This window comes from Paenibacillus sp. G34 (assembly GCF_056856875.1).
The window spans coordinates 115344-230686 of sequence record NZ_CM166469.1 but is presented as its reverse complement, the minus strand read 5'-3'; the positions used below and the strand labels follow the sequence as shown (position 1 = coordinate 230686).

Genomic DNA, 115343 nt, shown 5'->3' with positions numbered 1-115343 from the left:
TGCTTGCCTGACATGCACTAAGAATCAACGATGTACACAGTACCATCATGGCTCCAAAGGCAGGTCTTGAAAATCGAAACATGGATGTATCCCCTTCCTTAACCCATTGATAATAAGACTCATTCTCATTATGAGAATCAAAAGGAAGGTAGGCAATGGACGATTCCAAACGGCGTAATGGATTATTCTGAACCTGAGCGGCTCGGGGCTTATGTTCCGCGCGAAATAGAAGCGGGGAGTGACCGGTGTGTTTTTTGAATAAACGACTGAAATAATATACATCTGCATAACCTACCTTGCTTGCAACATCCTGAATCCGTGCATCCGACTTCAGAAGCAGCTGTTTGGCACGGTGAACACGCTCATGAATCAGATATTCGATTGGCCCCAGTCCGATCTGATTGCGGAATAAACGCGATAAATAACTCGTGCTGCATTCATATCTGCCCGCCAGTTTCTCCGCTGTAATGGACTCCATATAGTTCGCTTTGATATACTTGATCGCCTCGGTCACGATGTTGGTTTTAGTATACTCTGGCTGCGCCAATGTCTGCAGTTTTTGGCTCAAAACCTCGTACACCAAGGGCAAAAAAAGGGATTGGGCTTGTAGCCGATCTAAAAGCTCATTGCTATCCCAGTGACGTTCCATTGCTTCACATTTTTCCTGAATTGGCAGCATCGCGTTTGGTGTAAACCCATAAGAATGGGTCAAGCTCTCCTGACCCTCTGATAATACAGGTAACAATGTATATATAACCAGATATCCGGCCCATTCCTGATCGTAACCCGGCACTTCAAAAATCGTGTTCTTGTTCTCTCCTCCATAGAAGATGTAAGGCGAGCGGCAATGAACAAATTCACCGGACACCCTCACTCTGATCTCTCCATGCGTAAGAATAAAGAAAAACCCCGTATGTGCTTCAAACTCGGACAGATCCGGAACTGCCCCATGTTGTGCACGATAAGACTGAATACATTGCAACCGCACAGCTGATCGACTCCACTGCTCAATATGAGCATTCCAATCTATTATCCTCTCCATCAACATTCCCCCTGCCTGTACGTGTACTGTATCCCGAACTCTATGAAGTGAGTTATCCCTTACCTGTATAGTGAAGCAATAGCGATTTTCAGCGAAACATCGCCATTCCTCATGATCTTCCCATGCTCGCCTCATTCTACGTCCTCAAAATATGCCCTATTATATCACAGACCAAAAGCCATCAACCGGAGAGGTCAATGGCTTATCTAAATATCTTCTGAGCTACGTAATGGAGTTATATCAGAACTACATACCTGGAGCTATATCATCGAACGATGCAAGACTTGGAGAGTCGCTCCAAAAATACTTGATGGATAGGTTACCTTATTAATATTCACGCACATATTCTTTATTTTCCTTAAGCTGTACAATGTCATGCCCTGTTGGATTCTGGAAGGCACGGAGCCCGAACGTTGACGCAACTGCAAAGATATGGTCAAAGATATCTGCCTGCACACTCTCATACACAGCCCAGTTGGTGTCATTGCTGAACGCATAAATTTCGAGAGGTAGTCCGCGATCCTCCGGAGCAAGCTGTCTCACAATCATCGTCATATCCTTATTGATCTTCGGATGATGTCGCAAATATTGACGAATATATTCACGGAACACACCGATGTTGGTGAGTTGTCTGCCATTCACATTACTTTCCCGATTTACCTGATGCTCTACGTTGTACGCTTCAATTTCTTTTAATTTCGACGTTACATAATCGGTTAAATAGTGGATTTTATCGAACTCAGCCACCATCTCTTCGTCACAAAATCGGATACTGCTGATATCGATAAAAATACTCCGCTTAATCCGTCTACCACCGGACACTTGCATGCCTCTCCAGTTGCGAAATGAGTCCGAAATCAGCGCATAACTCGGAATCATCGTAATCGTCTTATCAAAATTCATGACTTTCACTGTGTTCAGCGTAATGTCGATCACATCGCCATCCGCATTGTATTTCGGCATCTCAATCCAGTCGCCTACACGCACCATATCATTGGAGGACAGCTGCACACCCGCGACCAGACCCAGAATAGAATCTTTGAAGATGAGCATCAATACTGCTGATAAAGCCCCGAGTCCACTGAGGATAATCAACGGATTCTGTCCCACCAGACTGGAGATGACGATAATACCGCCAACGATAAACAGTACAATTTTGGCTACCTGAATGTAACTCTTGATCGGCCTTATTTTAGACACTTCATAGGTACGATAGATATCATCGAACACGTTCAGCAATGCATTCAGCACCGTAATCATGATGACAATCATGTAGGTCATTGCCGCTTTTTCAATCAAAGCCTGATAACCCGGGAAGATGTACGCTGTGTAATAGATAATAATAGCTGGCACAAGATGGGATAGTCGCTGGAACAGCTTTTTCTGAACAACGATATGCCCCCATTTGAACCGGTTATGGCTCACAATCCGATGCACGGCCTTAAGCACAAGTCGTTTGGCAATATAATTGGCAATCATCGAGATTAGCGCGATAAAAATAATCATGATTACACTGGAAAAGTATCCAAGGGAGGGCTCAGTCATGCCTAGTTCCGTTAACTGTTCTTTGATAAAATCCATAGTTTCCTCCTGACGCAGTCTAGTTTAGCCTACTATTATAGAGTAGATTGGGCAGTGAGGCAAAAGAGCCGAAAATGATTTAACCCAGCTCTTTTATGAAAAAGGTAGAAATAACTTAATTGGAATCCATAAGACTATTCAATGAATTTATGATTCTCTCTTCTTCTCCACTTTCATTTGTCTTAAACCTTTCGAGAGTATACCCGAATTTTTCGAAGATCGATTCTTTTATCTCGTCCCTTCTTCTCTGCTCTGGTTTATTCTCATGGAATTTAAATCCATCAACTTCAATGGCCATTGCAAATGATTTGTCCAGTTTGTGATAAATCACGAAATCAACGGAAGAACGATTTTTAATAAACTTTCGCTCCTCTTCGCTTAAACGATCAAGATCAGTGAAAAGATTCATTAGATATACCTCACTTGATAAGGAGAACCCTTTAAACTCGGGCCTCTCCATTATTTGAGAAAGCAGTGCTTCCATCAAGTTTTCACTTTTGTGTCTCGATCTGTTAAACCCGCTAGCATGATTTCTAAAATCTCTTAGCTTATCTGAATATTCCCGATATAATAGATCAAAAATGGATACTATTTCACTATCCACAACATTGTCATCCAGCGTACTATATTCCATATAACGCATAAGATCTCCCACTTCGTTACCGTATTTACGAAATGCGGAGTGATCAGTCACAAGAATAAATTGATGTTGAGCACGTGATACAGCAACATTAATCAAACTAGGATTATTAACAAAATTCATCCCCATGTTGCCCATCTTTGTCCGATCGAGAACCGTTGACATAATCATGATCTTCTTTTCTCTACCTTGATACTTGTGAATGGTGTCACTTTCAATATCCACTGTAAAATGCTCCATTGCCTTTTCCAACTGTTTGCGATAAGGTGTGGCAAAACCAATATCTGAATGAAAATCGCCATCTTCCAATTTACCCTGAAGGATTTTCCGCTCAATAACTTCAATTTCCCTTGAATTAAATCTTCCCTTTTTTCCATGTGTCAATTTCCTCATATGATTACCTGGCGCTGTTCGATAGATTAAAAGTGGGGAATCCGACATATTAGGGTCAGTATACGTAATCAATTCACCATCGTAGTATTTTCTATTACAAAATTCAATAATTGCAGGATGACAACGATAATGTTCTCGGAGCATGACATTCGGAATCCTATTTTCATATAAAGCCAGTAAAGATGATAATACATTATGATCAAAATAATCATATGCCTTATCCATATCAGGATATGGGTCTTTTTTGAGCTTCTCTTTAATTTTAAAATCAACGATATGTGGCAACTGCTTTGTATCTCCTACAATGATGGCATGCTTACAACAGGACAAAGCAAGCGCTCCGGATAACAAATCCACTTGAGATGACTCATCTATAATACAATAATCAAAGACATAGTTAGGTGGTACACAGTTTCTCAATGAATGTGTTGTACTGAGTACAACAGGATAGCTCTCAATAAACTTCCTAAACATATCCAAACGGGTATACGATTTCTCGTCACATTGGACATCAGCACGATTATGATATTTCTTATGTAACTTAAGTCTAAAGAGATTCTCGGAGCAATGCTGATATTCATCCAGCAGTTTCTGATAATGGTGTAATTCCAGTTCTTCCTCGAGCTTTTGAATTTGGCTTGAAAGCTCTGCTATTCTTAGAACATAGAATTGCCTTTGATAATTTAAAATGACCTCAATCCCTTGTTTTCTCAATCTCTTAAAATCTGTAAAACCATGCTTGAAAAATAACTTAAATGGATAAAACAACTTATAGCCTTTCTTAATCTCCGCTGCCAAAAAACTGTCCTTCATAAACTCCAAAATTTTATTGGGTGTTTGTTTGTAAAATGAAAGTTTCTCCATAAGAGAGACATCTTGTCGAGCAAAAAAAATTTCAAAATGCTCCTGTTCAAGTAGATACGCTGCAAGTTTCTGCTTACACTGTGCTTTTTCTCTATCGCGTTCCATCAATCGCTGTATCTGCTCATCAAGCTCTTTAATCCTATCTATACAAGCGACCTCCGAGATATCCGTCTCCCAATCGTTCATGTCCAACTTCGGCAAATTCGCAAAAAATTTCCTTTTATTCTCATGATTCCCCAGACTAGCTACAAAAAAATGATACCCTTTACGTTCCAGCTTCTCCTGCACATTTAGGACAGCTGCATTATTACCCGATACCACTGCCACTTTTTTGTCTTGCATTATTGCCAAATTGGCGATGATATTTAAAATCGTTTGTGTCTTTCCTGTACCCGGTGGACCCTCAATAATGCTAATGTTGCTTGTTAAAGCATGATCAAGAGCCGTCTTCTGACTTAGATTAAAGTTGAATGGAAAAATAGGATTATTCGTAAATCTGTTCTCCTGTTTGATCGGATTTTTTTGGAGAATCTGTCCTAATACACTATTCGGATCAACATAATTCATTTTTGTAAATTCTTTGGACAGGAATGATTCTTTATCCTTGTTCGTCTCCTGTCCCTCTTCTTCATCTTTATTTTTTACATGTGTCGATATTTCACGCCAGTAGTCTAAAATAACCTTGGCTTTAGGTTCACTTAAAACATTTTTCTCCAACCGAATTCGATCTTTGTCATAGGTACGCATACTTCCATTTTCAAATACCACTCGAATTTTAATACCAAAATCTAAGACTTGTTTAACATTATTGAATGGGATATTGTTGTGATAAATCACAGAATCATTTCCCATTTCCGCTATATATGGATCTTGTAAAATGAGTACGTCTTGAAGGTTATATGTATAAACTGTATCTGAACTTTTAAATGTAACTCTTACTACAGAAGAACCTACTTCGAAATCTGCAACCTGCTCTGTCTCTTCTTTACCTTTAATGATAATCATGATTTTTTCCAGATTCATAATATCCTCACTACATTCTAAATTGTTCTAAAGTTATATCTAAAATTTCTACAAATCAACCTCACATTCCTTTTTCAAACTACTATCTAACAAAAAGACCCTCTCATTCTATAGAATGATGGGTCTGCTCTATTTTATGACACTTCATTTTACAGCCTACATTATGTTACTCGGCCATTCTCAACAACTCACTTACTGTAACCATGCGATATCCCTCCGCCGTTAGTTCTTCCACCAGCACACGCACAGCCTCAACAGTCTGGGAACGATCGCCGTATCCGTCATGGAAGATCAATACACTGCCGGGTTTTACCACGGAACGAGTATGCTCCAAAATATGTTCAACCCCGGGATTGTCCCAATCCTGTGCACCGCCGTTCACCGCACCGATCGTCCGGTAACCACGCTCCGCAGCCAGAGCCAGAATGTCCTCGTTCACGCCAAAATAAGGCGGGCGGAAGCTGCGGGCAGCATTGCCCGTGACTTCTTGAACAAGGCGTTCTGCTTGCCGCAATTCTTCCCCGGCCTCTTCCAGCGTAAGTTCGGTCAGGTTCGGATGGGTGTATGTATGATTGGCAATCTCATGCCCTTCACGATGCACCTCTGCCGCAATATCCGGATACGCCTCCATCTCCTTGCCAATCATAAAAAATGTCGCATGCCCGCCTGCGCGGCGGAAGATTTCCAGCACTTGATGGGTGTATACCGGATGTGGGCCATCATCAAACGTAAAGGCCACAACCTTTTCCTGTACAGATACCTGCTCAACTAACTGCTTCATCATGTAACCACATTCCCCTCTCTGACTGCTCGGATGAACTCCCCCTTATTATTCCACGGCTGTAAGCTAGGGTCTAGTGTAGTCGTCACATTTTATGAAGTCGTTCTCTGAATACCATTGAGTCCTATGTCTCTTTCCCGCGAAGCAAACTCTCCACACGTGTCAGCCTTTAATCGCACCAGCAATCATACTCTTCTGCACCTGCTTGTTCAGGAGCAGATAGATCACAACCGTTGGTACGGTTGTAATCATCAGACCCGCGCCAATGATGCCCCACTGCGTAATGTACGTTCCAACCATGGACATCATGCCCACCGTCAGCGTTTGATACGCCGTATTGTTAATAAACGTGACCGCAAACATCAGCTCATTCCAGCACGACAAAAATGTAAATATCGCTACCGTAGAGATCGCCGGAGTTACGAGTGGCAAAATAATGGAGAAAAACGTGCGGTAAATCCCGCATCCGTCTATAACGGCGGACTCCTCCATCTCTCTCGGAATACCTTTGAAAAAGCTGCCCAGGATGAAGACCGCCATTGGAATGCCGAAGGCTACATAGGGAATGATCAAGGCCCAGTAGCTGTTGAGCAGACTCAGGTTTTTCAAAATAATAAATAACGGCAGCAGCGCCGCATGAATCGGCACCATCATGCCGAGCAGAATCAACGTCATCGTCAGCCCGCTGAGCTTCCAGTTCATTCTTGTAATCGCGTACCCCGTCATCGAGGACAGGATCAGCACCAGAATAATGGAAACCGCCGTGACCAGCACGCTATTCATAAAATAGTTCAGGACATGCCCATCAGAGAGTGCTTTGGTATAGTTGCTCCATAGAAAAGCCTTGGGCAGTCCTGCCACGTCACCGCTGAAAATTTCACTGTTGTCCTTCAGGGAAAACAGTGCCAGCCAAATCAGCGGATAGATCTGAATGACGGCGATCAGGATCAGAAACGCCTGCAATAACACTTTGCCGATAGCTCCGGTGAGGGAGCGCCGAGGCTGGGGCTTTTTTTGCAACATGATATTGTTAACCGTACTCATACGTCTTCCCTCCCTCTACTCTGTCTTAAACAACGAATTAATTAGGATGGTGCACACCAGACATTCTACGATGATAAAGACAGAAATGGCACTGCCGTATCCGTACCGGAACGTGTCAAAAATGGTAGCGTACATCAGCGTGCTCGGCACCTCTGTACTGTAAAAAGGTCCGCCGCCCGTCAGTACATAGATCAGGTCAAACACCTTGAATGCCCCGATGACCGAAAATACAAGACACACCTTCAGAATCGGTTTCATCAGCGGAATCATAATGGACCACGCCACACGCATCCGGGAAGCACCGTCGATTCGTGCCGCCTCCAGTACATCTTGGGAAACGGATTTTGCCCCGGCATACATTAGCAACATATGATATCCCATGTACTGCCAGAGCGTTGGAATGAAGGAAGCCGTCAGAGCCGTTTCCTTCTGACCCAGCCAATCCTGCGCCCAGCTGGATAGACCGATGTTCTGTAGCATCACGTTAAGCAGACCGTAATCGGCATTGTAAATTTTTGACCATAACTGGGCAATAACGACCGTGGAGATTAGTACGGGAATGAAATACACCGTTCGGTAAAAGCCCTCACCTTTTATGTTAGAGGCCAGAATCAGCGCCAGCACCAGTGAGATTGGCAACTGAATGAATACAGAGGCACCTGCAAATAACAGGGAGTTTTTGATCGAGTTAATCACTCGGGTATCCTTGAACATCTCCACATAGTTGTCCAGGCCGATAAACGCGCCTTTCCCAACACCATTCCAATCGAGCAGACTGTAATAGCTGGAGACAAAGATCGGAATCAGCACAATGCCGCAGAATAGAATCAGTGTAGGTAATACAAAAACGGCAATCGTACCTTTATTGGAAAATACAGAGTTCATGACTCTTCTCCTCTCAAAGGCGTGACCGGAAACTCCCGGATCACGCCTCGTTTGGGCATTATTTTGATGGTTATATAAGTTGAACCAATGATTTTACACAATCCACTACGATGACAGAATAACCTTACAATCGCTGTTATCCCCAGATTTTTCGAATCCCTTTTCTAAAGGGGAAAATCCGGTGATAAAGGCGAACGCTTCGCTTTTCCAGGTTTTTTCTGTCCTCTCCGTTCAAGTGTAAAGGAATATTTCAATTTATATAGAAGGTGGCAGAGAGAGCTAGTTTACAAGTGTATATGCTTTCAATCTTCGTAGAAACTTCGAAAGAGTGCGCATGCAGCATAAGCCTATACTTGCTTGCCTGTCTAGCCTACAGACTTAGCTCCGTTGGTTTCAGCTGCGCCATCTGTTTGCAGAACTCCTCTGGTGTCACGTCACCAGCCAGCAGCTGGGCGATCAGATTTTTGTGCGCTTCAGCAGACTCGGCAGGCAGGATGTTATCCCACCAAGCGATGAAGGAAGTTGCCGTTTTCATAATATCTGCCGCAGACAGATCGAGAGAAGACAAGCTGGACGTGTCAAGTGAATCGGTTTTCCAGCTTGGTAGTCCCGCTCCAGCCAGGAAACCTTGTGTGCCGAGTTGCTCGCTCAGATACATGAGGAATTCCGTAGCTTCCTTCGGATGCTTGGTCGTCTGGCTGATGTAGAAACCGTCGACGGCTCCGCCGAAGATTTCAGTGCTGGTGCCTTTGCCATCCTCAAATACCGGGAATGGAATTACCTTTACTTTGCCTTTAACTGCCGAGGCAGACGGGTCTTCAATACCTGCATTGACCCAGTTCGCTTGGAACATCATCGCACCTTTGCCCGCATTAAACGCCCCAAGCATCTCGTCATAACTCATACTGAACATACTGCTGTTGAATGCTCCGGCCTGTGCCAGTTGCTGCATCTTGGTCGCCGCCGCGACAAAGTCCGGTGAATCCCATTTGGACGGATCTTTGAATGCTTCGATCACCGCCGCATTGCCCGCTTGGCGCATCGCAATCATGTCATACCAGTACATGCCCGGCCAGCGGTCTTTCTCCCCAATGACAGCCGGAGTAATTCCTGCCGCTTTCAATTTGGCCACCGCATCCAGCAGCTCGTTATATGTAGTCGGAATTTTGGCACCCGCCTGCTCGAACAATTCGGTATTCACGTAAAGGTTGGCGATGTGTGTGTACACAGGTAGCGTATAGATTTTGCCATCCATATTGATCGCTTCTGCCATCCCGGGACCCATACGTTCCTTGATATCGTCAGTCAGGTAACTTGTGATCTCCAGCACGTTACCGGATTTGATATATGGCTGCATGAAGCTGCCTCCACCCATTCCGTAGAACAGGTCTGGTGATTCGCCAGCTGCGATGGATGTTTTTACTTTGGTTTTGTACTGCTCTCCTGTTGTTCCTGTACGTTCAACCTGGATGTCGGGATGTTCGCTGTTCCATTTCTCCACAATCTCAGGCAGCAATTTAGCTGACGGATCAGTAGTACCCACCGATTGATCCCATAGCGTAAGCTTGATCTTGCCGTTGCTCTCTCCCTTCGCTCCCCCGGATGAATCGGACGAACATGCCGCCAGACTACCCGCAAGACCCAGAGCCAGAAACAGACTTAAAGATTTCTTTAATAGCGCTTTCATCATATGACCTCCCTGATTTTTTTGTTTGTTATATCCATATTCTAGTAACGATGCGCGCTGTTCTCCATTTAGAAAACAAGCATCGACTTGTAATATTCGAACACATATGAAAGCGTGACCATTTTTGAGTTGAAGGGCTAATTCCTGACGTTCCGATATTCGTTCATGGATCGGCCAAACTGTTTTTTGAATAATACGCTGAAATAATGTGGGTCCGGGATGCCTACCTGTTCTCCGATCTCATACCCCTTCAAATCGGTCTGCTTCAGCAGTGATTCGGCCTTTTTCATGCGAAGCTGCGTTAAATATTCAACAAACGTCTGCCCGGTTTCTTTTTTCATTAAACGTCCCAAGTGGCCTGGACTAACATAAAAAGCCGCTGCTGTACTCGACAGCCCTACCTCCGCATTGCCCATCTGCTCTTCGAGGTACGCCTTGACCTGATCGATCAGATTCCCTTCCTTCGCTTGACGCTTTTGCTGAATGGCACCTGCTATGGTTCGGACATGCTGTTCCAGCATGATTTTCAGCTCTGGTAAATGCTCTGTCATCAGCATCATAGCGACGGTTTCCTTGTTAAACACCTGCTCACCCTCAAGCTGCTGTTCCATTGCAGCACGCTGGCATTCAGTGATGACATCCATAGCTGCCATGCGAAACTGTGACACGTTGGAGAAAGGAACGGACAGGATCTGTTCAAGCCGCGATGCAGCCTCTTCCCCCGCACCTACACTAACGCAGAATTGCAACTGCTGAAGTAGCTCTGTATCGGAACGATAAGGCTGACTGGTGTGCTGACCGTCAATCGCAAGATCCTCGAAGTAGATCACCTGATTTTTCCCCGTAAACGCCTGATACTCCAGAGCACGACAAGCTTCCCGATACGACGCACTGACTTCCCCCCACCCACAATGCATCTGTCCAATTCCGACAGTAATATACACTTCAACACCTTCGGTGGTAAGTAACTGCTGTAGTTTTTTCTGAATCTGCTCCGCTTGAGCAGCCAGATTGGCATCCTGAGCCGTAGCGAGAACAACAATTCGGTTACGCGTATCTATCACAATGATTTTGTGCAAATCCTCCTTATAAAAGTCCTGAACATGCTTCAACCCCTTCATCCGAAGTAGGATATGTGTTTCTTCTGTAAGATGTGGATACATCATTGGATGAGCAAGAAGGGAGAGATCACTTTGAAGCTCAGAGATTTGGAGTTCCGCTGCCTGTATATTGGATTGTTGTCCACGCTGCTGTGACTCTTGCGGTGCAAATGCTTCTATCTCCATCACGGCTACTTGAAAACTCAGACTGCCCGGTGGCATAGAAATCCCGAAGAAACCCACCTGCTCCCGCAGCTCCTCCTCATGCAACACACCCTGCAACCACTGATTCACAAAACGTTCCTTAAGATACGGTAAACTACGCTTCATCTCTTCCCGCAACTTAATTAGCTCATGCTCCCGCCCTCTCTCCTGCTCTATAGCTGCTCGTAACTTGCCAGTGACCTGTATTAACTCAGACGCTCGAATCGGTTTCAAAATAAAATCGGATATGCCCAGCTTCACGCTCTGACGTGCATATTCAAATTCATCATGTCCTGTCACCACTACGATTTTGATACTTGGATAACGTTCCAAAATCAGACTACTTAACTCAATGCCGTCCATTTTGGGCATATAAATATCCGTGAATACGATGTCCGGATGCAGCAAATCAACTTGCTCTAATGCCTCCTCAGCATCGGAGGCTTCACCAACAATCCGCATACCTTGTTCCTGCCAATCCATGCGCATACGAAGTAAATTTCGAATGAGATATTCGTCGTCCACGATTAATACTTTTAGCGGTTTCATGTTGCAGCTTCTCCCTTCGGGATTGAAATGGCTATGGTGGTTCCTTTTCCAAGCAGACTCTCCAGTTGCAGTACATCTTCTCGATCATAAAAAATACGCAGCCGCTCCATCGTCCCCCACAGGCCAAAGCTTGCATTCACACTGGATGCAGACTGCGACTGTCTTGGCGCAGGCCGGATGAATTTTTGCTTTTCTGTGTGCTTAATCTGCTGCAATTGTTCCTCGGACATCCCCACTCCATCATCCGTAAGTGTTAGTATGACTGCATCGGTCGTTTGTCTGGCTTGGATACCGATGATGCCTCGGCCATCTTTGGCGCGAATGCCATGATATAGTGAATTTTCCACGAGTGGCTGGAGTACAAGTTTTGGAATCATTACCTGCTCGCAGTCTGAATCGATATCATATTTCACCTCAAACACACCCGGATAACGCACCTGCTGGATAGTTAGATAGTGCTGCACAATCTCAACCTCTTCGCGAAGTGTGATGACCTCATTGCCTTTGCTCACACTCAGCCGATAGTAACTTCCAAGCGCCTCCAGCATCTCGCACACTTTGTCATTCATACCGGACATCGCCAGAGAATTGATCGAGTCGAGTGTGTTGTACAAAAAATGTGGTTTGATCTGTGCCTGAAGGGTATTCAGTTCAGCTCGGCGAATCATCTGCTGCTCCTGAATAATGCGCCTCAGCATCTGCTCGATCTGCTCAATCATCTGGTTGTACCCGCTGTAGAGCTGTTCGAATTCGTAACTATTCAGCTCCACTTTGACTTTTCGAAAATTGCCACTTGGTGCTTTCTGCATAGAACGGAGCAATTTATGAATCGGCTTGATCACGCTGCGAGAAATGATGAAAGAACTGATGAAAAAGACCGATCCATTTACCGCCAGCAGTATGAAAGCAAGCAGAACCAAGGATTTATTGCGGGTATCTGTTGCACGGTAAGGACTCATACTGATGTACTTCCATTGATCGTCACCAGCCGAGCTGTAGGTCACTGCATAATCCTGTCCACCCGAATGTAGCGTCAAAACGCCGGAGGGCTGATCCTGAAATGCTTTTCGTAATTGAGTCTGATTAGCCTCCAGAATTTCGTGCATACCTGCCTGCTTCTGAGCCGCGGGCGTAGATGCTTCAGATAAATCAGAACCTTCTGACTTTGGAGATACTAGAGTTGCTGTAAGTGCTGTAGATTTTGCAGATGCCGTAGAAGCCGTATGGGTTGGGATAGTAGTTGTAGCATTCGTTGCGGTATTTGTAGCAGCGTTGGTGGCGATGATTCGCTGATGCTCGTCCAGAATGGCCACTTGAAATGAATCGGATGCCGGTAGGTTGGCATAGGCCTGAGCAATGGACTTCTCTTTGATGTTCATAACAAGAAAACCCAGTGGAGAGGTATCATCCAGGTCTCGCATTAATCGAATAAAAGAGACCACTTTGTCCTTGTCCTTTTCGGAACTCTCTCCGGTGGTTCGGAGGTCACTACTTTGTTGACTATTATTTTCGCCGCCATTCAGCCTGAGCAGGTATCGTCCTTTGTAATTCAAAGCCTGCTCGTACCACGGTGCATCCTCCACATTCACTTCGAGAAAAGCAGGCCACTCCTGCGTTCCCACCGAGAAGCGATGCCCTGAGTTGTCGTAAATGTAAACCGAATCAATCACTGGAACCGCTTGCATAAGATTAGTCAAATACGAGCTAACCTTGGATTGCGTCTGTAAATTGGAATACACATTGCCCTGACGAAGCAGATTTTGCAGGTTGGGATCGGAAAATATCATTTTAGAATAATTGTTCACATTCTCAATCATGAGATTCACATTTGTCTGGATCGACGTAATCGTCTGCAGGGACGCTTCGTTGATCTTCTGCTGCGCGTCGTTTTCTGAAATACGGCTAAGCACGAGTACACTGAACGCCACCGTTAGCAGAATAATGACAAAGTACGCAAAAGGAATTTTAAAGGCGAGTGTCTTCGGCTTGCGCCTCATAAACTCTTTCAAATGAAACTTTAGGTAGAACTTCCTTTTCAACATCAGACCCTCCTGATTAACTGGATTTCCGGGGCGTTTACACTCTCGCGGATTTGATACAATTGTATGCCTGGATCCGGAAGGGGCTCAATACCTTTTATTGCTTGCTAGTCGCGCAAAAAAAACGACCTCCACGGTTAGCTGTGAAGATCGCTCATATAGAATAAGTAATTGAGATTATAGTGAGAACTCAGTGATACCCTTTTTGGAAGCAAACTTCAGCGTGTAGCTTCCTTCTGAACCGTAAGGCATGGTTGCAATTTGGATACGGGTATAATCTAACCGACCCTCTCGCAGTACTTTTTTGACCAATGCTATGCCCCGCTCTTCATCCGCCACTACACAGAAGATGTTCATCACATATTTCTTCGGATCGGTCACGCTGTTCCCTATGTCACATCCATCGACTTCACCCAGTTCATGCTGGGTTAGGGCGGACTCCAGGTATTCGGTCACCTTCTCCTTCAACCACTGATCGCGTTTGCTGCCCGTGGCACTCTTTAGCGGATATTGCACGACAAGCCAGTGTTTTTCACTCATTTGGATTCACCATCTTTATCTAATATTTTTGTTCTTCTTCACTTAAACTGATCTGGATACACCGCTAGCTTCAACTGCTCATCTAAAGGAACGATATCACTAATGGGTTTAAAGCTTAAACGAATAATCCGTTCATTTTCTTGAGCGGTATACGGATTAAATGCAATATTAATACACCCCGTCAATTCATTGTCTAATCGAAGACATAACGTTGGTTCCGTTTTTGAGAAATTCATTGAATTCAACTCGACTGTACGGATGTTCTTGTTGTTATTATCTATATAATGTATCTCTGCATGTTTTAAATCAATAGTCGGAAACGGATGAACTGGTTATCCCGGTGAACTTCCCATTCACTTCACTTTCGCCCCCACTCCATTGAAGTGTATAGTCTCCTCCACGTAGTCCCATTTCGTATCCTTGTTCAAAATTTCTCCAAGTCAAAGCTCCCTTTCCTGGTATTGCTCTAGAAAAATATACTTTTCCGGTATAGCTATGTGTCAGACTAATGGAGACGGCTTGGCTACTGTAGTTTTCCATAGTAAGTTCAATATGGCCGAACCCCTTATCTATAGTAAAGTGCTTCTGCACAACTGCTCCTCCAGTTACGTTCTCCCCATTAAGGCCTCGAGTATGATTAATCGATGGACTTGTCGCCTCATCTGCAACAACAGGACGAGTAGCAGGATAACTAGATACCCCAGTTTCAAGGTTTTCATCTTTCGTTTTTTGGATAACCATCCCTATAATTGCCACAGCAATACATAGAGCGGCGAAAAGAATGCTCCTCTTCTTCATAAAATATATTCCTCTCATTTTCTTTATTTATAACATGTAATCTTACCACACCTAATTTCAGAGTAATCTTCCCTTAACATCTGGCTCATGCATTCCAGCTTCCTTCCTATTTTCTGTTAATTTAGGACAGGCGTCAAATAGCCCCCACCTAGCAGTCAGATGGGAGCAAATATATGATGAGGAAAGATTAGCGTCTTTTATTTATTCAAGACAAAGGAACATCTCTTTTGTGGACACTCCTCATTACAAAAGCCGCAAAGACAAGTAGATAAATGAACAAAACGGTTATTGAAAACTGCACACTCATTCCATCGGCAAATGCACTGCCTTCGAAATACACATTCAAATCCGTATTGGCAAATAGTAAGTATTTGGCCGCACTGAATCTGGCAGCTAATAGCCGGGTTACCAACTCTCCCGAGTAATACAGGAACAGTGAGATGGCCGTGACAACAGCTACACTTCTTATTATACAGGCTAACGTAAATGCACCTGTGCAGAACACACCGATCCCTAAAGCTGTGAAAAAGTAATAGCGGAGAGTAGCGAAGGCTACGTTTTGAACAACCACCTCGTCTCCCAACACCACTAAGGTTTCCGCAGGTCCAGAATTTCCGAACAGGATAAGCCCGGTTATAAACGAAACGATAATTAAAAAGCCGACGGTTAACACCAGCAAGAAGCAAATAATCAACCATTTCGCTAACATAACAGACACACGCGACACTGGCTTTAAGAACAGAAATTTGATGGTGCCCTGCTGGTATTCAGAAGCTACTATATAAGCAGACATCGTAATCAGATACAATCCAGAAATCGTCAGCAACAGTTTGTTATTGGAGAGGAACTTCCATGCGTTTTGGCTGTTGTCCGGTGGAATTTGATGCTCAAGCTGATATTGATACAGTAAGATTTTGTCTCGATTGACTTCATACATTAATGTCCCCGGATTCAATTCAGGCTGCTTTTCCTGCAAGCGGGTCAACTCACTCTGCAAAGCTGGCTGCCACAACTCCGGTGTCGGATCAGCAGGTTGTTGAAATGCTTGAAATACCCCATGCGCAATCGTCAACACGAAAAGTCCTGCAAGCACCAGATATATAACTTTCTGTCGCCGAATCTTCAACCATTCACCCTGCAACAATGCCAACATCAGCTTCCACCCCATTCATCATCACGGGTCAATTCCAGATATGCCTCTTCTAAATCAAATGACTTTTCCTTTATAGACTGCACTCCCACCTGGCTAAGCAACATAAGCAGTGAAGAATAGTGGCTGCGATCCATCTTAAACATGATCTTATCTTGATGATACAACTTTGGCTCAAAGATGTAGCTCTGTTGTTGTAGCAAGGCATATGCTTTATCAAGCTCTTTAGCTTCAATAACAAAAACAACACTATCGCTATTGCTATCGGCAGAACGGGAATTTTTACTGCCAAGCAAAGTTAACTCACCATCTTGCAACAAGCCAAATTGGTCACAAATCGGTTCAATTTCTTTAAGATGATGACTCGAAATTAGAACCGAAATTTGGAAATTGGTCGTAATTCTCTGCACGATTTCCCGAAATTCAATCATCGCTCCCGGGTCCAGCCCATTGGTGGGTTCGTCCAAGATAAGTAACGATGGCCGATGCAGTAAGCACTGAGCTATCGCAAGTCGCTTTTTCATCCCCATCGAATAGTGTCCAACTTTTTTGTGAATGAAGTTCTTCATTTTCAATAAAGAAAGCACCTCATCCAGACGTTCGGTTGTAACCTTACCGTACAGACGACTTCCGTATAACAGATGTTCCATCCCGGTCAGGTACTTATAGAACTGAGGTTCTTCAATCAATGCACCAACATGTCTAAGCACCTGTTTCCGGCTTGAACCCACAGGGATTCCTTCGATATAAATGGAGCCGGAGGTCGGTTTAATCAATCCACAGATCATTCCGAGGGTTGTTGTTTTTCCTGCACCGTTTTCCCCGATTAAACCGAATACCGCGCCACGCTCAATGTTAAAGGAAACCGAGCGAATAATAGGATCGTTGCCCATTTTTTTGGTCATCTGATTAACAGCAAGAACTGGTTGCACACTCACCTCGTATCACCTACATCCTTTGATTTAGAATTATGGCCGTTAGTGTAAAGGCGAGATGTGCTGCAAGCAGATCGACCAGAATTGCCTCTGTAAAGTATTCGTTTACAACTTCAAAATTCAGTAATTTGGAAAAGATAAATGTTGCAAGCAGCATAGCCATCAGAACATAGTAAGCATACTTGAAAGAATGCATCATAATTAAGTTGTAGCGTTCATCTTTTTCCCGAGGAAAAACAAACAAAAAATATAAGCTGGACAAAAAGAAGATAAACAAAGCAGCTGGTAGCAAATAAGTCATAAACAAATCACTCATCCCCTTTCGGCTGTTGAGGGAGATATTGAAATACGTCCTCAATTCCCACCTCGAAAACCTCTGCAATACGAAATGCTAAAACTAAGGAAGGATTGTAGCGATTTGCTTCAAGTGAGAGGATAGTCTGTCTACTGACACCGACTAGATCGGCTAGATGCTTCTGTGACCATCTTCTTTCGGCACGCTGCATATAGATGTTGTTCGATAATAATTCTGTCAAGTCACTCCCTCCTTTACAACAATTGTAAATTATACCTCACCTAAAGTCAAGAATATATTACATTAGGTAAGAAATAATTTACTACCTGTTGCGCACTGCGTTAGCCGGCCAAGAGAAGTTTCCACTGGAAGTAACCACTCCTTTCGGCCCTTTTAGTTCTAAAGTCAGCAGGGAGGGAACGTGTTGAGGATCTGCTATTCTTAACAGTCCATATCCAATACTGGCCAAACCATTCATCACGCCTATAGCGTTAATGTCCGCATGAATGACATCAGAATAGCGGAACAATTCATCCAATATTAAACATTGCTTTGTTCGAATCAATGATTGTTGCTGCGGGTCTAAACTTTGTGCAGCCTGCAATAACACATCGAGATTGCCCAGGTTTCCATGACATAATGAAAAATTGCTTCCTAAAGATACATCAAGAGTCGTCGCCAAGGCAGCTTGACAGTCACGTTCCAGTAACCCATGATCAACCTGATTGCGGATCGCTTCTATTCTTGAAAGCAAAATACCGGGCGCACCATGACACCACGCAATGGAATGGTGATTCAAATGTTCGCTGAACCAATTTTTAACCGATTCATCATAAAAGCGGTTTTCATAATCAAGCGCATCCCGCACAATCTTATGGATCGCTGCTTGTTGTCCAGACCAAGGCATAAAACGACATAACGCAAAAATGATGCCCGCGTTTCCATGAGAAAAACCGATATACGGACTTTCTGGCGAGTTACCTGGCTTCCATGCTACCCCGGTTTCCATTGGAGCAGCATGTTGAATCAGATGCTTGACTAGCTGTTCTCCAATGTCAATTAACCAGGCATCTTCTTGATTCTGTTCAAGCATGCTTGCTATAACAGCCAAAGCCCCGGCACTTCCTCCAATCAAATCATACAATTGGTCTTGCGGAAGCAATCTGGGGATCTCCTTCAACAAACGGTTAGCACTTTGCTTCATTGCCGGATCATCTAACACACTGCTCAGTTGCGCAAAACCGTATGCCATACCGCCTAAACCCAAAAATGCCCCCAGATTGATCTGATCTGGATGGATTAATTCTTCTAAAATCATTTCAATCGGTCGAATGGTAGCAACACATGCATCTCGATAGACTTCTTCTCTCGTCAAGTTCCAAAGTTGAGCAAAGAACAAAGCAATACCCGGATTACCATCGTATATACCAGGTCCCGTCACGGAATATTGCCAAAAGTGCTTTCTTCCACCCTTGGTCACCATGCTGGTCCAGCAAAATTCTAAACCTTGCTCTCCTTCATATTGAATGGCCTCACGGATTAACATATCTCCAATAATCTTGGCCTTATCAAGCAAATTAATCGGTTCAGATTCAGGCACTTTCCAATCTTTCAACTGAACAATCTTAATATCTTCCTTAGCATAAACTGCTGATATTGTCGCTTTAATAATCTGTATCTGTTGGACTAAATCACTTTTAGAAAACTGGGATAACTTTTGCAAACTTCTCGTTAACCCATCCTCAACAAATACATCATGAATCATATGGCTGCGCGAATCCTGTATCCAATTGCCGCAAGGCGTTGCTGAAAAGTATGGAATGTCACCCTCTAACAAGTCTGCGATCTCAGCCCTAATTATTTGTTGATCCAAGTGATCCGCTGCGAGAGCAATTCGATTAAGCAAGAGCTCCCGATCCAACTGATTACGCATAAAATCAGGGTGATAGCTCAAATGAAGCAACTTGCCGTAAACCATTGTCGTTTTTAATATCTTTCGGATCTCATAATCCTTGAATGTTTCCAGTTGTCGTGCCGCTTCGTTCCTCTGAGCAAGAAATACGTTATAGCCTGATTGAAAACCGTCCGCCAGATCGTCCAGATAGTTCATAATCTCATTGTCTTCCCCGTTTGTATCATTTGCCGATAGAGGGGTATTATTCCCGGAAGTCAGCTTGCCGAATTGCTTAACCAAGCGGATCTCATCCGTATTCTGGCCTTCTATCGTTTGAATTTGGAAGGGGCTTTGTTGCTCTCCTATTCCGCCGATTCCACTTATATCGAATGTCTGCTCCCGATTGATGTTCGTTGGTACTATGCCAGTCGATAAAACCGAGTCCCGAATTAGGGTAAGCGCCCGATTAATAGCGCCACTCTCTGTATAATTATGATCTTGGCTGATCGTATGATGAAACAGCGATTCCAGATCAATTAATACAGGCTGATCCGAATTCGCAATAATATTTTCATAGTGAAAATCAGTAGCATTCATCGTATGTAGCACAGACAGCAGTTTACCTAGACGGTAATAAAACCGCTTGCGCTCCTCATTCGACACACAAGTTTGGTAAGGAATGAATTCCATCCAGCCGTACTTGTGTTTGTTCAACACGCCGACTGTCCGAAGTGGTCTCCCATCTTGCACCTGCTCATTCATCCATTGTAAAAACTGCTGAAATGTTTCATCAATTCCCATATGGCGAGGCTTATAAACTAACTTTGTACCACAACCAAATTCAAGGATAACTACCGTCTTTCCTTGTTTATGGGCATCACCACTACCCAACATAAATTGAACAATTTCATTTTCTTTCAGACCAAATTGTTGCTGTAATTCGTATCGATCCTGCTCCAGATGAGCGATGATTTCACGAACAAATTGTTTGAGATTCCGAGTTTTTTCTGCGATAAGTCTAAACATGACCGGATACTCTTCCACCAAGCCCTGGAGATAGTTGTTATCTTCGAGGAAATCGGTGACATAGGCTAAATATCGTTGCTCGGGGCTTTCCCCTTCCAGCTTGTCTTCCATCCGTAAGTAATTAATTTCTAACATAAGCGTCTTGTGTGTTACGGCATACAACAGATCCAGGTAATACTGAATAATATTATGCTTCGCTAGCCGGGATATCGTCGTCTTCGTAGTTACACTTAAGTCTCTAAACAAATCAAAATATAACTCGCGAACAAAAATATCATAAAAGCGATGAAATGGAAAAGCTGATAAGTTCGTTCCTTCCATATCCCGCTTATAATCTGCTTCATCATCTTGTTGTAATAACCGATTATCTAAAATGTTTGTCATGTATTCAAGCCAGCTTGATGCTGTAGATTCGAGGGAAGTCATGTTACTAAAACTGGATGAATCTGCAGAAAAGTGACGACGTAGAAAGGAAATATCGATTTGATAGTGGCGCTCGATATGCGATTGGAAAGACTGCTCGTTTTCAAAATCCAACAGTTGTTGCCAATATGGGATAACCAAAGACAGATCAGCATCAGACTCACTCGGTCCACATAATTTACGTTCATGAATATAAAGCGCATTGTATGCGATCGTTGAATTGAAGATGGACATGGAATCACCCCCAAAAATGATAATAGAGAGACGAGGTAAAAACCTTCGGTCTCTCTATTCTTTGCTAAATCAGTTACAAGACTTCTGACATTCAACTGTCAATGTACACACATGCCCTGGATTACCAATGAAATAACTCGCAGCGGCACATGCTAAGCTTGTAATAATGACTTCTACCCATTGCGGTTGTGCTGCACCGCCCGCTTTCAAGAGTTCATCCTCTTTCAATTCAACAAGCGGATTTTCAATGGGAAGTACGTTGTTATGAGTTCTGGAATACGGGTTTTTCAACGCTTGATATGACATTTTTCTCACCTCCTTTCATATCCATGAAGCGATAGGCTTCGACCAGATCTTGATAATAGGTGCTCGTCTGAATTAACTCATCATGCCTTCCCTTCTCTACGATGCTTCCATCTGACATCACAAAGATTTGATCAGCATCCATAATCGTTGATAGTCGATGAGCAATCACAATTCGTGTACATTGTAACTGCGACAGAAATTCATCAATCCTCTTCTCATTAATGCTATCTAACGCATTGGTCGCTTCATCAAATACAATAACTTTGGGTAAATGAACGAGTGCTCTCGCAATGGCCAATCGCTGTCTTTGCCCGCCAGACATATTTTGAGCATTCTCTGATAATAGGGTTTCGTATTTCATCGGCATGCTCATAATTTCTTCATGAATTTGCGCCACTTTGGCAGCCTGAACGATATCATCCATCGTGACTTGCTCATTATTGCCCTTAATATTGTCAACAATCGATTGATTGAACATAAATGGTTGCTGGTTGACGATTCCCATCTGTTGGCGAATATACGGTTTATCGAGCTCTTCCAACCGATGCGGACCGTAGTAGATTTCGCCCTCGCTCGGTCGATACAAACCTACTAGTAAATTCGCCAATGTACTTTTTCCAGATCCAGAAGCTCCGATAATTGCAATTTTCTGACCTGCTTGAATTTTAAAGTCTAAATCTTTTAATGTGGGTTCAGCATACGAAGTATAGGCAAAGGATACCCGTTCAAAAACGATTTCACCTGTTAGCTCTGTCTGAAGCAACTCAACGTCATCGGGAACCTCAGCCGGGGTATCCACCACATCTCGAATTCTTCGTAAATACACTTTTAGCTGATAAAATGTTTCCAGGGATAGAATTAGTGAGTTCGCAGTGCTTATGAAGTAGACCGCAATCGTTTGAAAAGCGATCAGTTCACCTAAGGACAAGCCCCCCGCCGCTACATGGCCCGCACCAATCCAGATGATGAATAAAGGCATGTACATGGTCAAGCCCCCGGAAAATGCGCTTAAAACACCATACAGTCGTTCACGAGTGACAAATGCTTTAACAAACTGGTCATAGTACGACTTCCATCGCTGCGATACCGTCTCTTCCGCGCCAGTAATTTTGATGTTCAAAATTCCGGATACCGATTCGTTCTGATAGGAGAACAGTTTGGTATCTTTAGATAGTTCATTACGACTTGCTTCATGTAGATGCGGTCTTAGCAGTTGAATCCCAAGATAGAGCAATCCTGCAAACAAGAATACATAGATCGATAATAGTGGCGATTTCACAAGCATGTAACTCACAATGACAATGAACAAAATCGCATCTAAAATACTTTTCATGACTTGGTTAGATAGGATTAACCGAATAGATCGCAAATTAGAGAAACGATACATCAGATCCCCTGTGCTGCGAATCTGAAAAAAGTTGTACGGAATAACAAGCAAGTGACGAAAATACTGCCAAGACATCGAACGATCTAAATATTTGAACACATGAATGGAAATTTCATTTTTAATTAGTGCAAAAGCAAAGTATAATCCCAAAGAAATGATCATCCCGAGCAAGTATACATTTATGTTCTTGCTATTATCCTGAATTGCGACATTATCAATCATCTGCTGCACAAAGATAGGAGAAATTAGCACAAACAATTGAAGCAGCAAATTAGTGAGCAGCATAAATGTGAGCAATTTCGGTTTTTTCCACAACATTTCCAAGTACGGCTTCCAGAGACTTTTCGGTTTTTGTTGTTGAAACATTGCACCCGGTTTACCATGCAAGACATAGTTGGAGAACGAAGCCGTAAATTGTTCCTTATTTAATTTCATTCGCCCTTGGGCAGGGTCTAGAATGTAGTAATATTTAGGGCTAATCCTCTCTAATACGACATAATGTTTTTGTTCCCAGAAACAGATTAATGGCTCTTCTAACTGGGTCAATAGATTTAAATCTTCGATTTTGTAGCATTTTGCCTCGAGCCCTAAATCTTCACCTAATCGTTTTAAATCATATAATGTATTTCCATCCCTACCGCTACCGATGCGATCGCGTAATTCAAATAAGGTTACATGTTTTCCGTAGTAGGCACAAAGCATTGCCATACATGCAATGCCGCATTCCGTTTGGCTCATCTGTTCAATGAACGGAATGTTCCGTTTCCGAATCAATGCGCCCCCTCCTCAGCAAGTACGGGATTCGAATGTTCTGCTATTGTGACGACTTTGGCTGGAAATTGTAGCTTTAACACGGATGGGAGTTCAGGATTAGCAAGCCGTAAGCACGCCCAGCCAATTCCCGAAACGCCTAGCATTAAACCCACTAAACCGCGATCCTTCATGCCATCCATTTGTGAGGAGATACTCGTCCGGTTTACCAAACGCCATATTGCATCATGTATCATCAATCTTGACGTTTGCCAACCAGGATTGTTAGTTAGGCTCAGCAGGATTTCCACAATTCCAAAAACACCGTGGCATAAAGATAATCTGGGATTGGTTGTTGCGTGTTCAAGTATAGCACCCAGCATCTTTACTCTCTCTGCCTCATCTATTGTCTCCTCTAACTCACTGCGACCTAGTAACACACCCGGTGCTCCATGGCACCAGTAATATGAGCCTAATGGATCCTCCACATGTCCCCTCAGATCCATCCAGTTGGCTTGCGCAGAGTCATAATTGCTTCGCTCGAATTGCAACAAGGTGTCCAGCACGTCTTCATCAGGAGAAAGCAAACCGTATGCCTCTATCTTTCGAAGAGCATATATCATCCCTGAGGAACCATGGGCGAAACCAACCAATTTTGCTTGATCCTGTTTTAAATGCTGACAGAGTCTCGCCGTATAAATACGCGCTGTCTCAAGAGCCTCGGGCTCTTCAAACCTTTCCCAAATATGCATACATAGCGTGATGATCCCCGCATATCCATCGAGAAAGTCTAGATTTGGTTGCAGTTCGTCCACCGATGGAGTCAACAGTGATGACTCAGGTTGTTGTTTTATCTTTGTTAACTGAAACTGGGCTGCATGGCGCGCTTCAGGAAAATCAAAGAGTGCATCCAAAAAAAATCCAGCATAGACGACAGAACCTCTACCATTAAAAACCGATGGTGACAATTCATCTTCTGCCACCCGTTCAAAAACAGAAATGACATATCGAAAACTCTCCATTGCGACACTTTTATAACTGGAATTTCCAGTTTGTGCATACATGAGGCCAAGAAACATAGAAATTCCCAATGTTCCACTGTAGAGAGAGAAATCCAATAGGGTCAAACGGAATCGATTATCGTGATTTCTGAGCCCCAACCAAGTCGATTTACCTTGCTCTGTCAATCGGTATTCAAGTAAATAATCCGCAATATCTATCGCCATGTCTGTCGGATTGAATTGGTTCGAAGTTAATTGAAGTCTATCCGTATAGTCCAAGGCTTCCATTTCAGGCAATTCCATATGTTCAACATGAGCGGAATGAATGGCATATTGCAATATACGCAATTGGTAAGCTACATCATCTTCACTAAACTGATCAAGCCTTTCTTCAATCCATGTTAAGCACGTTTTTTTGAATATATTTGGAATCTTCTTTTGATCACTCGTATATAAACATGTATCTGCTATCGGAAAGGTATAGTACGGTATATCATTATTGAGCAAATCATCGATTTCCGACGGTACAATCTGTTCGAACCGATGATCCACTTTCACGATATTCCATAGCATTTCAAGTAATTTCTCCCGATCTAACCCATTACGCAAATACTTCGGATGCTGTGATGCCGTTAAGAAGCGGCCGTATAGAAAGGTTGGACGTAACAAGGCCCTCCCTGTCAAATGACCAAATCTGTCCCGAATTTCCCTTTTCATTGTTTCTTTTTCATTCGCAATAATCCAATATACTTCCCTAAAACCTTCGCTTATCTCTGCCAAATAGTGAACTGGTTCAATAATTTGGCCATCCAGTTGCACGAGGTGCTGGAGCTGAGCGGTTGTAAAAGGTACTTCTACAAATTGAACTTCATCCGTAGCGTCTTGCTTAAGCACCCAGCCTTTCATATTTGTCGAGGTTTGGTCTGGCTTGCCACCGATCCCGCTCAGATCAAAATCAATTTGGGAACGGAATACTTGTCCGACAGGAATTAATCCAGAAAGAAAGACACTTCGGTAAAGCCCGGACATCGGGAAATCCAATTTCTCTTCATCATATATATTATTCGCGAGTAGCGTCTCATAATCGATAATATAAGGCATGTCGCCGCAAGCAACGATGTTTTCATAGTGCATGTCCGTAGATTGAAACGTATACAAAATTCCACAAAGCATACCCATTCGATAATAATACTGTCTCACTTCAGCTTCATTCTGGCATGGACGATGTTCTACAAACTCTTGCCAACCGTACTGCTGTTTAGATAAAGTAAGCGGGCCTTTTAACTCATAACGGAGTCCTTTATTCGCCAAAAAACGTAGCCATCCGGCGAAAGCAATATCTGTATCCAGTGAACGTGGTTTGTAAACCAACTTTTCACTAGAATCGAATTCCATAATAGCGACTGTTCTTCCGTTTTGATGTGCATCACCTGCACCGGTCTGTACTGACTTCAAGCAGATCTGTCTGCCATCAAAATACATCGTAGCAATCTCGTCATAATCGTTCAGAAAACGCTCAAGCATTTCAATCGTATTATTCGCCGCCCGAAGTGATATCTCTGTCAAAATTCTAGCCATCACAGGAAACTGCTCTAGCAGTTTTTGGATCTCGGTCATTCCCGAAGCTAGCCGTTTCACATAAGTGTCGAGCGTCAAACCCGCTTCCTGTTCCTTCGCCAAATGATACATATAGACACTCGTCCGGTCGGATACCATTCGCAAATCACGCAAGAAGCCGGACTGCAGAGAGATCAAGACAGGTTCCTGCAGGATTTCCCCTGTGTTGGAGAGAGAGAGCCAACGCCGTACTTGTTCAGAATATTCGTATAGAAATGGAATGACGACGACACCGATTCCCATATGTAAATGCTCAGTCAACCATGAGTCTGGTGTTTGGTTTAAGATCCGATCAAGATCACCCATCCACCCCGTTTGTAAGGTGGCGGGGATATCTTTGTTAGCGAGCAAGTGGTTGAATTCGTCAAGGTTCAAGCCTTTCAACTGTAACCTGGTTGCGAATTCCTGCTCGGTTGCTTTGGATTGTCCCATCCATGATAAAAGCGTGTCTGAACGATCTTTCAGACGGAGATGAGTATCTCCAGCCGGAATTCGCTCCGATACATATGAGCCCTTCATATATGGATGACCCGAATGAAAAGTAACCATCTGATATCCCCACCTTCCTTTTTAAATCAATACCATTAGCATCTTGAAGAACATGATGTTGTCGGGCAAGAATTAGCAGAATCTGTGATCGTCCAAATGACTACTGGTGGTACAATGGCGCAAGGCCAAGAAGAAGCAACTTGTACTTCTGTGGCACCCGACAATTCCATCAATTCTTGTTCATTAATCTCACCTATCATTTCCAATGCCTTCATAGATTGTCACCTCCTTTCATCGATCTAACCATTGCTATCAGCAGCATCCTGTTACATTTATGTTATTCTAAAATGGTTTTATCGCCCATCCGTAAATACCACATTTTCCCATGTGGTTATCCTTGTAATTATCCATGTGGTTTTCCTTATGGTCGAATCTGCGAACAAAAAAAGCCGAAAACCAAGACAGTTCATGTCTCAGATTTCGGTTAATATTATGAATTAAAGTGAAGCAGTTTGAAAGTATTTGCAAACGGCTTCTGCTCGATTACGTACGTCAAGCTTTCGGTATATTTTGTTCAGATGTGTCTCTACCGTACGGACACTTAAATGTATGGTTTGTGCTATCTCTGTATTTGTCTGCCCCGCTGCCACTAGCTTCAGTACTCGTTGTTCGTTTTGAGTAAGTTTGGGCATTGATTTCTGCGATAACTGTCTTAATTCAATGTGCTCGGCAATATGAGCAGGCATAATAGAAAAACCACTCAATTGCCCTTCAAATGCAATCAGGAGTTGTTTGGCATCTGAATAAAGTGGTACGTAGCTAACAATCTGACATTTCCATAATTGATCCACCTTCAACTCACTATCTTTATCATATAAAACGATAATATGATCGACAATTCCATTGCTTTTCCACTTTGCCAGTTTGGAGGCATGCCGATAAGCAATCGAATCTTGCAATAGCAAAATATCAGGCTTTATCCGTTCAACGGCATCTGTTTCTAATCCATTGCTGATTACTACATCCTCAATAAATTCAAATTGTTCAATAATATGCTTAAGGCCAAATATAATGGAATCATAGTTCATGATAATTTTGACGACTTTTTTTTCCATCTGCAACGACATCTGTTGCACATCTATTGTCATAGGCCATGAAGCGAGGATGGGCAACAATTTAAATGGTTGCTTCCAATACTCACTTTGTTCCGCCCTATAGAATGATTCATACCATATACGTCATGAGATTCAGAAGATTTCGCAGTTACAAGGATAGAGGCGAGTAGTAGCAACAACTTATCCAGGCTGTTACCCCACACTAACGATAACTTTTTCAAGTTCATCTGTCATTCACTCCATTCAATTTTACTTCACTGCCTATCTATCAAATTGTACCGAGACACTTACCCCCTATCCCCCTTTTATATAGAAATCTTTATGTTTTTTTCTCACATTATACCATAAAAAGTTGTAATTTGTCATCTTTGTGAACGTTTTTTCTCACGCCAATGAGTTGTTTTATGACTTTTTGCTAGAGTTTTGATATCTGTTAGGCAAACTACTGTTATTATTCCTTTTGTCGAAATGGCAGCATAGACCGTCACTCCCCTATAGGCTTCTGCATAGAATGCAGAAAATGAACGAATTTAAATTGGAGGTCATGACCATGAACTTGCAACTGCAGGGGCAACAAGAACAAACATTGTTTCGAATGGATCCAACCACTATGAATAACTTAAAATCCATTCAAGACCATGTAACAAATATATGTAAAAACCATGTTAACGCACTTGTTCGGGTAGAGACAGCAGATGGCGATGTTTTTGAAGGGTTACTCATCTACTGCGAAAGGGGAATTTTATACTTAAAACTACCAAGCCCTATGACTAATCGAGGCTTTGTGCCCGGTTTTCAAAATGATGTCGTATTACCCCTAGTGCTATTCAATTTACTTGCCATTTCATTATTATAGGCCTGACCCAATCCCAATCCTATCATTAAGGAGTGAAATCTTATGGCATTCATGCCGCCGCAAGGACCACAAGGAACACAGCAGCCACCATCCTCTCCTCCTCCACAATTCACACCACCGCAACCCGCTGCTACAACATTCGCCATCGACCCCGGAGCTATTGCCGGTTGTTTGTTCCGCAACACATATGTATGGCTAAGAAATGGGAACGCGTTCTGGTTCTTCCCAACCTTTGTAGGGCGTACATCCGTTGCAGGTTTTAGATGGACCGGTCGAAGATGGGTGTTTACCGGAGTCGATCTAAGAAGCATCGTGTCATTTACATGTTTTTAGAGAAGAAGATAGTATCCCCTTTTAAAATCACCAGAAAAAAAAGCACCCTCTTGGGTGCTTTTTCTAATACTGCTAATGGAGGCGAGGGGAGTAGAACCCTGTCCGAAGATAACGACACATAAGCTTCTACGGGTGTAGTCACAGTTTTGATGTCACCCGAGTATCAGTAACCAATAAGAACAGGATTAGCCCAAGCAGGTACGGACTCAACACAATAGATCAAATTACTCTGTATGATTTCTGCAACAATTAAAGGCTCGTATGTATTATCAATGATGATAACCTGATCTGCGATGGCTAGAGCCGGTTTAAGGTTCTTCAATGATTGAACATATCGATAACGGATGTCTTCTTCTGCAATCCAATGTCCACCTTGTTCAACGCGAGAGGCAACACGATCTATATGCATTTGAACGTCCTCGAGGCCGATATAGTAAACAACAATTTCATAATTGTTTTCTTTTGCAATTTGCATGTGTTTTAAAACAAACGATCCAGACAATGTCGTTTCAATAGCGAAGTTTTTACCACTTTTAATGAGAGATCGGATTCTTTTTACAGCTTCCCTGCCAGCAGACAGGTCAGCACTACGCGGATTCTCTGGCTTCAACTCTCTTGCAATTTGATCCGGATCAACCAGTTCACCAAGCCACTCTCTCATTTGCATGCTGAGTGTACTTTTCCCTGCTCCATTGGTTCCAGCAAACACATTCATGACTGGTCTGGTCTCACTCATGATACTCAAACTCCTGGCGTTTCCCAGCAGCATCAAATATAATTTCGAATTTATTGCCTTCAGCATCCTCACGAACGCGTTTGTTGTTCTTTATATAATAAATAGAGGCACCTGATTCTTTAGCTTGTTTCCGTGCATGTTGATTGGCTTTTTTTAAGATTTCTTGGAGCTGTTCTCGAGTTTCAAACATCTGGAGTCCCCCAATCTAGATTTATGCTTATTATATCATAAACAGAAAAACCACCAACCAGAACACTGGTTGATGGTATTAAAGCTAAAATAGTTATCCATTTTTTCTTTCATCTAATTCATAAATCGTTGTATTCTCTTTTCGTGTAAATTTCGCTTGCATTTCCTCATTCTTTTTCCATTTTTTAATTAGTTCTTTTGAGTAATTCCAATAATTTTTCACTTCCTCTGCTTGAAAAACTCGATGGCCATTAATCCATATTTCAGGACGTATCTCTTTATTATCATTTATTAAAAGAAGTGCCCTCTCAGGTGAACTACTAAGTCGATAACTTATAGTGAATCCCCTAGATTTCTTCCTTAAATTATCAACTTCTCTCCATGCTTCAATGTTAAAATAGGTGAAATGACTTCGCTCCTCAGAATGAGTGTAACAATCGCCACACCCTTCACAAGTTAACTCAATTGCATTGTCATTTTTATAACTTAGTCCAGTGCAAATCCTAAATTTATATGTTTTATTGCACTTATTGCATAACAAGCATTCATCAGCTACTTCTTTTAATATATTCAAAAAGTCAACAATTCTCTGCTGTGTAAAGTCTGTTCCATTATCAGTAGTTAACTTTCGTATCAATTCAGTTTGAAATTTGAATAACGAGAATAATGATCCTCCCTTGACTATTTCTCTAACTAAATTCTTATAATCTGAAATGTGTATATGGTTTTCCTTCTTAATATTCATTAAGGTCAATGTCCTCACTCCAAATCTATTAATATAGTGATTAGTATTACCAGAATAATAGATTGATATACAAAAACGGCCACCAAATGGTGGCCGTCGCTGACACTGCTAATGGAGGCGAGGGGAGTCGAACCCCTGTCCGAAGATAACGACACATAAGCTTCTACGGGTGTAGTCACAGTTTTGATGTCACCCGAGTATCGCCCCGTAACCGGCTATACGTTGGGTCAGCCTGATTGTCTTCTTCAGCACACCCCAGGCGGAGATGTGACAGCGTATCCCACTACTTGTTAGCCCCTAGTCCTGTCACATGGGCGATGCAGGGTAGAAGCACGCACACAGTTTCTTAGGCTGCGAAAGCGTAGTTTGTTTGTTGTTTGCCGTTTAATAGGCTTTAGCGTTGATGAAGCGGACGCGTCCCCACTACCCGCTACCCATGCTCGAACTATCCCCGTCGAATCCATAAACGCCCCCTCATATAAGAAGGGCTCCAGGATTAATCCGTGAATACGGAGCAAAGGTGCTGCACATCTAATCCCTCCAAGGTGAAAAGATGTTTCTTACATACTCGGCATTCCTGTCTGCTACATGAATAATCATATCACAGCACGAATCACCGATATAGTGCAGATTGCTGGAAAGCAATCCAGTGTACTGAGCGCAGATGAAAGGTTATCCAAACTAGCCAACTAACCCTGCCATCAGGCTCAATCGTCTACATATTATACCGCGTGACTCATCGGAAGTAAAGTTTACCCAGCTACAACCGTCGGTTTTATTAATTTACCCATCCTCAAGCAAACTTACGCAACCTACATAATAAAAAAGCCTCACACTCACCCATACATAGGCAAACTGCAAGACTTTTTCAATATACTCCGCCATCGACGAGCTGGGCCGTAAGCAGCTTTCATCCCTACACCATTGCGAATGAACGCAAATGAACGTTAGCGAAACCTAATTCCCTCTTAACGCGCAACCTTTTGCTTCTCGCGCAGTGCACGTTGGATGTCACGTTGAGCATCCCGCTTCGCGGCAGTGTCACGTTTATCATACTGCTTCTTACCTTTACCCAAGCCAAGTAGCAGCTTCGCGTAGCCATTACGAATATAAATTTTCAGCGGCACAATGCTGTATCCATCCTGCTTGGACAACCCAAGTAGCTTATGAATTTGCACCTTATGCATTAACAATTTACGTGTACGTGTTGGATCGAGCGGATTATGCCGGTTGCCTTGTTCAAAAGGACTAATATGCATATTGTGAATATGAATCTCACCGTTACGAATCGTTGCAAATGAGTCTCCGATGTTCGCACGACCATTACGAATCGACTTGATCTCCGTGCCGGTCAGCACCATGCCCGCTTCATACGTATCTTCAATGAAGTAGTCATGGGAAGCCTTTTTGTTCTGTGCAAGCACTTTATTCTGCCCATCATTCTTGCCCATGTCCTCACTCCTTCTTCGTAAAATTATCCCGTACCATGCTGAATCAGCATAGCATTCATGTTGCACCACAACACCTGTGCCAGACTTTAATTGTAGCAAGGACAGCTGTTAAAATCAAGAAAGAGGCGGCCTCAGCCGCCCCTCTCATTACCCTTTTCAGCTGGCGCGAAACAGCATCTCACATCGATGGTTTAAAGACCAAGGTACACATTCGCCTCCATCAATTTCCGTCATGAGTATTATTTCGCGTGTTAGGGCGTTTCTGGCTTCTCACTCACTTCTTTTTCTTCCGAACAAAAGCCGCTGTCCCGCTCCCAGCTCCGCCTTTGTTTTTCTTGCGTTTGCGACGTGGTGCTCCACCTTCTTGGGCGCCACCCGGTGTAGCATTTTCCCCGATGAAAATACCGCTAGGCGATGTATTCTTACGCTTACCTCCGCCTTTGCCACCTTTACCGCTGCCGCCACCCTTGCCTGATTTGAAGCTTCCTTCTCCGCGGCTGCTACCGTTCAGGCTACTTCCTTGGCTACGTTCACCTGATCCACTATCCTGACCCGCTGGGGCTGAGCTATATCCGCCTTTACCCGAGCCGAAACCAAAGCTCACCGCACCTTTGCCACGGCTGCTCGAAGCACCCGATCCAGCTTCACTCGCACGACGCTCACCTTTCGGTCTGCTGCTGCCTTTACCAGCAAACCCACCCGCTGATGAGCCTGCATTTGCTCCGGCATTGGACGCTCCGCCACGCCCACCGCGAGCACCTTTGCCACTCTCTTCCGCCGATCGGCCACCGCGATCACGTTTACCGCCTGCACCAGCGCTACCGCCTTTGCCGCCACGGCCTCCACCGAAGCCGCCTTTAGCTCCGCCTCGTCCACCGCCGCTTGCCGGACGACCACCTTTACCACCGCGACCCCCACGGTCAAAGCCGCCATCACGTTCTCTGCGAGGTTTCATATCGACCATCTCAAAATCAATCGTATACTCTTCCATGCTCACACGTGCCACACGAATTTTCACTTCGTCACCGATACGGAATACTTTCGAGGTACGCTCCCCAATCAATGCCATATGTTGGTCATCAAAATGGTAATAGTCATCTGTCAGCGCGCTGAGGCGAATCAAACCTTCTACAGTGTTCTCCAGCTCAATAAACATACCGAAGCTGGTTACACTGCTGATCATGCCATCGAATTCTTCGCCAACCTTGTCGAGCATATACTCAGCTTTTTTCATTTTTTCGGTATCCCGCTCAGCCTCAACTGCCACACGCTCACGTTCCGAAGACTGTTGCGCGATATCTGACATCCGGCTTGCCAAATACTCCTGACGGTTCTCAGGTAAAGCTCCTTTGTTCTCAATCACTTCACGAATGACCCGGTGAATAACCAGATCGGGATAACGACGAATCGGTGATGTAAAGTGACTATAGAATTCAGCAGCCAGACCAAAGTGACCTGACATTTCCGAATCATATTTCGCCTGTTTCATGGAACGTAGCATCATCGTGCTAATGACCGTCTGTTCTTTCGTACCGTTAATATCCTCCAGCAGCGATTGAAGCGCTCTTGGATGAATGGCGTTGCCACGTCCTTTGACTTGGTGTCCAAAATTCGCCGCAAAGGCGAGGAAATTTTGCAGTTTTTCCTGATCTGGGTCTTCATGCACACGATAGATGAACGGCACTTTGAGCCAGTGGAAATGCTCTGCTACAGTCTCATTGGCTGCAAGCATGAACTCTTCAATGATTTGTTCTGCAATGGAACGCTCCCGTTTCACGATATCGACCGGTTTGCAGTTCTCATCTACAATGATTTTGGACTCTTCAAAATCAAAGTCAACCGCCCCGCGGCGCATACGCATCGCACGTAGCTTCAAGGCAATCTCTTGCATCAGGTGGAAATCATCCACCAAGTCTTTATAACGTTCAAGCAACTCCGGCTCTTCGCCTTCAAGGATTTTGCGTACGTTCGTATAAGTCATACGTTCCTTCGTCTTAATGACACTTGTGAAAATGTCATGTTTCACAACCTTCATCTGGTCGTTGAATTCCATCTCACAAGACAACGTCAGACGATCCACCTGTGGGTGCAAACTACAGATTCCGTTCGACAGACGTTGTGGCAGCATCGGAATAACCCGGTCAACGAGATACACACTGCATCCGCGATTATATGCTTCCTGATCCAGTTTGGAGTTCTCACGCACATAGTAACCTACATCGGCAATATGCACGCCCAGACGGTAGTTGCCGTTCGGTAGTTTTTCCACGTTAACCGCATCATCCAGATCTTTCGCATCCTCACCATCAATCGTTACGATGTTCAGACCACGCAAGTCGCGACGTCCTTGCTGGATAATCTCTTCATCTGTGATGGAATCCGGTGCTTTTTCCGCTTCTTGCATCACTTCATCCGGGAAAGCTTCAGGCAGCTGATGCTTGCGAATGACCGATAAAATATCAATACCCGGCTCATCCTTGTGACCCAGAATCTCAATAATTTCACCCTCAGCGGCTGCACGGCCTTCTGGGTAACTGACAATCTTGGCAACAACCTTCTGACCATCTACTGCACCAGCAAAATTCGTACGTGGAATGAAAATATCACGATTAATCCGTTTATCATCCGGAATTACAAATCCGTACACTTCGTGGCTCTGAAAAACACCCACTACCTGTGTAATCGCACGCGTCACAATCCGTACAATTTCACCCTCCAGCCGTCCACCGGACGGTCCTTGGGACGTCACTTTAACGAGTACGATGTCGCCATTCATTGCACTTTTCATATCATTCGCATGGATATATACATCCGGGTGCTCGCGATCCTCTGGAATCAAAAAGGCGAAACCTTTCGCATGTGCCTGTAGACGTCCTCGCACCAGATTCATACGCTCTGGCATCCCATAGCGATTGTTACTGGTCAGCAAAATTTGGCCGGATTCCTCCAGCGTATTTAACATAATCAAAAAGGCTCTGAAATCAGCAGCATCCTCAATCTGAAAGTGCTGTTCCAACTCCTGATAGGTCATCGGTTTATAAGCGGTCTCCCGCATGAAGTCAAGCAATTGTTGTTCGGTTATCATTAGTTTTCACCTCGGGAAACGTAAGAGTATAGTCTGATTTCATCTCTTTATGTATCGGAATTTGTGCCGTATTCATGCAGGTACGTTGTAGTCACCATGTAGTAAAATGCGATAATTACCGCGCCCTTACTATCTCATACCCTAGTATACACGAATTCAATCCAGCCCATCCGTAAGCTTCACAAAAAAGCATCTTAGTCTGTAATCGCTGGCAATCAGCCACATGAATGTTCTCTTTCAGACAGTTTATGCAGCAACTGATATACCCGATCTAATCTGGATCAGCTTTTTCTAAAGCAAACTACAATAAAAGTAAATGTAATTAAGATACACAAGACAGATCACTACAGATATGCCAGCTTTACTCGGGATACACACAGATATATAGAAGGGGGATTTAAACAGAAGTAAATACATACCAAGTACCATCAGGTACATGAAGGATTTTAGTAGCAGAACGGTTTTAAACACTGGTAAACTTTGGATGAATAAAATTCTATTAAAAAACCTCCGTTTCTGCACGAAACGAAGGTTTATCCGTTAAGCCATTGGCTTCAGCTATTCGGTTTCTTGCTGTAACTGTAAGTTACTTCGAAACGATCGTAACAATAACAGCCAAGATCATAAATCCTGCACCCAGTACCACCGTTGCACGTTGCAAGAAAAGATCCAATCCGCGCGCTTTCGTTTTACCGAAAAGATGTTCCGCACCACCGGAGATGGCACCCGCCAAACCAGCGCTTTTCCCGTGCTGCAGCAATACTACAGTGATTAGACCGATCGAGAAAACAACGAGCAGCAATTTCAAAGCAATATCCATTCTTTCCACCTCCTACCCATGTGGGCATAACATCTGACCATAAAAACAGTTACTTTAATTGTAGCATAGCTATAGGCGTGATACAAGTAGTACACCGCACCCTATTTCCCTTAAATTTCAAAATTGGACACCAAGTATTCATATATCTAATACATCCAAACTGTACAGCACCATATATGATCATAAAAAAAGACAAGCCGGTTACCCGGCTTGCCCGAAAAGCTGTATGCACAGCTTATTTTTTGAGGTTGTAGAATCCTTTAAGACCATTGTATTGAGCAAGCTCATCCAATTGATCTTCGATGCGAAGCAATTGGTTGTATTTTGCGATACGGTCTGTACGGGAAGGAGCACCCGTTTTGATTTGACCCGCGTTTGTTGCAACAGCGATGTCAGCGATTGTGCTGTCTTCGGACTCACCGGAACGGTGGGAGATAACAGCTGTGTATCCTGCACGTTTAGCCATTTCGATTGCATCGAATGTTTCAGTCAATGTACCGATTTGGTTTACTTTGATCAGGATGGAGTTACCGATACCTTGCTCGATACCTCTAGCAAGACGCTCTGTGTTCGTTACGAACAAGTCGTCACCAACGAGTTGTACTTTGTCACCCAATTTTTCAGTGAGCAATTTCCAACCATCCCAGTCATCTTCGGACATACCGTCTTCAATCGTGATGATTGGGTATTTCTCAACCCATGAAGCCAGAAGGTCAACATACTCAGCGGATGTGTAAGATTTACCTTCACCAGCCAAAGTGTATTTACCATCTTTGTAGAACTCAGTGGAAGCAACGTCCATACCCAAGAATACGTCAACACCTGGTTTGTAACCAGCTTTTTCGATTGCTTCGATGATTGTAGTGATTGCTTCTTCGTTAGAACCCAGGTTTGGTGCGAAACCACCTTCGTCACCTACAGCTGTGTTCAAACCTTTGGAGCTCAATACGGATTTCAGGTTGTGGAAGATCTCTGCGCCTACGCGAAGAGCTTCTTTGAAGCTTGGTGCGCCAACTGGCAATACCATGAACTCTTGTACGTCGATGTTGTTGTCCGCGTGCTCACCACCGTTGATGATGTTCATCATTGGTACTGGCAATGCTTTCGCGTTGAATCCGCCCAGGTAAACATACAGTGGCAATTCCAGAGCGTCAGCAGCAGCGCGAGCTACAGCCATGGATACTGCCAGGATTGCGTTTGCGCCCAATTTACCTTTGTTTGGCGTACCATCCAAAGCGATCATCAATTTGTCGATACCCAGTTGATCCAACGCATCCATGCCGATAACTTCTGGAGCGATGATTTCATTTACGTTTTTAACAGCTTGCAGAACGCCTTTACCGAGGTAACGGGATTTGTCACCATCGCGAAGCTCAACTGCTTCGTGGGCACCAGTGGATGCACCAGATGGAACGATTGCGCGTCCGATTGCGCCGGACTCCAGGTATACTTCAACTTCAACTGTAGGGTTACCGCGGGAGTCGAGGACTTCGCGAGCGTACACGTCAGAAATAATAGTCATGAGTGATAATCTCCTTTTAATTTGGAATTTATTTTAATACGTTCAGAATAGGTGAGTTTCACCAAGCCACTCCGCATGCAGTACCATCTTCCGATCGCTGTTATCCCCTGATTCCTTTGAACTTATTTTCATAAGTTGGAATCCTGTGATAAAGGCGAACGCTAACGCTTCTTCAGATCGGTTCTGCCCGCTTCGTTCCAGGTTCCACTCTGTCTTATTCGACAACCTATTAAAACGAATTACTTACGGGTAGCAATAACGGATGTTCCCGTCATTTCTTCCGGTTGTGGCAATTGCATCAGGTCAAGAATCGTTGGCGCGATATCGGCCAATATTCCACCTTCACGAAGCGTTACATTGGAATCAGTCACGATAAATGGAACCGGGTTCGTGGTATGAGCTGTGAACGGACGTCCTTGCTCATCAAACACCATATCCGCGTTACCATGATCCGCAGTGATCAGCACCACGCCGCCTTTGGCAAGTACCGCGTCTACAACGCGACCCATGCACTCATCCGTCACTTCAACCGCTTTGATCGTTGGCTCCAGCATGCCGGAGTGTCCAACCATGTCAGGGTTAGCAAAGTTCAGGATAATTGCGTCATGTTTATCCGCTTCAATCTCACGGACTGCTGCATCGGCTACTTCATAAGCGCTCATCTCTGGTTGCAGGTCATACGTTGCCACCTTAGGTGAGTTAATCAGCACGCGAGTTTCGCCCGGAAGCTCTACATCACGGCCGCCGCTGAAGAAGAAGGTTACGTGCGGGTATTTCTCCGTTTCTGCAATACGCAGTTGTTTTTTGTTGTTCTGTACCAGCACTTCACCCAGCGTATTGTCGAGGTTTTTAGGCGAGTAAGCCACATAACCTTCAACCGTTTCGCTGAACAACGTCAGGCACACAAAGTGCAAGCCTACAGGGAACTTCGGCCCACGATCGAAACCGCGGAAATCGGAGTTCGTGAATACTTGCGACAACTGGATTGCACGGTCAGGACGGAAGTTCAGGAAGATAACGGAATCGCCACTCTCTACCAGACCTACCGGCTCACCATCCGCTTGAACGATAACCGTTGGTTCAACGAACTCGTCAAATACGGATTTCTCATACGATTCTTCAACCGCTTTGAGTGGATCAGTGTATTTCGGTCCATCGCCGTAAACGATAGCGCGGTAGGATTTCTCCACACGCTCCCAGCGTTTGTCACGGTCCATAGCATAATAGCGGCCTTGAACCGTTGCGATTTTACCTACACCCACTTCATCAATCTTAGCGATCAGCTTCTGCATGAAGTCTTTACCGCTGTCCGGCATAACGTCACGGCCATCCAGGAAGGCATGAATATATACTTCATTCATTTCTTCTTTTTTGGCCAGATCCAGCATCGCGAACAAGTGGTCGATGTGACTATGTACGCCACCATCGGACAACAAGCCGTAGAGATGAAGCTTTTTACCGTTCTGTTTCGCTTCGCGCACCGCTTTGACAAGTGTTTCATTGTCGTAGAACTCGCCGTCACGAATCGATTTGGAGATACGGGTCAAATCCTGATATACGATCCGGCCGGCACCAATGTTCAAGTGACCTACCTCGGAGTTCCCCATTTGGCCTTCTGGCAAACCTACAGCCTCACCGCACGCAGTCAAAGTTGTATGTGGGAACTGGCTCATATAACGGTCATAGTTCGGTTTTTTGGCTTGCGCTACCGCATTGCCTTCCACCGTGTTACGCAGACCGAAGCCATCCATAATGATCAGTGCTACAGGTTTTGGAGCTGTCATCTTACTTCGCCCCCTCAACAAGCGCGATGAACGAAGCCGGCTGCAAGCTGGCACCGCCAACAAGTGCGCCGTCGATGTCGCTTTGTCCGAGGTATTCTGTTACGTTTTCCGGTTTCACGCTGCCGCCGTATTGAATACGAACTGCATCTGCAACCTGCTCGTTGTACAGATCCTTCACCAATGTACGGATGTAAGCAATAACTTCATTCGCATCTTGAGATGTGGAGGATTTGCCTGTACCAATCGCCCAGATTGGCTCATAAGCGATAACGACTTGTGCCGCTTGCTCTGCAGTCAGACCAGCGAAAGCCGCTTCGGTTTGCACTTTGCATACGTCTTTTGTTTGGTTTGCTTCGCGCTCTTCAAGCGTTTCACCAAGGCAGAAGATTGGAGTCAATCCATGACGGAATGCTGCATGCAACTTTTTATTGACAGTCTCATCGGTTTCCGCAAAATACTGACGGCGCTCCGAGTGACCGATAATCACGTAATCAACACCCAGTTCCTTCAGCATGATCCCGCTGATTTCACCAGTGAATGCGCCGTTGTCTTCAAAGTGAAGATTTTGTGCACCGATTTTGATGTTAGTGCCTTTCACAGCTTCTACCAGGGATGGCAGGTTTGTAAAAGGTGCGCAGATTACTGTTTCTACGCCTGCGACTTCCGCTTTTCCTTTAACTTCCTGAATGAAGTCATTGGATTCGGAAACCGTTTTGAACATTTTCCAGTTACCCGCGATAATTGGTGTTCTCATTGGTCTCAACTCCTTCATGCTATAGCTTAAAGCTTACTTGTCGTTCAATGCAACTACGCCTGGAAGCACTTTGCCTTCCATGAACTCGAGCGATGCACCGCCACCTGTAGAGATGTGGTCCATTTTGTCAGCCAATTTGAACTTCTCAGCTGCTGCTGCAGAGTCACCACCACCGATTACGGTGTATGCAGATGTTGTAGCGCAAGCTTCTGCCACTGCACGAGTACCGTGGGAGAATGGCTCGATTTCAAATACGCCCATAGGTCCGTTCCATACAACCAGTTTGGAGTTTTTAACTACGTCAGCGTAGATCTCACGTGTTTTAGGACCGATGTCGATACCTTCCCAATCTGCAGGAATGTCGCCAACTTCAACGATTTTTGTGTTTGCGTTCGCACTAAAGTCGTCAGAGATTACGATATCCACTGGCAGGTAGAAGTTTTTGCCCAGTTTTTTTGCTTTTTCGATAAAGCCCAGTGCTACATCCAATTTGGACTCATCCAGCAGGGATTGACCTACTTCGTGGCCTTGAGCCTTCATGAATGTGTAAGACAAACCACCACCGATGATTACGTTGTCTGCAATGTTCAGCAGGTTGTCGATCACATCGATTTTGTCTTTTACTTTGGAACCACCGATGATTGCTGTGAAAGGACGCTCAGGGTTGGAAATAGCTTTACCCAACACATCAAGCTCTTTTTCCATCAACAAACCGGACACTGCTGGAAGCAAGTGAGCGATTCCTTCTGTCGAAGCATGTGCTCTGTGAGCTGCGCCGAATGCATCGTTAACGAATACATCAGCCAGTTCAGCAAATTGTTTTGCCAGTTCCGGATCGTTTTTCTCTTCGCCTGCGTGGAAACGAACGTTTTCAAGCAACAATACGTCGCCATCGTTCAATGCTGCGACTTGAGCTTTAACCGCTTCGCCAACGGAATCATCCGCTTTAGTAACCGGTTTACCCAGCAATTCAGACAAACGCTCCGCTGCTGGCGTCAAACGCATGGATTCTACAACTTCACCTTTTGGACGTCCCATGTGGCTCGCCAAGATCACTTTTGCACCTTTTTCGATCAGGAAGTTGATCGTAGGCAGTGTTGCACGAATACGCTTGTCATCTGTAATTTTACCATCTTCGAGCGGCACATTGAAATCTACACGGACGAATACCCGTTTACCATTCAATTCGATATCACGTACACTTTTTTTGTTCATCTCTATTTCCTCCGCACCCATGTATTTGGTGAACCTTTCAAGAGCTGAATCCCTTGTCAGTCCTGGTGTTCATGAGAAATTTACTAAATATCCATATATAAAGAGCGGAAACAATAACAATCTGTTTCCGCTCTATGTTATTACAGATATTACTTGATCATTTTTGCAAAGTGCTCCAATGTGCGAACCAATTGAGCTGTGTAGGACATTTCGTTGTCATACCAAGCTACAGTTTTAACCAGTTGTTGGTCGCCAACAGTCAGAACTTTAGTTTGAGTTGCATCAAACAGGGAACCGAAAGTGATTCCTTGGATATCGGAAGATACGATTTCGTCTTCAGTGTATCCGAAAGTTTGTGGGTCGGAAGCTTCTTTCATTACTGCGTTAACTTCTTCAGCAGTAACTTTTTTGCCCAGAACAGTTACAAGCTCAGTCAGGGAACCAGTAGCTACTGGTACACGTTGAGCCGCACCATCCAATTTACCTTGCAGTTCAGGGATAACCAGACCGATTGCTTTAGCAGCACCAGTTGTGTTAGGGATGATGTTTTCAGCTGCTGCGCGAGCACGACGGAAGTCACCTTTAGGGTGTGGAGCATCCAACGTGTTTTGGTCGCCAGTGTAAGCGTGAATTGTAGTCATCAAACCTTGAACGATTCCGAATTTGTCTTGCAGTGTTTTTGCCATAGGTGCCAGGCAGTTTGTTGTGCAAGATGCGCCGGAGATTACAGTTTCAGTACCGTCGAGAATTTCATGGTTTACGTTGTAAACGATGGTTTTCATGTCGCCAGTAGCTGGTGCGGAGATAACAACTTTCTTAGCTCCACCTTTCAAGTGTTTCTCAGCTGCTTCTTTCGTTGTGAAGAAACCAGTACATTCCAGAACGATGTCTACACCCAGGTCTCCCCAAGGCAGTTCTTCAGGGTTACGGTTAGCAAGTACTTTAACTTCTTTGCCGTTTACTTTGAAGAAACCATCATGTACTTCAACATCGCCATCGAAGCGACCTTGAGTTGTATCATATTTGAGCAAATGAGCCAGCATTTTAGCGTCAGTCAAGTCGTTGATTGCTACAACTTCAATGCCCTCTACATTTTGAATACGGCGGAATGCCAAACGACCAATACGTCCAAAACCGTTAATACCTACTTTAATCATGAGTAAGTTCCTCCCAAGTTTTGATTAGTTTTTTATGAAACTATATATTCAAGACAGACGGTGAAGTCCGTCAAGACAACAAGAGTTAAGTTTAAAAATAAACCATTTCATCTCTGGTAACGATGTTATTCCATTTCCGCAACGATGACTTCAGCCGCAGCCTCATCAATAATCAGAATATCTTCCTGCCCGAACCGCAGCACGGAATGAATGGCAGCTGCCTTGCTTTTGCCGCCCGCAATACCAATGACAACATCGGTGCGTTCAATATCCTGAAGCCGCATACCCAGTGTAAGCATGGTATGTACCACCTCACCCTGACCATTGAAGTAATACCCGAAAGACTCCGATACGGCCCCTTGCTCCTGAAGTTCGTCGATGATCTCCGGTGCAAGCTTGCGTCTCTTCGCCATCTCCACAGCATCACCAATGCCATGGATAACGATGCGTGATTGCCTGATCAGCTGTAAAATCTCCTGAACACCCGGGTCCTGGATCAGCGATTCATAGGCATGGTCACTAAGCAAATCCGGTACATGCAGGAGTTTGTACTGAGCCCCTGCCCGTTTTGCCATGGTGGATGCAATCGTATTCGCCTGTATTTCCAGGCTTTCTCCCAATCCGCCTCGTGCTGGTACAAACCAGACACCCTTCAGCGAAGTAGGTGGTGTGAGTTGTTCTGCAACACCTGCCGTTGTTGATCCGCCTGTAACGGCAACAACGTCGTTATCATTCATAATACTGCCGAGAGCCTTCGCTCCGGCTCTTCCAAGTTCCCTCTTGGCAAAAGGAGATATATCCGAATCGCCAGGAACTACAACTACCTTTTGCAGACCGTAGGCTTGCTTGATTCGTTCTTCCAGCTCGGATAATCCAAACAGCTCTTTCGCGACAGGTTCTAACTGCTGCAGCAGATTGTAACCCGCCTCGCTGATCTTCATCCCCGCACTGTCAATTTCGATAAGTCCCTGAGCCTTTAACAGATCGGTCTCAGCTCTCAGAACCCGCTCGGTCATCTGCATGGAATTCGCTAACGTTCTCCGCCCAATCACATCCGATAACATAATTTGGTGCAGAATCGTATACCGCTTTTTCAAAACATCCATGAGATCGGGCAGAAGCTGCTTTTGCACTTCTAAGATCGTTCGCATGCTTTCCACTCCCGCAAGCTTCTTGTTCCATCCAAGCTTCTATCATGGCCTCAAAATGTCCCGGGTTAACTTTTTAAGTCCCACGTTTATTCTACCTAAAACTGACGCGAGATGCAAGTGTTTCGATTGCTTATTTCGACAAGGTAGCAGGCGTTTGTACGCGCCTATTTTCACAACCTCTGTACATCGAGATAAGGAAATGAGAGTCTCACACCATATATAGAAGAAACCCCTACATAACATCTATATCTTGCTGTGATTCATTTTCATAGGGCATGTCCAAAACCTCTTATAGCATGTACTGAAATACAAGCTTTATCCATTCTTCTTCATCATGATCATTTCCGCAACAATTCAAACCATCTGTAGAAGAGCACGGCCCATTCATGGAAGATAACGTAAATCCTTTCATCCTAAGGAAAACTAGCATCATTTCCACCCACAGCAACTGCTTGCAATTCACCAGTGCATAAGCTATAATCATTATTGCTGTCACATGATGTGCGCCCGTGGTCCAATGGATATGACGTAGGCCTCCGAAGCCTGAGATCCAAGTTCGATTCTTGGCGGGCGCGCCACTTCATTTTTAACAGCTCATAATGCATTTAACCAACGAAACCGAAAAGGTTTCTTTTTTTTCAAAGTTAGTTTGACTTTCTTTGACTTTTTGTTTGAGATTGTTTATGATGTGGTTAATACGGTAACAGTTTAAATATAAACACCATTTAACATTTACATTTCCGAGGAGGTTTTTCACGTGAGTTATATTCCAATGGTCGTTGAACAGAGCAACCGGGGTGAGCGCGCCTATGATATTTATTCCAGATTGCTGAAGGATCGTATCATTTTCCTTGGCAGCGACGTGAATGACGTTGTAGCGAATGCCATCATGGCACAGATGTTATTCCTGGCAGCGGAAGATCCGGAGAAAGACATTCACCTATACATCAACAGCCCAGGCGGATCCATCACAGCGGGTATGGCAATCTACGATACCATGCAATTCATCAAACCGGATGTATCTACGATCTGCGTAGGTATGGCGGCTTCCATGGGTGCATTCTTGCTGAATGCCGGTGCAAAAGGTAAACGTTTTGCGTTGCCGAACAGTGAAATCATGATTCACCAACCTCTTGGTGGTGCACAAGGTCAAGCGTCGGACATCGAAATCCGTGCACGCCGCATTCTGAAAATGCGTGATACCTTGAATCGCATCATCTCCGAGCGCACAGGTCAACCTCTGGAGCGTATCGAAAAAGATACAGATCGTGACTACTTCATGAGTGCTGCTGAAGCAGCCGATTACGGTATCATCGATAAAGTAATTCAAAACGTTGGCTCCCAAGGCATCTAAGCTTTAGCAGCCTGGAGACAACGAGATTAAGCGCAGCGCGGGCATCACCAGAATATAGGTGAGCATGCCCTGCGCTTTTTTCTTTCAAACAGGCAATATCACCACCCGTTAGCCGGGTGTGTTGCCTGAACAATAAGAAGCCCCCGTCATCAATCCTTTGACGGAGGCTTCTTGTTTATTATTTTTCACAAAGGACGATATAAGTGCTCTTGACTTTAATTTATTGATTTCACCTAGCCTGAGACGAACTCACTTGTCAGACATTACGTTGCTAAACGGCGCTGTGCCCTTAGGCAGAATTTCCTTATACGTGAATTTGATTTCAGGGAAACCTTCCGCATACGCTGTGTACTCATACAACTGGAAGAATACCACTGCACCTGTTGGCGTCACGTAGAAATCCTGGTCTTTGTTCAATCCCTTGTAGCCGCTCAGGTATCCTGTGTTTGCTTTTAGTTGCTCGCCAACCTTTTTGCTGATCGTTTCACGCATGGATTTGCTGTTTGCAATCACATCATCCAGTGTCAGCTCTTTACCTGTATCAAGCGCAAACGTGTGACCTGTTCGGTAAGTCATGCCATGTGCTCCTGCGTAGTCCTCATAACGTTGAGTGATCAGACCTAACACACCGTTCTCATTGTACGTCACCACATACGAAGCTTCGAATGCATATGGACGATTTGCCGTTGCTCCACCGAATTCAGACGTTTGTTTTTTGAACGCAGCAACAGCGGTGTCTACTTCATCTTTGAGCACTTTGTTAATCGCCGCTTCGGCCTCTTTGCTCGCCAGTCCACTCACTTGCGGATATTGCACACTCACCTCAGCATTTTTAACGGTTACCTTCGCTTTGGTCGATTTCACTTGTACGTTATTTTGTTTCACCTTGCTCAGGGTAAGTGTTTTGGTTTTCGCATCCCAGCTACCCTGTACACCCAAATAATCTCTCATTGCAGAGAACGGAATGTATAAACGGCCCTGGATCAACTTTGCTTCAACCTGAGGATAAAAACCGTTAATATACACGTTTGGCTGTCCATCCATCAAACTAACAGTCATCGCATTGCTCGCTGCTGTTACAGTATATGACTTCGTTTTGGCATCATATTTCAATGTTCCGCCTGCCACATCTTTGACCGCTGTCAGCGATACCCATGTAGATCCGCCTTGGAGCAGCCCTTTTTGCGTCAGTGTTTTGCCGCCCGATTTCAATGTTACCTCAGTTGGTGCAATTACTTTGGAAGATACCGATGCCGCTTGAACCGACTGGTCAACCCACGCTGTGCTGCCCCCCATAATTACACCTGCCGCCAATAGTGCACTCGTCCACTTTTTCCAAGTTCTCATCTATAAAACTCCTCTCTAATATCCCATCAGGTTTAATGCGTATGTAAATTGAATTAGATTGTATAGGCCATACGCTTGCCTCTTTATTATAATTAACCCATATTCGGAAAGGTTTACAGCTCCAGTTACAATGTTGATGAAAATCGTACGATATTAATCGCAGAAAATGAACGTTTTGTCACGAACAATGCTACAAAAACGACATGATTCGACTATTTCTTAGACAGGTAACACAAGTACTTTCTGACCCTCGCTTCCTCAAAGCCAGCATGTGCAACAAAAAAGCACGGCCCCGAAGGACAGTGCTTTTGTCATTATTTTAAATTCTTAATATTTAATATTTTATCCCGCGATGTGCAAAAATCCCCTACTTCATCTCATACGTGATATTAAGAACAGTGCTTACTTTCACCTGACCTGCTTCAATCTGTGTACCTGCATCTGATTCATTCTTCGCTTGGGACATGAGTGATTCTGTTGCATAGAACACAGGAACATTAGCATCCGGCTGGCTTACCGAAAGAACAGTACCCAGCTGACGTTTAACCGCTTTAGCAATTGCTCCTGCTTTCACATCGGCATTAGCTACTGCCTTAGCAATCACTTCGGATTCGTATTTCTCCGGATTCTCTACCGTGAAGCGTACATTTTCGATATTATTGGCACCTGCTTGGGAGGCTGCATCCAGAAGTTCACCAATCTTGTCCATATCCCGATATGTTACTGTCAACGTGTGATGTGCTGTGTAACCTTTAATTTTCTGTCCATCTTTTTCACTATACGTGTAGTTTGGTTGCACGTAGAATTGACTGGTTTGAATATCATCTGCACTAATCTTCCATGTGTTTTTCAGCAAATTAGTGACTTTTTGGATTTTAGCCGCATTTGCCTTTTGGGCCGACGCCGCAGTCTCCGCTGTGCTGTTCACACCGATCGACAGATAAGCGATATCCGGCTTCACCTGAATTTCACCTTTACCTACCACATTAATTACATTTTGCTGTACACCCTGAACTTCTGCGGCATATGCATAGTTCCCCGGTGCAACCCAAGCTGTACCCCCAACGAGCAAAGAACTTGCGATCAGCACTGCACCAAACGGTTTCATCCAATGTTTAGCCATTACGAATAACCTCCTCATATGTTAACTTCTCAAACTTGAAGCGATTTGATACCTTAACAGACGGGACAAATTCCATAATGTTGCACTTGACGGTGTCGATTATATACAATTTTATACGAAACGCAAAAAAGCCCCTTGCGGGACTTCTTCATTCGTTCACTGGTGTTAAATCTTATTGATTCTCCAGCTCTTCCTTGCTTACCAGACTAACTAAAGCGTTTACAGCCTGATCGGCATCCGCGCCCTCTGCACTGATCTGAATTTCTGTACCTGTGCTAATGGCAAGGCTCATAATTCCCATGATACTTTTAGCGTTTACTTTTTTATCGTCCTTTTCGACGAACACTTCAGATGAGTACTTATTCGCTTCCTGAACGAACAGTGCTGCAGGTCTGGCATGGAGACCCGTTTTCAAACGGACAACTACCGGGTGCTTTGTCATAGAAACTTACCCCCTATTATGAAATCTGGACATTAAATACACAATTATATTTATACAACATTATACCATTAACCCGTGCTGGACACTAGAAGAAAAAACACGGCTCGCTAACATAGACAGAAAACCGGGAGTTAATCATCTTGTTCATCCGCACGAGTAACCTAAACTGACCTAGAAAGGTCATAACAAAACTTAAACTTAAATAATTCATCTCAACCTTCAACTATAACGTTCGGCACGCACTTTCTCAGCCAGTTCATCAATTTTCCGAAGGCGATGATTCACACCTGATTTACTCACGGTGCCTTTCAGCAACTCTCCGACTTCTTTCAGATTGATATCTGGATGAGCAAGCCTTACCTCGGCCACTTCACGCAGCTTATCCGGAAGAGACTCCAAGCCCACTTCCTTTTGCAGTAAACGGATATTATCGATTTGTCTGACCGCCGCTCCAATCGTTTTGTTCAGATTAGCTGTCTCGCAATTGACGATCCGATTCACCGAGTTACGCATGTCCCGCATGATTCGCACATCTTCAAACTTGAACAAGGCCTGATGAGCACCAATGATGCTAAGCAATTCAATGATTTTCTCGCCTTCCTTAATGTATAGGATGAATCCTTTTTTCCTTTCTATACACCGGGCATTGAGATGAAATTCATTCGCCAGATCTACAAGTGCCTGACAATGCTCTTCATACATGGAGGCAATCTCCAGATGGTACGAAGAGCCCTCTGGATTATTCACTGATCCGCCCGCCAAAAACGCACCGCGAAGATATGCCCGCTTGCAACAGTTCTTCTCCAGAAGTTCGGCGTTAATGCCAGGAGTAAACAGGAATCCTTCAGAGACGATGTGCAGATCCTTTAAAATCTCCTGAACCATAGTCGGAACACGAACAATGTACACATTGTTCTTTTTCAGCCGCATTTTTTTGCGTACCAACAATTCCGTATGCACTTGAAAATGCTTTTTAAGCAGAGAGTATGCCCTTCTTGCAATCGCAGCATTCTCTGTCGAAATATCCAAAATGACTTTTTTATTCGATAACTGCACTGCACCAAGCATACGGATGAGGGCTGAAAGTTCCGCCTTTTCGCAGCACGCTTCGCTTTCAATCATTGTTAATTCTTTTTTGGTCTGTGCTGCAAATGACATGGGACTTCACCTCTTCCGTAACATCCAATTTTGAACCAGTTGATAAATATGATGACTAAGCTTATCAGCATCATGACGCAGATAGGTTTTGAACAGAACAAGGGTGTCGGCGACAACCTGATATCCTGAACTTTTCAGCACATTCATATCGAGAACAACCGGCTTTGCTCCTTTTTCCGCATACTTATTTTGCACTTGTAGCGGAATGTCACCATTATTAACAATCACATAGTCAAAGAGCTGATGACCAATATGCTCATGAACGGCTTTAAGATGATCGCTCACCGTGTAATTATCCGTTTCTCCTGGCTGTGTCATCACATTACAGATAAACATCTTTACTGCATCCGTTTCGACAACAGCCTCTGCCAGTTTGGGCACAAGCAGATTAGGAAGGATACTTGTATAAAGACTGCCTGGGCCGATCAGAATTGCATCCGCCTGGCGTATTGCTTCCACAGCTTCTGGCAACGGCTCCACGTGATCCGGTTCAAGGAAAACACGTTTAATGCGTCCGCCTGCCTCCGGAATTTTGGACTCGCCCGTAATAATCGATCCATCCTCCATCTCGGCATGTAACACAACAGCCTGACCTGCTGCTGGAAGCACCTGACCCCTAACGGCAAACACGCGGCTAAGCTCCCGCACAGCGGTCACAAAGTCGCCTGATATATCCGTCATTGCAGCCAATATCAAATTACCCAGGCTGTGGCCTGCAAGCCCCGCACCTGTGTTGAAACGATACTTTAACATGTCCGAAAGCAGTGGTTCAACATCGGCAAGCGCGGTAAGCACGTTACGAATGTCGCCAGGAGGCGGCATTTGCAGCTCACTACGCAGGATGCCTGAACTCCCACCGTCATCGGCAACCGTAACGATGGCCGTGATATCCATCGGCTTCTCTTTTAAACCGCGTAACATCACAGATAATCCGGTTCCGCCGCCCATAACAACGATTCTCGGACGTTCTCTCCGTGGTCCGGCCTCTTTCATCCCTTCACCCTCTTCAATGACGGTCCCGGTCAGCGTCGCGATGGCTTACGGTAACAGCTTCAGTCTCACTGCTTCCGAGCATTTTGCCCAAATATTCCGATATTGCTACCGAACGATGCTTGCCTCCGGTACAGCCGATTCCAATAATAACCTGGCTTTTGCCTTCCTTCCGGTATTGCGGAATCAGAAAATGCAGCATATCCAGTAGCTTGGTCAGAAACGCTTGCGTTTCCGGCCATTTCATAACATATTCGTACACTTCACTATTCTGTCCTGTATTCGGCCGCAAATGATCAATATAATGCGGATTCGGTAAAAAACGAACATCGAATACAAGATCCGCATCAATTGGAATACCGTATTTAAATCCGAAGGACGTTATATTCACGGATAACATCTGGCTCTCCAAGTGAGAGAACCGCGATATGATGCGCTCCTTCAATTGAGCAGGCTTCATCGTGCTGGTATTCAGCACCTGAGTTGCCGAATTTTTGAGTTCTTCCAGCATCTTGCGTTCCAGCTTGATGCCGTCCAGCGGCATCCCTTCCGGAGCAAGCGGATGTCTGCGTCTACTCTCTTTATAACGTTGGACCAGCACAGAATCTGTCGCATCCAAAAATAAAATTTCACAATGGATCGTAAAATGATCCTTGATATAATTCAAAGACTCGGATAATGCCGTAAAGAATTCACGTCCCCGCAGATCGATGACCAGCGCTACTTTACCGATCTTGCCATTGGACTGTTCGATCAGTTCTGCGAATTTGGGAATTAAAACAGGCGGTAAATTATCTACACAGAAAAACCCCAGATCCTCCAGGCTCTGCACAGCTATCGTTTTACCCGCTCCGGACATGCCGGTAATGATAATGAGCGTGGCGCCTGTGCCTGGTGAGCCTTCACCGTCAAGCATAAATGTCCCCTCCTTATCATATTGCTGTCGGATTATCGTGTTACGAGTTTACTACGAACGCAAGAGGAGACCTGCCGCACCTACAATACCTGCATCATTACCCAGCGTTGCTTCCAAAATCTGAACTCCCTGTTGTAGCGGTTCCGGTGTCAATTGAGCAAACACGGTGCGAATCTCATCAAACAGGAAGTCCCCCGCCTTGGATACACCACCGCCAACAATGAACAGTTCCGGATTCAACACAGCGGCTACGGTTGCCATGGATTTGCCCAAATAGTACGCTGCACGGTTTACGATCCGCAACGCCACTTCATCGCCCGCCTTGGCCGCATCAAATACTTCCTTGGCAGCAATTTTGTCTACCAGAGCAAGGGATGTATGGTCACCACGCTCTACAGCATCCTTAGCCATACGGATGATACCCGTTGCGGATGATACCGTCTCAACACATCCCATTTTACCACAGCCACACTTGATCGCTTCCAGATCAGGCACCACACTGATATGGCCCAGTTCCCCTGCCATACCCGAGAAACCTTGATAAATTTTACCGTTCAGGATAAGGCCGCCACCAACGCCTGTACCGAGTGTGAAGCATACACAATTGTCTACACCCTTACCCGCGCCAGCCCAAGCTTCACCGAGAGCAGCAACGTTTGCATCGTTATCTATTTTGACAGGCTTGCCCAGACGTTCTTCAAGAACCGAACGAATGGCTACATTCCGAAATCCGATGTTAGGAGCATGAACAATAATCCCCTCGCGTACATTCGTGAAACCGGCAACTCCTGCACCGACACCTTCAAGCTGTTCCCAGCTGTAGGGTGATTCGGCTACGATATGACGGACATACTTCTCGATGTTGGCGATAACCGTGTCAACGCCCTGGTCCACTTCAGTCGGTCCTTCATACGTATGCATAAGCTGACCTTGATCATCACATATACCGACCTTGATTGCTGTTCCGCCGAGATCGACCCCAACGTAGATTTTCTCAGACATGCTGCAAGCCACCTTTATCTATCTAAAATAGTTTAAGTCCTACGTACCAACTATAATTGAAGGATACGCCGGGGTCAAGACGAGAAGACCTCACGCGCAACATGCTTTGGCAAGGTTGTGAACAACATCACACACCATCTTTGAATACGCATACAACCTCCTTTTAATCTATTAAAACGCTCTGCTCCCTTCCTCCCTATTAGAAAGGGAAGCCTCAACTCATGATATTTCATCATCATACGTTCCATTCATAAAAGATGACAATTGTCATCTGATAATCATGACAATGATTACTAAACCCTTCACGTCCCCACAGTTAAGATGAATGTATAACATTCGATCAGAAGAAGGACGTGACTATACATGAACTCTCCCAATAACGTGATACAACTGGATAACGTGAGTAAACAGTTCGGAAAGAAACAGGCTGTCCGCAAGGTTTCACTCCAGATCGCACAAGGTTTGATTACAGCTATTCTTGGACCTAACGGCGCAGGCAAAACAACCACGATCAAAATGATGCTCGGTCTAACCCGCCCTACTTCAGGCGAGATTCAGATACTTGGAATGCCTCCGGGTCACAAGCAGATGCAGCAACGAATCGGTGTCATGATGCAAGATGTCAGTGTCATGGATTTCCTCACTGTACGTGAGATCATTCGCATGGTACATAGCTATTATCCGGCACCACTAGATACAGCAGTTCTTGAGAAATTAACGGGGCTCTCCCCGGCCGATTTGAATCGGAGAGCAGAAAAGCTATCTGGGGGACAGAAGCGTAGCTTGAATTTTGCCCTGGCTATGACGGGAAACCCCGATATTCTTTTTTTCGATGAACCTACGGTTGGCCTGGATTCTGAGACCCGCAGGCAATTCTGGTCACAGATCCGCACACTCGCGCAGCAGGGTAAAACGGTGGTCTTCACCACGCATTACCTCCATGAAGCCGATGAAGTGGCTGATCGTATTATTCTGTTTAATGAAGGGGCTATTGCCGCCGACGGAACGCCCGAGCAAATCAAAAACGGGATGACTAAGCGGACCCTATCCTTCACCTATATCCCTTTCCTTAAGGACAGCGGCGAATCGGCTCATACAGAAAACGATGAAACCGCCGCGGCTGCCAATCAGGCCTTGATTGAAAAACTGTCTGGCGTGGACCAGGTATTATATCAACAAAACCGCTGCATTCTCCAAAGCCAAGATACAGATGCACTGATTCGTCAAATTATAACGATGCAGCTTCCGGTTCGGGACATCCGCATTGAAACCGGACAACTGGACGATGCCTATGCATCTATGCTGAATAACGTGAAGGAGGAACAATAATATGTCGATGTTAATCGCTCAATCTCGTGCAGAGATGATTCGTATGATCCGTAACGTATATTTTGTGTTCTGGTCTTTGCTGATGCCCGTTCTGTTTTACATTCTATATACACGTATATTTACATCCGATGCTGTGGATGCCAAGCAATGGAATGCACACTATCTCATGTCGATGACCTGCTTTAGTGTGATGGGATCTTCCATTATGACACTCGGCATTCGCCTTGTGCAGGAAAGAGCCCATGGCTGGGTTACCTACCTGCGAGTCACACCGCTACCGAACTCTATTTATTTCGGCGGCAAGATGATCGGCCAGACCTTCATCCACTTATGCTCCATTATCGTTATCTTCACATCTGGTTACTTGATTAACGGCGTCTCTCTCACCTTCTCACAGTGGGTCAGCTCTGCTCTCTGGATTCTTGCCGGTTCCCTTCCTTTTCTCGCCCTCGGCACCTGTATAGGCACGTTACGGAGGGTAGATACAGCAAGTGGATTAAGCAATGCCTTATACCTTTCTCTTGCCCTGCTCGGAGGCATGTGGATGCCGCTGAATGTGATGCCGGACTGGCTCGCACAGATCGGTCGCTGGCTTCCATCCTACAGTTTTGGCAATGGTGCATGGGTCATCATCGGCGGTGGAATACCGCAATTGCGGGACATCCTTCTTTTAGGAGGTTATCTGGCGGTATTTATGTTACTATCCACATATATCCGCAGTAGACAGAAGGAGGCGTAACTCCGGCACATGTTTCAAGGACTTGAGCTTTTCCCTAAACGATTTGGAATCTATCCATACATATGGATGATCTATTTAGCCATGCCCCTATATTACTTGGCAAACGCCCATGGACATGAACAATACATCGGCATCACCGCTTTTATCGTTTTTGTCTTGACCTATCGACAGCTGTATATGTCAGCAGGAAAATTTATTTTTTCCTATTGGCTCATTCTGCAAATGTTATGTATTCTGATTCTGACTCTGGTCATTGATCCAAACATGTTTTTTCTTGGATTTTTCACAGCTAACTTCATCGGATGGTACACCGAAAAGCGACTCTTTCGAATGTTTTTATTGGTATTTGCCATTATTCAGACGATCCCGATCGCTATGGCTATCGCTTTTAACCAGCTCAGCGCTGAGCAGCTCTTGTTCTTTACTCCATTTTATATCATCATGCTGATTTCTCCCTACGGCATTCGAACCATGCTGGACCGTCAGCAGCTCGAAGCTAAACTTGATGAAGCGCAGCAACATATCCGGGAGTTAATCAAACGGGAGGAACGCATGCGAATAGCCAGAGATCTTCATGATACGATGGGGCATACCTTATCATTGATCACATTAAAGAGTGAGTTGGTGACCAAACTGATCGCCAAAAATCCGGAACGAGCAATCCAGGAAGCACGCGAGATTGAACGCACCTCCAGGGCAGCACTTCGTGAAGTGCGCCAGCTTGTATCCGATATGCGAGCTATTAGTATCGCAGAAGCAATAGCCGATGCCAGAGAGATGCTGCGGAGCGCAGATATCGAGTTACAACTGTCTGCCCAGCAAGAGACTTGCAGTGATGTACCCGATTTGACGCAGAATATGGTCAGCCTATGTCTGCTTGAGGCTGTAACTAATATTGTGAAGCATAGCAAGGCAACCTGGAGCCTGATTTTACTGAAGCGAGAAACGGATGGGATTTATATTACAATTCAAGATAACGGAACAGGCATATCAAGTGATCAGCATCCCGGTAATGGTCTAAAAGGCATGTCGGAACGGCTTCATCTGATTGATGGATCTCTCCAGATCGACTCCGATACTAAAGGCACCCGGCTTGCACTTTTCTTTCCCATCGTTGCAAACAAACCGCAAGGAGGTGCGTCCATATGATACGTATTTTGATCGCGGAGGATCAGCGTATGCTTCGAGGGGCTTTAGCCTCTCTGCTTGATCTTGAGGATGATTTTGAGGTCATTGGTGAGGCCGGAAACGGGGAGGAAGCCCTGCAGCGGATCATTTCACTTCAGCCCGACCTGTGTCTGATGGACATTGAGATGCCTGTCATGAGCGGATTAGATGTTGCTGAACGGATGCAGCAGCTTGGATTGAACTGCCGCATCATCATTCTCACAACTTTTGCGCGCCCCGGATTTCTGGAGCGGGCTGTACAGGCAGGCGTGCAGGGCTACTTACTCAAAGACGAACCCAGTGACCGCCTTGCCGACGCTATCCGCCGTGTCATGAATGGAGGCCGGGAAGTATCACCAGAGCTTGTGTTTGGTGCGGCCAAATCATTCAATCCGCTCACAGAACGAGAAAAGGAAGTATTGAAATTAGCCGCAACCGGTATGAATGCCAATCATATAGCCGCTTCACTGCACCTGTCTTATGGAACGGTACGTAATTATTTATCGGAGGCCTTTGCCAAACTGGATGCCAAGAACCGGATGGAAGCCGTTGCTATAGCGGAGGAAAAGGGCTGGCTGTAAGTATATGCTCTTCGCTCCAAGGAAGAAGAGCTTCTCTTCGTTCGGTAAAGAATGGTATACCTCTTTACATCATCGCGATACGTCTATATATCAATAATGTTTCGAATTTTACTTCATTATAATACCTCCCTCTCTCAGGTGCAGATATAACAAAAAACGCCTTCCAGCGAAATACTGGAGGCGTTTATTCTTTCTTACCAACCATTCAGTGAACTCTTGAAAATCAGTTAAAGCTTGGTCTCTACACGCACTGGTTCGTCGGTCTTCTCCATCTTGTTTACATCCAGAATATCCAGCATGAAGACAAAGATAGGAATACCAATAATCAAGCCCCAGATGCCGAGGAAATGCTGCGACAGAATCAACACGATAAAGGTGTAGAACATCGGCAGCTTGGTCTTGTGTGCCATCAGCTTCGGATTCAGGAAATAGGTTTCCAGCGCATGAATAATGATGATCATAACGATCACGATGATAGCCATCTGCAGTCCGCCCATTTGATAACCGATCAGACAGAGCGGCACGAGGGAGATCATAACCCCGGCTACAGGCACCAGACTGAGCAGGAAGACCATAATTGTTAACGCGAACAAGTAAGGGTAACCTAAGATCCACAATCCGAGCATCGTCAGTACTGTATTGAACACGGCGATGAGCAGCTGCGCTTCAATAACTTTACCGAAAGAAGAAACAAATTTGTCGCCCAGGTATGCCACTTCATTATAGAACCAGCCGATTTTGCTTGTTTTGAACTTGGACGTGAACTTATAAATTTCTTTTTTCTGCAACAGGAAGAACAGGCTCAAAATAATAACCAGCAGGATGAATTCCAGCCATTTACTAAAGGCAAAAATGTATTTCAGCGCTTCGTTCGTATAATTTTTAATGTCGAAGGACTGTAAATAACCAGCGATCTTGGAGGCAAAATTATCACCATCCGCCGTGTCGAGAAATTTCATAATCTCGTTGGTTAACTGCACAACCTGATCCACAATTCGTGGTGAATATCTGGAAATACCAAGAACAATTCCGGCGATCACAATCATATACAGCAGAATGACCACGACTTTATAGTCGATTGGAAAAAATCGATTCAAACCTCTCGTAATGAGATGCTGCAACCTGTTCATGACGTAAGTCACCAGGAATAACAGCAAAATCATATGAAGCATACTCCCCATACTGAACAAAATTAAACAGAACAACAGCAGGATCAAAAAACGTCTAACCGTTGCATTTTGAAGCCAATCTTTTATCATTTCCCCCAACATCTTCACCTCACAGCTAATATACCCCTTATGTATACGAAATCATGCCCACCATCGTTTCAAAAAAAGAGAAGCCCTCCGGCTTCTCTCAGTTCATGAGACTTCCCGTTGTCTCTTATAACTATTTATTCCTGGCCATGAGGCTGTCATGCATATTACTTATCCAGCGTTTCGCTCCAATCATGCACGACGCTTCCCTCCAGAAACTTTTCGCAATCCATCGCTGCCATACAACCTGATCCTGCAGCTGTAATAGCTTGACGATATTTCGTATCCTGAACATCACCACATGCAAATACTCCTGGAATATTGGTTTCTGTTGTTCCTGGCTTCACCACAACATACCCATGCTCATCCAGTGTAATGGCATTGCCAAGAAATCCAGTATTCGGCGTGTGCCCGATGGCAACGAATACACCATCTGCTTCGAGCAACTCTTCCTGACCGGTTTCATTGTTGCGCACCTTCAACCCTTTGACACCCATTGCTTCAGGTACAACCTCAAGAGGTGTACGGTTCAAAGCCCATTTCACCTTCTCGTTGCTGCGGGCCCGATCCTGCATAATCTTGGATGCGCGCAGTTCATCCCGGCGGTGAACCAACGTAACATCTGTAGCAAAACGAGTCAAAAAGCTCGCTTCTTCCATAGCAGAGTCACCACCGCCCACCACAACGATCTTTTTACCGCGGAAGAAAAACCCGTCACATGTTGCACATGTGCTGACTCCCCGCCCTACATTCTCCTGCTCTCCCGGAATACCGAGATAACGAGCCGAAGCACCTGTAGAGATGATGATAGAGTCTGCTTCCAACTCACCGATACCGCCAACATTCACTTTGAAAGGCTGCTTACTGAAATTAACCTCTTCCACCCAGCCATTCTTAAATTCAGCGCCAAAACGCTCCGCTTGCTTCCGCATGTTGTCCATTAGTTCAGGACCCATAATTCCTTGTGGAAAACCTGGGAAGTTCTCAACTTCTGTAGTCGTTGTCAATTGCCCGCCCGGCTGAAGACCTTCAATCACTAGCGGATTCAGATTCGCACGAGCCAGATATATCGCTGCTGTCAGACCCGCAGGTCCGGTTCCGATCACAATCGTTCTGTATTTAGACATATAGATACAGCCTCCTTCATCAGGTTGAGATGTGTAATGGTCGCGAATAATTTGCCAAGATAATATCCTACAGGCATTTTGAGACCTATTCGTTAAGTTTACCCGTTTTCCCGGTTAATGTATCCTTATCTTCAAGAGAACAATGCTTTCATGCTGAATTACAACGTGGACTAACCATTTGGCGGGGTTGTGCTACAGATCTGATTGAGCTGTCTCGCATATTTGCTGACAGTCGATGCAGATATGCCGTAACGTTCAGCAACGCTTTGATACGTTACTGGCCGGCTACGATTTTTGGAAGCCAGATACTCCAGTCCTGCAGCCCATCCTTCAATCTGTTTGGAACCGGACAGATCCGGGCGCATCCTGGAGACATAATCTGTCCAGATCCGCTCCATCTCTTGCTGCAGTTCAGCTCTCGCCTCAGACATCTGAAGCGCCCGATCAACAACAGCCTGCCAATGGGAAGATGCTCCTGTTTCGGTCTGTTTCTCCGTGATTCCCGTCTTACCCATCTTATGAATAGGTTTCAGAGCCTCTGGAGTGAAAGGTATGGACACTTTGGCATCCGTTTCATGAGACTCAACCCTTTGCAGATCATGCAAAATGCTCTGTGCCGCCTTGACCAAGGCAGGCTCTTCGCCCGGTTCATCAATGAACAGTTGCAGTGCCTGTTGCACCTCGTAATCACCAATCATGCCAAGCGCATGAATAACCTGCAGCTTGGTTGCCTGATCTCCATGTCGCAGCGCCCAAAAGAATGATGAGCGAATGAGCGGATCATTTTTCATCTCTTCCGGAATACCATTGCCATAGTCCTCCCATTGCTTGAACTGCTCATCAAAAGGAAGATGGTAATGGTAGCTTAACTTATTCGGCTCCTGTGAGCCTTGAAGCACCGCTTCAAGACCAGCCAAATAATAACGAGCCACCTCTGAACCTGGATCGAGTTTGTTCACATGATGCCACAGCCGTTTAGCAATGTCATAACGTTCCGTGTTGAACGCCGCTACTGCTGCGTAATGCGCCAATGCCGGATCAGCAGCGGTTTCCTCAACTTTGAGCAGTCGGCGGAAATGGATGTAAGCCGAGTCGTGCTGGCCCAGAATCCCCATTGTCGTAGCCAGCTTGTACACTTGTTCGTGCTGGTATGGCACGATTGTACGCAGTTTTTTGATCAACAGCAGCACTTGATCTGTCCGGTTCTCATTTTGATAGAAGATCGCCAGATTACAAAGTGCGTGCAGATTGCCTGGTTCCTGTTCCAGCACTTCAGCTATAGTCTCTTTCGCTTTAGAAAACAGTCCCATATAATAATAGGCGAGAGCCAGATTGTTACGGGCAGCGAGATAATCCGGATAATCGGGCGACATGCCTTCAAGCAGCTCTGCAGCTTGGGCAAACTTCCCCTCTTCCAGAAACTCGCGTGCCTGATCGTGCTCCACAACACCTTTGCGTGACTTGATTCGATTTAATTTGGCCGGACGATCCAGCTCATAATACAAAAGCTCCATCATTTCTTCGGCTTCCGTCATGAACTGTCCTTGCGTGTCTTCCTCCAGATAGGTTACCAGCGCACGTTCGGCTTCCTCGAATTGATCCATGTTGGCAAAATTGTTCGCCATATAGAAATAACATTCCGTCATCGACGGGTCAACCACATCCAGCACATTTGCCAGAATGGCGTTGGAGGCTTCATAATCTCCCTTTTCGGACAATATACCTGCCATATTACAATGATTCACCGGATTATCCGGCTCGTACTCAACAGCTTTACGAAAATATTTCAATGCCTTGTCGACATGATTACGGTCCAGCGAGCGGACAGCTCTTTCAAAAAAGAAAGAAGCATCCAAGTGAATCGGTATAATATTGGCAAGGTGACCCTCGGTCCGCACTAGCTTGCCCTTCATCTTCCAAGGCACCTCCTCTTTGCTTTCATTCATACTCTTCAGTATACCACATCTTTAGGCCCTCTTCGCTATATGTAGTTTCATGTCGTTTATGAAAAAAATACAAAAAATAGAGATGATATTTCATCCCGATTATGAATGAAACATCATCTCTATTGAAGGTTACTAGGTAATCCATTTAGCTACTTGAAGAGTGAAGATTAATCCTTTAGTCCGTCAGCGACGGTGAAAGCGTTATATCCAGCGTTTTATCAAACGGAGTCATGAAATTAACCAGTACAATCTTGCAATTCTCAGGCGTCTTAGCTTCACGAACATTTGCAGCCAGATGTCCCATCTCGCCTCCATCAATCTCTAGCCAATCTTCTCCGCAACTGTAACGTAGCTTGCCGCCTTTCCACAGAATGCTTCCATCACTGGTTTCTATGCCATCCTCACAGCTAAGCTCTCCTTCATTTCCAAATACAAAGGATAACTGCATCATGATTTCCTGTGGTTCCTCACCAGTCAGATGCATCGTCCAACCGCGATCTGTCTGCAGTACCTCAGCATCAACACGGAATGTCTGCTCATGTGTAAGTGTACGGGTCTGATGTGGAAGCAAATACCACGGGCTGATCGATGAAGAAGCTGTAGCTGGTAAATCGGCCGAAGGGATTGGTCCGTAATAGCCTTTCTTCTGTTCCCCGGTCAACTGATATCCCTGAGGCAACCGCGTCATCTTGTGCATCGGTACATATCCGGGGTTAAAGTACGACGCTAACTGAACCGCGAGCAGACGTACCTCACCGTGGCGAAGTGCAAAAAATGGAGCTACCTCGGTCATAACCGTTACACTGGTCTCTCCATCACGGATTCGGGCAACAGGAGCACCAAAATCCGTATGCATGCGACTGTGCGAGATTCGTCCATAATGGCCTACATTCTCCATTTGGTCCACATAACGTTCCCGTCCAAAATGCTCATTGAGCATCACTTCATATTGACTCGGGAGTGCATCCCTTGTTCCGGTAGTCTGTTGAAGATCAGGCTCTAGCAACAAACGTACGAGTGCATTCACCGAACACACGCCAGGGTCTGTCAAATCGCTGTCTGCCCAAGCAGCCATACCTGCAAAAATCGGATCTTGATCCAGTTTGGCCATAATCGCATAGGGCAAATAATACGAAGACAAGCCATGTTTACTGCCGAGATCCTGGCGGCCTGAATAATCGGTCACAATTTCACCAGTAGGGTGCACCAAATATACCATCATCCTGAGGTTCAAACGTACCGGCTCCAGCAGTTCAGGACGGTTCAACAAACGTGCAGCATGAATCAACATAATATCACTCACCGCATTGTAGATCCCGTTGCTGCGCTCGGTCCATTCCCCATCAGGGGTAATATCAATCCCTTCCGCCAGCCATTGTTCCGCGCGTTGTACCGCTTCCTCTATGCCGAAGATCTCATGCAGAAAACCAAGTGCGGCACACAACACCCAGCGATGGTTTGGTGTATGACAGCCTCCCGTTAACATGACAGGGATCGTCCGTTCCAGGAACAGTCGCATATTATCCAGCACAGGCTTCAGTGGTGCCCAGTCCTGTTGGTCCAAAAGTTGATACAACTGCGAATATCCTACGACAACAAAAGCAGTGTCTGGCGGGGAGTGATAGTTCGTCCAGCCGGGCGAAATCGATCCATCACTGTGCTGATGACGCAACACAAATTCACTAGCAAGTCGCAATCTTTCCAGCAAGTCCTCGTCTCGATAATACTTGGAGTCCTGATTAGAAATTGCCGCTCCCCAAAAACACATATCTGTAGGTGTTCCTGTCGTATGGTTAACCCAAGCCACACCTGAAAAAGGATCAATTGTTCCACCATAGTAACGGCTTTCCGAATCAAGTACCTGCCGCTCTATGCCTCGTTCCGTGGCTCTGTCATTGCTTTCTACCATTTGTCTATACATCTACATTCCCCCTCCATCCCATCCATTCAATAACGTCAACTCATACGAATACAGTCGTATTCAAAAGATAAGATCAGCAGGCTGTGCGCTCTAACAGCCCAAGCCAACCGATCTTATCCGTTTACCTATTTATGCTTCTAAACTCGCCAGTTTTTGCATTAGCAGATCATGACTTTCGTGAATCGCTTCCGGTTCACAGGCTGACTTCAATTCATATACCTTCACCTGTGCTTTACGGATCATGGGGAGATAAGCATCATAGAAGTGCATATCCTTACTGTGCACGTATGGACACCAATGATCGGAGAGCCCCAGCGTTTCATGAATATGAACACCAACGATATCATCCATCAGTCCCTGCATCTCACCTACACTGTCGTACAGTCCCAATCGATCCATCATGATTGCATGACCCGTATCGTACCAAATCCCGACCGGGGCACCCTTGAGTGCCTGGATGATCGTTTTCGCTTCGGCAAGCGTGGGAATCTGTTGCGGTCTTGAGCGTGTTTCGATCCCAAAACGGACATTCAGTCCTTTGGACACCGCCCGGTTACAAACCTCATCCAGACTGATGATAATTTTCTCAATATATCCTGCACTCAGAGCTTCGCGCCGTTCCATTAGCTCTGCCCATTTGCTGCGATATTGCGGCGAATCTGTTCCTTCCTCGCGGTACAGCTTCTCCAGATCCTTGCTGATATCATGTGGGAAAGGCACCTCACCTGGGTGCACAACGACAGCTTCCCCTCCATAACGATGCGCATATTCAGCCGATCCAACTAACAGATCAATGGCCCGCTTCCGCTTCACTTCATCTTCAAAACCGAGCAACACAGAGTCCGTTCCGTAGTCAGGATCGGGATCATGGGGGAACGTGTTGTGTACACTGGACACCCCAATCTCTCCGCGCTCAATCATCGGCTCAATTGTAGTGAGCATTTCCTTCGTTACATTATAGTTAAGCTCCACCCGGCGAAAGCCAAGTCCTGTAATTTCCCGAATCATGTCTTCTCCTACAGGATGTCTCCTGATATTCCAGCATGTCGAGAATGAGTATTCTCCCTTGTCAATTCCCTGCATAATTCATTCCTTCTCCTTCCCCGATTGTGATGTTTGCGTGTATGGGGACTACGAATTAACCTTTAATTGCTCCTTGCATTGCGCCACTAACAAAATACTTTTGCAACCATGGATATACGAGCAGGATCGGTACTGTTGCAAAGACAACCGCTGCTGCTTTAAGACTCTCAGGTGTTAATCTTGTACGACTAGCACCCTCCAGCAATGTGAGGTCAGTTATCATGTTGTTCTGTACCATTTGAAAGAGCTTCAGTTGCAAAGGATATAACTTCGGATCTGTGATGTACATCAGGGAATCCTGGAAGCCATTCCAGCGTCCGACCGCATAGAACAGACCAAGTGTAGCAAGTACAGGCATAGACAGCGGTAAAATGATTTTGAAGAGCGTGTGCACATGAGAGCTTCCATCAATCTCGGCGGACTCTTCCAGGCTATCCGGTATTCCGCGGAAGAAGGAGATCAGGATAATCAAGTTAAATGGACTAACCAACCCTGGTAAAATCAATGCCCAAACCGAGTTCATCAAATGCAGGTCACGAATCAACAGATACTCAGGAATAATCCCGCCGCTGAAGAACATCGTAATAATAATGATGTACATAAACAGCTTACGGCCCTTTAATTTTTTCTTCGTCAAAGGGTACGCTGCTGCAATGGTAAACAACAGACAAAGTAACGTTGTTGCAACCGTAAGAAGCGCTGTAAATCCTAGTGAATACAGCATGGAGTTATCCGAAAACACTTGACCATAGGCATCCCAAGAGAACTCTTTCGGGAAAATCGTTACTTCACCTGACGTTATGGCCCGGTTTGAACTAAGTGATATCGCAATCGTGTGTAAGAACGGAGCAAGACAGAATAGTACAAACAATGAAATAAAGGTGACATTGACAATGTCGAAAATCCGGTTCGAGGTGCGTTCACTCATCTGCGCACAACTCCTTTACTGATGATCTATACGTACAACAAAGTTGGTACACTTTACTATTGTTCTGAATTAGAGAATTCCTTCACCCGTTGTTTTCTTCGAGAGATAGTTGGAACCTAGGACAAAGACCAGTCCGACAACCGCCTGGAATAAGCCGACAACCGTTGCAAGTGTATATTGTCCAGACTGTAGACCAATTCTGTATACAAAGGTACTAAGTACATCGGAATATTCACGAACAGCCGTATTACCAATAACATAAGGCCGGTCAAAACCGATGCTGACCATATTTCCAAGGTTAAGAATAAGCAAGGTAATAATCGTTGGTTTAATACTTGGTATTGTAATATGCCAGATTCTCTTCAGCCGCGTTGCACCATCAATCTCAGCTGCCTCGAACAATTCCTTGTTCACACCTGTTAATGCAGCCAGATATAAAATGGTTCCCCACCCAGCACTTTGCCACACACCTGTGAACAGGTAGGTAACAAGCCATGAGTTTTTTTCTGTCAAAAACGGAATGGAATCAAATCCCATGCTCTGCAGTAGATTGTTTACCATACCGGATTGATTGCCAAACAATTGGTACACAATCCCCCCGATGATAACCCAGGAGATAAAGTGAGGAATATACAGAATGGTTTGTGAGATTTTCTTAAACCATTTGAATCTTACCTCATAGAGCATAATCGCCAGAATAATTGGAGCAGGGAATGAAACGATCAGATCAAGAAAATTCAGCATAAATGTATTTCGTAATGTAGTGTAGAAATCGGGCATTGCAAATACCTCGCGGAAAGCATCGAAACCGATCCATTCACTACCATTGATACCCTGAAACAGGTTGAAATCTTTAAAAGCGATCTGGACACCGTACATCGGTCCGTAACGGAAGATTAAAAAGTAGATTATAGGCAGAGAAATCAGTGCGTATAATTGCCAATATCTTTTCAAATATGTGAGGTTCAAGACGGTTTCCTCCTATCATAAGAAACGTTTGTGCCGCCGATCCGGCGGCACACGTTCCTTTCTAATTCGAAACAGTTGTATGGTTTCTTTTTTAATATGTTCTAGGTGTATTAAGGCTTACTTTCCGCCCATACCCTGCAAAGCTTCTTCCAGCTCTTTCTTCAGATCGTTACCGCCCAAGGACATGTAATCAGCCATTTCTTTATCAAACACAGCGTCGAAATCAGCTGGTTTTGCCATAGCGGATTTTACGATAATGACATCAAGCTTGTCATTAAGTGTAGTACCATACTTCATCTCGGCAGCAATCGGTTTATCAAAGATGATCGGTCCTACTGTATCTGTGTTTGCAATCTCAAGAGATTGCTTCAACAGCTCTTGGTTGTTTTTAGGGTAACCCAGAATCCATGCTTTTTCGTTTGTAGCTTGATCTCCGATGTTTTTACCGTTGGAGATAATTGCAAAGTCATTTGCGTTATAGAAACGATCTGCTGCATCTTGCGCTACATCTTCTTTTGCAACCGGAATACCGTCTACCAGATCATAGTTCTCGCCTTTCACACCGCTGATGATATCCATCAGGTTGTTGTCAGACGCCATCCAATCCAGGTATTTAACTGCTTCTACTGCACGCTCACTGCTTTTCGGAATCATAATGAACAAACCATTAGAACCGTAACGTGACTTGATGTGTTTGTTATCTGCATTCGGGTTAGTATAAGCATCTAATGGCAGAACTTTGCCGTCGCTTACATTTTTACGCATGAGATCCATGGTAGCCTCTTTACCGAACATAGCATCAGCATCTTCAGACCAGAAGCCTACATTACCATTTTGAATATCTTTATTCAGTTGCGTTTTGTCTTTATCCAAACTGAAATCTTTACTGATCAAACCTTCATTGTAAAGTTTGTTCAGGAATTGCATGGACTCTTTGAATCCTTCATGGAGCGGCAATTCATAACGTTGACCGTATGTTTTGTCGCCACTTACAGGTTTGATAAAGGAGTAGATCAATGTCTCATACTGAGCCGGTGCAAGCGCAAAGCCCATAGGGATGTTTTTGCTTCCCAGTTTCGCTGGATCTTTTTCCTTAAATGCTTTCAATGTTGTATACAACTCATCCGTTGTCTTAGGTGCTGGCATTCCCAGCTTATCTAACCAATCTTGACGAATATAAGAACTGTAACGGCCAGTGATGGCACGTTTACCCGGAATAGCAAATTGCTTTCCTTCCAACTGTCCAAACTTCAATGTATCTTCACCCAGGAACTTCTTCAGATTAGGTCCATACTGATTCACCAGATCACCTACATCTGTCAGACCTCCCTGTTGTGCATAACGGTAAAACACAGTGGAGTCGTAAACAAAGACAACATCCGGAACATCTGAGGCACTAGCCATCAGGACGTTCAGCTTCGTCACTTCCTCGGAACGTTGAACAGGAACAAATTGTACATCAATGTTATTGGGATCGCCGAACTTCTCTTGAATCATCTTTGTGAGATAGCTGTTTGTGATCGTGTAAGGCGATGGTGTGTTACCTCGATCGAAAAGCTCCACCTTTAATGTGACGCGTTTTCCATCACCAGCTGCTCCGCCTTCTGCTGATTTGTTGTCTGAAGATCCGCACCCCGCAAGTAGTGAGACACCCATTACTGCTGTAAGCGCCAAACCCATTAACTTCTTTAGACTCCCTTTTCTTGTCATTCTGTTCATCCCCTTTGGCTTTACGTGAATGTTTTAAAGCTTGCCCTGAGTATTCCACACTATTGTGCGCTCTGACAACATACTAAATTCGGGTGGGTCTACAAACGAGTTATGGTTTGCATGGTAGCTTATTTTCGCAGACTGCCAAAATTCCATAAAACCGCATGGGGGCAGGGTTTAGAGGCACTAACTCCCCCTATCCAAACACGATGGAAACAAACCATTTTCTCGCACTGACTAAATTCGTATGTTACATCAGAAAGCGTTGATGACACATCTTCTGACATTACCATGAAACATACATGTTTATTTCACCATTTTTCAAGCGCTTTCATTTTGTGATGTTAAAACTAAATAAAAAGGGCGAATCGCAATTGATGATATCTCCCTAATTTATGGAGATTCACATTATTGATTCACCCTGATTTAATTCAATATTCCGTTGAGCATGTATGGAAACATGACACAATTATACTCGTTTATTTTGGAACATGCGCAGATATCTCATTATTCATCTGTCGCTTTTTGATCCTTTTTCATCCGGCGGTAATCTCCAGGTGTAATGCCTGTGACTCGTTTGAATACGCGTCCAAGTGTAATACCATTTGCATATCCGACCTTTAAGGCTATGTCCTGTAAAGAATGATCGGTATTAAGCAGCAGCTTCTCCGTTTCTTTCATCCTAAGCTCAGTCACAAAGTCCACAAACTTCATGTTGAATTCCGTCTTAAACAGGTAGCTGGCATGTTTGCCCGAGATCTGGAAACGGTCACTCAGATGTTTCAGCGATAGGTCCGGATTGGTGAACTGCTCCTCGATATAATTTTTCATTTCATTAACCATAGCTTTATAACTCTTTGTTTCCGTTACAGCAACGTATGTCCGGAATAGATCGGTAAGACTATCAAACAAGAGCACCTTAACATCCTCTAACGACTCTGCTTCTTCCATCGCATGTAGCCAATTGTTAATGTTCTCTTCGGACAGCTCTTTCTGCAACCCTTCTGACATCATGGAGACTTCTCGGCTAAGCATCTGGAGCATCGCCTGAATCAGAGAACGGATCTCATCATCCGGGAGTTTATTACGCTCAAATTCTTTGAAAATATCCTCCAGTTGCTCTCTCCACTGCCCACTCGACATCCTGAACCGCTTAACAAAGTCTGCAATCATCTGCAGATACGTGTAAGTCTCGAGCAATGGATGCTGCATTTCACTTGTCTCTGCTTCACCCACATCGCCATTCATCAGTAGTTTACGCTGCATTACCGCTTCAGCGGCTGTGAACGATTGATGGATTGCTTCAATCCCTTCAGCAACAGGTCCGATTCCAAAGCTGAGGGAAATTCGAAGATTCTGCTCGACCCAGGATTTACATTCCTCGGCAACAACTCGGATCTGCTTTGATAAATCCTGACCCTGCTGCACGTCTTCTTTTGAGAAGAAAAGAATAGCGATCCGATCTGCACTAATCCATTCCGTCCAGCATTGCATTTCCGTATCCCGCGAGAGCTCTTGCAATACATTCATCAGGGCAAACTTCAGTGTATTTTGCTCTCCTCTGGTGAATTTCTCCTGAAATCCCTTCTCATATCGGTTAATATCCCCGACAACCACGATAAAACGGGAAGATTCATGGGCTCCATCAAATGGGGATACCTCATACAATTGTCCTGCCGCATGGTCCACATGTTCACCGTGAAGCAAAGCGCTAAACAGCTTGCTACGCTGCATCAACACATTTTCACGACTCTTTTTGTCATAATCCATCATATGATTGATCAGGTTTTCAAGCACACCATCGATCATCTTCATTTCGTCCATACGAGCACCGGATTTTTCGAACGCCCGAATCTGTTGGGATTCAATCCGGTTCATAATGATCTGAATTGGCTTATAGTTACGCCGGGTCACATACACGATGTAGATAATTGCGCAGATCACCGTCAAAATAGCAATGAACACCCAAACATAAGAAACAACCGATACCCAGCCAAACAAATTGCCAGCTTTAATGCCACTGGTAAGGGTCCACCCAAACCTTTCCAAGGATAATTCATTTAATTTCGTACCTTCGATAGCACTCTCACTATCGGAATGAGCATCATAGACGACCCTGCCCTCCTGATCACTTATCGTCAGGAAAGAGAGTTTTCCATTAATCATGCTATCGACACTCTGCTTGACACTGCTCATCTTGATATTGATGACCAATACACCTTCAGAACCAAAAGGTAAAGGCATTTCTTTATTTACGGTCAACACTTGTACAGGTGTTCTCTGATATTCTTCTGGTTCCATCTCCCGAACGGGCTGCCAGCCTTGACCCGTTGCACCGCTTAGAATTCGATCAATCCATGCCTTGTCTGAGAAATTCCCAACGTCCCTTGAACCACTTAGCGTTATAACGCGCTCATGTTGTTTGTCATATAAATATATGGATTGGATCCATGAAGATGAATTGATCATTTCACGTAAATTTTGCGCAATCGTATACACTGTATCCGAGTTATTAGGATTGTTACTGTTGAAATAAAGCCTGTACGCCGGTTCGTATTGTACTTTCTCTGTCACGGACAGTTCAATGTCCCGAATCGTATGGTCCAGCGTGGTGGCCAGATAACTGGTGGATATCCGGTCAGCCTTCCGGGTTTCCTCCCTGGAAATATCATTAATGAATACAAAAGCAATAAAGATGATTATCGTCATCGTAAAGAAAAATATGGGAAAATACGAAAAAAGCAACCGATAATACCACGTGCGCGACAATAGACCCCACTCCTCACTCCACGATGCCAATGTCCATCAGCCGTGGTTCTACTGTTTAGTATCCGTAACAAAACCATTCCAAATTCATCTATAATTAAAACGCTATCATTTCTTAATATTTATAGTTATTATAGCACAAGCGATCAAACAGCAAAGCACGGAATTCAGTTCGTGGGGTCAAAACAAAAATACCGTGCTGAGCAAATACACCCAGACACGGAACTTAAAACCAGATTAGGCTGTAAAAAACCCATTTATCATACTAAAAACTAAATACCGGAATCCTTGAACAGCGTAGCCATGGAACCGCCATCTACTATGATACGGATCGCTCGCGAGAGCATAGGGGCGACGGGTAACACTTTGAAGCATTCCGGGTGATCCTCCGGTAATGCAATGGAGTCTGTTACCACAACCTCGGTAATCGATGGATGATTTAATTTACTTACTGCCCCATCCGAGAACAAGCCGTGAGTTGCGCAAACATATGCGTTCTCCGCACCCCGTTCCTTTAACCCTTCAACCACATTCACAATCGTTGTACCTGTATCGATCAAATCCTCGATAATAATCGGCGTTCGTCCCTCAACGTCACCGATGACATGCGTGATGATCGATTCATTATGACTTGGACGTTTCTTGATCATAATGGCAAAAGGTGAATCCAGGCGATTCGCCAGCTTCTCCGCCATGGATGCCCGTCCTGCATCAGGAGAAACCACCACCGGGTTTTTGATCTCTTTGCTGAGCAGGTATTCGCTGATTAAGTCCAGTGATGTCATGTGATCCACCGGAATGTTAAAGAAACCCTGAATAGCTGCTGCGTGCAGATCAATTGTAACCACCCGGCTTGCTCCAGCTGTCGTTAATACATCGGCAACCATCTTGGCAGAGATGGGCTCACGCGGAGCAGACTTGCGCTCCTGACGAGCATAGCCGTAATACGGAACAATAATGTTCACTGTACGTGCCGATGCCCGTTTTGCTGCGTCAATCATGACGAGTAGTTCAACAAATAGCTCATTAATTGGATGAGACAAAGACTGTATCAAAAACACATCACAATTGCGGATCGTTTCTTCGTAATGAACGTATATTTCTCCGCTCTTGAACCGGGACAGCTTAATCTTGCCCAGTTGTACGCCCAGCTTGTCACATACCTGCTCTGCAAGCTTAGGGTTAGATGAACCGGAAAAAATACGTAACGAATGCTGCATAATGCCCTCCCGCGGGTTTATCCCCGATCATAATTCCTTGTATAGTTAAATTGGAGAATCCAACTTGTATAAAAGGTGGTTTTACCCTTATTATACTCCACTGCTGTCTACATTTAAAGGAATGAACGAGCGCTGGCGGCTTTCGAAAACAGCAACTTCCTTACAGCCAAGTTCATGCAAAAGCGCCTCCGCCTCGGGCAAATAATCGCCTAGCTTCATCGGATCATGTGCATCCGAACCCATCGTAAGAGGAATACCCAACCGAATCGCTTCAGTCAGCATCCTCCGGCTCGGAAACATCTCCGCACATGGCTTGGACAAGCCTGATGCATTCAGCTCCATGGCACAGCCACTTTTCGCAATAGCATGCAAGGCTGCATCCTCCAGTGCAATGCGTTCCTCATTTTGCTCTGGTCTAGGTACATATCCAAAACGTTTGATCACATCCGAGTGCCCTACGATATCATACAACCCTGTAGCGGCTGCCTTGCTTACAGCATCATAATACTGGCGATATACTTCAAGGACATCTTTGCCTTCCCAGTGGTGGGTCTGCCGAAAATCAGTAATATCCCATTCACCAAGGAAATGCACAGAACCAATGACGTAATCCCATGGATAACGCTCAATAATCGAGCGAATCTCCGTTTCCCAGCCTTCAATATAATCCCCTTCAAGGCCCACGCGGACCTCGATCTGTCCGTGGTACCGTTCCTTCAAAGTGAAACATTCCTCGACATATCGTGGCAATTCATCCATAGGCATAGCCATCTCTGGATAATAATGAGCCGGATCTACATGTAGTAGCGGCATATGATCGGATAGCCCAATTTGTGACAACCCGATTTCGATCCCACGCTGTACGTATTCTTCCAGCTTGCCGACAGCATGTCCACAGCGTTCATGGTGAGTGTGGTAATCTATACGCATTCAGCATTCGCCTCCTAATCGCGGCGTGGCCGTTCATGACGACGACTCAATTCGGACATGATATCATCCAGCGGTAGCTTGCGCTCTTGCAGCAACACGAGCAAGTGGTACATCAGGTCACTGACTTCGAGACGAAGCTCGTCATTGTCTTTATTTTTCGCAGCAATAATCGTTTCGGAAGCTTCCTCGCCGATCTTTTTCAGGATTTTATCGACACCTTTATCGAACAGATACGTGGTATACGCACCTTCTGGACGCTCGCGCTCACGCTCAGCAATGACGGATTCCAATTCTGCCAGAACCTCAAAGCGGCTTTCCGCATTAGATGAAGAGGTCGTGCTGGAGTTTGCAGTGCTTCCCGCTTCTTCTTTGTTGTCCTGTTCCGTTTCATTAGCTGACAACCCGATAATTTCATTATGGAAACAAGTCACTGCCCCTGTGTGGCAAGCCGGCCCTTTCGGTTGAACCTCAACCAGCAGTGTATCGCCGTCACAGTCATATTTTAAGGAAACGATCTTCTGCACATTGCCTGAAGTTGCTCCTTTATTCCATAGCTCCTGACGTGAGCGTGACCAGAACCAAGTTTCCCCGGATTCAAGTGACAACTTGAGGGATTCACGGTTCATATAAGCCATCATTAATACTTCACGGGTATCCACATCCTGCACAATGGCAGGGACCAACCCTTCATCCCAACGGATGTGCTCCACAACTTGCTCCAAGGAGAGTTGTTCCTTGATTTCATCGCTCACTTTAGTCACGGATTTCCACCCCTTGTTCTCTTAATTGTTGTTTTAATGCCGGTACACCAATTTCTTTATAGTGAAAAATAGTTGCAGCCAGACCTGCGTCCGCTTTACCCGTTGTGAATACATCATAGAAATGAGATTCCTTGCCTGCACCGCCTGATGCAATAACAGGAATGCTCACCGACTCCGAAACGGCTGCGGTCAGCTTCAGATCAAAACCGTCCTTTGTACCATCTGCATCCATACTCGTTAACAGAATTTCGCCTGCACCCAGTTCTTCGGCTTGTTTAACCCACTCCAGTGCTTTGATGCCAGATGGTTTCCGTCCACCGTGGGTGTAAACTTCCCACTCACCCCACGCCTCGTTATACTTGGCATCAATAGCAACCACGATACATTGTGAGCCAAAACGACGTGCACCATCCGCAATGATCTGCGGATTAAGTACTGCTGCTGTATTTACCGCAATTTTGTCCGCACCTGCACGCAAAATACGCTTCATGTCCTCTACTTTGGAGATCCCGCCACCTACCGTAAACGGAATAGCAATTTCGCCTGCTGTCTGTCTTACGACTTCCTCCATCGTTTCACGGCCCTCCACCGATGCGGAGATATCGAGAAATACGAGTTCGTCCGCGCCTTCGCGGTCGTACAGTGCCGCCAGCTCTACCGGATCACCCGCATCGCGGAGATTGACGAAGTTCACGCCTTTAACGACCCGGCCGTCCTTCACGTCCAGACAGGGAATGATTCTTTTTGCCAGCATACTGCCTCTTCCTCTCTACCCGATTATCCGTTACTTGTTGACCAAACGCACTGCTTCAGCCAGATCAATACTGCCCGTATACAAGGCTTTACCTACAATAGCTCCGCCAACACCGTCATCTGTATGACGACTTAAACGAAGCAAATCATCCATCACACTGACACCACCAGAAGCAATAACGGTCCGGCCGCTCGCTTTAGCAAGAGACACAATCGCCTCGACATTAGGCCCCTGCATCATACCGTCACGGGAAATGTCCGTAAAGATAAACGTTTCCGCTCCATAAGCAGCAAGTTCCTTCGCCAGCACCTCAGCCTGTACCTCAGAGGTTTCAAGCCATCCACGAGTGGCAACGTATCCGCCCCGCGCATCGATACCAATCGCTACTTTATCTCCGTAACGTCCCAGTACTTCTTCCGTAAACGCTCGATCCTCAATCGCGGCTGTCCCGATAATCAATCGGCTAACACCCAGTCCCAATAAACGCTCAACGTCAGTGACCGTTCGAAGTCCGCCGCCAACCTGCACAGGTACATTCACTGCGGATGCAATGCGTCCAATCAGCTCATCGTTAACCGGGTGTCCTGCTTTGGCACCATCCAGATCCACCAGATGAACGTATGTACCACCTTGCTTTTCCCAGTTAAGCGCAACCTGAACCGGGTCATCGTTGTACACGGTCTCTTGATTATAATCTCCCTGCACCAGTCTTACACATTTGCCGTCCCGGATATCGATTGCCGGGTATAAGATAAAAGATGACATACAAGGCCTCCTGAGTGTAGATTCGATTGAAATTGAAATGAAATTTCATGTGGCTTCACGTTGAATATATTTAGAACTGATTTTGTTTTAGAACTAAAGATATAATTGAATATAAAACCAATATACACAGCTTACTAGAATAGTAGTGAGTAAAGTTAGGCTTATATTGATGTTATACTGATGATCCCGTCAAAGAAAGGAAATTGCCCAGCAATCTCATGCCGAGCTCACCGCTTTTCTCTGGGTGGAATTGCATGCCAAAGTTTGATCCTCTGCCCACAATCGCTGTAACCGGATGTCCGTAATCCGTAACGGCCAGCAGATCGCCTTGATTCTCCGTAAGTGCATGATACGAGTGCACAAAATAGACATGCCCTGCATCCAGACCCGCGAAGAGCGGATTTTCAGGGTGTAAAAATTCGAGACGGTTCCATCCCATATGAGGAACCTTCAGCTCACTTGGTGCGAAGCGCACTACTTTGCCCGGTAAAATGTCCAATCCCTCATGCTCGCCATGCTCCTCACTGGAGCTGAACAACAGCTGCATACCCAGACAGATGCCCAGGAGCGGTTTCGTTCTTGCAGCCGCTTCTTTAACGACTACATCCAAACCCGTCTCCCGCAAATGCACCATTGCGTCCCCAAAAGCACCTACCCCCGGCAGAATAACGCCATCTGCGGCAAGAATGGCTTCCCGCTCACCCGTGACCAGCGCTTCATAGCCAAGACGTTCGACCGCTTTGCCGACGCTGTGCAGGTTCCCCATACCGTAATCGACAATTGCAATCGCCATCGTCTACAGCACTCCCTTCGTGGAAGGCACTCCGGTTACTCGTGGATCAATCATCGTTGCTTCATCCAGCGCACGTCCGAGAGCTTTGAAGACTGCTTCGATCATGTGGTGTGTGTTCTGACCGTAGTGCACAATGACATGTAGCGTAATCCGCGCTTCGAGCGCCAGTTTCCACAGAAATTCATGCACCAGCTCTGTAGAAAAGCTACCTACCTGTTGCGACGGGTACTCAGCCCGGTATTCAAAGTGCGGACGGTTACTTACATCAATGATAACTTGAGCGAGCGCTTCGTCCATCGGTACAAACACGCTGGCATAACGCTTAATACCACGTTTGTCGCCCAGTGCCTGGTACAACGTCTGTCCGAGACATATCCCAATGTCTTCAACTGTATGGTGATCATCGATATCAATATCCCCGCGTGCTTGTACGTTAAGATCAAACTGTCCATGTTTTGTGAACAGATCGAGCATATGGTTCAGAAACGGTACATCCGTTTCAATATTCGATTGTCCTGAGCCATCTACGTTGAACGACAGCTGGATATTCGTTTCGTTCGTTTTGCGGTCAACCTCTGCTTGGCGAACTGCACCTTTATTTTGAAGATCTACACCCTGTTCTGCACTCTTATTCTGATTATCCATTGTCCGATTCCGCCTTTCCTTCCTGTTCTAAGCGTACAGCGATTGCACGAGCGTGTCCTTCAAGTCCCTCATGACGGGCTAATTCGATAATAGCCGCTCCATTTTGCAAGAGTGCTTCTTTACTATAATAAATCAGACTCGATTTTTTGATAAAATCATCCACATCTACTGGTGAACTAAACCGGGCAGTTCCATTAGTCGGAATAATATGATTGGGTCCTGCGAAATAATCGCCCACCGGCTCGGAGCTATAAGGCCCGAGGAAGATTGCACCGGCATTCTCGATCCGGCCAGCATAAGCCATCGGCTCTTGCACCATGATCTCCAGATGCTCCGGTGCAAGCCGGTTCACGACATCGATTCCCTCATCGATGGAATCGACCACAATAATCGCGCCATGCTGCTCCACGGAAGCAGCAGCGATATCGCGCCGCGGCAGCACATCCAGCTGACGCTGCACCTCGGCCTGCACGGCTTCCGCCAGCGCGGCCGAATTCGTGACGAGAATGGCCGATGCCATCTCGTCATGCTCCGCCTGCGACAACAAGTCCGCGGCGACATAAACAGGGTTCGCCGTATCATCGGCGAGCACCACAATCTCACTTGGGCCCGCGATACTGTCGATATCGACCGCCCCATAAACCTCGCGCTTCGCGAGCGCCACGTAGATATTACCCGGTCCACAGATCTTGTCGACCGGGGCAATGCTCTCGGTGCCGTAAGCGAGGGCGGCGATGGCTTGCGCGCCGCCAACCCGGTACATCTCGTTCACGCCCGCTTCCGCGGCAGCCACGAGAATGTACGGGTCAATGCCTTCACCGCCGTTCGTCGCTGGCGGTGTGACAAGCACAATCTCCGGCACGCCTGCAACCTGTGCCGGAATGACATTCATCAGCACCGACGATGGATACGCTGCTTTCCCTCCAGGGACATACACGCCGACTCGTTTCAGCGGCCGAATAACCTGGCCGAGCAGACTGCCATCCGGCTGCCAGTCCATCCACGAATTGCGTTTCTGCTTCTCGTGAAACGCACGAATATTAGCGGCGGCTTGGCGAATCGCCGTCACAAAAGATGGCTCAACGGCTGCATACGCTGCCTGGAGCTCCTCCTGCGGCACGCGCAACTGCGCAGCCGTCAGCGTCGTGCGGTCTAGCTGCTCCGTGTAACGCAGCAGGGCCGCATCACCTTCCCGGCGAATATCTGCGACAATTCGCCGTACCGTTTCGTTTTGCTCAGGCGTACCGTACTCCACTTCCCGTTTCAAATCAAAGTCTCGTGCTGACACAATCTTCATCCGTACAACCTCCTTACATATCAATTGACTCACTTATCTATCCATTATCCCTGCTCACTTATCTATTCGCTATCGTTCTTTACTGATCTGTTCACTATCGTCCCGCACTTCCCGCAGAGATCTCATTCCCGCTTGGAATCACTGATTGAAGTGCATCACACAGCGCCTGAATACGTGCATTTTTCATCCGGTAGCTCACTCGATTCGCAATCAGACGACTGGTGATATCCAGAATTTCTGTCATTTCCACAAGTCCGTTCTCACGCAACGTCTGTCCGGTCTCCACCAGATCGACAATTCGATCAGCCAGTCCGATCAGAGGCGCAAGCTCAATTGATCCATTCAGCTTAATCACCTCAACTTGCTGCCCTTGCTCACGGAAGTACTGGGACGCGATTCGCGGATATTTGGTCGCCACTCGCTGCTGGATACCTGCCTTCCAGTCCGGTAGCCCAATCACCGACATACGGCACTGGGCAATGCCCAGATTCAGCAGTTCATACACATCCCGATCCTCTTCCAGCAATACGTCTTTCCCAACAATGCCGATATCGGCAACACCATACTCCACGTACGTTGGCACATCCACAGGTTTGGCCATAATGAACTCCATCCCGGCTTCTGGCACCTCGATGACCAGTTTGCGTGTATCATCCACGTCCTCTGGAATATTCAGACCTGCCTGGCGGAACAATTTGGAGGCCTTTTTATAGATGCGGCCTTTGGGCATGGCCACCTTCAGAATATCCGACATCTCAGTGTCCTCCTTTTTGTGATCCATAGATAATGACCTGCTCATCCTGCTCCGCAGTTGTTTCGCTCGTTACAGGTGTCGTCTCTACCGTTTTATCAGCAAGAAGAGATGTAACTACGTTTTGACCCAAACTGCGTAATCTCGCGGCTTCGGTCAATGCCTCAGCACGGCGATCTGGACTGTATTCAATACGTACCGGTTTCGTCTCTTCAATCGTAATACCATGGACACCGTCAATAATCCGGTTTGTTTTTAACGCAAATCCGGTAGCCGGAAGAGCTCGCCCAAACTGCTGCAACAGATTGTCATATCGTCCGCCGCTACACACAGGTGATCCCAGCTCTGCCGCGTAACCTTCAAATGTCATGCCTGTATAATAGGAGAAATCGCCGATCATCGTCAGATCAATCAACACATGCTCGGAGACACCGTAAGCCTCCAACACTTCAAATACCGCACACAGATGTGCAATGGATTGTGCAGCTTCAGCACTTGAGCTAAGTTCACTCGCATGAGTGCAGATTTCTTTCCCGCCACGCAGACGCAAAATCGCTTCAAGCTGTTGTTTCTGTTTAGGTTCCAGGCTTAATGCTTCAATCGATTGGCGGTAGCCCACGTAATCACGTCCAAGCAAACCTTCCTTCAATTGCTCCTGCTCAGCGGTCTGACCCGGGATTACTTCCTCCAGCAGTCCATTCAAAAAGCCCATATGACCCATCGCTATCTTAAAAGAAGACACACCCGCGGCCTGCAAAGAGGCAATCGCAAGTGCAACCACTTCAGCATCTGCTTCAGGCGAATCGTCCCCAACAAGCTCAACACCTGTTTGGAAAAATTCAGCCTCACGTCCGGCTTCCTCTTCAATGGAACGAAATACATTCGCATGATAGGACAGACGCAGTGGCAATGCCTCATCTTTGAGCATCGATGATACGACACGTGCAATTGGAGCTGTCAGATCAGAACGCAGAACCAATGTCGTACCACGACTGTTCAGCAATTTAAACAATTTGCGATCCGATGTAGAGCTAGCTACTCCCACCGTGTCGTAATATTCAATCGTTGGCGTTATGATCTGACGATAACCCCAGCGCTCCATGCACTCCAGAACGTTTCGTTCAATCTTACGCAGCTTGGACACCACATGTGGTGTATAGTCACGGAAACCGGTTGGTTTTTCAAAGCCTTTTGGTTTGGACATGGATATCATTCACCCCGAGTCATGAATTTGGATTGTTGTATAAGTAGATTAAAGATATTTACATACTCACTTCGATGACAGAAGTTATATCATCTTTACTTTTTAAACGCTCTATCTAAAAAGGATTTATGTACAGCAAATCCCCGTTCTATGTTAGTTACCCTAATTTACAGCAAAGCCATTTCCTCTAGCTCAATGAAGGCTTCGCCTTTTACATTAATAACTCGTTTTCTCTATAGAATGATTGTCATCTTCACCTTAAATTACTTTCGTATGGTAAAGTGCTAACAAACTAAAGGATATGGGATATGATAACATGGATGCTGCTGAATCGTCAACAAACTTAAGCTACGACTGCGCTTGGTGACCTATCCGAGCTAGACCCACTTGTCCTGTCCGTGTCCTATGGCCCCTCACCGTTTGATTCGATTCAAGTTTTGTATACGAAAAAAGCTGCCCTCAGCAGCTCTTCCCTCCATGCATTCGTTCATAAACGATTCATGTACGATCCTTTATCACCATATATCACTTCATAGATCGTCTGTTATTTCCTTTAAACTTGCAAACGTGACGATCCCTTCACTTAATGCAGCTTTCGCTGAGAAGGTTCATCCGTTTTGAAAATCATTTCCTCCGCCGCTTCTGCCGAACGCAGATCACGTAAAGGATTGCCCCCCACAAAAGCCCCTGGAGCAACATCCTTATGTACCACTGCCCCGGCAGCCACTACCGCTCCATCCCCGATCGTTATCCCCGGAAGGATTGTTGTATTCGCCCCGATCAGCACATTATCCCCGATTATGACTTCTCCGAGTCTGTACTCCTTAATGAGATACTCGTGAGCCAGGATTGTGGTATTGTAACCAATCACTGAGTTTTCACCAATCGTTATTTTTTCTGGAAAAAATACATCCACCATCACCATCAGGCCAAAAGCTGTATGCTCCCCCACCTTCATACCGAGCATACGTCGATAAATCCAATTCTTGAGGGACAGAACAGGGCAGTAACGCGACAACTGAATCCAGATAAAATTACGAATGCCCTTCCATGGGCTCACTGTCTTGTAGATATGCCAAAGCGCATTTTGACTTTCTACCGGATAGCGGGTTACTTTTCTCATGAACGGCCCGTTCCCGTAAGAACCATATTCAGCAAATCCTTCATATCATGCAAAATGTAATCCGGCTTATATCCGCTCAGCACTTGCTCTCCTTTGAGCGACCAAGCTACACCAGCGGAGAGGGCACCTGCATTTTGCGCAGATTGAATGTCAACAGGACTGTCACCCACCATCAATGTGTGAGCAGGATTAGACCCCAGTTCTGCCATTGCTTTCTGCACCGGTTCTGCATGAGGCTTAGGATGAATTACATCCGTTACGGTCACAATGGATTTCATATATTTTAGCAAATCAAAGCGCTCCAGCACTTTTAATGTAGAAGGGCGAATTTTGGTCGTCACCACAGCCATCGTAATCCCTGCCTGATCCAAAGCCTCAACCACCTCGATTACGTGTGGGAAAGGTCTAACCATTGCTTCATGGTGGATATCATTATAGGCACGATAACCTTTGACGTACTCCGATACCTCTTCCTGACCTGAAAAGGTTCGCATTTGTTGCTCCAATGTGCCTCCCATATGCGGAATAATTTGCTCTCTTGTCCACGGGGTAGCATGATCCCAACCTTCCATTACATGCAGGAATGAATTAATAATCAGCTCATTGGTATCAATAATCGTTCCATCCAGATCGAACAGTACCGTGTTAATCACGTTGCATTACTCCTTTTTATCTTCAACTTGCTTCGAATCATCTTGAGCAGAGCTTGATGTGGTTGTTACCTTTTCCTCTTCACCCGTTACGGTTTCCGTATGTCCAATGTCATCTACAACAACTTTTGACGAAACAATCGGATCACTGTATCGTGCATCTGCTTTCCCCGTCACTCTTCTTACTACTATGAACACAACAGCAGCAACAATAATGGCAATGGCAAGCAGCTGCGAAATTCTTACATTACCATACGCTGGATCTAAATATCCTTGTTCGAAACCCAGTGCAGTCATTGGTGACCATAATCCGTTCACGAATGAAGCGACCCATTCCGGAGCCTGAAATGCCAGACTATCCGTACGTACAGCTTCAATGAAGAATCGTCCAATGGAATACCAGATGAAATAAGACATGAACATTTCGCCTGCACGCATGAATTTCTGACGACGAAGCACCAGCAACAGGATTAATCCTACAAAGCTCCATACGGATTCATACAGAAAAGCCGGATGATGGAATACACCCTCCACGTTCATTTGATTGACAATAAAGTCCGGTAGGTGAAGCTTGTCTCTTAAAAATGATTCTTCTACAGGCCCACCATAAGCCTCTTGATTGACAAAGTTACCCCAGCGTCCAATCATCTGCCCAACGATCAGTCCAGGTGCACAGATGTCCGCCATACGCCAGAAGTTATAACCTTTACGACGGAAGAAAATGACTGCACATATAATAGCACCTATTAAAGCGCCGTAGATCGCAATACCACCATTCCATATTTTAAAGACATCCCAGAAGTTATCCTTATAATCTTCCCACTTAAATGCCACATAATAGATACGTGCTCCAATAATTGCAGAAGGTACACCTAATAAAACCATATCCATGAACACTTCTTGCGGAATATTAAATCTTTTGCCCTCCCGAATGACAAGCAGCAGGCCCAACAGTGCTGCAGTACCCAGGATAAGACCGTACCAGTGAACCTTTAAAGCGCCAATGGAGAACGCAATCGGGTTCAACAGTAATAATGTATCCATTCATTCACACTCCTATCAATCAATTCACATCGGTAAGCATGACCGTGTGGAGCCTGCTATACGCCTTCCTGTTTGAAGGTGTGCAGACCCCAGTTGCCATGCCTCATGAAAACTATAATCTTTATATTTATAGCCCTATGCCTAATATTGCCCCTACCCTGCTATTCAGCTGATTGGGGTAACTTTCCTTAGCCCACCTTAGTCCATATCTTCCATATCTTCAGAAATGGTTGCAGTCAGCTTGTTCGTGAACTGGAGTGCAGCATTAAGCCCCATCTGTTTCAAACGATAGTTCATGCCAGCCACTTCAATAATTACAGCTAAATTTCGTCCAGGACGAACCGGAATGGTAACCAGAGGTACATCGGTATCAATAATGCGTGTGGTCTCTTCATCCAATCCCAGACGGTCATACTGTTTATCCTGCTGCCATGCTTCAAGACGTACAACCAATGTAATCCGTTTATTATTACGTACAGCACCTGCACCAAACAAAGTCATGACGTTAATAATACCGACACCCCGAATTTCAAGCAGGTGACGGATCAATTCCGGTGCTGTGCCGTGAAGTTGAAAGTCGGAGGTTTGGCGGATTTCAACAGCATCATCGGCAATCAAGCGGTGACCACGCTTTACAAGTTCAAGAGCAGTTTCACTTTTACCAATACCGCTGCTGCCTGTGATCAACATACCTACACCATACACATCACACAATACACCGTGAATAGTGGCTGTTGGTGCAAGCTTGCCTTCCAGAAAACCAGTAATACGGCTGGAGAGAATGGTTGTTGCCATGTTGCTACGCAGTACAGCCAGATTCTGTTCTTCACTGATATCAATCAGTTCCTGCGGAACTTCAAGTCCGCGTGTCACTACAATACAAGGTGTCTCTTCTGTACAAAGACGCTGCATACGTTCCCGACGCTCTTGTTCTGGCAGCATTGCAAAAAAGGCCAGCTCTGTTCTTCCCAGCAGTTGTACCCGTTCTTTTGGATGATATTCAAAGTAACCGGCCATCTCCAGTCCAGGGCGGTTAAGATCATCTACTGTGATGAATCTTTTTAATCCCTGAGACCCCGATACCACTTCCATCTGAAACTGCTGTACCAATTCGGATACTTTCACTTTTTTCGCCATTTGTCTCTTCCTTTCAGCATTCGCTGTGCCTCTATGTACCCAATTCGTGTATCATTTCTTTCCATTATTAGCGCATTCACAACATGATCCATAACCAGGTCGTCTCTTTTGAGATGCCCGTCTTTTGTAACTCAACGTACAGCATTATGAGGACAGACCTTCAAATAATCTTAAATGAATTTTGGACCGAATGCAATCGCACACGCCCGCTCTATCTACTCTTTATCGAGAAAAAGGAGCGGGAGAATCTTCTGATTGGAAGACTTCCGCAGTTCATTGATTTTGCCGCCCGCATAAGAACTTATCCATTTTTTTGAAAAAAGCCCCTTCCAGCAAAAACGGAAGGGGCTCAATTTACATTATATAATTGCGTTACTGCCAGATTCCATCGTCACCGAGGATCTTCAGTAGAATTAGTCTTGAAGAAGTACGTTAACTTCTGATTCTTTGTCAAAGATATGAACTTTGTTCATGTCAATGGCCATTTTAACTGTAGAACCATCACGAGTGTTAGAACGTCCGTCTACACGTGCGATTGTAGTGTCGTTACCCACACCGCTCAAGTAGAGGAGCATTTCGTGACCCAGGTTCTCTGTTACGTCTACGTGAGTAGAGAATACAGAGTTCGGGGAAGCTTCCAGGAATACTGGCTCTTCGTGAATGTCTTCTGGACGAACACCCAGAATAACTTCTTTACCAACATATCCTCTGGATTTCAGTACTTGTGCTTTACCTTGCGGGATTTCAACATCCACGCCAGGAGCTACGAAGTGAAGACTTGCACCTTGCTCAGCCAGTTTACCCGAGATAAAGTTCATTGTCGGGGAACCAATGAATCCAGCTACGAACAGGTTTGCTGGGTGGTTATAAAGCTCTTCTGGAGAAGCAGCTTGTTGGATGATACCATCCTTCATAACTACGATCCGGTCACCCATCGTCATTGCTTCGATCTGGTCATGCGTTACGTAGATAACGGTTGTTTCCAAACGTTTAGCAAGCTTAGTGATTTCCGCACGCATCTGTCCACGAAGTTTCGCATCCAAGTTGGAGAGAGGCTCATCCATCAAGAAGACTTGTGGATCACGGACAATCGCACGTCCCAAAGCGACACGTTGACGTTGACCACCGGACAATGCTTTAGGCTTACGCTCAAGCAAGTGCTCGATGTCGAGGATTTTAGCTGCTTCACGTACACGTTTGTCGATCTCATCTTTTTTAACCTTACGCAATTTCAAACCAAATGCCATGTTTTGATATACGCTCATATGCGGATACAAGGCGTAGGATTGGAATACCATCGCGATATCGCGGTCTTTAGGTGCAACATCATTAACGACACGGTCACCGATATAGAGTTTACCTTCAGAAATTTCCTCAAGGCCTGCGATCATACGCAGTGTTGTTGATTTACCACAACCGGACGGACCTACCAGTACCAGAAACTCTTTATCTTTAATGTCCAGGTTAATGTCAACTACAGTTGCTTTATCAGAACCCGGGTATTTTTTGAAAATATGCTCTAAACGTACTCCTGCCATGATTGTTGCCTCCTCAGAGATCATTTTGTAATCGAATACAATTTGTATATTTATAATACCCTATGACCGGGTTATCTGACTATTCGCAAACTGCACAAAAATATCAAACCTTTTTCGTCACTTTGTACATCAGTAGTAAAAGCTGCACAATTATTGCACTTTTAAAGTGTCTAACATCGTAACCAATCTCCTGTTTGATTTTGTCCAGGCGATACACCAGCGTATTACGATGGATAAATAAACGTTTTGCTGTCTCGCTGACATTACAGTCCAAAGCAAAGAACGTCTCCAGTGTTGCCAATGTCTCGCTATCGTTAAAGAGCAGTGTATCCTTACCCGTTTCCCTGATAAAACGTAACCGTTGCTGCTCTGATATACTCGCCACCAACTGCTCCAGTTGCAGATTCCAAGGTAGGTGGATATGCTGTGCAACATGGAAGGATCGGCCGAGATGCATACTCTCCTGAAGTAGGACGGTCACCCGAACCAGTGCTTCCTTTGGAATACATGGCAGTGAAGCGGACAAATGGAACACCCCTGCGAACTCACTAGCTACTAGCTCATATAATCCCATACAAAAAGCATTGAGCGAATCTTTCCTCGCTTCTGCTGTGTCTTCATCTGCTTCTCCTGTAACAATTTCTTCATCACCCATGAAGATCCACTCCTGCTTACCAAGTGGAATTAAAGTAATCTCCTCGCCAAAATAACTCTCCAGTAGCTTGTTCAACACATTAGAGTCCACACGCTGTGAATCTGGGGTCTCGCCTTTTAAAAGAAAAAGAACTTTCTCCTCCTGCATTCCTGCAATAGAAGTGAACGAATCAGGCAATGGTTCCAAACTTCCAGTATCGTAGGCCTTAACCTGCTCCCTAAGCCATGTTCCCAGCAAAGATAATTGCTTGTCCGTATCGTTTACAAGCTGGGATTCATTCTCACTGGGAGGTGAACCTGCATTACTGAGAATCAATAACTCGATCAGACGACGATTCTCCATTGTCATCGATCTTGCCTCGCATCCCCAACACACAACTGTTTTTTCCTCTTCATTCATGCCGACTTTGAAAAAAATACGTTCGCCATTGTGCAAGCTAATAATATCTGAGGAAATGGTTGAACCTGCTACTGAGTCAAGTTCTCCTTCACCAACTTCGCTTTGGATGATCAAAGACTTATTTTCGTCTAAGCCAATCAGGTTCTCAATCGATAGCATCCACTCATGTATCGTAATTTCATATTCGTCCAATGTCGTGCTTATCACAACTTCAATTTGTTGCTTCAAATCAGGTATGAGCTTCATATAATGAACGTCACCACTCTGCTTTATTTTTATTTGTATTTTACCATATCTTAATGGGTGTCGCTTAGTAACCACTAATCTGACATATTGGGCTCATCTGCTAATATAAAAAAAGAGTGATCGATCAAATTAATGATCAATCACTCTTTTTTTAAGATGAGTCATGAAGGATTCGAACCTTCGACACCCTGATTAAAAGTCAGGTGCTCTACCAACTGAGCTAATGACTCATAAAACTGGTGGAGGATGATGGATTCGAACCACCGAACCCGTACGGGAGCAGATTTACAGTCTGATGCGTTTGGCCACTTCGCTAATCCTCCAAGGATTAAAGGTGGCTCGGGACGGAATCGAACCGCCGACACGAGGATTTTCAGTCCTCTGCTCTACCGACTGAGCTACCGAGCCATATTTGATTTTTAAGAATTAATGGCGGAACCGACGGGATTCGAACCCGCGATCTCCTGCGTGACAGGCAGGCATGTTAGGCCAACTACACCACGGTTCCAGGCATTAATGGTGCCGGCGAGAGGACTTGAACCCCCAACCTACTGATTACAAGTCAGTTGCTCTACCAGTTGAGCTACACCGGCGTATATGGTGGAGGCTGAGGGGATCGAACCCCCGACCCTCTGCTTGTAAGGCAGATGCTCTCCCAGCTGAGCTAAGCCTCCTGGGTAATATGGTAGCGGCGGAGGGGATCGAACCCCCGACCTTACGGGTATGAACCGTACGCTCTAGCCAGCTGAGCTACACCGCCATATTATAATTGTTTTGATTGCTTGTCCATCTTTAGGTAAAGATGGCGGAGAGAGAGGGATTCGAACCCTCGCACCGATTACTCAGCCTAACCCCTTAGCAGAGGGTCCCCTTATAGCCACTTGGGTATCTCTCCAAAGACAATCTAAACGTTGTTCAAGGATTGTTCCTTGAAAACTAGATTCGAAACGAAACATACGCGACTCAAAACTTGCTATTGGATAAGCCCTCGACCGATTAGTACTGGTCAGCTCCATGCATTGCTGCACTTCCACCCCCAGCCTATCTACCTCGTCGTCTTCAAGGGGTCTTACATACTGGGAAATCTCATCTTGAGGGGGGCTTCACGCTTAGATGCTTTCAGCGCTTATCCCGTCCGTACATAGCTACCCAGCGGTGCTCCTGGCGGAACAACTGGTACACCAGCGGTACGTCCATCCCGGTCCTCTCGTACTAAGGACAGCTCCTCTCAAATTTCCTACGCCCACGACAGATAGGGACCGAACTGTCTCACGACGTTCTGAACCCAGCTCGCGTACCGCTTTAATGGGCGAACAGCCCAACCCTTGGGACCTACTTCAGCCCCAGGATGCGATGAGCCGACATCGAGGTGCCAAACCTCCCCGTCGATGTGGACTCTTGGGGGAGATAAGCCTGTTATCCCCAGGGTAGCTTTTATCCGTTGAGCGATGGCCCTTCCATGCGGTACCACCGGATCACTAAGCCCGACTTTCGTCCCTGCTCGACTTGTAGGTCTCGCAGTCAAGCTCCCTTATGCCTTTGCACTCTTCGAATGATTTCCAACCATTCTGAGGGAACCTTTGGGCGCCTCCGTTACTCTTTAGGAGGCGACCGCCCCAGTCAAACTGCCCACCTGACACTGTCCCCGTACCCGATGAGGGCACCAGGTTAGAACCTAGATACGATCAGGGTGGTATCCCAACGGTGCCTCCACGCAAGCTGGCGCTCACGCTTCAAAGGCTCCCACCTATCCTGTACAGATCGTACCCAAATTCAATATCAAGCTGCAGTAAAGCTCCATGGGGTCTTTCCGTCTTGTCGCGGGTAACCTGCATCTTCACAGGTATTAAAATTTCACCGGATCTCTCGTTGAGACAGCGCCCAAGTCGTTACGCCATTCGTGCGGGTCAGAATTTACCTGACAAGGAATTTCGCTACCTTAGGACCGTTATAGTTACGGCCGCCGTTTACTGGGGCTTCGGTTCACAGCTTCGGATTGCTCCTAACCACTCCCCTTAACCTTCCAGCACCGGGCAGGCGTCAGCCCGTATACTTCGCCTTACGGCTTCGCACAGACCTGTGTTTTTGCTAAACAGTCGCTTGGGCCTTTTCACTGCGGCCCCCTCGTGCTATTCACACTACCGGGGCACCCCTTCTCCCGAAGTTACGGGGTCATTTTGCCGAGTTCCTTAACGAGAGTTCTTCCGCGCGCCTTAGAATTCTCTTCTCGCCTACCTGTGTCGGTTTGCGGTACGGGCACCTTCATCTGGCTAGAGGCTTTTCTTGGCAGTGTGAGATCATGACCTTCGCTACTGTAATTTTCACTCCCCATCACAGCTCAGCCTTAGTAATGTGCGGATTTGCCTACACATCAGCCTTACTGCTTGGACAGACATCCATCAGTCTGCGTCACTACCCTACTGCGTCCCCCCATCGCTCGTAACGATTTACGGTGGTACAGGAATTTCGACCTGTTGTCCTTCGACTACGCCTTTCGGCCTCGCCTTAGGTCCCGACTTACCCTGAGCGGACGAGCCTTCCTCAGGAACCCTTAGGCTTTCGGCGGATCAGATTCTCACTGATCTTTTCGTTACTCATACCGGCATTCTCACTTGTATAATGTCCAGCGCTCCTTACGGTACACCTTCAACCCTTATACAACGCTCCCCTACCCCTGATGCAAGCATCAAGCCATAGCTTCGGTGGTGTGTTTAGCCCCGTTACATTTTCGGCGCAGAGTCACTCGACCAGTGAGCTATTACGCACTCTTTCAATGGTGGCTGCTTCTAAGCCAACATCCTGGTTGTCTGTGCAACTCCACATCCTTTCCCACTTAACACACACTTGGGGACCTTAGCTGATGGTCTGGGCTGTTTCCCTTTTGACAATGGATCTTAGCACTCACTGTCTGACTCCCGGAAGTAAGTCTATGGCATTCGGAGTTTGACTGAGCTTGGTAACCCTTGCGGGCCCCGCACCCAATCAGTGCTCTACCTCCACGACTCTGTTTTCCGAGGCTAGCCCTAAAGCTATTTCGGGGAGAACCAGCTATCTCCGAGTTCGATTGGAATTTCTCCGCTACCCCCACCTCATCCCCGCATTTTTCAACATGCGTGGGTTCGGGCCTCCAGTGCGTGTTACCGCACCTTCACCCTGGACAGGGGTAGATCACCCGGTTTCGGGTCTACGTCCACGTACTATGTCGCCCTATTCAGACTCGCTTTCGCTGCGGCTCCGGCTCTTCACCTTAACCTTGCACGGGAACGTAACTCGCCGGTTCATTCTACAAAAGGCACGCCATCACCCCTAAAACGGGCTCTGACTTTTTGTAAGCACACGGTTTCAGGTTCTATTTCACTCCCCTTCCGGGGTGCTTTTCACCTTTCCCTCACGGTACTGCTTCACTATCGGTCGCTAGGAAGTATTTAGCCTTGGCAGATGGTCCTGCCGGATTCATACGGGGTTTCACGTGCCCCGCACTACTCGGGATCCGTCTCGGAGAGAATCAACTTTCAATTACAGGGCTTTTACCTTCTTTGGCGGGCCTTTCCAGACCTCTTCGTTTAACTGACTCCTTTGTAACTCCATGTGAGACGTCCCACAACCCCAAAGAGCAAGCTCTCTGGTTTGGGCTTCTCCGCGTTCGCTCGCCGCTACTGACGGAATCACTATTGTTTTCTCTTCCTCAGGGTACTTAGATGTTTCAGTTCCCCTGGTATGCCTCTACATAACCTATGTATTCAGTTATGAGTAACTGGATATTACCCCAGCTGGGTTTCCCCATTCGGACATCCCCGGATCAAAGCTTGCTTACAGCTCCCCGAGGCAGTTTCGTTGTTCGCCACGTCCTTCATCGGCTCCTAGCGCCTAGGCATCCTCCGTGTGCTCTTAGTAGCTTAACCAGGTCGCTCGTGTTCGAGCTGTCGCTTCCCTTGTTTTGGACTACGTCCAAAGCCAAAAATTGCTCCATTTCGATCACTCGCTCCAGCAATCTACCGTTTTTATTGAAACTTGTTGAACACAAGTTCAGCTAAAAAGGAATGTTCTAATTCGCGTTTGTTTCGTTTCGATATCTAGTTTTCAAAGAACAAGCTTAAAAATCTTTTTGGTGGAGCCAAGCGGGATCGAACCGCTGACCTCCTGCTTGCAAGGCAGGCGCTCTCCCAGCTGAGCTATGGCCCCATATTATATTTATATTAGATGAAGAAATGGTGGGCCCTGGTGGACTCGAACCACCGGCCTCACCCTTATCAGAGGTGCGCTCTAACCAACTGAGCTAAGGGCCCACATTATATTTTTTTGAACCCATAATGGGTTACGCTTGGCGGCGTTCTACTCTCCCAGGACCCTGCGGTCCAAGTACCATCGACGCTGAAGGGCTTAACGGTCGTGTTCGGGATGGGAACGTGTGGAACCCCTTCGCTATCGCCACCAAACGTTCGAGAGTTTGAGCTCTCAAAACTGAGCAACGAGTGAGTAACTAGCCGACCTGGCTAGATTTAAAATTTGAATGTCTTCGTTGCAGAAGACGATTCTCCATAGAAAGGAGGTGATCCAGCCGCACCTTCCGATACGGCTACCTTGTTACGACTTCACCCCAATCATCTATCCCACCTTCGGCGGCTGGCTCCTTGCGGTTACCCCACCGACTTCGGGTGTTATAAACTCTCGTGGTGTGACGGGCGGTGTGTACAAGACCCGGGAACGTATTCACCGCGGCATGCTGATCCGCGATTACTAGCAATTCCGACTTCATGCAGGCGAGTTGCAGCCTGCAATCCGAACTGAGACCGGCTTTGCTGGGATTGGCTCCATCTCGCGATTTCGCAGCCCGTTGTACCGGCCATTGTAGTACGTGTGTAGCCCAGGTCATAAGGGGCATGATGATTTGACGTCATCCCCACCTTCCTCCGGTTTGTCACCGGCAGTCTATCTAGAGTGCCCACCCGAAGTGCTGGCAACTAAATATAAGGGTTGCGCTCGTTGCGGGACTTAACCCAACATCTCACGACACGAGCTGACGACAACCATGCACCACCTGTCTCAACTTTCCCCGAAGGGCACCTGATGCATCTCTGCTTCGTTAGTTGGATGTCAAGACCTGGTAAGGTTCTTCGCGTTGCTTCGAATTAAACCACATACTCCACTGCTTGTGCGGGTCCCCGTCAATTCCTTTGAGTTTCAGTCTTGCGACCGTACTCCCCAGGCGGAGTGCTTAATGTGTTAACTTCGGCACCAAGGGTATCGAAACCCCTAACACCTAGCACTCATCGTTTACGGCGTGGACTACCAGGGTATCTAATCCTGTTTGCTCCCCACGCTTTCGCGCCTCAGCGTCAGTTACAGCCCAGAGAGTCGCCTTCGCCACTGGTGTTCCTCCACATCTCTACGCATTTCACCGCTACACGTGGAATTCCACTCTCCTCTTCTGCACTCAAGTCACACAGTTTCCAGTGCGATCCGGGGTTGAGCCCCGGGATTAAACACCAGACTTACATGACCGCCTGCGCGCGCTTTACGCCCAATAATTCCGGACAACGCTTGCCCCCTACGTATTACCGCGGCTGCTGGCACGTAGTTAGCCGGGGCTTTCTTCTCAGGTACCGTCACCTTGAGAGCAGTTACTCTCCCAAGCGTTCTTCCCTGGCAACAGAGCTTTACGATCCGAAAACCTTCATCACTCACGCGGCATTGCTCCGTCAGGCTTTCGCCCATTGCGGAAGATTCCCTACTGCTGCCTCCCGTAGGAGTCTGGGCCGTGTCTCAGTCCCAGTGTGGCCGATCACCCTCTCAGGTCGGCTACGCATCGTCGCCTTGGTGAGCCGTTACCTCACCAACTAGCTAATGCGCCGCAGGCCCATCCCCAAGTGACAGATTGCTCCGTCTTTCCAGTTCTCTTCAGGCGAAGAAAACAAGTATTCGGTATTAGCTACCGTTTCCGGTAGTTGTCCCAAGCTTGAGGGCAGGTTGCCTACGTGTTACTCACCCGTCCGCCGCTAAGTATCTGGAAAGCAAGCTTTCCATCAACTCCGCTCGACTTGCATGTATTAGGCATGCCGCCAGCGTTCGTCCTGAGCCAGGATCAAACTCTCCAATAAAGTATTGAAAAGAGCGATAAGCTCATTTTGAATCTGACGAGATTAAAATCTCAATTTTTGATCTTGCAAGCAAGATCGATACTCACTCGTTGTTCAGTTTTCAAAGATCAAACTTGTTTTTTTGTCACCATTTTGTCTCAGCGGCGACTTTTATAATATATCACACTCTGTTTGTTTTAGTCAAGCTTTTTTTGAAATTATTTTTCGAAGTTCGTGATGAACTCCGTTCGTTTCAATTAAAGCGTGTAACCAAGCAAGCAAAGCAACGAGATATAATGTACCATATTTCTTTCTTAATAGTCAACTACCCAAACAAAGAAAATTTCAACCCCAACAACAGCCCGACACCTGGCAGACCCAAAACAGTAACCGTACCTATTGTAGCAGGGTTCAATGGGATATACATTCCTGTTATCCAACCGGAGTAATTCACGATATATATTCCAGTAGCAGCAAGTACAAGATGGACCCCGATCGATGTAAAGATCGATAAACCTAATCGCTTCCTAAACAGAACAACAATGAGCGCCAACAGAGATGCCACCAATATACTCCCCAGAATAATTGTCTTCATAGTTCATTCCTCCAGTTACATATTGAAACGTCCTTGACAAGCAACCCACTAAACGCTAACTTCCCGCTCGGTAATAGCCCTACCATCCCCAGTCAATCGTTTCGCCCTTTTCAAGTGAATTTGGTATTTCCTCTCTGCTGCTTCAAGCACATAGATTGCGTAATCAATCTCATCTTCTCCCAATGCATACTCAAACTGTCTCATCGCTCGTTCCCACTCTTGTTTGGCCTTCTGCACATCCGCATAAACCTGTTCTGCCTCCAGCTCAGCCAACTCTCTCTTCCGTTTCTCCCCTAACCACTGTGTTTTACGCCACATCAACATCATTCCCCCTCCTCTTCATCTACATAGCACATTCTCATACATATCAAGGAAGGGACAAACTTAGAACTTGGACATATGTTTTTAACGCAAAAAAAGAAGAGAGTCTCACGACTCTCTCCTGCAATTCAAATCAGATTACACATTTTAATTCGGTAAAGATAACATCCATATTGTACCGAGAAACAACAAGGAACCTTAGCGCATTTCCCTGCGTCCTTCTAGCGCCTTCGAGAGAGTAACTTCATCCGCGTACTCCAGGTCTCCGCCAACCGGCAGTCCATGAGCAATACGGGTCACACTAATCTCAAACGGACGCACCAGACGAGAAATATACATCGCAGTAGCTTCGCCCTCGATATTCGGATTCGTTGCCAAAATCAATTCTTTGACCCGCTCATCACTCAAACGTGTTAGCAGTTCTTTCAAACGTATATCATCCGGACCAATCCCCTCCATCGGAGAGATCGCACCCTGCAATACATGGTAGTATCCATCGAATTCCTTGGTGCGTTCCATAGCCACCAAATCTTTCGAGTCTTGAACTACACAGATAACAGACACATCTCTCGACTTATCCTGACAAATCCGGCAAGGGTCGGTATCCGTTATATTACAGCACACAGAACAGTAATGAAGGTTACGCTTCACACTCACGAGCGCTTTGGCAAAATCAATAACGTCATCTTCCTTCATGTTAAGCACATGAAAAGCTAAACGCGCCGCTGTCTTTGGCCCTACACCCGGAAGACGGGTGAAGGCATCGATCAGCTTGGCTATCGGTTCAGGATAATACAATCGGTTGTGTCTCCTTTGGACAGGATCAATTTAAATTAAAATAACCCCGGAATATTCATGCCGCCTGTAAATTTGCCCATATCCTTATTAGCAACCTCATCTGCTTTGGCCATAGCGTCATTAACAGCAGTCATGACAAGGTCTTGAAGCATTTCAACATCATCCGGATCTACGGCCTCAGGCTTGATCGTAATAGAAAGCAATTTTTTATGTCCATTAACTTCAGCGGTTACCACTCCGCCGCCAGAAGTCCCTTGAACCGTTTTGTCCGCAAGCTCCTCCTGTGCTTTCAGCATTTGCTCCTGCATTTTCTTCACTTGCTTCATCATTTGGTTCATGTTATTCATATCCGTCATCTCCTTTATTGTGGTTACTCAGAATTATACACACTACAATTATTTCATTACACTATTCTTTAATGACTACAAGATCCTCGCCAAATAGCTGAATAGCTTCATCAATCCAAGGCTGTTTATCGCCTGAACCGCCGTCTTCATGCTCTGGTTCAAGCTTAAAATCCTCCTTTGGCGTTTCAGAAGCTCCTTCCATCGCGCCAGTCCAATCTCTGAGCATCATCGTCACAAGTCGCGCCTGACGACCAAGCTGTTCAGAAAGCACACGCTCAATGACATCACGGTTCGCCTGCTTCTCCGTTGTTTCACGGTGAATGTTGTTTTTGAAAGCAACCAGTACATTATCTTCAAGCAATGAAACTGGCTCGCCATCCATGAACCAGGCGTGAACTGTAACCTTCTCCTCTTTGACACGTTGCAAAATCTGGCTCCATTTTTTGCTGATCTCCGTGAATTCCGGAGACCCTTTGCGCGCAATATATTGATCCAAATTCGCCGGAAGCTTCACCGGAGCGTTCGCTCTGGACATAGGCGCACGCGTTGCTGGCCGAGCAGGTGCGCTTGAGGCGCCTTCTCCACCCGATAAACCGCTTTTGAGCACCCGATCAAGCTTTTTCTCCAGTTCAGAAAGCTGCTGTTTCAACCGGTTGATCTCCCCTGCATCAGCTGGTGCTGACGGAGAAGTTGACCCAACCGCGGCAGCCGCTCCACCCGAAGCTGGAATACTACACAGTTTAAGCAAGGCTACCTCAAATAATGTCTGCGGCTGAACTGCATATTTCATCTCACTCTGGTACCGATTCAGCGTATCGATCATCTGGAACAATTGTTCCTTCGTGAACGATTCTGCCATTTCACTAAACGATTCCGGATTCAATACCCGATCTGTCAGCTTGTCCGCATCCGGCACCATCTTGATCATCAGCAAATCGCGGAAATAATAGAGCAGATTCTCCATACACTTGTCCGCACTCTTGCCCTCATGCATAAAACCTTCAATCATTTGCAAAATATGACCGACATCCCCTTTGAGTAAAGAAGCTGCGAGCTTGGCGAATTGCTCAGAAGCAATACCACCTGTCATATCCATAACTTGCTGATACGTTACTTTCCCATCGGTAAATGAAGAGATTTGATCCAGCACACTGAGCGCGTCCCTCATCCCACCATCTGATAAACGGGCAATGTACTGCAAAGCATCGTGATCCGCTTCCATACCTTCCTGTTCACAGATCAAAGCCAGTCTGGCTGTCTGTTCCTCCAGAGATACCCGGCGAAAATCAAATCGTTGACAGCGCGATATAATAGTAGCCGGCAAACGGTGCGGTTCTGTCGTTGCCAAAATAAACATCACATGCGGCGGTGGTTCCTCCAATGTTTTGAGCAAAGCATTGAACGCCTCTGTCGTCAACATGTGCACTTCATCAATAATATAAACCTTCTGCCGGACTTCGGTCGGGGCATATTTCACCTTTTCCCGAAGATCTCGGATCTCTTCGACGCCCCGATTGGATGCAGCATCAATCTCCTGTACATCCATCACAGCGCCGTTCGTAATTCGGCGGCAAGCCTCACATTCGTTACAAGGCTCAGTTGCAGGTCCGCGTTCACAGTTTACAGCTTTGGCCAATATTTTGGCCGCACTCGTCTTCCCCGTCCCTCGGGGCCCGCTAAACAAATAGGCATGGGAAGTCCGCTGCTCACGAATCGCGTTCTGCAAGGTCTGAATAATATGTTGTTGTCCCACCATATCCTGGAACGACTGAGGACGCCACGCCCGGTATAACGCGATATGCTCCATGATGCGTTACCTTCCTTCCACTTCGCATTCGAGTCCGTTGTCGTCACCCCATTATACTATATTCCAAGGTGAATCCAAACTTTATCTGACTCATTTCATGTGTGGTTTTTTTAACATATCAAAAAAGACCCCTGCATTCATACTGCTGCAAAGGTCTCTACATTTTAAAGAATTAAGCCGTGCACCTGTTATTGATATTTGCGATCCAAGCGGCACCCCTGAACAATAGCTCAGGCTAGGCAACCCTTCGGCACAAGAGTGATCTCACTTATGGCTGCTTCCTTCCGGACCTGACCAGGTTCGCGAGTACTCATTGCGAAGGACCCAACCGTCAACACCACGTTCAGGGACCAAACCTCACATCGACAAAACCTCTAACAGGAATTCAACCTCGCTATAGCGGATTGCGAGTTACAGGGCACCGCTACCTCCCCATCTAGCACGGTAAGAAATAGTATAACGTAAGGTAGTCCAAAATGCAACTGGCTGGAAAATAGAGACTAATAGAGACTACACACTTCTTTTGTATAAGCAACTAAAAAACCCCTGCCAAAATAGCAGGGGTGATTGGGATGCAATAAGTAGACAATTCCCAGGGAATTGTGCTATTAGATTCCGTATTTCTTTTTGAAACGATCCACACGGCCGCCAACATCGATAAACTTCTGTTTACCTGTGAAGAACGGGTGGCACGCGGAGCAAATCTCTACACGAAGTCCGTCTTTAACCGAACCAGTCTCAAAAGTATTACCGCATGCGCAGGATACTTGACCAATCGTGTATTTAGGATGAATTGCTTCTTTCATTACCTTTCACCTCTTTCCGCCCTGAGCCTCAAGCGGACCCAGAGTAAATGGCACAACACAGCAGATTATAACACGGCCTAAACCCGGTTGCAATCTAATTCATTCAAGAGGTAATCAGCTTTTTAGGACGAGCCATCCCTGCCGGCGGAACATGAGTATATGACCCAATAACAACATCCGGCAACTCTTCGGCAAAGATCTCGAGCATCTGCTTCATCCCCAAAATATCGCCCTGTGCTGGTGGAATTAACTCCAGATAACTCTCCGGATCAATATTCAGATTACGCATCTGAATCAAACGAAGGTTAGTCCGGCGAGCAAACTCAATCATCGCCTCGATCTCTTCCTCACGATCCGTTACACCCGGGAAGATCAGATAGTTAATGGATGTATATACTCCCTGCTCTGCAGCGTACTTCATGGACTTCTCTACATTAGCGAGTGTGTACCCACGTGGTTTGTAATATGCATTATAATGATCATCCAGTGCACTGATCGTACTTACACGCATCAGATCCAGCCCTGCGTCCACAATGCCGCGGATATGATCATTCAATCCCGCATTGGTATTAATGTTGATATAGCCCATATCCGTAATGGATCGCACTTCCCGAATCGCCTCAATAATTAACTTGGCCTGTGTGGAAGGTTCGCCTTCACATCCCTGTCCGAAGCTAATAATAGATTCAGGCGTTTTCAGATGTTCCAGCATCACCTCTACGATCTCATCCACACGTGGGCGGAAATTCATCCGAGTCTGTGGTGATACAAAACCACTGTCATCCGGCTGTTCAGAGATACAGCCGAAACAGCCAGCATTACATGAGTACGATACAGGCACACCACCCTCCCAGCGATTCAAGAACGTGTTGGAAGACGTGAGACACTCATAACCAAGTGCACAGTTGGACAAATGAGTGTAAAGACGGTTCTGTGGATACTTTTCAGTAAATCGTTTAACTCCCGAACGAACATCGTCACGATCACAATTTATCGGGTTCCATTTCTCCGGAATATCGGATTGGGAAGCTGTAACGTAAAAACCTCCATCTTTCCATACGACAGCCGAATAACCGAACAAAGGCAGCTTATACTCCTTGTCAGTCTTCACATAACCAGGCAAGCACAGACGTGTGAAACCTTGCGGCAACAGTGCACCTACGGCTTGTGTGTCACTTGGCAACGGCAGCATCTCGCCCGTATCCGGGTCCATACCAATTGGCCGGGTACTCGGAAGACCAACCAATGTTGCACCTTCCGGCAGAGGAATCAACTCATCCTCCATAATCTCCACAATCATATCTCCGCTGCGGGCAAGCCCGTACAGGGATGGATGATCAAAAACATTACCTTTTTCATCTGCGTATACTAAATACATGATGTTCTCCTCACATCTATTGGGTTAAACCTAACGACGAGTGTATAATAACGCAGCCATTCTAAAGACGCGCCATTTCATCCATTGGTTTTACCTAATCATGGCTTCGCTATATAGAATTAGGCTGCGATTCAAATGTTAATTCGATGATCCCGATGTAGCTGTCTGTCTTGGTGAGCGACGAGTAGTTGTTGTTCCTGCATTGCTGGACGGACTGTTACCAGCCGCATCAAAGGCAGCCAGGAACTCGGCATTCGTTTTACTATTACGTAGTTTCTTCAAGAAACCTTCAACGAAGTCATGGGAATCATTCATATTTTTACGAATGGCCCAGATCGTATCGAGCTCTTCCTTGCTAAGCAGTACCTCTTCACGGCGTGTACCGGAACGACGAATATCAATGGCAGGGAAAATACGGCGTTCAGCCAATTTGCGATCCAGATGAAGCTCCATATTACCCGTACCTTTAAATTCTTCATAAATGATGTCATCCATCCGTGATCCGGTATCAATCAACGCTGTAGCCAAAATGGTCAAGCTGCCGCCTTCTTCTACATTACGAGCAGAACCAAAGAAACGCTTCGGACGATGGAATGCCGCTGGATCAATACCGCCGCTTAATGTACGTCCAGATGGTGGAATCACCAGGTTATATGCACGGGCCAGACGTGTAATACTATCCAGCAAAATAACGACATCCTTTTTGGCTTCAACCAAACGCAAAGCACGTTCAAGCACCAGTTCTGCTACCTTAATATGATTCTCTGGCAGCTCATCAAACGTGGAAGCCACAACTTCCCCTTTTACCGAACGAGACATATCCGTTACTTCCTCTGGACGTTCATCAATCAACAGGACAAATAGTTCAATTTCTGGATTGTTAGTTGAGATGCTGTTGGCAATTTCTTTGAGGAGAAGGGTTTTACCGGCTTTGGGCGGCGCTACAATCAATCCACGCTGTCCCAACCCTACCGGGGCAAGCACATCCATGATACGTGTGGATAAATGGCTCGGGGATGTTTCAAGAACCAGTTTTTTCTGCGGGTACAATGGGGTTAATGCCGGGAAGTGAAGTCTCTCCGCAGCCGCCGATGGATTCTCACCATTCACAGCGTTGACTTGCAATAAACCGAAATATCTTTCATTTTCCTTTGGTGTTCGGCATTTACCCGATACAAGGTCACCTGTTCTGAGATCAAACTTGCGAATCTGTGAAGCCGAGATATAAATATCTTCTGTACTTGGCAAATAGTTAATTGGCCTCAAAAAGCCATAACCTTCAGGTAAAATCTCCAGTACACCTTGCATAAACATCAAACCGCTTTGTTCCGCTTGTGCACGGAGTATAGCAAAGATCAATTCTTTCTTTTTGAGGGTCCCGTAATAAGGAATCTGGTATTTTTTCGCCAGCTTATAGAGGTCCGTTAGTTTCATTTCTTCCAAATCGGAAATTTGCAGATCCATATAATAACCACCTATTCAATTAATGAGTCCGTGAAATGGATAGTTTCGTTAGCTATTCAAGCTATAGAGCGCAGTTCTTGCCCACAATCTCTTCTGTCCATTGTACGGAATGTAACCGTTAAAATGCAAATACTTGTCTTTGTGTGTAAGTGTCCGGGTGGAATGGCCATAACATGGCATGATCCGCTAATGAGTGAACTCCTAACATGGGGCGATCGATCCGGGAAGACCGGCTATGGAGCGCAGGTTCAAACAAATCCGGGGATTTGGGGAAAAGGAATGATGTTCATAAAGCCTTATGTTGTTTGTTTCAAAAAAAGACCCTCCGGCAAAGAACTTGTTATCGTTCATCATACCCGGAAGAGAATTCAAAATCTATTAGAATAGTATACCCCATTCTATTATAGGTTATGCAGCACCGCTATAAACACGCTCCTAGCGAAATCTACACGATGCTGCCCCCATAAACGTTTGTTTATTCGGTTTCTCGCCACACATCCGCACCAAGCAAACGTAGATTCGTTACCAAATGATCGTAACCACGATCAATAAATTCAACACCCGTCACCTCAGTTACACCTTCACTGACGGTAAGTCCTGCAATGACGAGTGCTGCACCGGCACGAAGATCAGAAGCTTTCACTTTAGCAGCATTCAGGGCACTGCCTTCAATAATCGCCGATCTGCCTTCCACACGGATTTTAGCGCCCATGCGAACCAGCTCAGGCACATGTTTGAACCGATTGCTGTATACAAAATCGCTGAGTACACTCACACCCGTTGCCTGTGTTAATACACTGGTCATTGGTGACTGAAGATCCGTTGGGAACCCTGGATAAACCAGCGCTTTTACATCAACATGACTGTAATGTGGTTGTCCAATGACCCGGATGCTCTCATCCAGTTCCTCGATCCCCACTCCCATCTCCAGCAACTTGGCCGTTAAAGCCTCCAAATGTTTAGGGATGACATTATCTATGAGTACATCTCCGCGCGTCGCAGCTGCGGCAATCATATACGTACCCGCCTGAATACGGTCCGGAATGATAGAGTGACGGCAGCCCTTAAGCTCCGAAACACCTTCAATTCGGATCGTTTCTGTACCTGCACCTTTGATGCTGGCACCCATGGAATTGAGAAGTGTTGCTACATCTATAATCTCAGGCTCTTTAGCCGCATTTTCAATAATTGTAGAGCCTTTGGCACGGGTGGCCGCCAGCATAATGTTGATGGTTGCACCAACACTGCTTACATCCAGATATATTTTAGCCCCTCGCAGCTCTTTGGCATGCAAATGGATGGAGCCATGTTCATTGGTTACTGTTGCGCCAAGCGCTTCAAACCCTTTGATATGTTGATCAATCGGACGAGGCTCAAAATTACAACCTCCAGGCAAACCTATTGTTGCTTCCTTAAAACGTCCAAGCAGTGCTCCCATCATATAATACGAAGCACGAAGCTTCTTAACGGGACCATTCGGCATCGGAATGGATTTAATATCGGAAGGATCAATTTTCATCTGACTGCCTTCCCAAGTTACGCGCGCTCCAAGTTCCTCCAAAATTTCTGCATACACGGCCACGTCACTGAGTAACGGCAAGTTATCCAACACGACCTCTGACTCGGCAAGCAATGCTGCAGGAATAAGTGCAATGGCGCTGTTTTTGGCGCCGCTTATAGTTACAGTTCCCTGTAACGGACGTCCGCCACTAATCATCAATTTTTCCATAAAGCTTAATGTCCCCCTACGTGTTTTGCAGCCGATGAACGGCAATACGTGCTGATGGCTAACGATGTAGAAATAAGGTGTGAAAATGGAAAGACACCGGCTAGGCGGTGTTCTTCCATTTCACAGTATGGAACTGGTAAAGATAAATTACGCTTTGTTGTTAGAACCAAACTCACGGATTTTACCTTTAACGGTTTCTTTGATTGCTTCGCGACCTGGTACGATGAACGTACGTGGATCGTAAGCATTTGGTTTTGCTGCAAGCACTTCACGAACTGCTTTAGTGAACGAGATTTGGTTCTCTGTGTTCACGTTGATTTTGGAAGTACCCAGGGAGATTGCTTTATCGATATCGTGCTTAGGAATACCTGTACCACCGTGCAATACGAGTGGAACTTTTACCGCGTCACGAACTTCTTCCATTTCTTTGAAGCCGAGGTTTGGCTCGCCTTGGTAAGGACCGTGAACGGAACCCAGAGCTGGTGCCAAAGTGTCAATACCAGTTTCTTTAACGATGCGGATACACTCGTTCAGGTCAGCATATTGAATACCACCGATAACGTCGTCTTCTTGTCCACCTACAGTACCTACTTCGGCTTCTACAGAAACGCCTTTAGCGTGTGCATATTCAACGACTTTTTTAGTCATTTCGATGTTCTCATCGATGGAGTGGTGAGAACCGTCGATCATAACGGATGTAAATCCAGCATCGATCGCTTCTTTACATTTGTCGAAGCTTGAACCGTGGTCCAGGTGGATCGCAACTGGTACGGAGATTTTCATGTCGTGAATAAGTCCTTCTACCATTTTAACTACAGTGTAGAAGCCACCAATGTGACGTGCTGCACCTTCGGATACGCCCAGAATTACCGGGGATTTCTCTTCTTCAGCGGCAGCAAGAATCGCTTGAGTCCACTCAAGGTTGTTGATGTTGTATTGACCAACTGCATATTTTCCTTCAAGTGCTTTGTTCAACATGTCTGTCATAGATACTAATGGCATGGTTTCAATCCTCCTAGGGGTTTGGGTTGTGTCTATGGTTTTTAGCCGAAATCACATACGGGCTTATTATACCACATCCCATGTCAAATACTAAACAAGCATTTGCAAAAATGCTGTGCTTTGCAGCACAGTTTTCAGAGACACAGCATGATGGCGTTACCATTTTCAATATTCCCTATGGAAACAGGTGAAATACCTCATTTTCTCATGATTAGACACAGATTGGTGAATGACGAAAAAAAATCCTGTATCTACAGGATTTAGCTGCACTTGTTTGCAGCGCCGTTACGAAGTTGCATATTAACAGCCACACGCATCTCATCGATGTCGAACGGTTTCGTGAAATGCATAAGCGCACCAAGATCGGTAGCTTCCTTGATCATGTCTAGTTCTCCATACGCCGTCATCATAATTACCTTGATATCGGGATCAATCGCCTTGATATGCTTCAGTATTTCCAGCCCATCCATGCCCGGAATTTTCATATCCAGCAAAACCAGGTCAGGCTTGTCCTTATTGACGATTTCGAGCGCAATCTTGCCGTTCGCCGCCTGAAATGTATTATACCCCTCACTGCTGAACACTTCCATTAGTAGAATTCGAATACCGTTTTGGTCATCAACAATCAGAACTTTTTTCTCTTCCACGCTGTAACCTCCTAGAATTTAGGAAAGCATATACACATTGTATCTGGATAACTATCCCATAGTCGTCATGATAAGTATTCTACCTCTTCCATTAAAATCCTTCTATTATCTCAAATTGACAAAGGCTAAATCAATCTACATCTTTACTAAAAAGAAAAGGATGCTTCCGCGCTATAGTAGTAGCGAGAAACATCCTTATAAAAACCAGCATATCAACGAATGAATTTATTATTTCTCCGCATTCTCCAGAGAAGCTTTCACGAACTCACGGAACAGTGGTTGCGGACGATTCGGACGGGAAGTGAATTCCGGGTGGAACTGCACAGCCAGGAACCAAGGGTGTCCAGGAAGTTCCACAATCTCAACCAGACGTCCATCCGGTGATGTACCGGAAATAACAAGACCTGCTTTTTCAATCGCTTCACGGTATTCATTGTTGAACTCATACCGGTGACGGTGTCTTTCATATACCAGTTCATCATCATAACAAGCCATCGCCAAAGAACCTTCTTGCAGCTTACAAGGGTACAGACCAAGACGCATCGTACCGCCCAGGTTTTCGATATCTTTTTGCTCAGGCAAAAGATCGATTACCGGGAACTCTGTAGCCGGGTTAATCTCAGAGCTGTTTGCTCCGTTCAATCCGACGATGGAACGTGCATACTCAATGACGGAAACCTGCATACCAAGGCAAATACCGAAGAATGGAATATTTTTCTCGCGAGCATAACGGATCGCAGAAACTTTACCTTCAATACCCCGGTCACCGAAACCACCAGGAACGAGAATTCCGCCAACACCGTGCAGCATGTCACCAACATTTTCATCTGTAATATCTTCAGAGTGAACCCAGCGGATCTTCACCTCTGCATTGGAAGCAAAACCTGCATGTGACAGGGACTCTACAACACTCAGGTATGCGTCATGCAATGCTACATATTTACCAACGATTGCAATCTCAACCGTGCGCTCCAACTTGCTAATCCGGTTTACCAGACCTTCCCACTCGCTCATATCCGGTGCAGGAGTAGTCAGCTTCAGGTGGTTAACCACGATCTCATCCAGTCCTTCTTCACGAAGGTTAAGCGGTACTTCATACAATGTGCTTGCATCACGGCACTCGACTACCGCATTCTCGTCAATATCACAGAAAAGTGCGATTTTGGCTTTCATGTCCTTGGACAGCTCATATTCCGTACGGCAAACGATAACGTTTGGCTGAATACCGATGCTGCGCAATTCCTTCACACTGTGTTGTGTCGGTTTTGTTTTAACTTCACCCGCAGCTTTGATGTATGGAATCAACGTAACGTGAATGTACATCACGTTGTCACGGCCTACATCACTCTTGATCTGACGAATCGCTTCCAGGAATGGCAAACTTTCAATATCGCCCACTGTGCCACCGATTTCGGTAATAACGACATCGGAACCCGCTTCACGTCCAGCGCGGAATACACGCTCTTTGATCTCGTTTGTGATATGTGGAATAACTTGAACCGTACCGCCCAGATACTCTCCGCGACGCTCTTTGCTGATTACAGAAGAGTACACTTTACCTGTCGTGACATTGCTGTTTTTGGAAAGATTGATGTCGATAAAACGTTCGTAGTGGCCAAGGTCCAGGTCCGTCTCTGCGCCATCATCTGTTACGAATACCTCACCATGTTGATAAGGACTCATGGTTCCCGGGTCAATGTTGATGTATGGATCGAATTTTTGAATCGTTACCTTGAGTCCTCTGTTCTTCAGCAATCTGCCCAGCGAGGCTGCCGTAATCCCTTTGCCCAGGGAGGACACAACTCCGCCCGTCACGAAAATATACTTTGTCACTGTTATTACCCTCCTAATATAAGTACAGAAATTCAGGCGATATATGGTGTTATCGTAACCCGTTTCCCAGGTAATCATCGTTAAAAAGAGCAATGGCAGAAATTAACTAAACCTGCGATCTGCTCTTCTCAGCGAAGACGGTTTTAACTACACATCGTTCCTGGCGAAAAATAATGCAAACTTTCCGGGAGCCTTCATCCACGCTTGTCCCCAAACCGAGCATCACCTATAGGCTGCATTTCTTGTTTGAACATACAAAAAAACAGGCCGAAAAGGTTTGGCCGGGAGCAGTCGGAAAAGTAATCGTTTGACATCATTCTGCCTCTAAAAATACAAAAAGAAAGTACTCCCGCAGGACGGGGCACTTTCTCTAAAAAAACATAAATATATTCTCGCTCATTCATAAGCCCATGCAATAGTTTACCCGTTACCCCGCCCGCTGTCAAGGCTGACTATAGGGGGAAAAACGGGTAAATATTAGACACCAAAAAGGACTAGCGATTATCAGAATCGTCGTCAAATTCATCCTCGTCTTCGGACTCTTCATCGTCCTCATCGAGGTCTTCATCTTCCAGATCGTCATCTTCAACTAGCACTTCTTCTTCGCTGTCGTCTTCGTCAAAGATGTCATCTTCTTCATCTTCATCGTCGTCATCTTCATCTTGATCATCATCTGTGCTGTCGAAGTCTTCATCGCTGTTGTAGCTGTCTTCTTCTTCACCGAAGTCTTCGTCTTCCAGATCATCATCTTCATCGTTGATGATACGCGGACGCTTCGCACCTGTCATGGAATCTTCTGATCCAGCAACCGGATACCAGCGCTTCAATCCCCACAGACTCGTACCGACGCAAGCAAAACGGCCATCGATATTAATTTCGGTATACAGCTGGGCAATATACTCGTTGATCTCTTCATCCGTCATTCCGCGCTGCTTCGCTACCTCGTTCATCAAATCCCGGTAGTAATACGGCGTATTGGCCGCTTTCAGCACCATAAAAGCTAGATCCACCAAAGGGATCTCTCTTACCTTTTCTTTATCAATTTTCAAATTGAGTGAGGTACTCACTAAAGACACTTCCTCTCACACATAATTCACTTTATATCCCCTGCAAACTGGAACGTTACGTATAACATATCCATTAACAAACCTAAGTAAAACCTATTTAGCGTTAAAAAGCAAGTTTTTATGTAAGCATGTTCCATATTTGCACAATCATCTTTTGATCCATTCACCGATCTGCTCAATACTACGTGGCCCATCTCCTGAAGGACCTAAATAGAAATCATATGTAAAAGACGGAGTCCCCTCCGCCTTCTGACTGTATACCCTCGTAGGATTGCTCCTCACCAGGTTCCCCGCAAGAGCCCTCTAGCCCTCCATCCATCATATGTTCCTGCGCCCGTTTTGACACGGAGAGAATATGTTTTTGTAAAAAAAGGGCAAGTTCCCCATGCGCCGGGATGAACGCATTCATAGAATACCTCAGCATGTTCATCCCGAAGGGGGCAGCCCATAATGGACTATACCGGTTTATTGCATCAGTTGATTGACGGAATGAGGTGCCCCGAGCCTGAACACGGAGGACGTTATCTGATTCGATTCGCCAAACCGCAGCAGTACGAGGCCTGTCTCGTTGAATTATCCCGAATGCGCAATGAATTCGCCGATCTGGGAGGCGTCGGGGCGTCCCGGCTGGCTAGAACCCTCATTGCCCCTGTTCAGTGCCCGGACGTTTTATATCGTTATGGAGATGACATCACGGTAGAGAAGGATACCCCTGTCGTATTGCATTCTACTGCATTACACAACAAACCAAGTACCCCTCAAGGTATCCCTTGGGGAGTCAAACAGATCCACGCTCCCAAGGTGTGGTCTGTTTCAACAGGGCACCGGATCAAAATTGGCGTTATTGATACAGGAGCGGATTACCACCATCCTGATCTGCGATATTCTCTTGCCCGTGGCATCAATCTTTTGAATCGAAGCCTGCTCCCCCATGATGACAACGGGCATGGCACCCATATTGCGGGAACAATCGCCGCTGCGAACAGCACGGAAGGCATGATCGGGGTTGCCCCGCGCGCTTTGATCTACCCGGTCAAAGCCTTCGATCATAACGGCTCGGCTTATGTCTCCGACATTGTCCTTGGCATCGACTGGTGTGTACGCAACAAGGTCGATATTATCAATATGAGTTTTGGCATGAAAACACGCAGTAAATCTTTGCTTGATGTGGTCAACCGTGCATATCATGCAGGAATCGTCATTGTGGCTTCGTCAGGAAATGACGGCAAACGCCGCAGTATCGATTATCCCGCTCGATATCCGCAGACCATCTCGGTTGGGGCTACCGACAAAAACAGACGTATTGCTTCATTCAGCAATCGCGGTGCTTATGTGGATGTCTATGCCCCCGGGGACAAAATTGTGTCCTCCTGGGTGCAAGGCAAACACCATGAGATGAGTGGAACATCCATGGCCACCTCCCATGTGAGCGGCGCAATCGCGTTGCTGCTCGCCAGACATCCCGGCTTGTCCCCAGCCGAGATCAAGACGCTTGTGAAGCGCGCGACGGTTCCGCTGCGCGCCCGCAAAAGCACCACCGCGAAGAGTAAAATCCGCGGTGGCGAGATTGACGCCCTCAAGCTGATGCAGGAGGGCGGAGGATAAGCCGGCGGGCGCTACAGGCCGCCGGCATGCCTATGCTGCGTAGCAATGGATGCCGGCAGATGCCGGGCACGCCTTGCGCAGCAGGCACAAAAAAGTCTCCATGCCCGCGCACAAGCAACTGCTCGCGCGGGGCATGGAGACTTTGCCTTCGGCCGAGCGGCATAATGCCGCCGCCGCGGGGCCGAAGGGGTTACATTTTGTCTGGTGCGGATACGCCCACCAGACGGAGCGCTGTCGCGATGACGGTGCGAACGGCACCGATCAACGCCAGACGCGCTTGGGTCTGCTGCGCGTCTTCGGTAATGACGCGCTCAGCCCGGTAGTAACTATGGAACAGGGATGCCAGTTCGTAGACATAACGAATGATGCGATGCGGCGCATAACCTGTTGCCGCTGCGGCAATCTCTTCAGGCAGTTCACCCATTTTGCGAAGAAGGTCAAATTCATGCTCGGTCGTCAGCTTGGACAGATCGATCTGTCCCAATGGCAACAACTCGATACCTTGCTCTTCGGCTTGACGATACACACTGCACACACGCGCATGTGCATATTGTACGTAGAATACCGGATTTTCATTGGATGTCGAAATCGCCAAATCCATGTCAAAGTCCAGATGGGAATCCATGCTACGCATCGTGAAGAAATAACGAATGGCATCAATGCCAACCTCATCCATCAGGTCTTCCATCGTTACCGCTTTACCCGTACGTTTGGACATTTTCACTTTCTCACCGTTCTGGAACAGGCTGACCATCTGTGCAATCAGTACAACCAGCTTGTCCGGATCATTGCCGAGCGCCTGCATCGCTGCTTTCATCCGCGGAATATATCCATGGTGATCGGCTCCCCAGATATTGATCATCGTGTCATAACCACGAGAGTATTTATCGCGGTGATATGCAATATCCGGTGTCAGGTAAGTATACGTACCGTCGTTTTTGATCAGTACGCGCTCCTTGTCATCACCATATTGCATCGTTTTCAGCCAGGTTGCGCCGTCTTTTTCATAAATTTCGTTGCGGTCACGCAGCTCATCCAGTACGCGAAGCACTTCACCGTTATCATACAGCGACGTTTCGCTGAACCAGATATCAAAATTCACGCGGAAGCGGTTCAGGTCACGTTTGATCTTGTCGAGTTCTTTCTCCAGACCATAATCACGGAAGTATGCTGCGCGATCTCCCGGGTGCATAGACAGCAAGCTGTCTCCCTTTTCAGCAACCAGTTCCTTCGCGAAACCTTTAATGTCTTCGCCATGGTAGCCATCTTCCGGCATTTCGGCATCTTGACCGAGTTCTTGCAAGTAACGCGCTTCAATGGAACGCGCCAAGTTAAATACCTGGTTGCCCGCATCATTAATGTAATACTCACGAGTTACATCGTAACCTGCGTAATCGAGGATGTTGCACAGCGCATCCCCTACAGCTGCTCCGCGGGCATGGCCCAGATGCAGACTGCCTGTCGGATTGGCGCTGACAAACTCCATCTCCACCTTTTTCCCCGCTCCAACATCAATTCTTCCGTAGTTCTCGCCCTGCTCATGCACCAAGTTAAGCACGGGATAGAGATAACTTTTGTTCAATTTGAAGTTAATGAATCCTGGTCCTGCAATCTCCGCTTTTTCAATTCCGGCTTCTGCAAGATTCAGGTTAGCGATGATTTCCTCGGCAATCTGACGAGGGTTCCGTTTAGCGATCTTGGTCAACTGCATCGCTGCATTGGTAGCCAGATCACCGTGGGACTTCTCGCGCGGCACTTCAAGCGTAATAGCTGGAAGCTCCTCCTGTGTTACGATGCCAGCAGCCACAATGGCGTTGCCGATGGCAGTACTTACCCGTTCGTTAATCGTATCTAGTGGATTACGTATCATGAATTTGGTTCCTCCTGTATATGCAAACTAATCGCAAAATGTCCGGCTTCTTCATCAAAGCGGTAAAAGTCGTAGCTCCACGCTGCGCGTGCGCTCAATCCCTGAATGGAAAGTTCCAGCTTTTGTGTATGCGTGGACAGGGCAAACGACATATATGGTGAACGGTAGAAACCAGGAAGTTTACGGTTCAATTCAAACGTCTGCTCCGACTCCACCTCACCATGACGTATAATCTTGATGGATTGTCCGCCCAGCTTCAATGTTGTACGGGTCATGCCCCCCTCGGGTCCAGCCTGTGGTTCTTCGTAACGAACATACAAGTATGCTCCCTTGACCACAGCTTCTCCCTGCATTTCCTGTAGTACATCTTCCCCTTCATAACGGCTGTGCAGCCGGATCTGAACCGGTCGCATCTTCGACATGAATGTTAACCTCCATTATATTCGAGGCGACGCAAAATCAGGACGGCTGGTGAGAACAGCCCTTCCTGAATGATTGTGTCGCTATACACGCTCATATTTCGAATAACTTACTCTCCTACACTCTACTGTATAACTATATCCAGTTCACCCGCTCAATTCAAATCCAAATTCAGAGTTTTTTTGTTATGGCATCAAAAAGAAGAGCCGCACACGTATCGTGCAACCCTCCCTTAATTCACATCTATCTCATTATCGTGCTTCATTTATCTGGTTATCTTACTTCAATCATCTGGCTATCTTGCTTCATTCGTTTTGCCGCTTTGCTGTATGAAGCTTGCCCTCTTGCTTCATTATAATGAAATGAAACGTGCTCCCCTCATTTTACACCGAAAAATGAGGTAATGGATCATACCCACTGGGATGTATACGGGTAAGGGCAGGTAGAATCCGCCAGTTTGGCACGCACTTGTACAAGGCAGCCGCAATGCCGACATGTTGTTCCGTACTGTAAATCCGGACAGGCCAGGCAGATGGCAAGCCGCCGTTCATACTCATTATCCTCTACTGTTTCGCGGGAGCGTGAAGCGATCTCCACCAGACGTGCCATTTTGGCATCACTGATATGAATATCATACTGGCTGTCACACCCTTTACAGGGCTCATTTCTTCTCCCACTGATCAGCCGCTGATGTTCGTAGCCGAATGACTTCATACCTTAACCCTGGACAACGACCAGACCAACAGAAGCCGGTGGCAACACAAAACGCAATGTATTATTCTCCAAAACAAGCCCTTCCCATGCTTCAGGTTTCACCTCATCCGGCTGTTCAAACGTATTGTAAGCCCCGAAGTCAGCGTTATGCAGAAGCTGCCCCGACACACTCGCTGCCTGACCTGCTTCAATCTCACACACCACTTCAAGCTCATCGGTATGACTCAGATTACATGCGGTTACATGAATAACACCGTCTTTGTTGCGTGATGCGGACAAGCTAAGCTGCGGAATTGTTTCTTCTCCAAACGTATAGCCCGGGCTATCATAGCTAAGATCCAGACGCTGCGCATCCATATGAACCTGATACATATCGAACACGTGGTACGTCGGCGTCAGAAGCATTTTATCCCCTTCCGTGAGCACAAGGGATTGCAGTACATTGACGATCTGCGCCAGATTGGCCATATGTACCCGTTTGTTATGCTGGTTGAAGATGTTCAGATTCACTGCTGCGAGCACGGCATCCCGCATTGTATTCTGCTGGTAGAGGAAACCCGGATTGGTTCCTGGCTCTACGTTGTACCACGTGCCCCACTCATCTACGATAATCCCTACTCGGCCTTCCGGATCATATTTGTCCATGATCTCGGAGTGTTTTGCGAGCAATTCATCCATAAACAGCGTTTTCTTCAACGTGGTAAACCATTCATCCTCTCCAAAACCGGTAGCATTCCCTTTGTCTTCCCATATGCCTGTCGGAATCGTGTAATAATGAAGGCTAATGCCATCCATGAAACGGGCCGCTTCGCGCATCAATACTTCCATCCACTCATAGTTGCTATCGTTCGGTCCACATGCAATTTTATAAATCTGATTCTCCGAATAATTACGTACATATGTAGCGTAACGACGGTATTCATCCGCATAATATTCTGGACGCATGTTGCCGCCGCAGCCCCAGTTCTCATTACCCACACCAAAATACTTCAGTTTCCACGGCTCTTCCCGGCCATTCTGTTTCCGCCAGTTCGCCATAGGAGACTCACCATCAAACGTAATGTATTCCACCCATTCCTGCATTTCCTGCACGGTTCCACTGCCGAGGTTACCGCTGATATACGGCTCTGTACCAAGAAGTTCACATAATCTCATGAATTCATGTGTACCGAAATGGTTGTTCTCTTCAACACCACCCCAATGCGTATTGATCATGCGTGCACGTTTACTTTTGGGACCGACACCATCTTTCCAGTGATATTCATCGGCAAAACATCCACCCGGCCAGCGAAGCACAGGAATGTTCAGCTTCTGAAGTGCCGCAAGTACATCGTTCCGAATACCTTCCGTATTTGGAATAGGTGAATCTTCACCCACCCAGAGGCCTTCATAAATACAACGTCCCAAATGCTCGGAAAAGTGACCGTATATATTGCGATTTATTAATCCTTGGTCTGAATCAGCTTTTAAAATAACATTAACCATTATTTCAACCTCCTTGAAATGTGTTGTCAACGCTTACAATAACCTGTTTCGAGACAGCTTTCAACCCTTTTATTTCCTGAACAAAAAACCCTTTTCCTTATGCAGTCTCAGGAAAAGGGATCATTATGTTATTACATCATTTTAATCCAATTAAAAATACACATAAATCGCTTTGGTTTTGAATTAGCTAATACATTAATTCATTTTATAATTTGTTAATTTTGTTCTGACTGGAAAAAAAATTTTGTTAACCATGTCATTCCACCATCTGTTGTTGCATAAACGGCAGGCGCATTCCCACTTGTCACAACAAGCCAGCCACTCTTGGCTGCCGGAAAGGAGATACGGGAGCTGTAGCCTTGAGCTTTCAGATCAATATTTTTCCACGTGGAACCCCCATCAAAGGAACGCCCAATTCCAACCTTGCCTGCCGCTGGCGATCCAGCAGAGAGATAAGCAGTCTGGTTACCAATCAGTGCCATGTTGCCCGGATGTCCACCGGGATTAGCCGGTCCGGTTCCTTTGCCATCTTGATTGGAACCAGGGGCTGGCCCTGCTCCTGCTGTCGATTGCGCGAAAACCTGTCTCCAGTGCGTTCCTTGATCACCGCTCGCATAGAGTGAATAAGATTGCTGGGACATGCCCGCATCGCCATACAGGATAGCATATACCTGATATCCATTCGCATACAGGTCCGCTGCGCTCCATGTACTGGATTTCACCTGAAGAGCTGTATTCCAGCTCTTGCCTCCATTACTTGTCTTCTCGATCTTATAGCCTGTCCCGGGTACAACTATAACAGCATACCCCAGCTTATCTGTAATAAATGTAGCGGCTCTGGTGTTGGCTGGTGTATTTATTTCGCTCCACGTCACACCGCCATCGACAGTTCGATATGCACCGTTATAGCTGTATCCGTAGCCGTTATTTTTATTGCTAAAATCAATCCGCTTGAACGGCGGAACACCTGATGTACTCAGTCTTTTCCAGTGTGAACCCCCATCGTCCGTACGTATGAGATACGTAAGTGAGGAGCCCTTCACGCCCGCCAGTGCATACCCTGTAACGTTATTTGGGAAGTTTAATTGTTCGAACTGCCACTGTCCCGTGTATATGGGTTGCCAAGTACAGCCTGCATTCGAAGTTCCAATCAAGAACCCTTTACCTGCCGCCCGTCCTGTAGTTTGATTCAGAAAATCGATATCCGTGAATTGCAACTGCTGTCCTTCCACGCCACTGCCCTTTTTCAAATCTGATGTCAGTCCATGATCTCCTGTGCCGCATGTTGCGGTTAAAGGTGCTGCGCTGGCATCAGGTGATGTATGCGCCTGCCCCATTCCCCATAATAGTGTAAGCACTAGAGTGATCACACTTGCTCGTTTCCATGTCTTGGTGTTCTTGGTTGTCTTGATTCTCATCGGTGACACCTCCTTCTATCGTTTTACCCCAAATCACGCTTCATATCGTAACAATTCGGGTGAACGAAGATGACAATTTTGCAAGAAAAAAACACCTTTACCCATGATGGAGTTCATCTGGTTAAAAGTGGTGTGCAATACGTTATGTAACCCGGTTTATTCATTAACCCGAGTTTTTTTTATTTTTGGATAAACGATCCCAACATACACATACGTCTATTATACGATAGAGTAACAGGAACGTATGTGCTATAATTAGAAGTATGGGCTCATGATTGAGTGTGGATGTTTTCTGATCACGGCGTTGCTGTCCGAGAGGGGGTGACGTCGATGGTCAAACTTGTGGCGTTGCTTGATGTAATCCGGTGGATTGCTGCGATCCTCAGCATTGTGCTGAGTGGACGAAAGCTGTATCGTTGGTTACGCAAAAAGCTTCAGAGCAAGCGAAAACCCACCTCATAAGGTTGAACGCCTGACGGTGGGTTTTGCTTGAATAGCATTATTTAATTCTTGCACGCCGTGGCAATCCACAGCCTTTCAGGTCCTAAGAGTCATTATCGCGCCAACGATAATGACTCTTTATTTAGTATATGGTCGAACCCGCACACCCTATACTTCACGACTGTAATATATTGATTAATATATTACTAAACTCTTATGTGTCCAGTATAACATAGCCCGAAACATAAGTTAAGTTAACTTAACTTAACTTTCAACCTAGCATAATTCATTTTTATCGGCCACTATCCTGCTATAAAAACAAAAACTCGCCTGCACAGATGTTCACATCTGCACAGACGAGGATTTCATACTCGCTTTATACGTTTAGGTGTATTCAGCATTGCAAAAATATTTACTTCACGAATCCAAGCAGCATTTCACGAATCAACTTGGCCGCTACGATCTGTGTCTGTTGTGTCGGATCATAGATTGGTGCTACTTCCACCAAGTCACAGCCAACAACGTTCACATCCGATCCAGCAATCATGTGTACCGCTTCAAGCAGTTCTTTGGATGTGATTCCGCCAGCTTCTGCTGTTCCAGTTCCTGGTGCAGCAGACGGATCAAGCACGTCGATGTCGATCGTTACATAAACTGGACGGTTGCCCATTTTCGGAAGAGCTTCCTTCATTGGAGCCGCTACTTCAAACGGGTAGAAGTTAATGTTCTCACGACCATACTGGAATTCCTCGCGGGAGCCGGAACGGATACCGAATTGATAAATATTTTGACCGCCCATCAGTTCAGCAGCTTTACGCACAGGTGTGGAGTGAGACAGAGGCTCGCCTTCATAGTGTTCACGAAGGTCTGCGTGTGCATCAATGTGGATCAGGATCAGATCCGGGTATTTCTTGTACATCTGTTGAATCACGGGCCATGTCACCAGATGCTCGCCGCCCAGGCCAATCGGGAACTTGTCATCTGCCAGCAGGTTGCCGATGTACTCATGGATAACCTCAAGGCTGCGTCCCGCGTTGCCGAACGGCAAAAGCAGGTCTCCCGCATCAAAATAGGTCATATCCACGATACTTTTATCCAGATACGGGCTGTACTCTTCAAGTCCAACCGATGCCTGACGGATATGAGCCGGGCCGAAACGCGAACCCGGACGGAAGCTGACGGTGTAGTCCATCGGCATACCGTAGATGACCGCTTTCGAATTTTCATAATCCTCAGAGCTGCAAATAAATACGTTTCCTGAATAAGCTTGATCCAGTTTCATCTTCATTTCCCCTTTATTTCGTTAAATCTTCCACGAATTTTGGAAGTACAAATGCCGCTTTGTGCAGACGCGGAGAGTAATACTTCGTATCCATCTCCGGAATTTGAGCCTCGTCTACCTCAAGTGGATCATGCTTTTTGCTGCCCATGGTAAATGTCCATAGACCACTTGGGTAGGTTGGAATATTACAGCCGTACACATGTACGATCGGGAAGATTTCTTTGACATCTTTGTTCACCTTCTGGATCAGATCCGCCTTAAACCAAGGGTTGTCCGTCTGGGCAACGAAGATCCCGTCTTCTTTGAGTGCTTCATAGATCCCCTGATAGAAACCACGCTCGAAGAGCGGAGCAGCCGGGCCTACAGGTTCTGTTGAGTCTACGATAATAACATCGTACTCATCTTTATGTTCAATGATATGCATGTAACCATCGTTAACAAGCACTTCAACGTTCGGCTCATCAAGCTTGCCGGCGATTTCAGGTAAATACATTTTGGAATATTCGATCACTTTACCGTCAATTTCGACGAGAACTGCTTTTTCTACAGCCGCATGTTTGATGACTTCACGGATTACACCGCCGTCACCGCCGCCAACCACCAGCACTTTTTTCGGATTTGGGTGAGTGTTCAAGGCCGGATGTGCCGCCATTTCATGATATACAAACTCGTCCTTAACCGTCGTCATCACCATGCCGTCCAGTACAAGCATATTGCCGAATTCTTCGGTTTCAACCATCGCGAGATCCTGAAAATCCGTTTGCTCCGTGACGTAAGTCTGCTTAATCTTAGCGGTAATGCCGAACACAGGGGTCTGCTTCTCTGTAAACCACAATTCCATGATCGCTACCTTCTTTCCGTAAAAGTAATGAGTGATCATT

Annotated in this window: 95 protein-coding genes, 11 tRNA genes, 3 rRNA genes and 2 other RNA genes (1 of these 111 only partly in view); 10 read left to right on the top strand and 101 right to left on the bottom strand. The window is 45.8% G+C overall.

Annotation, left to right across the window (positions count from 1 at the left end; genetic code table 11):
• From AC1VYS_RS01085 to AC1VYS_RS00980, 22 genes are all read right to left on the bottom strand, one after another.
• A protein-coding gene (locus tag AC1VYS_RS01085; RefSeq protein ID WP_482912659.1) for an AraC family transcriptional regulator crosses the window boundary here: on the bottom strand, positions 1 to 1042 show its 5' portion. It extends 908 nt beyond the left edge of the window; only the first 1042 of its 1950 coding nucleotides appear in the window; the start codon lies at positions 1040 to 1042; the stop codon falls past the left edge of the window.
• Between the two features lie 327 nt (positions 1043 to 1369).
• Positions 1370 to 2623: a mechanosensitive ion channel family protein gene (locus AC1VYS_RS01080; RefSeq protein WP_482912658.1), complete on the bottom strand. Its 1254-nt coding sequence runs from the start codon at positions 2621 to 2623 to the stop codon at positions 1370 to 1372.
• 115 nt (positions 2624 to 2738) lie between these two features.
• The gene (locus tag AC1VYS_RS01075) at positions 2739 to 5525 is read right to left on the bottom strand and encodes an AAA domain-containing protein (protein ID WP_482912657.1); all 2787 of its coding nucleotides are present in this window, start codon (positions 5523 to 5525) and stop codon (positions 2739 to 2741) included.
• Between the two features lie 184 nt (positions 5526 to 5709).
• A complete protein-coding gene (locus AC1VYS_RS01070; protein WP_482912656.1) occupies positions 5710 to 6327 on the bottom strand; it encodes a polysaccharide deacetylase family protein in 618 nt (205 codons plus the stop codon).
• Between the two features lie 159 nt (positions 6328 to 6486).
• The gene (locus tag AC1VYS_RS01065) at positions 6487 to 7368 is read right to left on the bottom strand and encodes a carbohydrate ABC transporter permease (RefSeq protein ID WP_222592195.1); all 882 of its coding nucleotides are present in this window, start codon (positions 7366 to 7368) and stop codon (positions 6487 to 6489) included.
• Positions 7369 to 7383: 15 nt separating this feature from the next.
• A complete protein-coding gene (locus tag AC1VYS_RS01060; protein WP_154891546.1) occupies positions 7384 to 8253 on the bottom strand; it encodes a carbohydrate ABC transporter permease in 870 nt (289 codons plus the stop codon).
• Between the two features lie 370 nt (positions 8254 to 8623).
• Complete coding sequence (locus AC1VYS_RS01055) at positions 8624 to 9940, bottom strand: extracellular solute-binding protein (protein WP_482912655.1); 1317 nt, start codon at positions 9938 to 9940, stop codon at positions 8624 to 8626.
• 137 nt (positions 9941 to 10077) lie between these two features.
• On the bottom strand, positions 10078 to 11793 hold the full coding sequence (locus AC1VYS_RS01050; RefSeq protein WP_482912654.1) for a response regulator transcription factor: 1716 nt from the start codon (positions 11791 to 11793) through the stop codon (positions 10078 to 10080).
• On the bottom strand, positions 11790 to 13790 hold the full coding sequence (locus AC1VYS_RS01045) for a cache domain-containing sensor histidine kinase (protein ID WP_482912653.1): 2001 nt from the start codon (positions 13788 to 13790) through the stop codon (positions 11790 to 11792). The genes AC1VYS_RS01050 and AC1VYS_RS01045 overlap by 4 nt, the downstream gene beginning before the upstream one ends.
• Positions 13791 to 14009: 219 nt before the next feature.
• Positions 14010 to 14372 (bottom strand): hypothetical protein, encoded by a 363-nt coding sequence (locus AC1VYS_RS01040; protein ID WP_482912652.1) that lies wholly within the window; start codon positions 14370 to 14372, stop codon positions 14010 to 14012.
• A 38-nt stretch (positions 14373 to 14410) separates the two neighbouring features.
• Positions 14411 to 14557 carry a hypothetical protein gene (locus AC1VYS_RS01035; RefSeq protein WP_482934456.1) on the bottom strand — a complete coding sequence of 49 codons (147 nt, stop codon included), beginning with the start codon at positions 14555 to 14557 and terminating at the stop codon, positions 14411 to 14413.
• Between the two features lie 121 nt (positions 14558 to 14678).
• Complete coding sequence (locus AC1VYS_RS01030; protein ID WP_482934455.1) at positions 14679 to 15128, bottom strand: hypothetical protein; 450 nt, start codon at positions 15126 to 15128, stop codon at positions 14679 to 14681.
• A gap of 247 nt (positions 15129 to 15375) precedes the next feature.
• Positions 15376 to 16323 carry an ABC transporter permease gene (locus tag AC1VYS_RS01025; protein WP_482912649.1) on the bottom strand — a complete coding sequence of 316 codons (948 nt, stop codon included), beginning with the start codon at positions 16321 to 16323 and terminating at the stop codon, positions 15376 to 15378.
• Positions 16323 to 17258: an ABC transporter ATP-binding protein gene (locus AC1VYS_RS01020; protein ID WP_482934454.1), complete on the bottom strand. Its 936-nt coding sequence runs from the start codon at positions 17256 to 17258 to the stop codon at positions 16323 to 16325. The genes AC1VYS_RS01025 and AC1VYS_RS01020 overlap by 1 nt, the downstream gene beginning before the upstream one ends.
• Positions 17259 to 17268: 10 nt before the next feature.
• A complete protein-coding gene (locus tag AC1VYS_RS01015; protein WP_482912647.1) occupies positions 17269 to 17454 on the bottom strand; it encodes a hypothetical protein in 186 nt (61 codons plus the stop codon).
• Positions 17455 to 17563: 109 nt separating this feature from the next.
• Positions 17564 to 17761 carry a helix-turn-helix transcriptional regulator gene (locus AC1VYS_RS01010; RefSeq protein WP_441929201.1) on the bottom strand — a complete coding sequence of 66 codons (198 nt, stop codon included), beginning with the start codon at positions 17759 to 17761 and terminating at the stop codon, positions 17564 to 17566.
• 111 nt (positions 17762 to 17872) lie between these two features.
• Complete coding sequence (locus AC1VYS_RS01005) at positions 17873 to 21127, bottom strand: type 2 lanthipeptide synthetase LanM family protein (RefSeq protein ID WP_482912646.1); 3255 nt, start codon at positions 21125 to 21127, stop codon at positions 17873 to 17875.
• 69 nt (positions 21128 to 21196) lie between these two features.
• Positions 21197 to 21433 (bottom strand): plantaricin C family lantibiotic, encoded by a 237-nt coding sequence (locus tag AC1VYS_RS01000; RefSeq protein ID WP_482912645.1) that lies wholly within the window; start codon positions 21431 to 21433, stop codon positions 21197 to 21199.
• Entirely contained in the window at positions 21390 to 23594 is a 2205-nt protein-coding gene (locus AC1VYS_RS00995) for a peptidase domain-containing ABC transporter (RefSeq protein ID WP_482912644.1), read from the bottom strand. The genes AC1VYS_RS01000 and AC1VYS_RS00995 overlap by 44 nt, the downstream gene beginning before the upstream one ends.
• A complete protein-coding gene (lanM, locus tag AC1VYS_RS00990; RefSeq protein ID WP_482912643.1) occupies positions 23591 to 26737 on the bottom strand; it encodes a type 2 lanthipeptide synthetase LanM in 3147 nt (1048 codons plus the stop codon). Before lanM ends, AC1VYS_RS00995 begins: the two co-directional genes overlap by 4 nt.
• A gap of 35 nt (positions 26738 to 26772) precedes the next feature.
• Complete coding sequence (locus tag AC1VYS_RS00985; RefSeq protein ID WP_441929115.1) at positions 26773 to 26952, bottom strand: class II lanthipeptide, LchA2/BrtA2 family; 180 nt, start codon at positions 26950 to 26952, stop codon at positions 26773 to 26775.
• A 222-nt stretch (positions 26953 to 27174) separates the two neighbouring features.
• A complete protein-coding gene (locus AC1VYS_RS00980) occupies positions 27175 to 27792 on the bottom strand; it encodes a response regulator transcription factor (RefSeq protein WP_482912642.1) in 618 nt (205 codons plus the stop codon).
• Positions 27793 to 28342: 550 nt separating this feature from the next.
• Between AC1VYS_RS00980 and AC1VYS_RS00975 the strand changes: the two genes are divergently transcribed.
• Together AC1VYS_RS00975 and AC1VYS_RS00970 are read left to right on the top strand one after the other, a co-directional pair.
• The gene (locus AC1VYS_RS00975) at positions 28343 to 28648 is read left to right on the top strand and encodes a hypothetical protein (RefSeq protein WP_482912641.1); all 306 of its coding nucleotides are present in this window, start codon (positions 28343 to 28345) and stop codon (positions 28646 to 28648) included.
• A 42-nt stretch (positions 28649 to 28690) separates the two neighbouring features.
• Positions 28691 to 28981 (top strand): transporter, encoded by a 291-nt coding sequence (locus tag AC1VYS_RS00970; protein WP_482912640.1) that lies wholly within the window; start codon positions 28691 to 28693, stop codon positions 28979 to 28981.
• Between the two features lie 163 nt (positions 28982 to 29144).
• Here the strand turns inward: AC1VYS_RS00970 and AC1VYS_RS00965 are convergent, their stop codons facing one another.
• From AC1VYS_RS00965 to AC1VYS_RS00905, 13 genes are all read right to left on the bottom strand, one after another.
• Positions 29145 to 29717: an ATPase gene (locus AC1VYS_RS00965; RefSeq protein WP_482912639.1), complete on the bottom strand. Its 573-nt coding sequence runs from the start codon at positions 29715 to 29717 to the stop codon at positions 29145 to 29147.
• Positions 29710 to 29907 (bottom strand): hypothetical protein, encoded by a 198-nt coding sequence (locus tag AC1VYS_RS00960; RefSeq protein ID WP_482912638.1) that lies wholly within the window; start codon positions 29905 to 29907, stop codon positions 29710 to 29712. The genes AC1VYS_RS00965 and AC1VYS_RS00960 overlap by 8 nt, the downstream gene beginning before the upstream one ends.
• A 93-nt stretch (positions 29908 to 30000) precedes the next feature.
• Complete coding sequence (locus AC1VYS_RS00955; RefSeq protein WP_482912637.1) at positions 30001 to 30651, bottom strand: hypothetical protein; 651 nt, start codon at positions 30649 to 30651, stop codon at positions 30001 to 30003.
• Between the two features lie 109 nt (positions 30652 to 30760).
• Positions 30761 to 31125: a transfer-messenger RNA gene (gene ssrA / locus AC1VYS_RS00950) on the bottom strand.
• 494 nt (positions 31126 to 31619) lie between these two features.
• Positions 31620 to 32102, bottom strand: a complete 483-nt coding sequence (smpB, locus tag AC1VYS_RS00945; RefSeq protein ID WP_090924803.1) for an SsrA-binding protein SmpB — start codon at positions 32100 to 32102, stop codon at positions 31620 to 31622.
• A gap of 274 nt (positions 32103 to 32376) precedes the next feature.
• Complete coding sequence (rnr, locus tag AC1VYS_RS00940; RefSeq protein ID WP_482912636.1) at positions 32377 to 35187, bottom strand: ribonuclease R; 2811 nt, start codon at positions 35185 to 35187, stop codon at positions 32377 to 32379.
• A gap of 586 nt (positions 35188 to 35773) precedes the next feature.
• Positions 35774 to 36007 (bottom strand): preprotein translocase subunit SecG, encoded by a 234-nt coding sequence (gene secG, locus AC1VYS_RS00935; RefSeq protein ID WP_090924801.1) that lies wholly within the window; start codon positions 36005 to 36007, stop codon positions 35774 to 35776.
• A gap of 235 nt (positions 36008 to 36242) precedes the next feature.
• Positions 36243 to 37529, bottom strand: coding sequence for a phosphopyruvate hydratase (eno, locus tag AC1VYS_RS00930; RefSeq protein WP_123066178.1), 1287 nt, complete (start codon positions 37527 to 37529; stop codon positions 36243 to 36245).
• A 239-nt stretch (positions 37530 to 37768) separates the two neighbouring features.
• Entirely contained in the window at positions 37769 to 39313 is a 1545-nt protein-coding gene (gene gpmI / locus AC1VYS_RS00925; protein ID WP_482912635.1) for a 2,3-bisphosphoglycerate-independent phosphoglycerate mutase, read from the bottom strand.
• 1 nt (position 39314) lies between these two features.
• Complete coding sequence (tpiA, locus tag AC1VYS_RS00920) at positions 39315 to 40067, bottom strand: triose-phosphate isomerase (protein ID WP_154891554.1); 753 nt, start codon at positions 40065 to 40067, stop codon at positions 39315 to 39317.
• A 33-nt stretch (positions 40068 to 40100) separates the two neighbouring features.
• Complete coding sequence (locus AC1VYS_RS00915) at positions 40101 to 41282, bottom strand: phosphoglycerate kinase (RefSeq protein ID WP_251510953.1); 1182 nt, start codon at positions 41280 to 41282, stop codon at positions 40101 to 40103.
• Positions 41283 to 41431: 149 nt separating this feature from the next.
• The gene (gene gap, locus AC1VYS_RS00910) at positions 41432 to 42439 is read right to left on the bottom strand and encodes a type I glyceraldehyde-3-phosphate dehydrogenase (protein ID WP_056695277.1); all 1008 of its coding nucleotides are present in this window, start codon (positions 42437 to 42439) and stop codon (positions 41432 to 41434) included.
• A gap of 125 nt (positions 42440 to 42564) precedes the next feature.
• Positions 42565 to 43590, bottom strand: a complete 1026-nt coding sequence (locus AC1VYS_RS00905; RefSeq protein WP_482912634.1) for a sugar-binding transcriptional regulator — start codon at positions 43588 to 43590, stop codon at positions 42565 to 42567.
• 503 nt (positions 43591 to 44093) lie between these two features.
• Here AC1VYS_RS00905 and AC1VYS_RS00900 point away from each other — a divergent pair.
• Positions 44094 to 44168, top strand: a tRNA-Arg gene (locus tag AC1VYS_RS00900).
• Between the two features lie 179 nt (positions 44169 to 44347).
• Positions 44348 to 44944, top strand: coding sequence for an ATP-dependent Clp endopeptidase proteolytic subunit ClpP (clpP, locus tag AC1VYS_RS00895; RefSeq protein ID WP_090924795.1), 597 nt, complete (start codon positions 44348 to 44350; stop codon positions 44942 to 44944).
• 249 nt (positions 44945 to 45193) lie between these two features.
• Here the strand turns inward: clpP and AC1VYS_RS00890 are convergent, their stop codons facing one another.
• The 7 genes from AC1VYS_RS00890 to AC1VYS_RS00860 form a co-directional block, all read right to left on the bottom strand.
• The gene (locus AC1VYS_RS00890) at positions 45194 to 46291 is read right to left on the bottom strand and encodes a stalk domain-containing protein (protein ID WP_482912633.1); all 1098 of its coding nucleotides are present in this window, start codon (positions 46289 to 46291) and stop codon (positions 45194 to 45196) included.
• A gap of 367 nt (positions 46292 to 46658) precedes the next feature.
• Positions 46659 to 47414, bottom strand: coding sequence for an SIMPL domain-containing protein (locus tag AC1VYS_RS00885; protein ID WP_482912632.1), 756 nt, complete (start codon positions 47412 to 47414; stop codon positions 46659 to 46661).
• A gap of 172 nt (positions 47415 to 47586) precedes the next feature.
• Positions 47587 to 47856 (bottom strand): HPr family phosphocarrier protein, encoded by a 270-nt coding sequence (locus tag AC1VYS_RS00880; protein ID WP_342553700.1) that lies wholly within the window; start codon positions 47854 to 47856, stop codon positions 47587 to 47589.
• Positions 47857 to 48075: 219 nt separating this feature from the next.
• Positions 48076 to 49014 carry a DNA-binding protein WhiA gene (gene whiA, locus AC1VYS_RS00875; protein ID WP_482912631.1) on the bottom strand — a complete coding sequence of 313 codons (939 nt, stop codon included), beginning with the start codon at positions 49012 to 49014 and terminating at the stop codon, positions 48076 to 48078.
• A 6-nt stretch (positions 49015 to 49020) separates the two neighbouring features.
• A complete protein-coding gene (locus AC1VYS_RS00870; RefSeq protein ID WP_145335930.1) occupies positions 49021 to 50007 on the bottom strand; it encodes a gluconeogenesis factor YvcK family protein in 987 nt (328 codons plus the stop codon).
• A gap of 13 nt (positions 50008 to 50020) precedes the next feature.
• Positions 50021 to 50920, bottom strand: a complete 900-nt coding sequence (gene rapZ / locus AC1VYS_RS00865) for an RNase adapter RapZ (RefSeq protein WP_090924789.1) — start codon at positions 50918 to 50920, stop codon at positions 50021 to 50023.
• Positions 50921 to 50971: 51 nt separating this feature from the next.
• Complete coding sequence (locus tag AC1VYS_RS00860) at positions 50972 to 51922, bottom strand: ROK family glucokinase (protein ID WP_123066169.1); 951 nt, start codon at positions 51920 to 51922, stop codon at positions 50972 to 50974.
• Positions 51923 to 52285: 363 nt separating this feature from the next.
• Between AC1VYS_RS00860 and AC1VYS_RS00855 the strand changes: the two genes are divergently transcribed.
• The 4 genes from AC1VYS_RS00855 to AC1VYS_RS00840 are packed head-to-tail and all read left to right on the top strand — an operon-like array spanning position 52286 to position 55738.
• Positions 52286 to 53251, top strand: coding sequence for an ABC transporter ATP-binding protein (locus AC1VYS_RS00855; protein ID WP_482934453.1), 966 nt, complete (start codon positions 52286 to 52288; stop codon positions 53249 to 53251).
• Between the two features lies 1 nt (position 53252).
• Positions 53253 to 53990: an ABC transporter permease gene (locus AC1VYS_RS00850; RefSeq protein ID WP_482912629.1), complete on the top strand. Its 738-nt coding sequence runs from the start codon at positions 53253 to 53255 to the stop codon at positions 53988 to 53990.
• 9 nt (positions 53991 to 53999) lie between these two features.
• Positions 54000 to 55139: a sensor histidine kinase gene (locus tag AC1VYS_RS00845; protein WP_482912628.1), complete on the top strand. Its 1140-nt coding sequence runs from the start codon at positions 54000 to 54002 to the stop codon at positions 55137 to 55139.
• On the top strand, positions 55136 to 55738 hold the full coding sequence (locus AC1VYS_RS00840) for a response regulator transcription factor (RefSeq protein WP_482912627.1): 603 nt from the start codon (positions 55136 to 55138) through the stop codon (positions 55736 to 55738). The genes AC1VYS_RS00845 and AC1VYS_RS00840 overlap by 4 nt, the downstream gene beginning before the upstream one ends.
• Before the next feature lie 227 nt (positions 55739 to 55965).
• Here the strand turns inward: AC1VYS_RS00840 and AC1VYS_RS00835 are convergent, their stop codons facing one another.
• The 52 genes from AC1VYS_RS00835 to rpoE form a co-directional block, all read right to left on the bottom strand.
• Positions 55966 to 56997 carry an AI-2E family transporter gene (locus AC1VYS_RS00835; protein ID WP_482934452.1) on the bottom strand — a complete coding sequence of 344 codons (1032 nt, stop codon included), beginning with the start codon at positions 56995 to 56997 and terminating at the stop codon, positions 55966 to 55968.
• Positions 56998 to 57161: 164 nt separating this feature from the next.
• Positions 57162 to 58121 carry a thioredoxin-disulfide reductase gene (gene trxB, locus AC1VYS_RS00830; protein WP_482912626.1) on the bottom strand — a complete coding sequence of 320 codons (960 nt, stop codon included), beginning with the start codon at positions 58119 to 58121 and terminating at the stop codon, positions 57162 to 57164.
• Between the two features lie 170 nt (positions 58122 to 58291).
• Positions 58292 to 60034, bottom strand: a complete 1743-nt coding sequence (locus AC1VYS_RS00825; RefSeq protein ID WP_482912625.1) for a tetratricopeptide repeat protein — start codon at positions 60032 to 60034, stop codon at positions 58292 to 58294.
• Between the two features lie 208 nt (positions 60035 to 60242).
• Positions 60243 to 61988, bottom strand: coding sequence for a hypothetical protein (locus AC1VYS_RS00820; RefSeq protein WP_482912624.1), 1746 nt, complete (start codon positions 61986 to 61988; stop codon positions 60243 to 60245).
• 129 nt (positions 61989 to 62117) lie between these two features.
• Entirely contained in the window at positions 62118 to 63071 is a 954-nt protein-coding gene (locus AC1VYS_RS00815; RefSeq protein ID WP_482912623.1) for a sugar phosphate isomerase/epimerase family protein, read from the bottom strand.
• A gap of 55 nt (positions 63072 to 63126) precedes the next feature.
• Entirely contained in the window at positions 63127 to 63999 is an 873-nt protein-coding gene (locus AC1VYS_RS00810) for a carbohydrate ABC transporter permease (protein ID WP_482912622.1), read from the bottom strand.
• 69 nt (positions 64000 to 64068) lie between these two features.
• Positions 64069 to 64968, bottom strand: a complete 900-nt coding sequence (locus tag AC1VYS_RS00805; RefSeq protein ID WP_090924780.1) for an ABC transporter permease — start codon at positions 64966 to 64968, stop codon at positions 64069 to 64071.
• 117 nt (positions 64969 to 65085) lie between these two features.
• Positions 65086 to 66687 carry an extracellular solute-binding protein gene (locus AC1VYS_RS00800; protein ID WP_482912621.1) on the bottom strand — a complete coding sequence of 534 codons (1602 nt, stop codon included), beginning with the start codon at positions 66685 to 66687 and terminating at the stop codon, positions 65086 to 65088.
• A 498-nt stretch (positions 66688 to 67185) separates the two neighbouring features.
• Complete coding sequence (locus AC1VYS_RS00795; protein ID WP_482912620.1) at positions 67186 to 69387, bottom strand: helix-turn-helix domain-containing protein; 2202 nt, start codon at positions 69385 to 69387, stop codon at positions 67186 to 67188.
• Between the two features lie 329 nt (positions 69388 to 69716).
• Entirely contained in the window at positions 69717 to 70664 is a 948-nt protein-coding gene (locus AC1VYS_RS00790) for a ribose-phosphate diphosphokinase (RefSeq protein ID WP_441929087.1), read from the bottom strand.
• A 90-nt stretch (positions 70665 to 70754) separates the two neighbouring features.
• Positions 70755 to 71594, bottom strand: coding sequence for a histidinol-phosphatase HisJ (hisJ, locus tag AC1VYS_RS00785; RefSeq protein WP_482912619.1), 840 nt, complete (start codon positions 71592 to 71594; stop codon positions 70755 to 70757).
• A 14-nt stretch (positions 71595 to 71608) separates the two neighbouring features.
• Entirely contained in the window at positions 71609 to 72346 is a 738-nt protein-coding gene (gene hisIE / locus AC1VYS_RS00780) for a bifunctional phosphoribosyl-AMP cyclohydrolase/phosphoribosyl-ATP diphosphatase HisIE (protein WP_482914874.1), read from the bottom strand.
• A 1-nt stretch (position 72347) separates the two neighbouring features.
• Positions 72348 to 73109 (bottom strand): imidazole glycerol phosphate synthase subunit HisF, encoded by a 762-nt coding sequence (gene hisF / locus AC1VYS_RS00775; protein WP_123066156.1) that lies wholly within the window; start codon positions 73107 to 73109, stop codon positions 72348 to 72350.
• A gap of 30 nt (positions 73110 to 73139) precedes the next feature.
• The gene (gene hisA / locus AC1VYS_RS00770) at positions 73140 to 73874 is read right to left on the bottom strand and encodes a 1-(5-phosphoribosyl)-5-[(5-phosphoribosylamino)methylideneamino]imidazole-4-carboxamide isomerase (RefSeq protein WP_441929085.1); all 735 of its coding nucleotides are present in this window, start codon (positions 73872 to 73874) and stop codon (positions 73140 to 73142) included.
• A gap of 172 nt (positions 73875 to 74046) precedes the next feature.
• A complete protein-coding gene (gene hisH, locus AC1VYS_RS00765) occupies positions 74047 to 74667 on the bottom strand; it encodes an imidazole glycerol phosphate synthase subunit HisH (RefSeq protein WP_482912618.1) in 621 nt (206 codons plus the stop codon).
• A gap of 3 nt (positions 74668 to 74670) precedes the next feature.
• Positions 74671 to 75312: an imidazoleglycerol-phosphate dehydratase HisB gene (hisB, locus tag AC1VYS_RS00760; RefSeq protein WP_482912617.1), complete on the bottom strand. Its 642-nt coding sequence runs from the start codon at positions 75310 to 75312 to the stop codon at positions 74671 to 74673.
• Positions 75305 to 76609: a histidinol dehydrogenase gene (hisD, locus tag AC1VYS_RS00755; protein WP_482912616.1), complete on the bottom strand. Its 1305-nt coding sequence runs from the start codon at positions 76607 to 76609 to the stop codon at positions 75305 to 75307. The genes hisB and hisD overlap by 8 nt, the downstream gene beginning before the upstream one ends.
• A gap of 94 nt (positions 76610 to 76703) precedes the next feature.
• Positions 76704 to 77363, bottom strand: coding sequence for an ATP phosphoribosyltransferase (hisG, locus tag AC1VYS_RS00750; protein ID WP_482912615.1), 660 nt, complete (start codon positions 77361 to 77363; stop codon positions 76704 to 76706).
• Position 77364: 1 nt separating this feature from the next.
• Positions 77365 to 78564 (bottom strand): ATP phosphoribosyltransferase regulatory subunit, encoded by a 1200-nt coding sequence (locus tag AC1VYS_RS00745; RefSeq protein WP_482912614.1) that lies wholly within the window; start codon positions 78562 to 78564, stop codon positions 77365 to 77367.
• Positions 78565 to 79147: 583 nt separating this feature from the next.
• Entirely contained in the window at positions 79148 to 79687 is a 540-nt protein-coding gene (locus tag AC1VYS_RS00740; protein ID WP_482912613.1) for an acyltransferase, read from the bottom strand.
• Positions 79684 to 80340, bottom strand: a complete 657-nt coding sequence (gene ppaX / locus AC1VYS_RS00735; protein ID WP_482912612.1) for a pyrophosphatase PpaX — start codon at positions 80338 to 80340, stop codon at positions 79684 to 79686. The genes AC1VYS_RS00740 and ppaX overlap by 4 nt, the downstream gene beginning before the upstream one ends.
• 6 nt (positions 80341 to 80346) lie before the next feature.
• A complete protein-coding gene (gene lgt / locus AC1VYS_RS00730; protein ID WP_482912611.1) occupies positions 80347 to 81381 on the bottom strand; it encodes a prolipoprotein diacylglyceryl transferase in 1035 nt (344 codons plus the stop codon).
• Positions 81382 to 81579: 198 nt separating this feature from the next.
• Complete coding sequence (hprK, locus tag AC1VYS_RS00725; protein WP_482912610.1) at positions 81580 to 82518, bottom strand: HPr(Ser) kinase/phosphatase; 939 nt, start codon at positions 82516 to 82518, stop codon at positions 81580 to 81582.
• Between the two features lie 413 nt (positions 82519 to 82931).
• Positions 82932 to 84056, bottom strand: a complete 1125-nt coding sequence (locus AC1VYS_RS00720; RefSeq protein ID WP_090924764.1) for an ABC transporter ATP-binding protein — start codon at positions 84054 to 84056, stop codon at positions 82932 to 82934.
• Between the two features lie 103 nt (positions 84057 to 84159).
• Positions 84160 to 85338 carry a PucR family transcriptional regulator gene (locus AC1VYS_RS00715; protein ID WP_482934451.1) on the bottom strand — a complete coding sequence of 393 codons (1179 nt, stop codon included), beginning with the start codon at positions 85336 to 85338 and terminating at the stop codon, positions 84160 to 84162.
• A gap of 175 nt (positions 85339 to 85513) precedes the next feature.
• Positions 85514 to 85586 (bottom strand) — tRNA-Lys (locus tag AC1VYS_RS00710).
• Positions 85587 to 85593: 7 nt separating this feature from the next.
• Positions 85594 to 85679 (bottom strand) — tRNA-Tyr (locus AC1VYS_RS00705).
• Positions 85680 to 85691: 12 nt separating this feature from the next.
• Positions 85692 to 85764, bottom strand: a tRNA-Phe gene (locus tag AC1VYS_RS00700).
• A 22-nt stretch (positions 85765 to 85786) separates the two neighbouring features.
• Positions 85787 to 85864: transfer RNA gene (locus tag AC1VYS_RS00695), tRNA-Asp, on the bottom strand.
• A 9-nt stretch (positions 85865 to 85873) separates the two neighbouring features.
• Positions 85874 to 85949, bottom strand: a tRNA-Thr gene (locus AC1VYS_RS00690).
• Positions 85950 to 85954: 5 nt separating this feature from the next.
• Positions 85955 to 86030 (bottom strand) — tRNA-Val (locus AC1VYS_RS00685).
• A 9-nt stretch (positions 86031 to 86039) separates the two neighbouring features.
• Positions 86040 to 86116 (bottom strand) — tRNA-Met (locus AC1VYS_RS00680).
• Between the two features lie 43 nt (positions 86117 to 86159).
• Positions 86160 to 86251: transfer RNA gene (locus AC1VYS_RS00675), tRNA-Ser, on the bottom strand.
• Positions 86252 to 86332: 81 nt separating this feature from the next.
• Positions 86333 to 89258, bottom strand: a 23S ribosomal RNA gene (locus AC1VYS_RS00670).
• Positions 89259 to 89462: 204 nt separating this feature from the next.
• Positions 89463 to 89538: transfer RNA gene (locus AC1VYS_RS00665), tRNA-Ala, on the bottom strand.
• A gap of 27 nt (positions 89539 to 89565) precedes the next feature.
• A tRNA-Ile gene (locus AC1VYS_RS00660) sits at positions 89566 to 89642 on the bottom strand.
• 33 nt (positions 89643 to 89675) lie between these two features.
• Positions 89676 to 89792: ribosomal RNA gene (rrf, locus tag AC1VYS_RS00655) — 5S ribosomal RNA — on the bottom strand.
• A 106-nt stretch (positions 89793 to 89898) separates the two neighbouring features.
• A 16S ribosomal RNA gene (locus AC1VYS_RS00650) occupies positions 89899 to 91454 on the bottom strand.
• The 16S, 23S and 5S rRNA genes sit together here with 10 tRNA genes alongside, the layout of an rRNA operon.
• 304 nt (positions 91455 to 91758) lie before the next feature.
• Complete coding sequence (locus AC1VYS_RS00645) at positions 91759 to 92028, bottom strand: pro-sigmaK processing inhibitor BofA family protein (protein WP_482912608.1); 270 nt, start codon at positions 92026 to 92028, stop codon at positions 91759 to 91761.
• A 48-nt stretch (positions 92029 to 92076) separates the two neighbouring features.
• A complete protein-coding gene (locus AC1VYS_RS00640; RefSeq protein WP_482912607.1) occupies positions 92077 to 92352 on the bottom strand; it encodes a DUF2508 family protein in 276 nt (91 codons plus the stop codon).
• A 195-nt stretch (positions 92353 to 92547) separates the two neighbouring features.
• Positions 92548 to 93147 (bottom strand): recombination mediator RecR, encoded by a 600-nt coding sequence (recR, locus tag AC1VYS_RS00635; RefSeq protein ID WP_062329683.1) that lies wholly within the window; start codon positions 93145 to 93147, stop codon positions 92548 to 92550.
• 35 nt (positions 93148 to 93182) lie between these two features.
• Entirely contained in the window at positions 93183 to 93494 is a 312-nt protein-coding gene (locus AC1VYS_RS00630; RefSeq protein ID WP_482912606.1) for a YbaB/EbfC family nucleoid-associated protein, read from the bottom strand.
• Positions 93495 to 93555: 61 nt separating this feature from the next.
• The gene (dnaX, locus tag AC1VYS_RS00625) at positions 93556 to 95301 is read right to left on the bottom strand and encodes a DNA polymerase III subunit gamma/tau (RefSeq protein ID WP_482912605.1); all 1746 of its coding nucleotides are present in this window, start codon (positions 95299 to 95301) and stop codon (positions 93556 to 93558) included.
• A 177-nt stretch (positions 95302 to 95478) separates the two neighbouring features.
• Positions 95479 to 95746: signal recognition particle sRNA large type (ffs, locus tag AC1VYS_RS00620), an RNA gene on the bottom strand.
• A 163-nt stretch (positions 95747 to 95909) separates the two neighbouring features.
• Positions 95910 to 96107: a 50S ribosomal protein L31 gene (gene rpmE / locus AC1VYS_RS00615; protein WP_441930886.1), complete on the bottom strand. Its 198-nt coding sequence runs from the start codon at positions 96105 to 96107 to the stop codon at positions 95910 to 95912.
• Between the two features lie 103 nt (positions 96108 to 96210).
• Entirely contained in the window at positions 96211 to 97485 is a 1275-nt protein-coding gene (locus AC1VYS_RS00610) for a radical SAM family protein (protein WP_482912604.1), read from the bottom strand.
• A gap of 138 nt (positions 97486 to 97623) precedes the next feature.
• Complete coding sequence (rho, locus tag AC1VYS_RS00605; protein ID WP_482912603.1) at positions 97624 to 98949, bottom strand: transcription termination factor Rho; 1326 nt, start codon at positions 98947 to 98949, stop codon at positions 97624 to 97626.
• Between the two features lie 475 nt (positions 98950 to 99424).
• Entirely contained in the window at positions 99425 to 100678 is a 1254-nt protein-coding gene (locus AC1VYS_RS00600; protein ID WP_441930892.1) for a UDP-N-acetylglucosamine 1-carboxyvinyltransferase, read from the bottom strand.
• A 147-nt stretch (positions 100679 to 100825) separates the two neighbouring features.
• Complete coding sequence (fba, locus tag AC1VYS_RS00595) at positions 100826 to 101680, bottom strand: class II fructose-1,6-bisphosphate aldolase (protein ID WP_482912602.1); 855 nt, start codon at positions 101678 to 101680, stop codon at positions 100826 to 100828.
• A gap of 260 nt (positions 101681 to 101940) precedes the next feature.
• Entirely contained in the window at positions 101941 to 102327 is a 387-nt protein-coding gene (locus AC1VYS_RS00590; RefSeq protein WP_441930896.1) for a response regulator, read from the bottom strand.
• A 228-nt stretch (positions 102328 to 102555) separates the two neighbouring features.
• Positions 102556 to 104160 (bottom strand): CTP synthase, encoded by a 1605-nt coding sequence (locus tag AC1VYS_RS00585; protein WP_441930898.1) that lies wholly within the window; start codon positions 104158 to 104160, stop codon positions 102556 to 102558.
• 494 nt (positions 104161 to 104654) lie between these two features.
• Positions 104655 to 105227 (bottom strand): DNA-directed RNA polymerase subunit delta, encoded by a 573-nt coding sequence (gene rpoE, locus AC1VYS_RS00580; protein WP_482912601.1) that lies wholly within the window; start codon positions 105225 to 105227, stop codon positions 104655 to 104657.
• A gap of 450 nt (positions 105228 to 105677) precedes the next feature.
• On the opposite strand from rpoE, the gene AC1VYS_RS00575 reads away from it, so the two are divergent.
• Positions 105678 to 106832 carry a S8 family peptidase gene (locus tag AC1VYS_RS00575; protein WP_482912600.1) on the top strand — a complete coding sequence of 385 codons (1155 nt, stop codon included), beginning with the start codon at positions 105678 to 105680 and terminating at the stop codon, positions 106830 to 106832.
• Between the two features lie 190 nt (positions 106833 to 107022).
• Here the strand turns inward: AC1VYS_RS00575 and argS are convergent, their stop codons facing one another.
• From argS to AC1VYS_RS00550, 5 genes are all read right to left on the bottom strand, one after another.
• On the bottom strand, positions 107023 to 108702 hold the full coding sequence (argS, locus tag AC1VYS_RS00570; RefSeq protein ID WP_482912599.1) for an arginine--tRNA ligase: 1680 nt from the start codon (positions 108700 to 108702) through the stop codon (positions 107023 to 107025).
• Complete coding sequence (locus AC1VYS_RS00565) at positions 108699 to 109124, bottom strand: YwiB family protein (RefSeq protein WP_441930906.1); 426 nt, start codon at positions 109122 to 109124, stop codon at positions 108699 to 108701. The genes argS and AC1VYS_RS00565 overlap by 4 nt, the downstream gene beginning before the upstream one ends.
• Positions 109125 to 109530: 406 nt before the next feature.
• Positions 109531 to 109836, bottom strand: coding sequence for a DUF6171 family protein (locus tag AC1VYS_RS00560; protein WP_482912598.1), 306 nt, complete (start codon positions 109834 to 109836; stop codon positions 109531 to 109533).
• A 3-nt stretch (positions 109837 to 109839) separates the two neighbouring features.
• Positions 109840 to 111321, bottom strand: coding sequence for an alpha-N-arabinofuranosidase (locus AC1VYS_RS00555; protein ID WP_482912597.1), 1482 nt, complete (start codon positions 111319 to 111321; stop codon positions 109840 to 109842).
• A 215-nt stretch (positions 111322 to 111536) separates the two neighbouring features.
• Positions 111537 to 112739 (bottom strand): WD40/YVTN/BNR-like repeat-containing protein, encoded by a 1203-nt coding sequence (locus AC1VYS_RS00550; RefSeq protein ID WP_482912596.1) that lies wholly within the window; start codon positions 112737 to 112739, stop codon positions 111537 to 111539.
• Positions 112740 to 113069: 330 nt separating this feature from the next.
• On the opposite strand from AC1VYS_RS00550, the gene AC1VYS_RS00545 reads away from it, so the two are divergent.
• Positions 113070 to 113201 carry a hypothetical protein gene (locus tag AC1VYS_RS00545; protein ID WP_311282567.1) on the top strand — a complete coding sequence of 44 codons (132 nt, stop codon included), beginning with the start codon at positions 113070 to 113072 and terminating at the stop codon, positions 113199 to 113201.
• 391 nt (positions 113202 to 113592) lie between these two features.
• On the opposite strand, the gene speB is transcribed toward AC1VYS_RS00545, so the two are convergent.
• Both speB and speE read right to left on the bottom strand, forming a co-directional pair.
• Positions 113593 to 114462, bottom strand: coding sequence for an agmatinase (gene speB, locus AC1VYS_RS00540; RefSeq protein WP_090924873.1), 870 nt, complete (start codon positions 114460 to 114462; stop codon positions 113593 to 113595).
• Positions 114463 to 114475: 13 nt separating this feature from the next.
• The gene (gene speE, locus AC1VYS_RS00535; protein ID WP_154892133.1) at positions 114476 to 115303 is read right to left on the bottom strand and encodes a polyamine aminopropyltransferase; all 828 of its coding nucleotides are present in this window, start codon (positions 115301 to 115303) and stop codon (positions 114476 to 114478) included.
• Positions 115304 to 115343: the final 40 nt, after the last annotated feature.

Coding starts and splice junctions, on each gene's coding strand:
- AC1VYS_RS00565 (WP_441930906.1), bottom strand. CDS start 109,124: ATGTCGAAGATGCGACCGGTTCAGATCCGGCTGCACAGCCGTTATGAA.
- AC1VYS_RS00970 (WP_482912640.1), top strand. CDS start 28,691: ATGGCATTCATGCCGCCGCAAGGACCACAAGGAACACAGCAGCCACCA.
- speB (WP_090924873.1), bottom strand. CDS start 114,462: ATGAAACTGGATCAAGCTTATTCAGGAAACGTATTTATTTGCAGCTCT.
- AC1VYS_RS00835 (WP_482934452.1), bottom strand. CDS start 56,997: ATGATAAAAGATTGGCTTCAAAATGCAACGGTTAGACGTTTTTTGATC.
- AC1VYS_RS01060 (WP_154891546.1), bottom strand. CDS start 8,253: ATGAACTCTGTATTTTCCAATAAAGGTACGATTGCCGTTTTTGTATTA.
- hisD (WP_482912616.1), bottom strand. CDS start 76,609: ATGAAGATTGTGTCAGCACGAGACTTTGATTTGAAACGGGAAGTGGAG.
- AC1VYS_RS00955 (WP_482912637.1), bottom strand. CDS start 30,651: ATGAATATTAAGAAGGAAAACCATATACACATTTCAGATTATAAGAAT.
- AC1VYS_RS00575 (WP_482912600.1), top strand. CDS start 105,678: ATGGACTATACCGGTTTATTGCATCAGTTGATTGACGGAATGAGGTGC.
- AC1VYS_RS00800 (WP_482912621.1), bottom strand. CDS start 66,687: ATGAACAGAATGACAAGAAAAGGGAGTCTAAAGAAGTTAATGGGTTTG.
- AC1VYS_RS00850 (WP_482912629.1), top strand. CDS start 53,253: ATGTCGATGTTAATCGCTCAATCTCGTGCAGAGATGATTCGTATGATC.
- hisH (WP_482912618.1), bottom strand. CDS start 74,667: ATGGCGATTGCAATTGTCGATTACGGTATGGGGAACCTGCACAGCGTC.
- AC1VYS_RS01040 (WP_482912652.1), bottom strand. CDS start 14,372: ATGAGTGAAAAACACTGGCTTGTCGTGCAATATCCGCTAAAGAGTGCC.
- AC1VYS_RS00610 (WP_482912604.1), bottom strand. CDS start 97,485: ATGTATTTAGTATACGCAGATGAAAAAGGTAATGTTTTTGATCATCCA.
- AC1VYS_RS01000 (WP_482912645.1), bottom strand. CDS start 21,433: ATGTCATATCAAGCGTTGAAAAACCCGTATTCCAGAACTCATAACAAC.
- rpmE (WP_441930886.1), bottom strand. CDS start 96,107: ATGAAAGAAGCAATTCATCCTAAATACACGATTGGTCAAGTATCCTGC.
- rapZ (WP_090924789.1), bottom strand. CDS start 50,920: ATGCTTGACGGTGAAGGCTCACCAGGCACAGGCGCCACGCTCATTATC.
- AC1VYS_RS01015 (WP_482912647.1), bottom strand. CDS start 17,454: ATGATGCATTCTTTCAAGTATGCTTACTATGTTCTGATGGCTATGCTG.
- smpB (WP_090924803.1), bottom strand. CDS start 32,102: ATGGGCAAGAATGATGGGCAGAATAAAGTGCTTGCACAGAACAAAAAG.
- AC1VYS_RS00855 (WP_482934453.1), top strand. CDS start 52,286: ATGAACTCTCCCAATAACGTGATACAACTGGATAACGTGAGTAAACAG.
- AC1VYS_RS00640 (WP_482912607.1), bottom strand. CDS start 92,352: ATGTTGATGTGGCGTAAAACACAGTGGTTAGGGGAGAAACGGAAGAGA.
- AC1VYS_RS00915 (WP_251510953.1), bottom strand. CDS start 41,282: ATGAACAAAAAAAGTGTACGTGATATCGAATTGAATGGTAAACGGGTA.
- AC1VYS_RS00905 (WP_482912634.1), bottom strand. CDS start 43,590: ATGCGAACGATCTTAGAAGTGCAAAAGCAGCTTCTGCCCGATCTCATG.
- hisJ (WP_482912619.1), bottom strand. CDS start 71,594: ATGCGTATAGATTACCACACTCACCATGAACGCTGTGGACATGCTGTC.
- hisA (WP_441929085.1), bottom strand. CDS start 73,874: ATGTCATCTTTTATCTTATACCCGGCAATCGATATCCGGGACGGCAAA.
- AC1VYS_RS00545 (WP_311282567.1), top strand. CDS start 113,070: ATGGTCAAACTTGTGGCGTTGCTTGATGTAATCCGGTGGATTGCTGCG.
- AC1VYS_RS00840 (WP_482912627.1), top strand. CDS start 55,136: ATGATACGTATTTTGATCGCGGAGGATCAGCGTATGCTTCGAGGGGCT.
- AC1VYS_RS01010 (WP_441929201.1), bottom strand. CDS start 17,761: ATGCAGCGTGCCGAAAGAAGATGGTCACAGAAGCATCTAGCCGATCTA.
- gap (WP_056695277.1), bottom strand. CDS start 42,439: ATGATTAAAGTAGGTATTAACGGTTTTGGACGTATTGGTCGTTTGGCA.
- speE (WP_154892133.1), bottom strand. CDS start 115,303: ATGGAATTGTGGTTTACAGAGAAGCAGACCCCTGTGTTCGGCATTACC.
- AC1VYS_RS00885 (WP_482912632.1), bottom strand. CDS start 47,414: ATGGCTAAACATTGGATGAAACCGTTTGGTGCAGTGCTGATCGCAAGT.
- AC1VYS_RS00985 (WP_441929115.1), bottom strand. CDS start 26,952: ATGAAGGCATTGGAAATGATAGGTGAGATTAATGAACAAGAATTGATG.
- AC1VYS_RS00600 (WP_441930892.1), bottom strand. CDS start 100,678: ATGGAAAAATTGATGATTAGTGGCGGACGTCCGTTACAGGGAACTGTA.
- tpiA (WP_154891554.1), bottom strand. CDS start 40,067: ATGAGAACACCAATTATCGCGGGTAACTGGAAAATGTTCAAAACGGTT.
- AC1VYS_RS00820 (WP_482912624.1), bottom strand. CDS start 61,988: ATGTATAGACAAATGGTAGAAAGCAATGACAGAGCCACGGAACGAGGC.
- AC1VYS_RS00795 (WP_482912620.1), bottom strand. CDS start 69,387: ATGACGATAATCATCTTTATTGCTTTTGTATTCATTAATGATATTTCC.
- AC1VYS_RS00880 (WP_342553700.1), bottom strand. CDS start 47,856: ATGACAAAGCACCCGGTAGTTGTCCGTTTGAAAACGGGTCTCCATGCC.
- AC1VYS_RS00560 (WP_482912598.1), bottom strand. CDS start 109,836: ATGAAGTCATTCGGCTACGAACATCAGCGGCTGATCAGTGGGAGAAGA.
- hisB (WP_482912617.1), bottom strand. CDS start 75,312: ATGGATAATCAGAATAAGAGTGCAGAACAGGGTGTAGATCTTCAAAAT.
- rho (WP_482912603.1), bottom strand. CDS start 98,949: ATGGATCTGCAAATTTCCGATTTGGAAGAAATGAAACTAACGGACCTC.
- AC1VYS_RS00965 (WP_482912639.1), bottom strand. CDS start 29,717: ATGAGTGAGACCAGACCAGTCATGAATGTGTTTGCTGGAACCAATGGA.
- AC1VYS_RS00975 (WP_482912641.1), top strand. CDS start 28,343: ATGAACTTGCAACTGCAGGGGCAACAAGAACAAACATTGTTTCGAATG.
- AC1VYS_RS00860 (WP_123066169.1), bottom strand. CDS start 51,922: ATGTCTGAGAAAATCTACGTTGGGGTCGATCTCGGCGGAACAGCAATC.
- AC1VYS_RS01005 (WP_482912646.1), bottom strand. CDS start 21,127: ATGTCCATCTTCAATTCAACGATCGCATACAATGCGCTTTATATTCAT.
- AC1VYS_RS00550 (WP_482912596.1), bottom strand. CDS start 112,739: ATGAGAATCAAGACAACCAAGAACACCAAGACATGGAAACGAGCAAGT.
- AC1VYS_RS00815 (WP_482912623.1), bottom strand. CDS start 63,071: ATGCAGGGAATTGACAAGGGAGAATACTCATTCTCGACATGCTGGAAT.
- rnr (WP_482912636.1), bottom strand. CDS start 35,187: ATGATAACCGAACAACAATTGCTTGACTTCATGCGGGAGACCGCTTAT.
- AC1VYS_RS00790 (WP_441929087.1), bottom strand. CDS start 70,664: ATGCAGCATTCGTTACGTATTTTTTCCGGTTCATCTAACCCTAAGCTT.
- hprK (WP_482912610.1), bottom strand. CDS start 82,518: ATGGCGAAAAAAGTGAAAGTATCCGAATTGGTACAGCAGTTTCAGATG.
- whiA (WP_482912631.1), bottom strand. CDS start 49,014: ATGTCATTTGCAGCACAGACCAAAAAAGAATTAACAATGATTGAAAGC.
- AC1VYS_RS00555 (WP_482912597.1), bottom strand. CDS start 111,321: ATGGTTAATGTTATTTTAAAAGCTGATTCAGACCAAGGATTAATAAAT.
- AC1VYS_RS00980 (WP_482912642.1), bottom strand. CDS start 27,792: ATGGAAAAAAAAGTCGTCAAAATTATCATGAACTATGATTCCATTATA.
- AC1VYS_RS01080 (WP_482912658.1), bottom strand. CDS start 2,623: ATGGATTTTATCAAAGAACAGTTAACGGAACTAGGCATGACTGAGCCC.
- dnaX (WP_482912605.1), bottom strand. CDS start 95,301: ATGGAGCATATCGCGTTATACCGGGCGTGGCGTCCTCAGTCGTTCCAG.
- AC1VYS_RS00810 (WP_482912622.1), bottom strand. CDS start 63,999: ATGAGTGAACGCACCTCGAACCGGATTTTCGACATTGTCAATGTCACC.
- argS (WP_482912599.1), bottom strand. CDS start 108,702: ATGATACGTAATCCACTAGATACGATTAACGAACGGGTAAGTACTGCC.
- gpmI (WP_482912635.1), bottom strand. CDS start 39,313: ATGACAGCTCCAAAACCTGTAGCACTGATCATTATGGATGGCTTCGGT.
- AC1VYS_RS00890 (WP_482912633.1), bottom strand. CDS start 46,291: ATGAGAACTTGGAAAAAGTGGACGAGTGCACTATTGGCGGCAGGTGTA.
- fba (WP_482912602.1), bottom strand. CDS start 101,680: ATGCCATTAGTATCTATGACAGACATGTTGAACAAAGCACTTGAAGGA.
- AC1VYS_RS01025 (WP_482912649.1), bottom strand. CDS start 16,323: ATGTTGGCATTGTTGCAGGGTGAATGGTTGAAGATTCGGCGACAGAAA.
- AC1VYS_RS01055 (WP_482912655.1), bottom strand. CDS start 9,940: ATGAAAGCGCTATTAAAGAAATCTTTAAGTCTGTTTCTGGCTCTGGGT.
- AC1VYS_RS00870 (WP_145335930.1), bottom strand. CDS start 50,007: ATGAAAGAGGCCGGACCACGGAGAGAACGTCCGAGAATCGTTGTTATG.
- AC1VYS_RS00845 (WP_482912628.1), top strand. CDS start 54,000: ATGTTTCAAGGACTTGAGCTTTTCCCTAAACGATTTGGAATCTATCCA.
- AC1VYS_RS01075 (WP_482912657.1), bottom strand. CDS start 5,525: ATGATTATCATTAAAGGTAAAGAAGAGACAGAGCAGGTTGCAGATTTC.
- hisF (WP_123066156.1), bottom strand. CDS start 73,109: ATGCTGGCAAAAAGAATCATTCCCTGTCTGGACGTGAAGGACGGCCGG.
- AC1VYS_RS00645 (WP_482912608.1), bottom strand. CDS start 92,028: ATGAAGACAATTATTCTGGGGAGTATATTGGTGGCATCTCTGTTGGCG.
- AC1VYS_RS01065 (WP_222592195.1), bottom strand. CDS start 7,368: ATGAGTACGGTTAACAATATCATGTTGCAAAAAAAGCCCCAGCCTCGG.
- trxB (WP_482912626.1), bottom strand. CDS start 58,121: ATGTCTAAATACAGAACGATTGTGATCGGAACCGGACCTGCGGGTCTG.
- AC1VYS_RS01070 (WP_482912656.1), bottom strand. CDS start 6,327: ATGATGAAGCAGTTAGTTGAGCAGGTATCTGTACAGGAAAAGGTTGTG.
- secG (WP_090924801.1), bottom strand. CDS start 36,007: ATGGATATTGCTTTGAAATTGCTGCTCGTTGTTTTCTCGATCGGTCTA.
- AC1VYS_RS00960 (WP_482912638.1), bottom strand. CDS start 29,907: ATGTTTGAAACTCGAGAACAGCTCCAAGAAATCTTAAAAAAAGCCAAT.
- AC1VYS_RS00720 (WP_090924764.1), bottom strand. CDS start 84,056: ATGGCAGGAGTACGTTTAGAGCATATTTTCAAAAAATACCCGGGTTCT.
- AC1VYS_RS00740 (WP_482912613.1), bottom strand. CDS start 79,687: ATGAGAAAAGTAACCCGCTATCCGGTAGAAAGTCAAAATGCGCTTTGG.
- lanM (WP_482912643.1), bottom strand. CDS start 26,737: ATGGTTACTTTTCATTCGGGTCATCCATATATGAAGGGCTCATATGTA.
- lgt (WP_482912611.1), bottom strand. CDS start 81,381: ATGGATACATTATTACTGTTGAACCCGATTGCGTTCTCCATTGGCGCT.
- hisG (WP_482912615.1), bottom strand. CDS start 77,363: ATGTCGGATATTCTGAAGGTGGCCATGCCCAAAGGCCGCATCTATAAA.
- AC1VYS_RS00745 (WP_482912614.1), bottom strand. CDS start 78,564: ATGTCCAAACCAAAAGGCTTTGAAAAACCAACCGGTTTCCGTGACTAT.
- eno (WP_123066178.1), bottom strand. CDS start 37,529: ATGACTATTATTTCTGACGTGTACGCTCGCGAAGTCCTCGACTCCCGC.
- AC1VYS_RS01045 (WP_482912653.1), bottom strand. CDS start 13,790: ATGAGGCGCAAGCCGAAGACACTCGCCTTTAAAATTCCTTTTGCGTAC.
- AC1VYS_RS00825 (WP_482912625.1), bottom strand. CDS start 60,034: ATGAAGGGCAAGCTAGTGCGGACCGAGGGTCACCTTGCCAATATTATA.
- AC1VYS_RS01050 (WP_482912654.1), bottom strand. CDS start 11,793: ATGAAACCGCTAAAAGTATTAATCGTGGACGACGAATATCTCATTCGA.
- AC1VYS_RS00630 (WP_482912606.1), bottom strand. CDS start 93,494: ATGAATAACATGAACCAAATGATGAAGCAAGTGAAGAAAATGCAGGAG.